The organism is Streptomyces sp. NPDC048565, from assembly GCF_040650935.1.
Classification (GTDB): domain Bacteria; phylum Actinomycetota; class Actinomycetes; order Streptomycetales; family Streptomycetaceae; genus Streptomyces.
Genome location: NZ_JBEZIH010000012.1, coordinates 112,706 through 207,637 on the forward strand (window position 1 = coordinate 112,706; position 94,932 = coordinate 207,637).

The following is a 94,932-nucleotide window of genomic DNA, read 5'->3' on the forward strand; positions in this document are numbered from 1 at the left end:
TGGTGATCGAGTCGGCGCCGTAGGAGAGGAGCCGGCGCATGGTGCGCCGGGTGTCCACCGTCCAGGCGGACACCAGCAGCCCGTCGGAGTGGATACGGTCGGCCAGCTCACGGCTCAGCAGCCCGAAACGGTAGTTCAGCCAGCGTGGACGCACCGCTTCGAGCAGCACCGGGCGCGGGGGCGCGAGCGTCGTCCAGGTCAGCGCGATCTCGGCGGAGGGATCGGCCGCGCGCACCTTCAGCATCGCGTGCGAGTCGGCGCAGTAGTACACCCGCTCGCTCGCCCCGCACTCCCGCACCACCCCGACGGTCTCCCGTACGCAGGTGTCGGTCGCGCCGGGCAGGTCGACCATGACCCGCCGGTCGCCGGCGGCGGACAGCGCGTCACGCAGGGTCGGCACCCCGCCGCCGGTCCTCTCCAGCAACTCCCGGTGGTCCAGCCGGTCGACGCGTACGTCGTGGCCCCACAGGCGTTCCAGCGTGGAGTCGTGGAGCAGCACGGGCACCCTGTCCCGGGTGACGCGGACATCCATCTCGACCGCGTCCGCCCCCCGGTCCACGGCGGACCGGATCGAGGGGAGGGTGTTCTCGCGGGCACGGTAGGGGTCGCCGCGGTGCGCCACGGCGGTGACAGTGAGGGTCATGAGGCCATTGTGACCGGCGGAGTCACCGGGCGGGAGCCTCCAGCCAGTTCGTCGTGTACGTGTCGATCTCGGCGGCCAGCGTCCGCTTGCCCGCCGGGTCGAGGAAGGAGGCCTCCACGGCGTTCTTCGCGAGGCCGGCCACTCCTCGCTCGTCCAGGCCCAGCAGCCGGGCCGCCACCGCGTACTCGTTGTTGAGGTCGGTGCCGAACATGGGCGGGTCGTCGCTGTTGACCGTGACCAGGACGCCGGCCTCGACCATCTCCCGTATCGGGTGGCGCTCGATGTCCGTGACCGCCCGGGTGGCGATGTTCGACGTGGGGCAGACCTCCAGCGCGATGCGATGCTCGGCGAGATGGTCCAGCAGCTTCGGATCCTGGGTGGAGCTGGTGCCGTGGCCGATGCGCTCGGCGCGCAGCGCGGTGAGCGCGTCCCAGACGGTCCCGGGGCCCGTGGTCTCCCCGGCGTGCGGGACGGAGTGCAGGCCCTCGGCGATCGCACGGTCGAAGTAGGGCTTGAACTGCGGGCGGTCCACCCCGACCTCGGGTCCGCCCAGGCCGAAGGAGACCAGGCCCTCGGGCCGCAGGTCGACCGCGAGCCGGGTCGTCTCATCGGCGGCTTCCAGGCCGGCCTCGCCCGGGATGTCGAAGCACCAGCGCAGGACGGTGCCGAGCTCGGCCTCGGCCGCCTTGCGGGCGTCCTCGATGGCCTCCATGAAGCCCTGTTCGGGGATCCCGCGGCGGGTCGAGCTGAACGGGGTCACGGTCAGCTCCGCGTACCGGATGTTCTGCCGTGCCATGTCCCGGGCGATCTCGAAGGTCAGCAGCCGCACGTCCTCGGGTGTGCGGACCAGGTCCACCACCGAGAGATAGACGTCGATGAAGTGCCCGAAGTCGGTGAAGGTGAAGAAGTCCGACAGCGCCTCCGGGTCCGTGGGGACCTTGGAGTCGGGGTGGTGGGCCGCCAGTTCGGCCACGATGCGCGGTGAGGCCGACCCGACGTGGTGGACGTGGAGCTCGGCCTTGGGCAGCCCCGCGATGAAGGGGTGCAGATCGTTCATCGGATACTCCCGGATCTCTGTTCTCGGCCGGGTGTCACCGGCTGCACCGATCATCGTAGGCGGGGGCTCTGACGTCGGGTGTCTGGCCGTAGCATGGCGGGACCACGATGGGGGAGGCCCATGTCAGACAACACACAGCAGCCCGGGGGCGAGGACGCGCGGCGCGACCCGTGGGCTCCGCCGGACACCAGGGCCGACCTCGGCAAGAAGCCAGCCGACGCGGCTCCGCCCGCCGTGCACAACCAGCCCACGGTCACATCCATGCCGAGCGCCGACGGGGGCACCGGGCCGATACCCGGACCTGCCGGGTCCTTCGGCCCGCAGGAACCCCCGGTGCCCGCACCGCCGGTCGGGCCGAACGGCCCGGGACAGCAGGGGCAGTACGGCTATCCGGCCCCTCCCGCCGCGCCCTCGGCGCCGTACGGCTACCCGGCAGCACCCGCCGCACCCTCGGCGTCCTACGGTTACCCGGGATACCCGGGCTACGGCGGCCAGCAGTCCTGGGGCCCGGCACCGGCGAACGGACTGGGGATCGCCGCGATGGTCCTCGGGATCATCGCGGTGGCCGGCTTCTGCATGTGGGGCTTCGGCATCGTCCTGGGCATCCTCGCCCTGATCTTCGGCATCGTCGGCCGGGGCCGCGCCAGGCGCGGCGAGGCGACCAACCCGGGCATGGCGCTCGCCGGGATCATCCTGGGGTCGATCTCGATCGTCATCAGCGCGGTCTTCCTCGGATTCCTGATCTGGGCCGTCGCCAACGACGATTCGAGCAGTCCCTACGACTACAACGACCCGTACTCCACCTCACTGGTCGTCGGCACCTCCCGCTGACCCGGGTGAGCGACCGCCCGTGGACGGGCCGGGGGAAGCAGTGTGCCCCGGCCCGGCCCACGGGTCGTGTCACCCCGCGCGCAGCCGCGTACGCGCCTCCATGAGCGCGAAGCCCAGCAGATTCAGCCCCCGCCAGGACGCGGGGTTCGCGGTCCGCGGATCGTCCTTGGCGAGTCCGATGCCCCATATCCGGTCCACCGGGCTGGCCTCGACGAGCACGCGCTCACCTGTGCCGAGCAGATACGTCCGCAGTGCCGGGTCCTGACCGAACTTGTGCACGCTGCCCTCGACGACCAGACCGAACCGCTCCCGCACCCATACAGCCTCGTCGAAGCCCCTGACCCGCCGGCCCACGTTCTTCGACGCCGCCGGACTGCCCGCCGCCACGGCCGCGGCCTCCGCCTCCGCGTCCCCGAAGAGCCGCGCCTTGCCGGCCATCATCCAGTGCTCGGCCGAGGCGTAGGTCACCGATCCGACCGTGAACGGCGCGGGCCACCACTGGCTGAGGCAGCTCTCCCCGAGCCTGCCGTCACGGCGGGGCCGATGCCCCCAGAACGGCAGGTACTTCACCCTCTTCCCACGGGCCGCGCGTGCCCGCAGGGCATCCATCTGCTCCTGTCCCATGGCAGCCGAGTCTGGCATCCGCCACTGACAGCCGGTACTGGGTTTTCCGTCACCGCGAGACACTCTGTCGACAGATTCCGTCGCGTAACCAAAAGGAAACAACGGAATCCCTTGTTGGTGGCGGTGCCCTCTGTCAGGATCGGCACTCAATTCGAGAAGTAGCTACGCCGCCCTCGTACACGGGGCAGCGGAGGAGTACGTCATGGGCAACGGATTCCAGGTGCAGGACCGCTTCGCCGGAGGCGCGCAGTACATCGGCGGACGGCTGCGCCCCGGCACTTCGGGACGCCACCAGGACGTGGTGGACCCGGCGACGGGCAGCACGGTCCACCGCTACGAACTCGCGGGCACCGATGACGTCGACGCCGCCGTGGCCGCCGCCCAGGAGGCGTTCCCCGGCTGGTCGGGGCTGACCCCGGCCGAACGGTCCGACGCGCTGCACCGCTTCGCCGCCGTACTCGCGGGCGGGGCCGAGGACCTCGCGTACGCCGAATCCCTGCAGTGCGGAAAGCCCCTCAAGCTCTCCACCGAGTTCGATGTCCCCGGCACGGTCGACAACGTCTCGTTCTTCGCGGGCGCCGCCCGCCAGCTCGAAGGGAAGTCGGCCGGCGAGTACAGCGGCGACCACACCTCCTACGTGCGCCGTGAGGCCCTCGGCGTCATCGGCTCCGTCGCCCCCTGGAACTACCCGCTCCAGATGGCCGCCTGGAAGATCCTCCCGGCCGTCGCCGCGGGCAACACCATCGTGCTGAAGCCCTCCGAGATCACACCGTTGACCTCGCTGATGTTCGCGCAGGCGGCCACGGAGGCCGGCATCCCCGACGGCGTCATCAACATCGTCTCCGGCGCGGGGCAGGACGCGGGCGAGCACCTCGTGAGCCACCCCGACGTCGTGATGACCTCCTTCACCGGATCCACCGCCGTCGGCAAGCGGGTCGCCGCGCTCGCCACATCGACCGTCAAGCGCCTGCATCTGGAACTCGGCGGCAAGGCACCCTTCCTCGTGTTCGACGACGCCGATCTGGAGGCCGCCGTCCACGGGGCGGTCGCCGGAGCGCTCATCAACACCGGCCAGGACTGCACGGCCGCCACCCGCGCCTACGTCCAGCGCCCCCTCCTTGACGCGTTCGTGAGCGGGGTCGCCGCCCTGATGGAGAGCGTCCGGCTCGGTGACCCCTTCGACCCCTCGACGGACCTCGGCCCGCTGGTCAGCCGTCAGCAGCGCGACCGCGTCGCCGCGATCGTCGACCGGGCCCGCGCCTACGCCACGGTCGTCACCGGCGGCGAGGCCCCCGGAGGCGCACTCGCCGACGGCGCCTACTACCGGCCGACCCTGATCACCGACGCGGCCCAGGACAGCGAGATCGTCAGCTCCGAGATCTTCGGACCCGTCCTGGTCGTGCTGCCCTTCGACACCGACGACGAGGGAATCCGCCTCGCCAACGACACCCCGTACGGACTGGCCGCCTCCGCGTGGAGCACCGGTCTGTACCGGGCCAACCGCGCCACCCGTGAACTCAGGGCGGGCTGCGTGTGGATCAACGACCACATCCCGATCATCAGCGAGATGCCGCACGGCGGATACCGGGCCAGCGGCTTCGGCAAGGACATGTCGTCGTACTCCTTCGAGGAGTACACGCAGGTCAAGCACGTCATGTACGACAACACCGCGGTGGCGAGGAAGGACTGGCACCGCACCGTCTTCGGGGACCGATAGAAGCGGGCCGCCGGCCGGCGGCCCCACCCACCCGGAAGGGCACATGCGTATGGAGCAGTACGAGCCCGAGCGCCTCTCCGCGCCACAGCTGGCCGCCATGAGGCGCAGCCTCACCGACGGCAGGGGTGCGCTCACCCGCCGCTCGCTTCTGAGGGCGTCGGGCACGGGAGCCCTCGCGCTCGGCGGCCTCGGGGCGCTGAGCGCGTGCGGGATCCCGCCCGCCCAGCGGGAAGGGGACGCCGCGGCGGCCTCCGGCGACCACTCGGCAAAGGAGAAGCGGATCAGCTTCTCCAACTGGACCGAGTACATGGACGTCGGCGAGGACGGGAAGCGCCGTCCCACCCTGGACGCGTTCACGAAACGCACCGGGATCAAGGTCAAGTACACCGAGGACATCAACGACAACGTCGAGTTCTTCGGGAAGATCAAGCCCCAGCTCGCGGCGGGTCAGGACACCGGCCGTGACCTCGTCATCGTGACGGACTGGCTGGCCGCACGCATCATCCGGCTCGGCTGGGCGCAGAAGCTCGACCCCACCAACCTCCCGCACGCCTTCGCGAACCTCTCGGCCCAGTTCCGCAGGCCCGACTGGGACCCGGGGCGGGCCTACTCCTATCCGTGGACCGGTATCCCGACCGTCATCGCCTACAACGAGAAGGCGACCGGCGGCCGGAAGGTCGACTCCGTCACCCAGCTGCTCGACGACCCCCGGCTCAAGGGCAAGGTCTCCTTCCTCTCCGAGATGCGCGACTCGGTCGGCATGACGCTCCTCGACATGGGCAAGGACCCCGCGTCGTTCACCGACGCCGACTTCGACGCGGCCCTCGGACGGATGCAGAAGGGCGTCGCCACCAAGCAGATACGCCGCTTCACCGGCAACGACTACACCGCGGACCTGAGCAAGGGGGACATCGCGGCCTGTGTGGCCTGGGCGGGCGACATCATCCAGCTCCAGAACGACAATCCGGCGATCAAGTACTCGATCCCTTCCGCCGGTTACATCACGTCGAGCGACAACATGCTGATCCCGGCCGGAGCACGGCACAGGACGAACGCCGAGAAGCTCATGGACTACTACTACGAGCCCCCGGTCGCGGCGGAGCTGGCCGCCTACATCAACTACGTCTGCCCGGTGGACGGGGTCGCCGGCGAACTGGCGAAGATCGACGCGTCGATGGCGTCGAACACGCTGATCCTCCCCGACAGGGCGATGGTCGCGAAGTCGCGGGCCTTCCGCTCCCTCAGCCCCGACGAAGAGACGGCGTACGAGGCGAAGTTCGCCAAGCTCATCGGCGCCTGACCCGCACGAGAGGCCCTAGTCACCTCCCGATCACCCCCGACACCACTGGGACCGCGACCCATGACACAGCAGCAGACAGAGGGCGGCGATGTCCGTCTCACCGGGATCAGCAAGACCTACGGCTCCTTCACCGCAGTGCACCCCCTCGACCTGACCGTCCCCCGGGGCTCCTTCTTCGCCCTGCTCGGCGCTTCCGGCTGCGGCAAGACCACCACCCTGCGCATGATCGCGGGCCTGGAGGACGCCACCACCGGCACGGTCTCGCTCGGCGGCCGTGACATCACGGGCCTGCCCCCGTACAAACGGCCCGTCAACACCGTCTTCCAGAGCTACGCGCTCTTCCCGCACCTCGATGTCACCGAGAACATCGCCTTCGGGCTCCGCCGCCGCGGCATCAAGTCCGTGACGAAGCAGGTCGGCGAGATGCTGGACCTCGTCCAGCTCGGCGACTTCGCCCGGCGCAAGCCGCACCAGCTCTCCGGCGGCCAGCAGCAGCGTGTCGCCGTGGCCCGCGCGCTCATCAACCACCCGCAGGTCCTCCTCCTCGACGAGCCCCTGGGCGCCCTCGACCTCAAGCTGCGCCGCCGGATGCAGCTCGAACTCAAGCGGATCCAGACCGAGGTCGGCATCACCTTCGTCCATGTCACCCACGACCAGGAGGAGGCCATGACCATGGCCGACACCGTCGCGGTGATGAACGGCGGCCGGGTCGAACAACTCGGCGCGCCCGCCGACCTGTACGAGAACCCGGCGACCACCTTCGTGGCCAACTTCCTCGGCACCTCCAACCTCATCGAGGGGGAGGTCGTCTCCCCGGGGGCGGGCACGGGCGCCGGCACGGATGTCGTCGTCGCGGCCGGCGGCGGGAAGCTCAGGCTGCCCGGCGGGCGATGTCCCTCCCCGGCCGGGAGCGGAGGGAAGCTGCTCGTGGGCGTCCGCCCCGAGAAGATCTCGCTCGCGCACACCGACGACGCGGCGGCGATACCGGGCGGCCGGAACCGGGTCACCGGCCGCATCACCGACTCCAGCTTCATCGGAGTCTCCACCCAGTACGTCGTCGAGAGCCCGGCCGGCACCGCGCTCCAGGTCTACGAGCAGAACATCGAGCGCGACAGCAGGCTCGTGCCCGGCGCCGATGTCGTCCTGCACTGGAACCCCGAGCACACCTTCGGACTCGACGCGGCCCAGTCCATCGACGCCGGTGTGGCCTCAGCCGCCGGAGCGGACGGCCGGGAGGCGGCGGCGTGAGCGTCACCGACGCGCCGCCGGCGCACCCCGCCGAAGCCGAGATCCGTAAGCCCTCCGTCCGCAGGCGGCTCGTGCCCTACTGGCTGCTGCTCCCCGGCATCCTGTGGCTGGTCGTCTTCTTCGCGCTGCCGATGGTCTACCAGGCGTCGACCTCCGTACAGACCGGATCCCTGGAGAAGGGCTTCGAGGTCACCTGGCACCTCCGGACGTACTGGGACGCCTTCGCCGACTACTACCCGCAGTTCATCAGGTCCCTGCTGTACGCGGGCACCGCCACGCTCCTGTGCCTGCTGCTCGGCTACCCGCTCGCGTATCTGATCGCCTTCAAGGCGGGCCGCTGGCGCAACCTGGTGCTCGTGCTGGTCATCGCACCGTTCTTCACCAGCTTCCTGATCAGGACGCTGGCCTGGAAGACCATCCTCGCGGACGGCGGCGCGGTCGTCGACGCGCTGAACACCCTGCATGTCCTGGACGTCACCGCGTGGCTCGGCTGGACCGAGAACAACCGGATCCTGGCCACGCCGATGGCCGTCGTCTGCGGTCTGACGTACAACTTCCTGCCGTTCATGATCCTTCCGCTCTACACCTCGCTGGAACGCATCGACGGCCGGCTGCACGAGGCCGCGGGCGATCTGTACGCCACACCCGCCACCACCTTCCGCAAGGTGACGCTGCCGCTGTCCATGCCCGGCGTCGTCTCCGGCACCCTGCTGACCTTCATCCCGGCCAGCGGCGACTACGTCAACGCGGAACTCCTCGGCTCCACCGACACCAAGATGGTCGGCAGCGTCATCCAGACCCAGTTCCTGCGGGTCCTGGACTACCCGACGGCGGCCGCGCTCTCGTTCATCCTCATGGCGGTCGTCCTGCTCGTGGTCACCGTCTACATCCGCCGCTCCGGGACGGAGGACCTGGTCTGATGTCCGTACTCCGTACGCTCCGCCGGAACCTGGTCGTGATCGCGGGCCTGCTGACGCTCGCCTACATGATCCTGCCGAACGTCGTCGTGATGGTCTTCTCCTTCAACCGGCCCAGGGGGCGCTTCAACTACGCCTGGCAGGAGTTCTCCCTGGACGCCTGGAAGGACCCCTGCGGCGTCGCCGACCTCTGCGGCTCGCTCTCGCTCTCACTGCGGATCGCGGTCTGGGCGACCGTCGGCGCGACCGTGCTCGGCACGATGATCGCCTTCGCGCTGGTCCGCTACCGCTTCAGGGCCCGAGGCGCGATCAACTCGCTGATCTTCCTGCCGATGGCGATGCCCGAGGTCGTCATGGCGGCCTCGCTGCTCACGCTCTTCCTCAACATGGGCGCCGAGCTCGGCTTCTGGACCGTCCTGATCGCCCACATCATGTTCTGCCTCAGCTTCGTGGTGACCGCCGTCAAGGCGCGTGTGATGTCGATGGACCCGAGGCTGGAGGAGGCCGCCCGCGACCTGTACGCCGGCCCGGTGCAGACTTTCGTCCGGGTGACACTCCCGATCGCCGCCCCGGGAATCGCCGCGGGAGCCCTGCTCGCTTTCGCGCTCTCCTTCGACGATTTCATCATCACCAATTTCAACGCGGGCTCCACGGTGACGTTCCCCATGTTCGTGTGGGGATCGGCGCAGCGTGGAACACCTGTGCAGATCAACGTCATCGGTACGGCCATGTTCGTCATCGCCGTGACGGTGGTTCTCGCCGGACAGCTCATCGCCAACCGGCGCAGGAGCAACGCGGGACATCGATAACCCGAAGGAGTTGGAAAACATGGCACCGGATGCCATGCGTACCGCCGCACAGTCTCTCTCCGACGCGCGTCCCCTGTCCTACTGGCTCGACGATCCGGGAAGGCCCGTCGCCCGCCCCGCGCTGACCGGCGACGAGCGGTGCGATCTCCTGGTCGTCGGCGGCGGCTACAGCGGGCTGTGGACCGCGCTGATCGCCAAGGAGCGTGACCCGGGGCGCGATGTCGTGCTCATCGAGGGCGACGAGGTGGGCTGGGCCGCTTCGGGGCGCAACGGTGGATTCTGCGCGGCCTCGCTGACCCACGGCCTGGCCAACGGCCTGGAGCGCTGGCCGGAGGAGATCGGGAAGCTGGAGGAGCTGGGCGCGCGCAATCTCGACGCCATCGAGGCCGCCGTCACCCGCTACGCCATCGACTGCGACTTCGAGCGCACCGGCGAGATCGATGTGGCCACGCAGCCCCACCAGCTCGAAGAACTGCGGGAATGGCAGCGCAGGACCGAGGAACTCGGCCTCGGGGGGATGGAGCTCCTCGACCGGGACCAGGTGCGCGCCGAAGTCGACTCACCGACATTCCTGGGCGGTCTGCTGGACCGGCACGGCGTCGCCATGCTGCACCCGGCGAAGCTCGCCTGGGGCCTGAAAGAGGCCTGCGCCGGTCTCGGCGTACGGATCTACGAGCACACCCGCGGCCTCGAACTCGCCCGGTCGGGCGCGGGCATCGCGGTGCGCACCCCGTACGGCAGGGTGTTCGCGCGTGACGTCGCCCTCGGCACGAACGTCTTCCCCTCGCTGGTGAGGCGGGTGCGCCCGTACACGGTCCCGGTGTACGACTACGCGCTGATGACGGAGCCCCTGAGCGCGGAGCGTCTCGCCTCGGTCGGCTGGCACAACCGACAGGGACTGGGTGACAGCGCCAACCAGTTCCACTATTTCCGGCTCTCCGCCGACAACCGGATCCTGTGGGGCGGGTATGACGCCGTCTATCCGTACGGAGGCCGGCTGAATTCCTCGCTCGACCAGCGTCCCGAGACCTTTCTGAAGCTCGCCCGCCATTTCTTCGCGTGCTTCCCCCAGCTCTCCGGAGTGCGTTTCAGCCATGCCTGGGGCGGGGCGATCGACACCTGTTCCCGCTTCTCCGCGTTCTTCGGTACGGCCCACCGCGGCCGGGTCGCGTACGCCGCCGGGTACACGGGTCTGGGCGTCGGGGCCACCCGCTTCGGGGCCGAGGTCATGCTCGACCTGCTGTCGGGCCGGGAGACCGGGCGGACCGCTCTGCGGATGGTCCGCTCCAAGCCGGTGCCCTTTCCGCCCGAGCCGTTCGCCTGGACCGGGATCGAGATCACCAAGAGGTCCATGGCGCGGGCGGACAGCCATGGAGGCCACCGCGATCTGTGGCTGCGGACCATGGACCGGCTGGGGCTCGGCTTCGACAGCTGAGGCCGGCCCGCCGCGGTGGTGAGCCCGGGTGACCCAGCTCACCATCGATCGGTGGCGGAACCCGCGTCATGATGCGGGGCCCGCCCGCTCTCTCCCGTACACGCGCCGGCAGGACCCCCTGCAGGTGCCCGCGGGGAGAGGGAGGCAGTCCATGGCCGGCACGAGGGCAAAGGCCGCGGTCGCTTGGCTCGCATCGGTGGCAACGGATCCGAGGGCCTGCCGGAGGGAATGGGAGCGCGACCCTCAGGGGATGGCGCTCCTGCCCGCCGGAAAACGCTGGGACGTGCTGGTCGTTCCAGCGGATCTCGGCTATCCCACGCTCGATGTGCTGACCCGGCTGCTCGACAGGCCGGGGCCCGTCCTCGCGGACTTCGGCGACTCCCGGATGGGTTTCTTCGTGCCCCCGGGAACAGCGGCCCGCTGGATCGGGACGGGAATCCGCGGCGTCGGCGAGGGGGCGTGGATCGTCGTCCCGCTGCCGGGCAGCACCGTGGGCGCGGTGCGATGGCTGATCCCGCCGGACGGCTCGGGCACGCTCACCGACGCGAGCCTTCTGGAGCTGGCCCTGCACGAGGCGGCGGCGGCCCGGGGCGCACGCGGCGGCGGGGAGTGAGGTGCCGCCAGAGGTCTTGACAACCCGATTGGTCTGGACCATGTTGTGCGCACCGTTCAATTCCCCCTGCACGGAGGCTGTTGTGGCACGTACCGGATCGCGCACCGGACCGACCGCCCGCTTCTCGGGTCCCCTGGCCGTCCTCACGGCCGCCCTGCTCGCCGCCGGCGCTCTGACCGCGACGGCACCGGCGGCCGTGGCCGGCGACACCACGGCCACGGCGGCCACGGAAACCCGGGAAGCCGCGGACGCGGGGCTCCCGGACCACGCCCTCGTCGGCTATCTGCACTCCAGCTTCGCCAACGGCTCCGGCTACACACGGATGGCGGACGTCCCCGACTCCTGGGACGTCATCAACCTCGCCTTCGGCGAGCCGACGTCCGTCACCTCGGGCGACATCCGCTTCTCGCTCTGTCCCGCGGCCGAGTGCCCCGACGTGGAGAGCGAGGAGGAGTTCAAGGCCGCCATCAAGGAGAAGCAGGCCGCGGGGAAGAAGGTGCTCATCTCGATCGGCGGTGAGAAGGGCCAGGTGCAGCTCGCCTCGGCCGAGGCCCGCGACGCCTTCGTCTCCTCCGTCAGCGAGATCATCGACACCTACGGACTCGACGGCCTCGACATCGACTTCGAGGGCCACTCGCTCTCGCTCGACACGGACGACACCGATTTCCGCAGCCCGACGACCCCCGTCATCGTCAACCTCATCTCAGCGGTGAAGTCCCTGAAGGCCGAGTACGGCGACGACTTCGTCCTCACCATGGCCCCCGAGACCTTCTTCGTGCAGCTCGGCCACCAGTACTACGGAGCGGGCCCCTGGGGCGGCCAGGACCCGCGCGCCGGCGCCTATCTGCCCGTCATCCACGCCCTGCGCGACGACCTTTCCCTGCTGCACGTCCAGGACTACAACTCGGGCTCGATCATGGGCCTGGACGGCCAGTACCACTCGATGGGCGGCGCGGACTTCCACATCGCCATGACCGACATGCTGCTCACCGGCTTCCCCGTCGCGGGTGACGAGACCCGGGTCTTCCCGGCGCTGCGCCCCGAACAGGTCGCCTTCGGCCTCCCGGCCTCCACCCAGGCGGGCAACGGCCACACCCCGCCCGCCGAGGTCACCAAGGCGCTGAACTGCCTGACGAAGAAGACCGACTGCGGCTCGTACGAGACCCACGGCACCTGGCCGGAGCTGCGGGGTCTGATGACCTGGTCCATCAACTGGGACCGGTTCTCCGACTGGGAGTTCTCGAAGAACTTCGACGCCTACTTCGGGCGCTGAGCACCCGTCACGCCCGCCCGGAGGGCAAGCAGCACAAGACCGCCGACGCACCAGCCGGCCACCACGTCCAGCGGCCAGTGGTAGCCGCGCAGCAACAGACCGACGCTCGTCGCCGCCGTCAGCAGGACGGCGGCGACGAGCGTCACCCATGACCGCACCCATGACCGCTTCGGATACCGGGCGAGCAGCAGGGCGGCGGCCCCGTACGCCACCATCGCCGTGGTCGTGTGCCCCGACGGGTAGTAGCCCGTCGCCTCCGTCAACGGCCCCTGGCGGTCCGTCCACAGCTTCAGCGGGACGACGAGCGCCGGGACGGCGGCCATGGCCGCCACCGCGTACACCGCCGCACGCCTGGCGCGGCGCAACCAGGTGACGAGGACCGCGCAGGCCAGCACGGGAACGGCGACCTGCATATTGCCGAGATCGGCGAACAGCTCCGCGAGCCGGGTGGGTCCGCTGCCCGCCAGCTTCAGGCCGAGGCGCTCGTCGGGGCCCAGCAGCGGGCCGTCGGCCAGCACCTGCCAGGTGATCACGAGGAGAAGCACCAGCAGCGCACCGGCCGTGGGAACGAGAAGAACCGGCCACCGGGGAACAGGGGGGATTGTTCCGAGGTGGCCGGTCGGATCGGTTTGCCGCGCGCCCCGGGGGGTGTGGGGCGAGCGGCCATCCGATCGGTGAGGAGTCCCGGAGCCCGAAGCTCCAGCGGTGTGCGCGATGGCACGGCCGGTACGAAGCTGGGGGAGCCCCGTCCCGACATCACCCGCAGTCCCCTGCGGGCGGGGTGTTTCTCTCATCTGGAAAGACCGTACGTCAGAGGAAGGAGGCACCGGAAGTGACAACGGTATCCCCCCATGGCCCTCGCACACCTTCTTCACACGCCTCCACCCGGGCGCCGGTTCCCGCCGTCGGTGACGGTGACGGCGCTCAGGAGATGCGTACGCCTCAGAGCTGTGTGAACGCCTGCTCGATGATGTCCAGGCCCTCGTTCAGCAGGTCCTCGCCGATGACGAGCGGCGGCAGGAAACGCAGGACGTTGCCGTAGGTGCCGCAGGTCAGCACCAGCAGGCCCTCGGCGTGACAGGCCTTGGCCAGCGCCCCGGCGGTGGCGGCGTCGGGCTCCTTGCCGCCCGGCTTCACCAGCTCGATCGCGATCATGGCGCCCCGGCCGCGGATGTCCCCGATGGCCCCGCCGTTCGGGAGCTTCGACCGCATCTCGGCGAGGCGGCCCTTCATGACCTCCTCGATCCGCTTCGCCTTCCCGTTCAGGTCCAGCTCGCGCATCGTCTCGATGGCGCCGAGGGCACCGGCGCAGGCCACCGGGTTGCCGCCGTAGGTCCCGCCGAGGCCGCCGGCGTGGGCGGCGTCCATGATCTCGGCGCGGCCCGTCACCGCGGAGAGCGGGAGGCCGCCGGCGATGCCCTTGGCCGTGGTGATCAGGTCGGGAACGATGCCCTCGTCCTCGCAGGCGAACCACTGTCCTGTGCGGCAGAAGCCGGACTGGATCTCGTCCGCGACGAAGACGATGCCGTGCTCCTCGGCGAACCGGGCGATCTCCGGGAGGAAGCCCTTGGCGGGTTCGATGAAGCCGCCCTCGCCGAGCACCGGCTCGATGATGATCGCGGCGACGTTCTCCGCGCCGATCTGCTTGGTGATCTCGTCGATGGCCTGCGCGGACGCCTCGGCCCCCGCGTTCTCGGCGCCCGTCGGCCAGCGGTATCCGTACGCCACCGGCACGCGGTACACCTCGGGCGCGAAGGGGCCGAAGCCCTGCTTGTACGGCATGTTCTTCGCCGTCAGCGCCATCGTGAGGTTCGTCCGGCCGTGGTAGCCGTGGTCGAAGACGACGACCGCGGTGCGCTTGGTGTACGCCCGGGCGATCTTCACCGCGTTCTCGACGGCCTCGGCCCCCGAGTTGAACAGCGCCGACTTCTTGGCGTGGTCGCCGGGTGTCAGCTCGGCGAGCTGCTCACAGACCTCGACGTACCCCTCGTACGGCGTGACCATGAAACAGGTGTGGGTGAAGTCGGCGAGCTGCGCCGACGCGCGGCGTACGACCGCCTCGGCGGAGGCGCCCACCGTGGTCACGGCGATGCCGGAACCGAAGTCGATCAGCCGGTTGCCGTCCACGTCCTCGATGATTCCGCCGCCCGCCCGAGCGGCGAAGACCGGCAGTGTGGACCCCACACCCGCGGCGACCGCCGCGACACGGCGGGCCTGTAGCTCGGCCGACTTCGGGCCGGGGATGGCGGTGACGAGGCGGCGCTCCTGCGGGATGTCGGACATGCGGGGCTCCTGGGGGTGTTTCGGACGCTTCTGTTTCTGCAGGCTAGAGGCGGGTGCGGGCAGCGGTCATGCTCCGATCGGGAGTGCTGGGTCCGTGCCGTTGTCCGTGGCGGACAGATGACTGGGCGGGGCCCCGGCCGACTCCCCGGCAGGGTCATACGGCCGCATGGCTGAACTCCCCGTGCCCGGGCACTAGATTGGCCGGTGCAGAAGGCGGGACCTGGCTGGTCAGGGGGCAGCGGTTCATGGACACCGAAGGCACGTACGACGCACGGGGCACGGGCGCGGACCGGGTGCCACGGCCCGCCGGGCCGCCCCCAGCCGCGCCACCGCCCCCCGGGTCACCGCCCCCCGGGTACGGCCCGCACCCCAGGCGCCCGCCGACGGAGGACACCGGCGTCGAGGCATGGCTGCGCACCCCGCGCCCCGCCGAGGAACCGGGCGTATGGCGCTACGGGTACACCCCGCGCCCGCCCGAGAAGCCCGAGGGGGTGTCCGACCGCTCGCTGCTGGTCGGCGTGCTCATCTCCGTCCTCAGCGGACTGCTCCTGTGGTCCCTGTGGCGCAACGGGTACATCCCCTACCGGCTGGTCCCGGTGAAGCTGTTCACCCCGGGGGACTGGTGGTACGCCGGTACGTTCGGCGGGCCCAGGACCATCGAGGGCGCCGACGCCCTCACCGTCTACGAGGCCGTCCTCTTCGGACTCCTGGTCTACGGCTGCGGGCGTCTGGGCAACTGGTCCGAGATCTTCCGGCGCCACGTCGCGGGCCGGGGGCAGCCCTTCCTCGGCCTGGCCACCGTCGCCGCGGGGGCCCTCGCCGAGCTCCTCGTGTGGAAGGACGCCGTGCCGCTCGTCCGGCCGGTCCTGATCCTCGTCGCCTCGGTCGCCGGCGGAGAGATCTACCAGAGCCAGGCCGTCGTCAACGTGATCTACACCCTGATCGCCGCCGGGGTGCTCTGGCCGTTCGCCCGCCTCGGCCACTGGCGCCGACTCGTCGCCGGCCGGCTCGGCAAGGGCACCGCCACGACGCCCGCGGCCCCCTCCACGCCCCCGGACGCCCCCGCCGCCGAGCAGTGGCCCGAACTCCGCGCGGCAGGACGGACGGACGCGGCCGAGACCCTCACCGCCGAGGTCCGCACCGGCCGTATGAACGACGTCGACGTCGCACGCCTGCGCCACGCCTGGAGCGTCGGCCAGGGGCACCCGGAGCGCCTCGCCGCGCTCACCGAAGCCGTACTGCGCACCGGCGGCGCCGCGGCCCTCCACCCCTCGGGCGCCAGGGACCTGCCGCACCGCACCGCCCGGCACGACCTGCTGACCGGCCAGGTCCGGCTCGGCAGCTGCGCCGACGACCCGCACAACCCGTACGCCAGGCGTGGCTCGGGCCTCGCCCTGGAACCCGCGCTGCTCGGCACCTCGCTGCTGGCGGTCGGCCCGCCGGGCGCGGGCAAGTCCGCCCGGCTGGTGAGGCCGGTCGTCGAGTCGCTCGCCCTGCAGGCGCTCGCCGGCCGGGCCGCGGTGCTCGCCGTCGGCGGCGCCGGGGGTGAACTCGGCACGGACGACACGTTCGACGTGGTGGTGCGGATCGGCGACCCGGCCTCCGCGCACGACTTCGACCTGTACGGCGGTACGACCGACCCGGACGAGGCCGCGAGCGTGCTCGCCGAGGGACTGGTGGGTGATGTGACCGACCTGGACAGCAGGCGCGCCGCCACCGTGCTCGCCCAGCTGCTCGGCCCCTACCGCGCCGTACACGGGCACTTCCCCGGGGTGCCCGCCCTCCGGGAACTCCTGGACGGCGACCTCGCCGCGCTCGACGCGCTGCGCGAGGCGCTCGCGGCGGGCGGCCACCAGGCGATGCTGCGCGAGCTGGAGGCCCGCACCCGGCAGACGGCCGGATCCGGGGACCCCGGGCCGGTGCTCGCCGACCGGATCGCACTCCTGGACCGGCCCGCCTTCGCGCCGTTCTTCGCCACCGGGCAGGAGTCCAGGCCCTTCTCGCTGCGGTCCCTGGAACACCTGCCGCTCCGGGTCAGGATCGACCTGCCCGAGCGGGCGCACGCCGAGGCGTCGCGGCTGCTCACCAGGCTCGTCCTCGCCCAGTTCACGGCGATCGCAGCCGCCCGCACCGACCGGTCGCTCTTCATCTGCCTGGTCCTGGACGACGCCACGCACACCGTCACCCCCCAGAACGTCCGGGGTGTACGACGGCTGCGGTCGGTCAATGCCGGAGCCGTCCTGACGCTGCGCACCGTCGACGACGTCCCCGACGGGCTGCACACCGCGCTGCTCGGCGCGGTCGGCTGCTGCATGGCCTTCAGCGGGGTCACCACCTGGGACGGCAAGCACTTCGCCGAGGCCTGGGGCAAGGAGTGGGTGGAGACCAGGGAGGTCGCCCAGCACGCGGTCTTCGCCGACCAGCCGTTCACCCGCGCCCTGCACGGCCTGCGCAAGCTCGTCACCGGCAAGGCCGTCACGAGGGACGCCGTGACGGTGCGACGGGTCGAGCGGGAGCGCTGGTCCGCGTCGGAGCTGGCGTACGAGCTGCCCCCCGGCCACGCCGTCCTGTCCCTCACCACCGTGCACGGCGAGCACGCCCCGCCGCTGCTCGTCCAGCTCGATGGCTGACCGCGAGGTTACGGCGAATCTGCCGCCCTGGCAGAATTGACGCCGACCGTCTGTACGGTGCGGAGCATTCGGGCCGCGCGTGCGGGGCGGCGTCAATCGAGCCGCCCGCACAGGCGGTGCCATCGACTCCCAGAGGTCCGTCGGCCCCATGCCTCCTACTCTCGCCTCGCTCGTCCAGCACTCGGCGCTCAAGCTCACCGTCCGGGCCGGTGCCGACCGGCTCGGCACGCCCGTGCGATGGGCGCACGCAAGCGAGCTCGCCGACCCCGTCCCGTACATGGACGGCGGCGAGCTGCTCCTCGTCACCGCGACCAACCTCGACGCCCGGGACCCGGGGACGATGCGCCGGTACGTACAGCGGCTGGCGGGGGCGGGGATCGCTGGGCTCGGCTTCGCCGTGGGCGTCACCTACGACGAGATCCCGCCCGCGCTCGTGGACGCCGCCGAGGAAGTGGGGCTGCCGCTCCTGGAGGTGCCCCGGCGCACACCGTTCCTCGCCATCAGCAAAGCCGTGTCCGCGGCCATCGCCGCCGACCAGTACCGGTCGGTCACCGCCGGTTTCGACGCCCAGCGGGAGCTGACCCGGGCCGCGGTCGCCGGGGACGGCCCGGCGGAGCTGCTCATCCGCCTCGCCGTGCACGTCGACGGATGGGCCGCGCTCTACGACTCCTCGGGCGCCGTCGTCGCCGCCGCACCCGACTGGGCGGCCCGCCGCGCCGCCCGGCTCACTCCCGAGGTCGAGCGGCTCAGGGACCGCCCCGCCCCGGCCAGCGTGGTCGTCGGTGACAGCGAGGGCGACGACCGGGTGGAGCTCCAGTCCCTGGGCACCGGACGCGGGAACCGCGGCGCGCTGGCCGTCGGTACGGGCGCCGCGCTCGGCACGGCCGAGCGCTACGCGGTGCACTCCGCGGTCGCCCTGCTGACCCTGACCACGGCCAGGTCCCGCGCGCTCCAGGGGGCGGAGCAGCGCCTGGGGGCCGCCCTCCTGCGCATGCTGCTCGCGGGGGAGTCCGACCACGCACGGGCCGTCGCGGGTGACCTGTACGGCGGGCTGCTCGACGCGCCGTTCCGGCTGCTGATCGCCGAGTCGCCCGCGCCCGAGGGGACCGAGCTGCTCGCCGAGGCGATGGAGGCCGCAGGGTCCCGGTCCGGCGAGAGCCTCCTGATGGTGCCCGAGAACGAACGCCTCGTGGTGCTGGCCGCGGACGGCGGCGCCGCCGTGGCGGCCGGCGCGGCCCACGCCCGGGCGACGGACGGCCTCCCGGGGCGCGAGGCGGGTGACGGCGAAGGCGCCGGTGTGATCGTCGGTATGTCCGCCCCCTCCGGCCCGATCGCCGTCTCCGCCGCGTACAAGCAGGCCGAGCAGGCACTCTCCGTCGCACGCCGCCGGGGCAGGACCATGGTCGAGCACGAGGAGCTCGCGACCGGCTCCGTCCTGCCGCTGCTGGCCGACGACGCCGTACGGGCGTTCGCGGACGGGATGCTGCGACCGCTGCGGGAACACGACGCGAAGGGCCGCGGCGATCTGGTCGCCTCCCTGCGCGCCTGGCTCTCCCGGCACGGCCAGTGGGACGCCGCCGCGGCAGACCTGGGCGTCCACCGTCACACCCTGCGCTACCGGATGCGCCGGGTGGAGGAGATCCTGGGCCGCTCGCTCGACGACCCGGACGTCCGGATGGAGCTGTGGCTGGCCCTCAAAGCCACGGCCGCCCACTCGGGAACGCCGTAGCCGGTCCGGCTACGACAAACCGGCGCACCGGGCCCCCGCTCCGCTCCATCGCGGACAAGCCTCATACGCCCCGGACCGCCCTACGGTGGGGCCGACGGGTGCCCGCGCGGCGCCCGGCGATCGTCGTTCACCACCCCCGAAGGGCCGGAACCGCCATGACTTCCACCCACGCCTTCTGGCTGGCAGGCCGGCAGGCCACCGGCGAGGACAGCTTCGACGTCACCAACCCCTGGGACGGCCGCCTCGTCGGGACGGTCGCCGTGCCGACCGACGCGCAGACCGAAGAGGCCGTCGCCGCCGCGTACGCCGTGCGCGATGAGTTCGCCGCGACCCCGGCGCACGTGCGGGCAGGAGCCCTCGACCACGTCGTACGCCGGCTCACCGAGCGCACGGAGGAGATCGCCCAGCTGATCTCCGCCGAGAACGGCAAGCCCATCAAGTGGGCTCGCGGCGAGGTCGGCCGCGCAGTCTCCGTCTTCCGGTTCGCGGCCGAGGAGGCCCGCCGCTTCAACGGTGGCGACGCCCAGCGGCTGGACACCGACGCGGGCGGCACCGGCCGCCTCGGGCTGACCCGGCGCTTCCCGCGCGGTCCCGTCCTCGGCATCGCGCCCTTCAACTTCCCGCTCAACCTGAGCGCCCACAAGGTCGCCCCGGCCATCGCCGTCGGTGCCCCGATCATCCTGAAGCCGGCCCCGGCCACCCCGATCTCGTCCCTGATCCTGGGCGAGCTGCTGGCCGAGACGGACCTCCCGGCCGGTTCCTGGTCCGTGCTGACCGTGCCCAACGACAAGATGCCCGCCCTGGTCGAGGACGAGCGGCTGCCGGTGATCTCCTTCACCGGCTCGGGTCCCGTCGGCTACGCGATCATGGATTCGGTGCCGCGCAAGCACTGCACCCTGGAGCTGGGCGGGAACGGTGCGGCCGTCGTCCTCGGCGACTGGTCGTCCGACGACGACCTGGAGCTCGCCGCGACCCGCATCGCGACCTTCTCCAACTACCAGGGCGGCCAGTCCTGCATCTCGGTTCAGCGCGTCATCGCCGACGCCTCCGTGTACGACCGGCTCGTCCCGAAGATCGTCGCGGCCGTCGAGGCCCTGGTGACCGGCGACCCCTCCGACGCGGCCACCGACGTCGGCCCGCTGGTCAGCGAGGACGCCGCCCGCCGGGTCGAGTCCTGGGTCGACGAGGCCGTCACCGCCGGCGCCACCCTGCTGACAGGCGGCAAGCGTGACGGCGCCACGTACGCCCCGACGGTCCTCACCGACCTCCCCGGTACCACGACGATCGCCGGCGAAGAGGTCTTCGGCCCGGTCCTGAGCATCCAGAGGACGCACGGCGAGGCCGAGGCCTTCGCCGCCGTCAACGCCTCCAGGTACGGACTGCAGGCCGGTGTCTTCACCCACGACCTGCAGACCGCCTTCCGCGCGCACCGCGCCCTGGAGGTGGGCGGCGTGGTCATCGGCGACGTGCCCTCCTACCGCGCCGACCAGATGCCGTACGGCGGTGCCAAGCAGTCCGGGGTGGGCCGCGAGGGCGTCCGCTACGCCATGGACGACTACACCTACGAGCGGGTGCTGGTCCTCACCGGCCTGGCCCTGTAGCCCGTACATCCGCCACGGACCGGCCGGAGCCCGCCGCACGGGGGCTCCGGCCGGTTCCGTGCGCCGTGGGGAGCCCTTCGCACGGTGGTGGGCCGTGCGGGGATCGGGTAGATACGGACAGGTGGTACCTATCGGCACGCGTACGGCCCGACCCATACCCCGACTCGCGGCGAGGTGAGCTCCTCATGTCCGCCCCATCCGACACCCCCCAGGCTCCCAAAGTCACCGAGCGCGAAGCGCGGCAGGTGGCAGAGGCCGCCCGTGAACAGGACTGGCGTAAGCCGAGCTTCGCCAAGGAACTCTTCCTCGGACGCTTCCGGCTCGACCTGATCCACCCCCACCCCCTGCCGGCCCCGGACGACGTACGGCGCGGCGAGGCCTTCCTCGCCCGGCTGCGCGCGTTCTGCGAGACCCGGGTCGACGGTGCCCTCATCGAGCGCGAGGCCAGGATCCCCGACGAGGTGGTCAACGGTCTGAAGGAGCTCGGCGCCCTCGGGATGAAGATCGAGACCAAGTACGGCGGTCTCGGACTGACCCAGGTCTACTACAACAAGGCGCTCGCGCTGGCCGGTTCGGCGAGCCCCTCCATCGGCGCGCTGCTCTCCGCACACCAGTCGATCGGCGTACCGCAGCCGCTGAAGATGTTCGGCACGCAGGAGCAGAAGGACACCTTCCTGCCCCGCCTCGCGCGGACGGACATCTCCGCCTTCCTCCTCACCGAGCCCGACGTCGGCTCCGACCCCGCCCGGCTCGCCACCACGGCCGTGCCGGAAGGGGACGACGAGTACATCCTGGACGGGGTGAAGCTCTGGACGACCAACGGTGTCGTCGCCGACCTGCTCGTCGTCATGGCCCGGGTCCCCGAGTCCGACGGCCACAAGGGCGGCATCACCGCCTTCGTCGTCGAGGCCGACTCCCCAGGCATCACCGTGGAGCACCGCAACTCCTTCATGGGGTTGCGCGGCATCGAGAACGGCGTCACCCGCTTCCACCAGGTCCGTGTCCCCGCGGCTCACCGGATCGGACCCGAGGGCGCCGGCCTCAAGATCGCCCTCACCACGCTCAACACCGGTCGCCTCTCGCTGCCCGCCATGTGCGTCGGCGTCGGGAAGTGGTCCCTGAAGATCGCCCGTGAGTGGTCGGCGGTCCGCGAGCAGTGGGGCAGGCCCGTCGCCAAGCACGAGGCGGTGGGCGCGAAGATCTCCTTCATCGCCGCCACCACCTTCGCGCTCGAAGCGGTCGTGGACCTCTCCTCGCAGATGGCCGACGAGAGCCGCAACGACATCCGCATCGAGGCCGCGCTCGCCAAGCTGTACGGCTCCGAGATGGGCTGGCTGATCTCCGACGAACTCGTCCAGATCCGCGGCGGACGCGGCTTCGAGACCGCGGCCTCGCTCGCGGCCCGCGGCGAACGCGCCGTCCCCGCCGAGCAGATGCTCCGCGACATGCGGATCAACCGGATCTTCGAGGGCTCCACGGAGATCATGCACCTGCTGATCGCCCGTGAGGCCGTCGACGCCCACCTCAAGGTCGCGGGCGACATCATCGACCCCGACAAGCCGCTCTCCGACAAGGCGAAGGCGGGCGCCAACGCCGCCGGGTTCTACGCACGCTGGCTCCCCAAGCTGGTCAGCGGACCCGGCCGGCTGCCCAGCTCCTACGGCGACTTCCGGGTCCCCGGGCACCCCGACCTCTCCGCCCACCTGCGGTACGTCGAGCGCGCCTCCCGCAAGCTCGCCCGCTCCACCTTCTACGCGATGTCCCGCTGGCAGGGCCGCATGGAGACCAAGCAGGGCTTCCTCGGCCGGATCGTCGACATCGGCGCGGAACTCTTCGCGATGAGCGCCGCCTGTGTCAGGGCCGAGCACCTGCGGGCCGACGACGACCACGGCCGCGAGGCGTACCAGCTCGCCGACGTGTTCTGCCGGCAGTCCCGTATCCGGGTGGAGGAGCTCTTCGCCCGGCTCTGGACCAACACGGACGCCATCGACAAGCGTGTCGTCGACGGAGTGCTCGCCGGCACCTACACCTGGCTGGAGGAGGGGGTCATCGACCCCAGCGGCGACGGTCCCTGGATCGCCGACGCCACCCCGGGACCGGCCACCGGGGAAAACGTCCACCGCCCCATCCGCTGAAGCAGGACCCCACGGGGCGCGTCCACTGCCTGGACGCGCCCCGCGGGCACGCCCGCCGCAGGGCAGGATCGTCGCCCGTGACCGTCATCGACATCCCCGGATCCAAGTCCGTCACCGCCCGCGCGCTGTTCCTGGCCGCCGCGGCGGACGGCACCACCACCCTCCTGCGCCCCCTGCACTCGGACGACACCGAGGGGTTCACCGAGGGACTGGCCCGACTCGGATACGGGGTCACACGCGAGCCGGACCGATGGCACATCGAGGGGCGCCCGTCGGGACCCGCGAGGGACGCCGACGTCCACTGCCGCGACGGGGCCACCACCGCGCGCTTCCTGCCGACGCTCGCCGCGGCCGCGGCCTCGGGAACGTACCGCTTCGACGCCTCCGCGCAGATGCGCCGCCGCCCCCTCGCACCCCTCACCGAGGCGCTCCGCACCCTCGGGGTCGACCTGCGTCACGAAGGAGCCGACGGTCACCATCCGCTCACCGTCGTGGCATCCGGCGTCAAGGGCGGCGAACTGACCCTCGACGCGGGGGAGTCGTCCCAGTACCTCACCGCGCTGCTCATGCTCGGCCCGCTCACCGCCGAAGGCCTCCGGATCCGGGTCACGGAGCTCGTCTCGGCGCCGTACGTCGAGATCACCCTCGCGATGATGCGCAGCTTCGGCGCCGAGCCGGTCCGCGAGGGCGACGTCTTCACCGTCCCTTCCCCGCGTTCCCGGCTCCGCGCGAACAGCGCTCGGCTCCGCGCGAACAGCGGAGGTTCCAACGGCGGCTACCGCGCCACCACGTACGCCGTCGAGCCCGACGCGTCCACGGCCTCCTACTTCTTCGCGGCGGCGGCCCTCACCGGCCACGAGGTCACCGTCCCCGGACTCGGCACGGACGCGCTCCAGGGCGACCTGCGCTTCACCGACGTGCTGCGCAGGATGGGCGCCGAGGTCACCACCACGGCCGACGCCACCACCGTGCGCTCCTCCGGGCGGCTCTCCGGCCTGACGGTCAACATGCGTGACATCTCCGACACGATGCCGACCCTCGCCGCCATCGCGCCCTACGCCACCTCACCGGTGCGCATCGAGGACGTCGCCAACACCCGGGTCAAGGAGTGCGACCGGCTGGAGGCCTGCGCGGAGAACCTGCGGAACATGGGGATCACCGTGCACACCGGACCCGACTGGATCGAGATCCACCCCGGCACCCCGCACCCCACCGAGATCGTCACCCACGGCGACCACCGCATCGTGATGTCGTTCGCCGTCGCCGGACTGCGCGCGCCCGGCATGAGCTACGACGACCCCGGCTGTGTACGGAAGACCTTCCCCGGCTTCCACGAGGCGTTCGCCCGGTTCGCGGCGAGGGCCGCGCAGCCGTAGAGGCAGCGGTGAGTGCGCGCAAAACGCGGTGCGCCCGGAGGCCGGGCGCACTACGGTCGCCCGCATGATGTCCCGGAGCGATGTCCTGTCCGTTCTCGCGCTGCTGAGCGAGGCCGGCGCCGACGTGGTGATCGCCGGAGGCTGGGGCATCGACGCCCTGCTCGGCGAGGAGACCCGCGAGCACCGCGATCTGGACCTCCTGCACCGGAGCGAGCAGGAGGCCGCGGTCCTGGCCGCGCTGGAGTCCGCCGGATACACCGAGACACTGGACTGGCGCCCCGCCCGGTTCGTCCTCAGCCATCCGTCCGGGCCCGAAATCGACCTGCACCCCCTGGCGTTCGCCGCTGACGGGTCCGCCGTCCAGTCCTCGCTCGACCCCGGGGAACCCTTCCGCTACCCGGCAGCCTGCTTCGTCACGGGCACCATCGGGACGACCACCGTGCGCTGTATCTCCGCCGAACAGCAGGCGCTGTTCCACCAGGGCTACGAACCCGCCGCGCGCGATGTGGCGGACATGCGGAGGCTGAGGGACAGATTCGGTATCGACTCACCCCTCTGACCCCGGATGTTGCACGATCGAGTCCGGCGAACGGGGCGCGCTGTCACGGCGCACAGCGGATGCGGCAACAATGGGGGCCATGAGCGACAGCCCCGCACCCCTCGCCGATCCGCATCTCGTCTTCGACGCGACGGACGGCCGCCGGGATCTGGTGATCCTCGGCTCCACCGGGTCCATCGGTACCCAGGCCATCGACCTGGTCCTGCGCAACCCCGCCCGCTTCCGCGTCACCGCGCTCTCCGCCGCGGGCGGCAGGGTCCAGCTTCTCGCCGAGCAGGCGCGGCAGCTGCGCGTACGCACGGTCGCGGTGGCCGACGGGGACAAGGTGCCCGCGCTCCGCGAGGCGCTGCGTGAGGTCTACGGGGCGGGGGAGCCGCTCCCGGAGATCCTGGCAGGACCCGACGCCGCCACGGAACTCGCCACGAGCGACTGCCACACCGTACTGAACGGGATCACCGGCTCCATCGGCCTGGCCCCCACGCTCGCCGCGCTGAAGGCGGGACGCACCCTCGCCCTGGCGAACAAGGAGTCGCTGATCGTCGGTGGCCCGCTGGTGAAGGCGCTGGCAGCGCCCGGACAGATCATCCCGGTCGACTCCGAGCACGCCGCGCTCTTCCAGGCACTCGCCGCGGGTGAACGTGCCGATGTCCGCAAGCTCGTCGTCACCGCGTCGGGCGGCCCGTTCCGGGGGCGTACGCGCGCCGAGCTGTCAGGTGTCACACGGGAGCAGGCCCTGGCACACCCGACCTGGGCCATGGGCCCGGTCATCACGGTCAACTCCGCGACCCTGGTCAACAAGGGGCTCGAGGTCATCGAGGCGCACCTGCTCTACGACATCCCCTTCGAGCGGATCGAGGTCGTGGTCCACCCCCAGTCGTACGTTCACTCGATGGTGGAGTTCACCGACGGCTCCACCCTCGCGCAGGCCACCCCGCCCGACATGGGCGGCCCCATCGCCATCGGTCTCGGCTGGCCCGAGCGGGTCCCGGACGCGGCCCCCGCCTTCGACTGGACGAAGGCCTCCAGCTGGGAGTTCTTCCCGCTCGACACCGAGGCCTTCCCGTCCGTCGGGCTCGCCAGGCACGTGGGCGCCCTGGGTGGCACGGCACCCGCGGTGTTCAACGCGGCCAACGAGGAGTGCGTGGACGCATTCCTGGCAGGACGGCTGCCTTTCAACGGCATCATGGATACGGTCACGGCGGTGGTCGCCGAACACGGCACCCCCGCCACGGGAACTTCGCTGACGGTCGCGGACGTCCTCGATGCGGAGACCTGGGCACGGTCCAGGGCCCGCGAACTCTCGGCGGCAGCGACAGCGGAGGCGCACGTATGAGCATGACGACGATCCTGATGACGGTTCTCGGTATCGCCGTCTTCGTCGTGGGACTGCTGTTCTCGATCGCCTGGCACGAGCTGGGCCATCTGTCGACGGCCAAGCTCTTCGGCATCCGCGTTCCGCAGTACATGGTCGGCTTCGGGCCGACCATCTGGTCGCGCAAGAAGGGCGACACCGAGTACGGCTTCAAGGCCATCCCCGCGGGCGGCTACATCCGCATGATCGGCATGTTCCCACCGGGGCCCGACGGCCGGATCGAGGCGCGCTCCACCTCGCCGTGGCGCAGCATGATCGAGGACGCCAGGTCCGCCGCGTTCGAAGAGCTGGAGCCGGGCGACGAATCGCGCCTCTTCTACACGCGCAAGCCGTGGAAGCGCGTCATCGTGATGTTCGCAGGGCCCTTCATGAACCTGGTGCTGGCCGTCGCGATCTTCATGGGCGTCGCCATGACCTTCGGCTTCCAGACCCAGACCACCGAGGTCGCGGGCGTCCAGCAGTGCGTGATCGCACAGAGCGAGAACCGCGACACCTGCAAGACCTCCGACCCGGTCTCGCCGGCCAAGGCGGCGGGCCTGGAGGAGGGCGACACCATCGTCGCCTTCAACGGCCAGAAGATCGACGACTGGGCCACGCTCTCGGACAAGATCCGGCAGACCATCGGCCCCGCCACCATCACCGTGCAGCGCGACGGCCAGGAACAGACCCTGAACGCCGTCCTGAAGAAGAACGCCGTCGCCAAGAAGGACGGCCACGGCGAGGTCGTCCCCGACCAGTACATCAGCGCCGGATACCTCGGCTTCGCCGCGAGGACGGAGATCCTGCCGCTCTCCTTCGGCGACTCGGTCGTCCGCATGGGCGACATGATCGAGAACGGCGTCGACTCGATCATCGCCCTGCCCGGCAAGATCCCCGACCTCTGGAACGCCGCGTTCAGCGACGGCGAGCGAGGCGACGACTCACCGGTCGGTGTGGTCGGCGCGGCCAGGATCGGCGGCGAGGTGATGAACCTCGACATCCCGGCCCAGAACCAGATCGCGATGATGCTGTTCCTGCTGGCCGGCTTCAACCTCTCGCTGTTCCTGTTCAACATGCTGCCTCTGCTCCCGCTGGACGGCGGGCACATCGCGGGTGCGCTCTGGGAGGCCCTGCGCCGCAACGCGGCCAGGATCTTCAAGCGGCCCGACCCCGGCCCGTTCGACGTGGCGAAGCTCATGCCCGTCGCCTACGTGGTCGCGGGGGTCTTCATCTGCTTCACGCTGCTGGTGCTGGTCGCCGACATCGTGAACCCGGTGAAGATCACCTGACGGCTCGGAGCCTGTCGGGTGGCCCCCGGTCAGGGGTCGCCCGACAGGCTCTCAGGTGCCCCACGGGTGGCGGCCGGTCACACAGGGGGTGTACGGCTGCCGCCCATCGGGCGGTTTCGACGGCACGGGTGCGGCCCGTTCTCCTCCGGTGCCGTAACCTCGATCCCTGGAGCCCACAGTTCTCGGGACCTCGATCCACACTGATCCACACCTTGGGGATGCTCAGCGCATGACTGCGATTTCTCTCGGAATGCCGGACGTTCCGACCAAGCTCGCCGACCGACGGGTCAGCCGCCAGATCCAGGTCGGCTCCGTGGCGGTCGGTGGCGACGCCCCTGTGTCGGTGCAGTCGATGACGACGACGCGTACGTCGGACATCGGTGCGACGTTGCAGCAGATCGCGGAGTTGACGGCGTCGGGCTGCCAGATCGTGCGGGTGGCGTGTCCTACGCAGGATGACGCGGACGCGTTGGCGACGATCGCGAAGAAGTCGCAGATCCCGGTGATCGCGGACATTCATTTCCAGCCGAAGTACGTGTTCGCGGCGATCGACGCGGGGTGTGCGGCGGTCCGGGTGAATCCGGGGAACATCAAGCAGTTCGATGACAAGGTCAGGGAGATCGCGAAGGCGGCGGGTGATTCGGGTACGCCGATCCGTATCGGGGTGAACGCGGGTTCGCTGGACGCGCGGCTGCTGAAGAAGTACGGGAAGGCGACGCCGGAGGCTCTGGTGGAGTCGGCGTTGTGGGAGGCGTCGCTGTTCGAGGAGCACGGCTTCCGGGACATCAAGATCTCGGTGAAGCACAACGACCCGGTCGTGATGGTGAACGCCTACCGGCAGCTCGCTGCGCAGTCGGACTACCCGTTGCATCTGGGTGTGACGGAGGCGGGTCCGGCGTTCCAGGGGACGATCAAGTCGGCCGTGGCGTTCGGGGCGCTGCTCTCGGAGGGCATCGGGGACACCATCCGGGTCTCGCTGTCGGCTCCGCCTGCGGAGGAGGTCAAGGTCGGTCTTCAGATCCTGGAGTCGCTGAATCTCAAGCAGCGCCGTCTGGAGATCGTGTCGTGTCCGTCGTGCGGGCGTGCGCAGGTGGATGTGTACAAGCTCGCGGACCAGGTCAGTGCGGGTCTGGAGGGCATGGAGGTCCCGCTGCGTGTCGCGGTGATGGGCTGTGTCGTCAACGGTCCCGGTGAGGCCCGTGAGGCCGATCTGGGTGTGGCCTCGGGCAACGGCAAGGGGCAGATCTTCGTGAAGGGTGAGGTCATCAAGACCGTCCCCGAGTCGAAGATCGTGGAGACCCTCATCGAGGAAGCCATGAAGATCGCGGAACAGATGGAGAAGGACGGCATCTCCTCGGGCGAACCCCAGGTCTCCATCGCCGGCTGACCTCCCGCCTCTCTGTGCCCCGCAGGCCCCGCCTGCGGGGCACAGCCGTGTTTTCCCGCACATCGGCCTTCCCGCCCGGAGCGGCATCCCACAGCCTTGTTCGGTACAGTGCGGACATCAGTAGACCGTTTGGTGAGGCCCCAGTGTTGACGCAGACCACTACCCGGGTCCTCGACCCCGGCGAGCTCCCCGCCGCGCTCACCATCCTTGAGAGTGCCCCCGTCGAGAACGCCTTCGTGACGTCCCGCGTCCACATCGCCGGGCTCGATCCCTGGCGTCTCGGCGGCGAGATGTGGGGCTGGTACGCCGACGGCCGACTGCGCTCGCTCTGCTACTCCGGGGCCAACCTCGTCCCCATCTGCGCCACCCCCGAGGCCATCAGGGCCTTCGCCGACCGTGCCCGGCGGGCCGGCCGCCGATGTTCCTCGATCGTCGGCCCCGCCGGCCCCACGGCCCAGCTGTGGCACCTGCTCGAACCGAGCTGGGGCCCCGCCCGCGAGGTCCGGCCCAACCAGCCGCTCATGATGACGGACCGGCCATCGGCCGAGATCGCGGCCGACCCGCTCGTACGCAGGGTCCGCAAGGAGGAGATGGACATCCTCATGCCCGCCTGCGTCGCCATGTTCACCGAGGAGGTCGGCATCTCCCCGCTGGCCGGCGACGGCGGGCTCCTCTACCAGGCGCGGGTCGCCGAGTTGATCACCACCGGCCGCTCCTTCGCACGCATAGAGGACGGCAAGGTCCTCTTCAAGGCCGAGATCGGCGCGGCCACCCCCCGCGCCTGCCAGATCCAGGGCGTCTGGGTCTCCCCCGAGGCCCGCGGCCGCGGACTCTCCGAGACGGGCATGGCAGCCGTCCTGCGCCACGCGCTCAGCGATGTGGCACCCGTCGTCAGCCTGTACGTGAACGACTACAACACCGCCGCGCGCAAGGCCTACAGCCGCGTCGGCTTCCGTGAGACGGGCGCCTTCATGAGCGTGCTGTTCTGACCGGACGGCACGGCCAGTAGGGTTCCGGCATGGCAGCAGCAACTCCCTCGTCCCCCTGGGGCTCCGGGACCCCCGACACCGTGGTCGGACCGCTCGACCTCGCCGACCGCGTCGACGAGGCACTGGCCGTGCAGGCCCTCGCCTTCGGCCTCTCCCAGGACGAGATCGACGTACGCCGCCATATCGTGCTGCGGCACCTCGACGATCCGCAGGCACGCGCACTCGGCGCGACCGCCGCCGACGGACGGCTCGTCGGCTTCGTCTACGGGCTGCCGAACGACCGGACCCACTGGTGGTCCACCGTCGTCGAACCGTATCTGCGCGCCACCGGGTCCGACGGCTGGCTCGACGACTCGTTCGTGATCACCGAGCTCCATGTCCACCCGGAGTTCCAGCAGCGCGGCATCGGCCGCAGGCTGATCACCGGCATCACGGACGCCGTCGACCTGCCCCGTTCGATTCTCTCCGCGATCGACACCGAGAGCCCCGCCCGCGGGCTCTACCGCGCCCTGGGCTATCAGGACCTCGCCCGGCAGGTGCTCTTCCCGAGCGCCCCCAAGCCGTACGCGGTGATGGGCGCGCCCCTCCCGCTGCGCCGCGGCTGAGCGGCCGCCGGGGAATCGATTTCCGCCCGCACGGGCCGCCCGGCTAACCTCGGGCTCACCACCCTTGCGAGCAGGAGTTCATCATGGCCCAGGTCCAGCGCATGTCCCGATTGATGATCAAGACACTGCGCGACGACCCGGCGGACGCCGAGACGCTCAACCACAAGCTCCTCGTCCGCGCCGGTTACGTACGCCGCACCGCGGCCGGTATCTGGTCCTGGCTGCCCCTCGGCAAGAAGGTCCTGGAGAACGTCACCCGCGTCGTCCGCGAGGAGATGGACGCCATCGGCGGTCAGGAGGTCCTGCTCCCCGCCCTGCTGCCCAAGGAGGCGTACGAGGCGAGCGGCCGGTACGACGAGTACGGCGACCTGTTGTTCCGCCTCAAGGACCGCAAGGGCGCCGACTACCTGCTCGGCCCCACCCACGAGGAGATCTTCACCCAGGTCGTCAAGGACATGTGCTCGTCCTACAAGGACCTGCCCGTGATCCTCTACCAGATCCAGACCAAGTACCGCGACGAGGCCCGCCCCCGCGCCGGTGTGCTGCGCGGCCGCGAGTTCCAGATGAAGGACTCGTACTCCTTCGACACCACCGACGAGGGCCTGGCCGAGGCGTACCGGCTGCACCGGGGCGCGTACATCCGGATCTTCGAGCGCCTCGGCCTCGACCACCGCATCGTCTCCGCGGTCTCCGGCGCCATGGGCGGCTCCGCCTCCGAGGAGTTCCTCGCCCCCGCGCCCGCAGGCGAGGACACCTTCGTCGACTGCCCGAACTGCGACTACGCCGCCAACACCGAGGCCGTGACCTTCAAGGCCACCGAGGCCGACGGATCGGCGACCGGCCCGGTCGAGGAGCTGGACACCCCCGACACCCCCACCATCGAGAGCCTCGCCGCCCACCTCGGCGTCCCGGCCTCCGCCACCCTGAAGAACCTCCTGGTCAAGGTCGACGGCGAGATCGTGGCCGTCGGTGTGCCCGGGGACCGCGAGGTCGACCTCGGCAAGCTCGGCGAGCACCTCGCCCCCGCCGTCGTCGAGCTCGTCACCGCCGAGGACTTCGTGGGCCGCCCCGACCTGGTGCGCGGGTACGTCGGCCCGCAGGGCCTGGAGAAGGTGCGCTACATCGCCGACCCCCGTGTCGCCGCCGGCACCGCCTGGATCACGGGCGCCAACAAGGAGGGCAAGCACGCGAGGAACGTCGTCGCGGGCCGCGACTTCGAGATCGACGACCACCTCGACGTCGTCGTCGTCGAGGCCGGCGACCCCTGCCCCAACTGCGGCACCGGCCTCCAGGTGGACCGTGCCATCGAGATCGGCCACATCTTCCAGCTCGGCCGCAAGTACGCCGACATCTTCTCCCTCGACGTCCTCGGCCAGCAGGGCAAGCCGGTCCGCGTGACCATGGGCTCGTACGGCATCGGGGTGTCCCGCGCGGTGGCCGCACTCGCCGAGCAGACCGCCGACGACAAGGGGCTGTGCTGGCCCCGCGAGATCGCCCCGGCCGACGTGCACGTCGTCGCCGCGGGCAAGGCGCTCCAGACCGAGCTTGCCCTCGACGTCTCGGAGAAGCTGAACGCGGCCGGTCTGCGCGTCCTGGTCGACGACCGCCCGGGCATCTCTCCCGGTGTGAAGTTCACCGACTCCGAGCTCATCGGCGTCCCGAAGATCCTGGTCGCCGGCCGTCGTTCGGCCGAGGGCGTCCTGGAGCTCAAGGACCGCCGCACGGGCGAGCGCGAGGAGCTCACCGTCGACGAGGCGATCGCCCGCCTGACCGACCAGGGCTGATCCGACCCGACCTGTGAAGCAGGGGGCCCCGCGCATCGCGCGGGGCCCCCTGCCGTCCGTGTCGGGCGGTCAGAGCCAGCCCGCGAACTCCAGTGACAGCTCGCCGTCCTGCGTGCGCCCCGCCGTCAGTGCCCGGGTGCCGGACTCGACAGCCCGGAAGAGCGTCCAGCCGCGCAGCCGCGCCTGGTCGAGCTCCAGCGACTCGGCGAGCTTCTTGACCCGGCGACGGGCCGTCACCGCACCGCCCGGCGAGGCGATCAGGTCCTCGACCCGGTCACGCACCAGCCGCGCCAGGTCGTACGCCCGCTCCCCGGTCAGCGGCTCGGGGCCGACCGCGAGCCATGGTGCACGCTCACCCGAAAGGACCTTGCTCTGCCGGAAGTTGCCGTGCAGCAGGAAGCTCTCGGGGGAGTCCTGGACCAGCTCCTCACGGGCGGCGAGGGCCGCGGAGACCAGCGGCTCCAGCACCGGGTCCCGCACGGCGGCGGCTCGCATGGGCTCCGCCTGCCGGCCGGTTCGCTCGGTGACCGTCTCGAAGGCGTGGCCGGCCGGCGGCTCGACCCAGAGCCGCCGCACCGTGCCCGCCGCCTCCAGCAGAGCCTTCGCCTCGGGCAGGGAGCGCAGGGACACCTCGTGGTGCAGCCGTTCCAGCAGGAGGGCGTCCCCGGGCGCCCTGACGGCGTCCTGGGCCTCCAGGAGCTCGACGGCGCCCCAGCCCTTCCAATGGGCGAGCGCGGCCCTCTCGAGCGCGGGAGCGGCCCCTTCGGGCGCGATCTTCAGCACGGCGGGTGTGCCGTCGGCCCGGTGCACGAGGAGGGCCAGGCTGCTGCGCCCGCCGGGAGCGCACACCCGGTCCACGGAGACCGCGTGCGCGGACAGTGCGTCGTCGGTGAGCGAGGGGAGCCGGCCGAGCCACTCGGCCGCGGCCGCGTCCCCGTACGTCTCGCCGAGCGCTCGCACCAGACGCTGCGGCGGTTCGAAACCCATACGTGCCTTGTTCCCTTTCGGAGCGTGCGTGCTCGGTCGCCCGGTGCCCGGCACCCGTGTGCTCAGTGCGTGAGACCCGTGGCCCCTGCCTCCGCCGTGTTCTCCGGCGGGGAGGCCTTCTCGGCGAGCCCAGGAAAGGCTACGCCCGTGCCGCGCCAGCGCACCGCACGCACCGCGGCCTCCCGGAGCGCGCCCGCGGCATCCTGCCGCAGCGAGCCGTCGGCGGCCCGTACGAGATCGGAGTAGACCCCCGCGACCCGGTCCTCGATGACGGCGGCGAGCCGCATCGCGGACGCCGGATCCCGCACGGCGAAGGGCAGGTCGTACGCCGCGTGCGCCGCCACGGGCGTACCGCCCAGGTCACGCACCTTCCGCGCGAGGGTGTCCCGCCGCGCACGGTGGGCGTCGCAGGCCGCCGTCGCGTCGCTGCGGCGGCCGCCCTCCAGGCGGCCTCCCAGGGTGCCGTATCCGTACACCGCGGCGTGCTCGGCGGCGAGCGCCGCCTGTGCGGCCCGCAGGGTTCTCTTCGTGCTCCTGTCGGCCTTCCCGGCCGGCTGTGTCATGCCGGTCATTCCGAGGTCTCCTTGGCCAGTTCGGTCAGCAGATACGCGTGGGCGGCGCCTGCCGCGGCGATCGAGGCCAGCAGCCTGGCCAGTTCCGGTTCGGCGGTCAGCAGCGCCGTGGCGCGGCCGTCCGCCACCCGGCGTTCCTCGGCCGCGAGTTCCTTCAGGGCGGCCCGCGCGTCGGTGGTGGGTGCCGCCGCCGAAGGCCCGGGGGAGGGCGAGCCGCTCGCGGCCTTCGCCGGTCCGCCCAGTGCCGCGAGGTGTTCCCGTACCGCCGCGTCCAGCGGCGCGAGCCCCGGCTTCGTCACCGGGTGGTCCGTGGCGACCTGTTCGTAGCGGGCCAGCAGTGAGGCGCTGTCCCGGGCGGCCGACGCCCGCAGTGCCGCGACCGCCCGGAGCGATGCGGCAGCGGCGTCCGTACCCCCGGGGCCACTTCGGGTCCCTGACCCGTCCCCGCAGCTCGTCAGCAGCGCACCCACGGCGAAGGCTCCCGTAGCGGTGAGCGCACCCCTGCGCGTCGTCCCCGTGCGGTGCACTTGTCTCCTTCAGCCTGGTTTTTGACAGTTTCTGACCCGAAGTGATCACCGGGGGTGAGCGTACCCGCGGCCGGACGGGAGGGGGACGGCAACACCCCTGCGGACCGGATACCCTTTGACCTGACACGCGACGATCCCCACAACAGCACACGCGGCCGAGGAGTCACCCGGATGAGCACCACCCAGAGCGACAGGCTGCGCGAACTGCTGGAGCCGCTCGTCAGCGCCAAGGAGCTGGACCTCGAGGAGATCGAGGTGTCCAAGGCGGGCCGCCGCAGGGTGCTGAGGGTCATCGTGGATTCCGAGGACGGCGTGGAGCTCGACGCCTGCGCGGAGCTCAGCAGGGACATCTCGCAGACGCTGGACGAGACCGACGCCATGGGCGAGGGCGAGTACGTCCTCGAAGTGAGCTCTCCGGGCGCCGACCGCCCGTTGACCGAGCACCGCCACTACGTACGCGCCACCGGCCGGCTGGCGAGGATCACCCTGAGTGAGGGCGGCGAGCTGGTGGCCCGCATCCTCGGGGTGGACGACGAGGGACTCGATCTGGAAGTGCCGGGCGTGAAGGGCCGCAAGCCCACCGCGCGGCGCCTCGCCTTCGACGAGATCGCCAAGGCGCGCGTGGAGATCGAATTCAACCGCAAGGACAAGAAGGAAGAGGAGGCGTAGCCGTGGACATCGATGTGAAGCTTCTGAAGGGCTTGGCGCAGGACAAGGAGATCCCCTTCGACGTGCTCGTCGGGGCGATCGAGTCGGCCCTCCTCATCGCGTACCACCGCACCGAGGGCAGCCACCGCCGTGCGCGCGTGGAGCTGGACGCGGGCGGCCATGTCACGGTGTGGGCGAAGGACGACCCGGCCGAGCTCGAAGAGGGCCAGGAGCCCGAGGAGTTCGACGACACGCCGTCCGGCTTCGGCCGTATCGCCGCGACCACCGCCAAGCAGGTCATCCTGCAGCGGCTGCGCGACGCCGAGGACGACCGTACGTTCGGCGAGTACGCGGGCCACGAGGGTGACGTCGTCACGGGTCTCGTCCAGCAGGGCAAGGACCCGAAGAACGTCCTGGTCGACATCGGCAAGCTGGAAGCGATCCTGCCCGTGCAGGAGCAGGTGCCGGGCGAGGAGTACACCCACGGCCTCCGGCTGCGTACGTACGTCGTACGGGTGGCCAAGGGCGTGCGCGGCCCGTCGGTGACGCTCTCGCGCACCCACCCGAACCTCGTGAAGAAGCTCTTCGCGCTGGAGGTTCCGGAGATCGCGGACGGCTCGGTCGTCATCGAGGCCATCGCCCGTGAGGCCGGCCACCGCACCAAGATGGCCGTCCGTTCCACCCGGGCCGGTCTCAACCCGAAGGGCGCCTGTATCGGCCCGATGGGCAGCCGGGTGCGTAACGTCATGGCCGAGCTGCACGGTGAGAAGATCGACATCGTCGACTGGTCGGACGATCCGGCCGAGATGGTCGCCAACGCACTGTCACCCGCACGGGTGAGCAAGGTCGAGGTCGTGGACCTCGGGACGCGCTCCGCCCGGGTGACCGTGCCCGACTACCAGCTGTCGCTGGCGATCGGCAAGGAGGGGCAGAACGCCCGTCTGGCCGCCCGTCTCACCGGCTGGCGCATCGACATCCGCCCGGACACCGAGACCGACGCCGAGCGGGACGTCGCCGACCGTGAGCGCGCCGAGCGCGCCCGGGAGCGTTCCGAGCGCGGCTGACCTGCTCCCGAGGAATAGATCGAGGCGCCATGCCGCTGAGATCACGACAACATCCGTTCGATTTTTGCCCCCCATGGGTGAGGTCGATGCGGGGAGGTAGACTTAAACGTGTCTGGCCGGACGCACGCCCGCGCTTGCCCCGAGCGAACCTGTGTGGGATGCCGGGAGCGAGCGGTCAAGAGCGAGCTGCTGCGCACCGTGGTGGACGAGGGGGAAGTTGTCCCTGATCCACGCGGTACGCTGCCCGGCCGGGGTGCGTACGTACACCCCGTCCCTGTCTGTCTCGACCTGGCGGTCCGCCGCCGGGCATTCCCCCGGGCCTTCAAGGCCAGGGGGCCGTTCGATTCCGCTGCACTGCGGCGGTTCGTCGAGCGGGTGACACCGTAAGAAAGTGAACGGCACGGGTCCCCGTGCGGTCAGGTACCTCGCGAGTTGGAAGTAGGTCGAGATTGCGATGAGCACTCGATGAGTACGCGATGAGTACGCCCATGAAGTAGCGACGGTCCGGCGGTAACCCGGACCTAAAAGGAGCGAAGTGGCTAAGGTCCGGGTATACGAACTCGCCAAGGAGTTCGGCGTGGAGAGCAAGGTCGTCATGGCCAAGCTCCAAGAACTCGGTGAATTCGTCCGTTCGGCGTCCTCGACGATCGAGGCGCCGGTCGTACGCAAGTTGACTGACGCACTGCAGGGTCCCGGCGGCAACGCCGGCAAGTCCGCTGCAAAGCCTGGCGCGCCTCGCAAGGCCGCCCCCTCGAAGCCCGCGACGCCGTCTCCGGCCGCCGCGGCACGTCCCGCTGCCCCGAAGCCCGGCGTCCCGGCCCCCAAGCCGGCCGCCGCGGAGACTCCGGAGAGCAGCACCCCCGCGGCGCCCGCCGCGCCGTCTGCGCCGTCTGCGCCCTCCGGGGGGCCCCGTCCGGGCCCCAAGCCCGCGCCGAAGCCCGCCCCGGTCACTCCGGTGCCCGCCGCGGAGTTCTCGGCTCCGGCTCCGGCCCAGCAGCCGGCCGCGCCGCAGCAGCCCGCCGCACCCCAGCAGGCCCCGCGTCCCGCGGGTGCCACCCCTGGGCCGCGTCCCGCCCGTCCGGCTCCGGCCGGCGGTCAGCGTGACGGCGGCCGCGACGGTGGTCAGCGTGACGGTGGCCGTGGTGGCGAGCGTGGCAGCGACCGCCCCGCGCGTCCCGCAGGCCAGGGCGCCCCGCGACCTGGCGGCTCGCGCCCGTCCGGACCCCGTCCGGGCAACAACCCCTTCACCTCCGGCGGATCCACCGGCATGGCGCGCCCCCAGGCGCCCCGTCCCGGCGGTGCCCCGCGCCCCGGCGGCGGTCAGGAGCGCCCCGGCGCCCCGCGCCCCCAGGGTGGTCCCGGCGGCGCACAGAACGCACGGCCTCAGGGCCAGGGTGGTGCACGTCCCTCTCCGGGCGGTATGCCCCGTCCGCAGGCTCCCCGTCCGGGCGGTGCCCCCTCGGGTAACCGTCCGAACCCCGGCATGATGCCGCAGCGTCCCGCTGCGGGCCCGCGTCCCGGCGGTGGCCCCGGCGGTGGCCGTGGTCCCGGTGGCGGCGGCGGTCGCCCGGGTGGCGGCGGCGGTCGTCCCGGTGGCGGCGGCTTCGCAGGCCGTCCGGCCGGTCCCGGTGGCGGCGGCGGCGGTTTCGCCGGCCGTCCCGGCGGTCCCGGTGGTGGCGGCGCAGGCCGTCCCGGTGGTGGCGGCGGCTTCGGCGGCCGTCCCGGCTTCGGTGGACGTCCCGGCGGCCCGGGTGCCCGTGGTGGCACACAGGGTGCGTTCGGCCGTCCCGGCGGTCCCGCGCGTCGTGGCCGCAAGTCGAAGCGGCAGAGGCGCCAGGAGTACGAGTCGATGCAGGCCCCGTCGGTGGGCGGCGTCATGCTGCCCCGCGGCAACGGGCAGGCTGTGCGGCTGTCCCGCGGTGCTTCGCTCACGGACTTCGCGGAGAAGATCAACGCGAACCCGGCGTCGCTCGTCGGCGTCATGATGAACCTCGGCGAAATGGTCACGGCCACGCAGTCGGTCCCCGACGAGACGCTGAAGCTGCTCGCGGACGAGATGAACTTCGTCCTCGAGATCGTCAGCCCGGAGGAGGAGGACCGCGAGCTGCTCGAGTCCTTCGACATCGAGTTCGGTGAGGACGAGGGCGGCGAAGAGGCCCTGGTCTCCCGTCCGCCGGTCGTGACCGTCATGGGTCACGTCGACCACGGTAAGACCCGGCTGCTGGACGCGATCCGCAAGACGAACGTCGTCGCGGGCGAGGCCGGCGGTATCACGCAGCACATCGGTGCGTACCAGGTCGGCGCCGAGGTCAACGGCGAGGACCGCAGGATCACCTTCATCGACACCCCGGGTCACGAGGCGTTCACCGCCATGCGTGCACGTGGTGCGAAGTCCACCGACATCGCGATCCTCGTGGTGGCGGCGAACGACGGTGTGATGCCCCAGACGATCGAGGCGCTGAACCACGCCAAGGCGGCCGAGGTGCCGATCGTGGTCGCGGTCAACAAGATCGACGTCGAGGGTGCCGACCCGACCAAGGTGCGCGGTCAGCTCACCGAGTTCGGTCTGGTGGCCGAGGAGTACGGCGGCGACACGATGTTCGTCGACATCTCCGCCAAGCAGGGCCTCAACATCGAGTCCCTCCTGGAGGCCGTCGTCCTCACCGCCGACGCCTCGCTCGACCTGCGGGCCAACCCGGAGCAGGACGCGCAGGGTATTGCGATCGAGTCCCACCTCGACCGCGGCCGCGGTGCCGTCTCGACCGTCCTGGTCCAGCGCGGAACGCTGCGCATCGGTGACACGGTGGTCGTCGGCGACGCGTACGGCCGTGTCCGGGCGATGCTCGACGACAACGGTCAGAACGTCCAGGAAGCGGGTCCCTCGACCCCCGTCCTGGTCCTGGGTCTCACCAACGTCCCGGGTGCCGGCGACAACCTCCTGGTCGTCGACGAGGACCGTACGGCCCGTCAGATCGCCGAGAAGCGTGCCGCCCGTGAGCGCAACGCCAACTTCGCCCGCAAGGGTGTCCGGTTCTCCCTGGAGAACCTGGACGAGGCGCTCAAGGCCGGTCTGGTCCAGGAGCTCAACCTCATCATCAAGGGCGACGCGTCCGGTTCGGTGGAGGCTCTCGAGTCCTCGCTGCTCCAGCTCGACGTCGGTGAAGAGGTCGACATCCGGATCCTGCACCGCGGTGTGGGTGCGGTCACCGAGTCGGACATCAACCTGGCGACCGGCTCCGACGCCATCGTGATCGGCTTCAACGTGCGCGCCGCAGGGCGTGCCGAGCAGATGGCCGAGCGCGAGGGCGTGGACGTCCGGTACTACTCGGTCATCTACCAGGCGATCGAAGAGATCGAAGCGGCCCTCAAGGGCATGCTCAAGCCGGAGTACGAAGAGGTCGAGCTCGGAACGGCGGAGATCCGCGAGATCTTCCGCTCGTCCAAGCTGGGCAACATCGCCGGTGTGCTGGTCCGCTCCGGCGAGGTCAAGCGCAACACCAAGGCGCGCCTGCTGCGCGATGGCAAGGTCATCGCGGAGAACCTCAACATCTCCGGTCTGCGCCGCTTCAAGGACGACGTCACCGAGATCCGCGAAGGCTTCGAGGGCGGTATCAACCTCGGAAACTTCAACGACATCAAGATCGACGACGTCATCGCGACGTACGAGATGCGCGAGAAGCCGCGAGGCTGATCAACGGGGTTGCCCGGGGGGAGACCCCCGGGTCCTCCTCCACGGTCGGGGCCGGTCGACGGGTCGTATTTCCGTCGATCGGCCCCGGCTGTTGCGTGTACCGTTCGGGTGTCTCCGCCGAGTGATGGCGGGGGCGCGGCTGTGCCGGCCCGGGGGGCGTCCCCCGGGCACCCGAACCCGAACCGGCGGGATATCCGGACACACATGTACGTGGGGACGCTGTCCTTCGATCTGCTCCTCGGCGACGTACGGTCGCTGAAGGAGAAACGCTCCGTCGTCCGCCCGATCGTCGCCGAGATCCACCGCAAGTTCGGGGTGAGCGTGGCGGAGACGGGCGGCCAGGACCTCTACCGCAGGGCCAGGATCGGCGTTGCCGTGGTCTCCGGGGACACCGGACACCTCACCGACGTACTCGACCGGTGCGAGCGCATGATCGCGGGCCGGCCGGAAGTGGAACTGCTGTCCGTACGACGGCGGCTGCACAACGACGAAGACGATTGAGCACGTTCAGATAGGAGACGGACCAGTGGCCGACAACGCGCGGGCGAAGAAGCTGGCAGACCTCATCCAGGTGGTGGTCGCCGAGAAACTGCAGCGCGGTATCAAGGACCCGCGTCTGGGCACGCACGTGACCATCACGGACACCCGTGTCACCGGCGACCTGCGAGAGGCCACGGTCTTCTACACGGTCTACGGCGACGACGAGGAGCGGGCCAGCGCGGCCGCGGGCCTGGAGAGCGCCAAGGGCATCCTGCGCTCGGCGGTCGGCGCGGCGGCGGGGACGAAGTTCACCCCGACGCTGGCTTTCGTGGCCGACGCCCTGCCGGACAACGCCAAGGCGATCGAGGACCTGCTCGACCGGGCACGTGCCTCGGACGCCAAGGTCCGCGAGGCGTCCTCCGGTGCCACCTACGCAGGAGGTGCGGACCCGTACCGCAAGCCGGAGGACGAGAACGACGAGGACTCGCCTTCCGCATGACGCAGAACAAGCAGGACAAGCAGGACAAGCAGGAGAAGACGCCGGACGGACTTGTCATCGTCGACAAGCCGTCCGGCTTCACTTCGCACGACGTCGTCGCCAAGATGCGCGGCATCGCCCGAACCAGGCGGGTCGGCCACGCCGGCACGCTGGACCCGATGGCGACCGGGGTCCTCGTCCTCGGCGTCGAGAGGGCGACCAAGCTGCTCGGTCATCTCGCGCTGACCGAGAAGGAGTACCTGGGGACCGTCCGGCTGGGCCAGGACACCGTCACCGACGACGCGGAGGGCGAGATCACCTCGTCCACCGACGCCTCGGGGGTCACCCGTGCGGGCATCGACGCCGGGGTCGCCGCGCTGAGCGGGGCGATCATGCAGGTGCCGTCCAAGGTCAGCGCCATCAAGATCGACGGCAAGCGGTCCTACGCCCGGGTGCGCGGCGGCGAGGAGTTCGAGATCCCGGCCCGCCCGGTGACCATCTCGTCCTTCCAGGTCCACGACGTCCGTGCGGCGGTCGCCGATGACGGCACCCCGGTGGTCGACCTGGTCGTCTCCGTCGTGTGCTCGTCGGGTACGTACATCCGCGCCCTCGCCCGCGACCTCGGCGCCGGGCTCGGCGTCGGCGGGCATCTGACCGCGCTGCGGCGCACCCGGGTCGGACCGTACGGCCTGGACGCGGCGCGGACCCTCGACCAGCACCAGAAGGAGCTGACCGTGATGCCGGTGGCGGAGGCGGCCGCGTCGGCCTTCCCGCGCTGGGACGTGGACGACAGGCGCGCCAAGCTGCTGCTCAACGGCGTACGTCTTGACATGCCGGCGTATCCGTCGGGGCCGGTCGGGGTCTTCGGGCCCGACGGGGCGTTCCTCGTGCTCGTCGAGGAGCAGAAGGGCAAGGCCAAGAGCCTCGCCGTCTTCGCCTGAGGCCTCCCGGCGGCCCGGACCCGTCGTGGAGCGGGCAGCTCCCCCCGGCGCGTGCCCGCTCCACGATTCCCCTCCCCCTGAACATCCCTGTCCATCCGGACACGCTGATTCACCCCAATGGACGGGCGCTCGGAGTGACCGGGGGGTGCGAGGGGGGCGCTTTCGCCCCGCGCGTTTCCGGTGCCGATCATCCGGGATCTAACGTCGGACCATGGGCAGCGGGGACCGGTCGAAACTTGTGAGTATCTGCGATCAGGCCGGCCGGCCGCGGGGAACCGGATTCGTCGCGGACGACCGGGGCACGGTCGTCACCAGCCATCAGGTCGTCGCGCGCTCCGCGCCCCTGACGCTGCGCTCAGCCGACGGCCGCAGCTGTCCCGTCGGCCCCGACGACATCACCGCGCTGCCCGCTCTGGGTCTCGCCCTGCTGCACACCGGCGACCCCGCGGCCCTGGGGGTGGAGCCGCTCCCCGTCGCCGTACGCGAACAGATCGGCACGGGCACCTACGTGCGGATCGCGGCCCACGGCTGGCGCGAGGCGCGGGTGCTGGGGACCACCCCCGCGACCTACACCGAGGGGGGACGCGACCATCCCGTGAGCGAGGCGCTGGAGCTCGCGCTCGGCACGGACGGGCGCGACGCGCTGCGCTCCGGCGGCGGGGCTGTCGGCGGGCCGGTGACGGACCCGCTCACCGGGGCCGTCCTGGGCATCCTCTCGACCGCCCTGAGCGCCGGGCGCGAGACCGCCGGACTCGCGGTGCCGCTGACCGTCCAGGACGCCCCGGCCCCGCTGGCCGAGGTGCTCCGGCGCAACGCGAGCGGCGTCCCGGGGTACGGCCGCGACCTCAACCTCGCCGGGGCACTGCAGCTGACCGCCACCTCGCTCGGCCACGCCGACAGCCGGCCCTGCGGTACGGAGGCCGTCGAACGCCCCCACATCAGCGCGGAGTTCACCGCCTTCGAGACCGGTACGGGTCCGGTGCTCGGCCTGGTGGGCGCCCCGGGGACCGGCCGCACCACGGAGCTCGCCGCCCTGGCCGCCCGCCGTGCCCGCGGGCCTGTGCCCGCCCTGACGCTCTGGCTGCGCGGAGCCGATCTGCTGGCCGACGACACCTCGGTCACCGACGCGATGACCAGGGCGCTGCAACGCTCCGGGCGCATCCTCACCGCTGCCGGGGCCCGGGGCGACATGGCGACCGCCACCCCCGAGCGGGTGGCCCGTCTCGCCGCGGCCTCGGGGAACCCGCTCCTGGTCGTCGTGGACGGCCCGGAGGAGATGCCGCCGCTGCTGGCCCACCGGCTTCCCGGCTGGACCGCGGCGACGGCCGAGTGGCTGCCGGCCCACGACGTGCGGATGGCCGTCGCCTGCCGCCCCGAGCACTGGGAGACCGCCGGCGCGCTGTACCCGCCGGGCGCCCTGCACCATCCGGAGCACCCGGCCGGCGGCCTGCCGCCGTCCGTCCGTCTCGGCGACCTCACAGCGGAGCAGGCCGAGCGGGCGGCCGAACGGTACGACATCCCGCCCGGCACGCTCGCACCCGGCCACGACCGGCACCCCCTCACGCTGCGCCTGCTGGCCGAGGTGCGTGCCGCGCTGCCCCCCGACGTGCCCGGCAGGCCCGGCACGGAAGAGGTCTTCGCCGCCCATCTGGACCTCACCTGCCTCCGGATCGCGGTCCGCATCGGGGCACAGGCCGAACCCAGGCTCCGCGGCACGGCGGTGCGCAGGCTCGCGGCGAAGGTGGCCGGCCAGGTCCACGAGGCGGCCAGGCGCTGTCTCGGACCCGGGCAGGGCGAGCTGGACCGGGCGTCGTTCGAGGAGATCTTCCCCTGGCGCACCGGATGGGCCTCCGCCGTACTCACCGAGGGCCTGCTGGTCCCGGCGGGCGCGGGATACCGCTTCGGCCACGAGGAGCTCGGCGACTGGGTGCAGGGCGCGCACCTCGACCTGGACGCCGCGCTGTACTCGCTGGTCCACCGCCGGCACGCGGACGGGGCGCCCACGGACCCCGAACCCGCCCCGCAGGACCCGGCCGAACCCCGCAATCTCCCGGTGCCGCGCCACCGCATCGGCCCCGTGCTCCAGGCGATGCTCCTGCTGGAGCGGCGGCAGGGGCACGCGGCGCTGGCCCACCGGATGGCGGACCTCATCGAGGCGATGGACCGCCTGCCGTACGGCCCCGGCACGGAGGGAGTCCTCACCGACGCCGGCTGGTGGGCGGCCCGTCTGCTCCGGGAGAGCCTGCTCAGGGTGCCCGACGCCCGGCCCTGCGTCGGGGTGCTGCGGGTGCTCGCCGGGCGGATCACCCGGCGCTCCCTGTCCGGGGGCCCGGCCGCGCGCGGCCCCTACGCCGAATTCGGGCCCTGGTTCTGGCGCCGGGTCCGGCTGCCCGAGGACGACCGGATCGATCTCCTGCGCCGCCTCCTGCCCGCCGACGGTGCCCCACGGGCCGACGGCGGCGAACGCTATCTGGACGCCGTGTCCCTGCGCCTCGCCGCCCGGCCCAGGACGGTCCAGGCGTTGCTGTGCCGCTGGTTCACGGACGAGAGCCCGCTGCCCGCGGGGGACGGCCTGCCGATGCGGCTCACCGTGGCCGCCGCCGCGCAGGCCCTCCTGTACGCCCGCCGGGACCTCGCCGTCGACGACCTGACCGAGGCGCTCGTCGACACCGTCCACCCGCGCGCCGCCGAACTGCTCACCACCCTCGCCGAGGACGATCCCACCGCCCTGTGCCGGGCCGTCGACCGGTGGGCGCGCGACGAGGAGCGGCCCGAGCGCCGCGCCGCCGCCGCCGTCCACTCCGCGCTCGCCGCCGCCCGGCCCCTCCGCGCCTCCGACCGCGCCCTGCTGCGCGGTGCGGCACTCACCCTGCTGGCCAGGCCGGACGACACGGCCCTGCACGCCCGGGCGCTCACCGTCCTCGTACGGGACCCGGACACCGGGGGCCGCCATCTGCCGCAGGCCCTGCGGCTCTTCGCAGCCGGGGACCCCCGGCTGCCGCTGGCCCTGCTGACCGAAGTGTTCCCGGAGCACCCCGAGCCGGTCCTCGAGGCGCTGCGCGCCCGCCTGTCGCTGCCGGGGGAGGCCGCCGCCGGTGTCCTGCGCAGGCTCGCGGCCCTGGACTCTCCCGCCCTGGCGCTGCACGCCCCCGGTCTCGTACGCCGCTACATCGACAGCCGTGGCCGTCCGGGGGAGGACGCCGGGGAGGGGACCGCCGCCTATGTCGACCTCAGGCTGGAGCACAGCCCCGCCGCCCGCGCGCTCCTGCTGCCCCTGGTGACCGGGCTGCTGCGGGACCGTCCCGCGCCACCGTCCGTACGTGCCGCGCTGGCCCAGGTGCTCGCCGCCCCGGGAAGCGCAGCATCGCGGCCGCTGCGGGCCGAGCTGCTGGAGGTCCTGCTGGAGTTCGAGCAGGAGACGGGACAGGACCCTGAGGTGCTCGAAGCCCTGCTGCGGGCTGCCGCCGCGGGCTCCGGCAGCCGCCCCGAAGCCCGCACCCGCGCCCTGGTGCACCGCACGGGGATGCTTCTCGTACGGACGCCCGAAGGCGCGGCCCGCTTCGACCGTGGCCTGATCGAACTCGCCCGGGACGTGCCCGGATTCGCGGCCCTCGTCACCCGGTGGCTGGCGGACGCCCCGCAGGAGTGGGCCGCGCTGGTGGGCCCCGGTGCCCGGCGGACGGTGGAGGAGCCCGAGGGTTCGGGGCTCGTGATCCCGGTGCCGATGCAGGCCACGGAACGCGAGCATGGCAGTCTTAGACCTGCGTAATGGACATACACACGTACACAGGTTCGGGCGAGGAGCGGTCACAGTGCACTGCTGGCGTGGTTTGGAGGACATCCCTGAGGGCTGGGGGCGCAGTGTCGTCACCATCGGCTCCTACGACGGGGTGCACCGCGGACACCAGCTGATCATCGGCCGTGCCGTGGACCGGGCGCGCGAGCTGGGCGTGCCCTCCGTCGTCGTCACCTTCGACCCGCACCCCAGTGAGGTCGTCCGCCCGGGCACCCACCCCCCGCTGCTCGCCCCGCACCAGAGGCGTGCCGAGCTGATGGCCGGACTGGGGGTGGACGCGGTGCTGATCCTGCCGTTCACCGCCGAGTTCTCGAAGCTCTCGCCCGCGGACTTCGTCGAGAAGGTGCTCGTCGACAGGCTGCACGCGAAGCTCGTCATCGAAGGCCCGAACTTCCGTTTCGGCCACCGGGCCGCGGGCAATGTCGCCTTCCTCGCCGAGCTCGGTCCGACCCATGACTTCCAGGTCGAGGTCATCGACCTCTACGTGAGCGGTGACGCGGGCGGCGGAGAGCCGTTCTCCTCCACGCTCACCCGCCGCCTGATCGCCGAGGGCGACGTCGAAGGGGCGGCGGAGATCCTCGGCCGCCCGCACCGCGTCGAAGGCGTCGTGGTGCGCGGCGCGCAGCGGGGCCGCGAGCTCGGCTTCCCCACGGCGAACGTGGAGACCCTGCCGCACACCGCGATCCCCGCCGACGGTGTCTACGCCGGCTGGCTCACGGTGAACGGCGAGGCGATGCCCGCGGCGATCTCCGTGGGCACCAACCCGCAGTTCGACGGCACCGAGCGGACCGTCGAGGCGTACGCGATCGACCGCGTCGGCCTCGACCTCTACGGGCTGCACGTGGCGGTGGACTTCCTCGCCTACGTACGCGGCATGCTGAAGTTCGACTCGATCGACGACCTGCTCGTGGCGATGGCCGCCGATGTGAAGCGGTCCAGCGAGCTGATCGCGGCGCACACGGAGGCCTGACGCCTTCCTGTGGTGCGCGCGCCCGCCCCGGGGCATGGTCGGGGGCAGGAGCCGTCGAGCCGGGAGGACGTCCGCACATGCGCGAACTGCTGTCGGAACTGCGCGACTGGCACGCCGCCGGCACGCTCTTCGCCCTGGCCACCGTCGTCGCCGTACGGGGAAGCGCGCCGCGGGACCCCGGCGCCGTCATGGCGGTGACCGCCACGGGCGCGGTGGCGGGCAGCGTCTCCGGCGGGTGCGTGGAGAGCGACGTGTACGAGACCGCCACCGAGACGCTCACCACGGGCCGTACACAGCTGCGGACCTACGGCATCAGCGACGACGAGGCCTTCGGCGTCGGACTGACCTGCGGCGGCACGATCGACGTGCTGGTGCGTCCCTTCGTCGACGCGGCCGACCGGGACGCGCTGCGGGAACTCGTCGGCATCATCGCCGCGGGGGAACCCGTCGCGCTCGCCACCGTGGTGTCCGGAGCCGCGCCGGTCGGTGCCCGCCTGACGGTCCTGGCCGACCGCGTCAGCGGCTCTCTCGGCGACGAGGGCCTCGACGCGGCCGTCACCGACGACGCACGCGGACTGCTCGCCCAGGGAGCCACCGCCGCCACCCGGTACGGCGCGCACGGCGAGCGCCGCATGCAGGACGTCACCGTCTTCGTCCAGACCCACGCCCCCGCGCCCCGCATGCTCGTCTTCGGAGCCATCGACCACGCCGCGGCCACCGCGAGGATCGGGACCTTCCTCGGCTACCGGGTGACGGTGTGCGACGCCCGCCCGGCCTTCGCCACCCGGGAGCGTTTCCCCACGGCCGACGAGGTCGTCCGCGCCTGGCCGCACACTTACCTCGAATCGACCCCGGTGGACGCCCGCACCGTCCTGTGCGTCCTGACCCACGACCCGAAGTTCGATGTGCCGCTGCTCGCCGCCGCGCTGCGCACACCCGCCGCGTACATCGGTGTCATGGGCAGCAGACGCACCCACGCCGACCGGGTAGCCCGGCTGCGCGAGGCTGGGGTGGACGAGGCGGAACTGACCCGCCTCGCCTCACCCGTCGGCCTCGACCTCGGAGCCCGTACGCCGGAGGAGACGGCCGTCTCCATCGCCGCCGAGATCATCCAGCACCGCTGGGGTGGCACGGGCCGCCCGCTGGGCGAGCTGGCGGGCACGATCCACCACCCGGCCCCTCTCAGACCGTGACCTGCTCCGCCGCCGCCCAGTGGCACGCGACCTGCGTGCTGCCGCCCCCGCCCAGCACCGGCAGCTCCTTCGTACGGCAGGCGTCCGCGACGCCCGCGCGCTCCGCCTCGCCCGAGGCCAGGACCTGGCACCGGACATGGAAGCGGCAGCCGGACGGGACCTTCGAGGGGTCCGGCGGCTCGCCCGCCAGCAGCACAGGATCGCCGTCCGCCTCCGGCAGCACGGACAGCAGCGCCCGGGTGTACGGGTGCCGGGGAGCGGTGAGGATCTGCTCGACGTCACCCGTCTCCACGATCCGGCCGAGATACATCACCGCCACCCGGTCCGCGATGTTCCACGCGAGACCCAGATCATGCGTCACCACCAGGGCCGACAGGCCCAGTTCGTCACGCAGCCGCAGCAGCAGGGCCAGGATCTCGCCGCGCACCGAGGCGTCCAGCGAGGCCACGGGCTCGTCCGCGACGATCAGCTCCGGCTCCAGGACCAGCGCACCCGCGATCACGACCCGCTGGCGTTGACCGCCGGACAGCTCGTGCGGATACCGCAGGAAGAAGCGCTCCGGAGGTCGCAGCCCCGCCCGGGCCAGCGCCCCGGACACGGCCTCCCGCTCGTCGCCCGCGTAGCCGTGGATGCGCAGGCCCTCCGCCACCGCGTCGTACACCGTGTGACGTGGGTTGAGGGAACCGCTCGGGTCCTGGAGCACCAGCTGCACCCGCTTGCGGTACGCCTTGAGCGCCCGGCCGGTGTAGTCGAGCGGCTCGCCGCCGAACGTGACGCGGCCGGCCGTGGGCGGCACCAGGCCGAGCAGGGACCGGGCCAGGGTCGTCTTCCCGCAGCCCGATTCACCGACCAGGGCGACGATCTCGCCGGGACGGATGTCGAGGTCGACCCCGTCGACGGCCCGCGCGGTCGCCGCTCCGCGCCGGCCGGGGAACGCGACCTCGAGCGCCTGGGCGCTGAGCAGCGGTGCCGGGGGAGTGGTCGTCATGAGGTGCTCCTCGCTTCCTCGGTACCGCCGTGCGGATCGGCCGGGGCGGTCGCTTCAGGTTCCACCAGCACACAGGCCGCCCGCCGGGAGCGCCCGGCCGGCCGCAGCTCCTGGTCCTCGGTGGCGCAGGACCCCAGCGCAGCCGTGCAGCGCGGATGGAACGTACAGCCCGATGGCAGCGCCGACGGGTCCGGGGGGTCGCCCGGCAGGCCGCGCGGTGCGTGCCGCGACGCGAGGTCCCCGATGCGCGGGAAGGCGGCCGACAGCGCGCTGCTGTAGGGGTGCCTGGCGCCCTCGTAGACCTTCTTGGCGGGGCCCTCCTCGACGATCCGGCCCGCGTACATCACCGACAGCCGGTCACAGGTGTCGGAGAGCACCGCCAGATCGTGACTGATCATGATCAGGCCGAGGTCCTGCTCGCTGACGAGCTGTTCGATCAGCCGCAGGATCTGCGCCTGGATCATCACGTCGAGTGCGGTGGTGGGTTCGTCCGCGATGACCAGCCGTGGGTCGCAGGCCAGGGCCATGGCGATCATCACGCGCTGGCGCTGACCGCCGGACAGCTCGTGCGGATAGGCGTCCGCGCGGGCGGCCGGCAGGCCGACCTGTTCCAGCAGCTCACCGGCGCGGCTGCGCGCGGCGGCCGGGGTCGCCCTGCTGTGCAGCAGGATCGGTTCGGCGATCTGGTCCCCGATGCGGTGCACGGCGTTCAGCGAGTGCATCGCGCCCTGGAAGACGATCGAGGCCCCCGCCCAGCGCACGGCGCGCAGCCGGCCCCACTTCATGGTGAGGATGTCCTCGCCGTCCAGCAGGATCTCGCCGCTCAGGGACGCGGACGCGGGCAGCAGCCGCAGCAGGGCGAGCGCCAGCGTCGACTTGCCGCAGCCCGACTCCCCGGCGATGCCCAGCTTCTGACCGGCCTCGACCTTCAGGTCGACGCCCCGCACCGCGGGGACGGCCGAGGCCCCGGTGCCGTAGGTGACATGCAGATTCCGGACGTCGAGCAACGGCTGCCCGGTCTCCGGCTTCGGAACGCTCTCGGTCTTCACGGCGGTCAACGGGACACCCCCAGCTTGGGGTTGAGCACGGACTCGATGGTGCGGCCGCACAGCGTGAACGCGAGGGCGACGACCGCGATGGCGAGTCCGGGCGGAGCGAGATACCACCAGTTGCCGGAGCTGACCGCCCCGGCCTCACGGGCGTCCTGGAGGAGCCCGCCCCAGGAGACGATCGTGGGATCGCCCAGCCCGAGGAAGGCGAGCGTCGCCTCGGTGAGGATGGCGGTGGAGATCACCAGTGTGGTCTGCGCGAGCACCAGCGGCATCACGTTGGGCAGCACATGACGGGACATGATGTGGCCGTGCCCGCCCCCGAGCGCCTTGGACCGCTCGATGTACGGACGCGACTCCACGGACAGCGTCTGCGCACGCACCAGGCGCGCGGTCGTCGGCCAGGTCGTCACGCCGATGGCGAGGACCGTCGTCCACAGGGACCGCGAGAGTACGGTGGCCAGCGCGATGGCGAGCACCAGCGTCGGCATCACCAGGAACCAGTCCGTGATCCGCATGATGACGGTGCTGTACCAGCCCTTGAAGTGACCGGCCGTGATGCCCACCAGGGTCCCGATGGCCACCGAGAGGAACGCGGCGAGCAACCCCACGGTCAGCGACACCCGTGTGCCCCACACCAGGAGGGCGAGCAGGCTGCGGCCGAACTGGTCGGTGCCCAGGGGGAACTCGGAGCTCGGTGCCTCCAGCGGGCCGCCCGGAGCGGCGGTGACGCTCTGCGAGTCCACGCCCACCAGCAGCGGGGCGGCCAGCGCGGTCAGGGCGATCAGTGCGAGCACGGCCAGGCCCACGAGGCCGGCCCGGTGTCCGCGGTACTGCTGCCAGAAGCGGGCCGCGGCTTGCCGCCGGCGGGCCCAGGTCAGCGCGCGCGGGCCGATGGCAGGCGCGGCGTCGGTCGTGGTCGTCATCGGCCCACCCGGGGATCGAGGAGCGGATAGATCACATCGGCGAGCGTGTTCATCAGGATCACCGCGGCGGCGAAGATGAAGAACAGCGCCTGCACCAGTGGCAGATCGGGCACGCTCAGTGCCTGGTAGAAGAGCCCGCCGAGGCCGGGCCAGGAGAACACCGTCTCCACCAGGATGGCACCGGCCACCGTGTTGCCCAGGTTGACGAAGAGCAGCGTCACCGTGGGCAGCATGGCGTTCGGGACGGCGTGCCTGCGGCGTACGAGGTCGTCGCGGAGCCCCTTCGCACGAGCCGTCGTCAGATAGTCGCTGCCCATCTCGTCGAGCAGCGAGGACCGCATCACCAGCAGGGTGCGCGCGTACTCGACGGCGACGAGCGTGATGACCGGCAGCACGAGGTGGTGGGCCACGTCGATGACGTAGGCGAAGCCGCTCTCGCTGCCGGACTCCATGCCTCCTGTCGGGAAGAGACCGGGGATGGGCCCGATACCGACGGACAGGGTGATGATCAGGAGCAGCCCGAGCCAGAAGGAGGGCACGGAGTACAGCGTCAGCGCGAAGGCCGTGTGGAAGCGGTCGCCCGCGGAGCCGTTGCGCCAGGCGGACCTGGCGCCCAGCCAGATCCCGATCGCCGTGTAGATCACGAACGCGGTCCCGGTGAGCAGCAGCGTCGCGGGCAGCGCCTCCGCGATCTTGTCCATGACGGGCGCGTGGAACTGGTACGACGTACCGAAGTCCCCGGTCAGGGCCTTGCCGCAGTATTCGGTGAACTGCTGCCAGAGCGGCAGGTCCAGGCCGAATTCCTTACGCATCGCGGCGATCTGCTCGGTCGACACCTGCCGGCCGCCGGTCATGTGCTTGACCGGGTCGCCGGGGATCAGACGGAACAGGAAGAAGCTGGTGACGAGCACGGCGAACAGCGAGACGGCCGCACCGGCCAGCTTGCCCGCCGCATAGCGGAGGTACGCGGTCGTGCTGCGGGCGCGAGGACTGCGGGCCGACGGCCCGGCCGGAGCCGGACCGTCGGTCTGCACAGCGTCCACGCCCGCCGCGCCCTTCACGAGCGCGGGAGTGCTTTCTGTGCTCATGGACTATTCACGGTCTTCCGCGGTGGAACGACGACGCATGGCGAACAGCAGCCCGCCACCGGCGAGGACGACTACAGCGATTCCGACACCGATGAGGACTCCGGTGGAGCTGCCGCTGTCGCCGGACGAACCGTCCGACGCACCGGCGGCCGGGACCGCCGACCACCAGCTCCAGTAACCGTCCTGACCGTAGATGTTGCCCGCGTCCGACGGCATCGTCGTGAGGGACTCGATCTGGTCGGTGCGGTAGGCCTCGACGGCATTGGGGTACGCCATGACATTCATGTACCCCGTGTCGTACAGCCGCGACTCCATCTGCTTCACGAGGTCGGCCCGTTTGGCGGGGTCGTATTCGGCCAGCTGCTTCGCGTACAGCTCGTCGTACTGCTTGTCGCACATGAAATTGTCGGTCGCCGCCGTCTGCTTCGCCTTGGTCGGGAGCGCGGCGCAGGTGTGGATCGACATGACGAAGTCCGGGTCCGGGTTGACGGACCAGCCGTCGAAGGCGAGGTCGTACTCACCGGCGAACCAGGGGTCGGAGACGTTGTCCCGACAGTCGACATTCAGACCGATGCCGAGCTCGCCCCACCACTCCTTGAGGTACTTGCCGACCGCCTTGTCGTTGGGGTCCGTGGCGTGGCACAGGATGCGCAGGTCGAGCGGCTTGCCGTCCTTGCCGGTCCGCTTGCCCGAGCCGTCCTTCTTGTACCCTGCCTCGTCGAGGAGGGCGCCAGCCTTCGCCGGATCGTAGGCGACCTTCTGCTCGGCCGACGGCTCCCAGAAGTACGAGTCGAAGCGCGGCGGGATGTAGCCCGCGCCCTCCACGGCGTAGCCCTGGAAGACCTTGTCGATGATGGTCGAGCGGTCCACGGCCATGAACAGCGCCTTACGGACCTTCTCGTCCTGGAGCGCGGGGTTCGCGTCGCCGAACTTCTTGCCGTCCTTGGTCTGCGCGCCCGGGTTGGTGGCCAGCGCGTAGAAGCGGCGCCCGGGGGCGTCGTTCACCTTGATGTTGTCGGCGGACTTCAGCGAAGCGGCCTGGGCGGGGGTCAGGCTCGGGCTTCCGGCGACGAAGGAAACTTCACCCTTTCGGAGGGCGGCGACCGCCGCGTCCTGGTCCTTGTAGTACCGGAAGACGATCTCGTCGAACTTGGGCGAGCCCCGCCAGAAGTCCTTGTTGGCCTTCAGCTTCACATAGCTGTCGACCTTGTAGTCCGTCAGGATGAAGGGCCCGTTGCCGACGATCGGGAACTTCGTGTCGTTGTTGAACTTCGAGAAGTCGCCGACCTTCTCCCAGACGTGCTTGGGGACGATCGGGATGTCCAGCGCCGTCATCGTGGCCTGAGGCTGCTTCAGCTCTATGACCAGCTTGTCCGGGCCGGGTGCCGTCACCTTCTTGAAGTTGGAGACGAAACTGCCGTTGGAGGTGGCGGCGCCCTCGTCGGTCATCATCTTGTTGAAGGTCCACGCCGCGTCCTCGGCGGTGGCCTGCTCGCCGTCGGACCACTTCGAGTCGGGCCGGATGGTGTACGTCCACGTCCGCTTGTCCGCCGAGGTCTTCCACTCGGTGGCGAGCCCGGGGATCGTGTGGTTGTCCTTGGCGTCGTAGTTGGTCAGGAAGTCATACATCAGCCGGCTGATGCTCGTGGAGACCAGCCGCTGGGCGAGGAACGGGCTCAGGGAGTCGACACTCTGCGCGACCGCGACCGTGAGGGTCGACTTGCCGTCGGCCGCCTGCGCCTGAGGGGCGGGGCCGAACGGGTTTCCGGGGACGACCGAACCGGCGGCCAGCGCCAGGGCGGCGGCTCCGGAGGCGAGAAGAATACGCAGACGGCCGCGTGGGCGGGAGGAGCGTGGTGAGGTTCTTGTGACCATGGACGTGGACCTCGCGTCATGACTCGCATGGTGAAGGCGGGCAGATCTCTGGTTCGCCAGTTGGTGAAGCGAAGGTTTATCAGCGGCGGTCGAGTCGCGTCAACGGTCCGCCAAACCGCGTGTGGTCTGCGGGAATACGACGAGGGCCCGCACCGTGCGAACGGTGCGGGCCCTCATTGGTTTAGACCTCTATCGCCTCACTGCTGAGGCGCCGGCGGCGGCTGCGGGGGGTGCTGCTGCCATCCCGCGGGCGGAACGGGGCCCTGCAGTCCGGGCTGTCCGGACTGATGTGCCTGGCCATCGTGTTGCGCGGGCGGCGCAGGCGGTCCCGCCTGACTCCCGCCGGGCTGAGCCTGGGCGGGTGGCTGCTGCTGCCAGCTGTTGTTCTGGGCGCCCGGACCCGCGGGCGGCGGGTAGCCCTGCTGGGGCGCGGCGGCCTGCTGGGGCGGCGGCTGCTGCCCGCCGTACGGCTGCTGGGGCGGATACGGCTGCTGCGGCTGTCCAGGGTACGGCTGCCCGGGATACTGCTGGCCCGGGTACGGCTGACCGGGGTAGGGCTGTCCTGGCTGTGGCTGGCCGGGCTGCGGCTGGGGTGCGTACGGCTGCTGGCCGGGCACCTGACCGGGCATCGGCTGGCCGGGCGCCTGCTGTCCCGGCATCGGCGGGGCGAACTGCGGCGGCGGACTGCCGCCGTCCGCCGTCCACAGCCCCTGCTGCTGCTGGGCACGCTGGAAGTCCTCCGCGACGAGCGCGGAGAGGTTGAAATAGGCCTCGCGGGTCTTCGGGCGCATCATGTCGAGGTCCACCTCGGCGCCCGCAGACAGATGCTCGTCGAACGGCACGACCACGACACCGCGGCAGCGGGTCTCGAAGTGCTGCACGATGTCGTCGACCTTGATCATCTTCCCGGTCTCGCGGACACCGGAGATGACGGTCAGGGAGCGCTGCACCAGGTCCGCGTACCCGTGTGCCGACAGCCAGTCCAGCGTGGTGGACGCGCTGGAGGCCCCGTCGACGGACGGTGTCGAGATGATGATCAGCTGGTCGGCGAGGTCCAGCACCCCGCGCATCGCGCTGTAGAGCAGGCCGGTGCCCGAGTCGGTGAGGATGATCGGGTACTGCTTGCCCAGGACGTCGATCGCCCTGCGGTAGTCCTCGTCGTTGAACGCCGTGGAGACCGCCGGGTCCACGTCGTTGGCGAGGATCTCCAGGCCGGAGGAGGCCTGCGAGGTGAAACGGCGGATGTCCATGTACGAGTTGAGATACGGGATCGCCTGGACCAGGTCGCGGATGGTCGCCCCGGTCTCGCGGCGCACCCGCCGGCCGAGCGTGCCGGCGTCCGGGTTGGCGTCGATGGCGAGGATCTTGTCCTGCCGCTCGGTGGCCAGGGTCGAACCGAGCGCCGTGGTCGTCGTGGTCTTGCCGACGCCGCCCTTGAGGCTGATGACCGCGATCCGGTAGCACGAAAGCACCGGCGTACGGATCAGCTCCAGCTTGCGCTGCCGCTCGGCCTCCTCCTTCTTCCCGCCCAGCTTGAAGCGGGAGGCGCCGGACGGGTTGCGGCTGCTCTTGGCCTTCTGCTTGCCCCGCACCAGCCGGTCCGACGACAGCTCCACGGCGGCCGTGTAGCCGAGCGGGGCGCCCGGTACGGAGCGCTCGCGCTGGTCATGGGTGACCGGCGTCGGCCAGGCGGACCCGGTGCGCGGGTCGACGGGCGGGGCCTGGGGCGCGGGCTGCTGCTGGTAGGCCTCGGGCTGTTGCTGCTGGGCGGGCAGGTTCGGCGTGCCGGGGCCCGGCTGCTGGGGGACCTGCGGGGGCAGCGGAGCCCCCTGCTGCGCCTGCGCGGGGAACTGCGGGGGCTGGCCGGCCTGGGGGGCCGGGAACCCGTAACCACCCTGGGGCTGCGCGGCCGGCGGCAGCTGAGGTGAGCCCTGCGCCGGGAACTGCTGCTGCGGTGCCTGCTGCGGGAAGCCGTAACCACCCTGCGGCGCGGGCGCGTTGGGCTGTACCGGCGGCTGGGGCGCCGCCGGGGACGGCTGCGCGGGCGGAGGTGGCGTCGGAGTCTGGGTCGGGGGTTGCGGGAATCCGTAACCGCCCGCCGCGTCAGCGGCAGGAGCGGGCTGCTGCGCGGGCCACTGGGGCGCGGGCAGCGGTGCGGCCGGCTGCGGTGCGGCCGGCTGGAAGGCAGGCGGCAGCGGGGGCAGGGCGCCCTGCGCGGGCGGAGCAGGCGACCAGGGGGCGGGCATGTTCGACGGCGGGGCGCCCTGTGGTGCGCCGGCCGGCGATGCGTCGGCGGACGGCGCGCCGAAGGACGGCGCCTCGGCAGGCGCCGCTTCGCCGGACGGTGCATCCGCGAACGGTGCTTCGCCGGACGGAGCGAACGGCGGCGGGGCGTCGGACGGGGGTGCGTCGGAGGGCGATGCGTCGGAAGGTGACGCGCCCCCGAAGGATGTACCGGCCGGCGGCGTGTCCTGGGGTTCCGCATCGGTCACGGAGTCCGCGGGCTCGTCGTCCTGCTCGGCGTCCGCCTCCGGGGATCCGGTCCCGGCTGTGTCCTCGCGGGCCTCGCGTGACGCCTCGGACTCCAGGGATGCCCCGGCGTCCGCCTGCTCGTCCGTATCCGTATCCGCATCCGAGCCCGCGTCCTCGTCCACGTCGGCGCCGAGCCGACCGGCCGGATCCGTGCCATCGGCGTCGGAGGAAGCGGCAGAAGACGCGAACCCAGGGGACTCAGGGGACTCGGCGGACTCGGGACCTTCGGGTGAATCGGCGGAACCGGACGCCGTGGAAGCGGCATCGCTGCCGTCGTCGGCGCCCCTCTCGGACCCCCCGTCGGCCTTGGCCGCCTCGCGCTCGGCGATCTCCCGCTTGAGCGCGGCCGGAGAGAAGCGCATGGTGGCGCCGCTCTCCACATCGCCGCCCCCGAACGGACCGGCCGCGCCACCCGCGGGGCCGGACTCGGCGGAGCCCGTCGCGGGGGAAGCCGGAGCCGGTGCCGGGGGAGTGGGCTGGTAGGAAGGCGAGGGCGGCTCCGACGAGGCGGCGGACGCCGCCTCGGACGGTGCGGCCGGAGCCGGAGGCAGCCCCGGCTCGAATCCGCCGGAAGCCGGCAGCCCAGGTACGGACACCGGCGCCCCCTGCGGCGGCGGAGGCGGCGACAGGTGCGACCCCGTTCCTCCCGAGGAGTCGCCCGACGCGTTCTGCGTGTACCAGGCGGGAGGGGTGTAGTCGATGGTGAACTCACCCGTCATCTCGGCGGGATCCGCGTCGGACGACTCGTCGACGGGTGTGTTCCATCCCCCGCTGATCTCGTCCCGATCGCCGTTCACTTTGCCTCCTGGTGTGGTCGAGCACCCTTGTGCCGTGGTGGGTGGGGGCGACCGTTCCCGTTTTGTCCGGTCCGCCCGGCTCTCCCCCTTGCGACGCGCAGTGCCTGCCCGCAGGTTCCTCTGCCGCGCCCCCACCCACCCTAATCGCCATGGGGCGGACTACGGCAGGGCGTATCGCTCACCGGCAACTGCCCCTGGGATCAGCTGCGGCCCAGGGGTGGGCCGAGTGCGGCAGAACGTAAGGGAACGGGTGAATTGTCGTGCACCGGGGCGTACTGGAACGCGGGGAGGGGGCGGCCGTCCCCGACAGCCGCCCCCACACCGCGTAAGTGCCCCCGCACCGGTGACACCGTGCCGGTGACACCGCGCCGCTCAGGTCACACCGTGCGGTTGCCCTACTTGAGGTCGAACTCGCCGTCCCGCGCGCCGAGCACGAACGCGCGCCATTCGGCCTCCGTGTAACGAAGCACGGTCTCCGGATCCAGCGACGAACGCATGGCGACCCCGCCCCCCGGGAGGTGGGCGATCTCGACCCGCTCCTCGACCTGCTCGGTACCGGGTGCGCTCAGCCACTCCACATCCGAGATGTCGAGAGCGTAGAGCTCGTCCTTTTCCTGCTGGGTGCCCATACGCACGTCCCTTCGGTCGAACTGTGTCGTTCCCCCGTAATCATCCAGAAAAGCGGCGGGTCCGGGGCGCGAACGAGACAGGTTTCAGTCCATCCTGCGAGCGGTGCCCAGCAATCCGGTCTCCACGTCCGTCGCGCCCGTCATCACCCAGTGGCGCTCACGGCCCGCCACCCAGAGCGTGACACCGTCGGCCAGCGTGGGAAGGGCCTCGCTCTCGGCCCGCGCGAGCCCGAGGATCCGGCCGATCTGCTCGGCCTCACCCGGCGACACCCGCTGCACACCCACGAGCGTCGCCGCTCGCATCAACCGGGGTGCCACGGGGCTCAGATAGGGCAGCAGTGTCAGCACCGACTGCCACGGCGACGACACCACCCGGCCACGGGGCGGACGCATCCCGCAGTCACGCACCACCACCACCGGGCTGCCCACGGTCGCACCGGTCGGCGGGACCCGGCCCACGTCATGGAGCGAGATGCACTCGAGACCGGCGCCCGCGGCCTGCGCCAGCGTCGTCCACGCCTGAGTGCGGCCCGTCTCGACCGCGACCCGCGCCCCCGTACCGGCAGCGCGCAGCGCCAGGACCTGCGCGGTCCACAGACCGCCGATCAACAGGACGTCGTACGGCGCCGGCCGGTGGAACCCGATCATCTGCGGGCGCCCCTCGGCGTCGTCGCCGATGATCACCCCGTCGTCCCCCACGGGGAGCGACAGCGCGCCCAGATGGTCGGCCGCCAGGGTATGGCCGGCATGACGGGGACCCAGCAGTCCCCGCCTCGGAGCGATGGACTTCGTCACTGTGCGCCTCCCAGCGGGAGCGTGGCCAGGACACCCGGCAGCTGCTCGCGGTCCAGTCGTACGAGACCGACCTCCGCGTGCCGGGCGGCCTGCTCCAATGTCCTGCGTACCCCGACGAGTTCGGTGTCGGAGCCACCGGTGATCCGTACATGGCCGCGCACGGACATGTGCCCCTGGTGCGCGCCGCGACGCACCGTCAGGCTGAACGTCGTCGCGTACGCGGGCACCGACGTCAGCAGCGCGACGAGCCTCGGCAGCGGGGTCGCTCCCCGGCCCAGCTCGGGCCAGCGGTCCACGGCGTACGTGGTGTGCCAGCGGTCGTCGCAGCGCCAGACCCGCGTCGTCTCCGTCGTCCGTCGCTGAGGCGCGGCGTCCTGGCGGCCGGCGCGCGCCGACAGGATGGGGTTCGCACACGCGGACGTCGCCACGGCGGAGTTCACCTCGTCCTGATCCAGCACCGAGGCCCGGAAGCCCGCACCCGTGATCCGGCTCGCCACATGGTCCGCGACCCGCACCAGGCACCGCTGGGCTCCGCCGATCCCGCCACCGCGGGCCTCCACGGCCTCCCGGCACAGCTCCGGATCCAGCTTCACCGCCACCCAGGTCATCCGCAGCGCCGGCGCCCCAGTGCGGTCCTGGAGAGGAGCGTACGAGAGCCGGGCCACCGACCTCTCCGGCAGATGCGGCGCAGGAGCGGGCCGCACCTGCTGAACGAGCTGCGCGGACTCCAGCACGATGTCGTCCACCGCGAGCGCGTCGCCCAGCAGCGACAGCGGAAGCGCCCGGGCGCCCATGGCCCGGCGGAGCGACTCACCGCTCGCCTCGACCCGTACGACAGCGGTCAGGAACGTGCCGTCCCCGATCATGCCCACCGTGCGGCGGGCGCCGTCCACATAGATGTACGGAGCGAACCCCGGGACGTTCTCCGTCACCGGGGCCAACTGCGGCTCCGTCTCGGCGGGCGGCGCCACGGCGGTACGCCTGCGACGGCGCAGCGCCGACACGGTCGACAGCCAGTCCTGCACGGCCCTGCCCCGGCGGCGTACCACCGCGAGCAGGACCAGCAGACAGGCGATCACACCGGCGGGAATCATCCAGGCGCCGCCGAGCGCGGCTCCCACCACGGCGACTGCCAGGGCCGCTTCGACAAGAACCAGCTGCCGCAGCGCGGGTCCGACCCGGCCGGTCCTGGAGATCGAATGGAGCGTGGCCGCCGCGGGAGTGCCCGTCGGCTGAAGGGGGGCTGTCGCGTCCGGCCCGTTGCTGCGTTGCCGCCGGGAAGGGCCGGGCGCTCGCCGGCTGGCCCGCCCCGTGCGCTCCCCCGTCGCTGCAGCCATCGCCGCGTTGCCCCCTCGTGTCCGTATTCACCGTTTTTTACACGGGCGTTGATCGGGCGATCACCCTACCTGAGCGGTGAGAGCCAAGTGCCAACAGGCATAGTAGGGGTCCCGGTCGACGGCAGCGGTCCACCGAGGGTGTGGGAACCTGGTCGCCCACTGGGGAGAAGGGGCAGCGCGCACATGGCATCACGGCGGGACGAACTCAATGCCTACACCTTCGCGAAGCGGAGGTTGGTCGCACAGTTCCTGCAGCCCCACCCTTCCGGCTCGGAAGAGGGCGCGCCGCGACCGCTACGCGCGGTGGTGCCCGGAGCGGTCGTCGGCGTGGTCGTCCTGGCGGTGTTCGGCGCCTGGGGGATGTTCAAGCCGGTGGCACCCGACAAGTGGGACACCCCGTACGAGAACGTCATCATCGCCAGCAAGTCCACCACCCGTTATGTGGTGTTGAAGACCGATGGCAAGAACCAGCTCCACCCCGTGCTCAACATGACCAGCGCCAAACTCCTCCTCGATGCGGACAAGGGCACGGTCGTCAACGTCGACGAGTCGGTCCTCGACAGCGGCAAGATTCCCCACGGTGCGACCCTCGGTATCCCGTACGCCCCGGATCGCCTGCCCGACGAGAAGGAAGCCGCCGCCACGAAGCGCTGGGCGGTCTGCGAGCAGCCCGGCGAAGGCGGCAGGGCCATCCAGAAGGCCGTGTTCGTCCTCGCGCAGCGCGAGCAGGGCAAGACCGAGGGCGCGAGCAAGCTGCGGGGCGGCGACGTGATGTACGTCGAGGGCCCGGACAAGACCCGCTACATCGTGGACGCCACGGGCACCGCGTACGCGGTGGAGAAGGACGAACTGCTGCTGCGTACCCTGTTCGGCCCGGACCGTGAGCCCCAGCGGGTGTCCGTCGACTGGCTCGACACCCTGCACAAGGGAGACCCGGTCAGCATCCCGGAGATCGACGGGGCTCCTGGTGCGAACGCGGGTGTTCCGGGGAAGCTGTCGGACGAGGACAACAAGGTGGGCATGATCCTCGCCGCGACCTCCGGCACCGGGACCCAGCAGTACGTGGTCCTGCAGGGCCGGGTCGCCCCGGTGTCCGACTTCGTCGCCAAACTCCTGCTCGGCAGCCGCGCCCTGGTCGACCTCAACCAGGGCGGCAAGGCGCAGAACGTCAGCGCCGGAGCGTTCCAGCCCGGCAAGGCGTTCGGACAGGAGCGGAAGTGGCCGACGAACGAGGCGACCGCCGTCAACTCCGGGAGCACGGCGAGCGGCAGCCGTAACACTGTCTGCAACGTCCTGCGCGGAGTCTCGGAGAAGGACGGCGCCGGCACGCTGAGCACCTGGGCCGGCACCAGCTTCCCCGCCACGCTCCCCACCGGCTCCAGCAGCGCCTACGTCACCCCCGGATCGGGCCAGCTCTTCCGGCAGTTCAAGGGGGCGAGCCCCGACTCAGGTCCGCTCTTCCTGGTCACCGACACCGGACTGCGCTACGCCATGCAGTCCAACGGCGACAGCGCGGAGGACGACTCCGGAATCGGTGAGTCCGGGACGCAGAAGGAGAAGGACGCGAGCCAGCAGGAGGCGCAGCAGGCGCAGAACCGTCTCGGGTACAAGGACGTCGTCCCCACACCGATTCCCGCCGCCTGGTCCACCTTCCTGCCGACCGGCCCCCGTCTGTCGACCGGGGCGGCCCGCCAGCCGCAGGGTTCGTGAGGAGCCACCACGTGACCACCACGCGCTCCTCTCGCCATCCTCATGGCCGTCGCCTCCTGACGGCCGCGGCGGCAACGGCTGTCCTGCTCGTCACGCTGCCGGTACTGCCCGCCGCCGCAGACGACTCCACCCAGTGCGCTTTCGGCCCCGACTCGAAGGTGTACGCGGGCCGCCCCTGGGCGCTGCAACGCGTGCTGATGGACGAACTGTGGGAGCAGTCCACCGGCAAGGGCGTACGGGTGGCGGTCATCGACACCGGTGTCGACATCAAGAACCCGCAGCTCACCAAGGCCGTGGACGCCAAGAGCGGCAAGAACCTGCTGGACAAGAACATCAAGGACGAGAACGGCAACAAGATCGAGCGCGGCAAGGAGAACGGCACCACCGACGTGGTCGGTCACGGCACCAAGGTCGCGGGCATCATCGCCGCCCGGGAGATGAAGGGCACCGGCTTCACCGGCCTCGCTCCCGACGCCACGATCATCCCGATCCAGCAGAACGACGCCGAGGGCCACGGGACGGCGGAGACGCTGGCGTCGGCCATCCACTACGCCGTCAACGAGGCGCACGCGAACGTCATCAACATCTCCCAGGACACTGCCAACGCGGTGAAGCCGGCCGCCGTGCTGCAGCAGGAGATCAACGCCGCGCTGGCCAAGAACATCGTGGTCGTCGCCTCGGCGGGCAACGACGGGCTGGGCGGAAACGTCAAGAAGACCTACCCGGCCTCCTTCGAGGGTGTCCTGGCCGTCGCCTCCTCGGACCGCAACAACGAACGCGCGGCCTTCTCCCAGTCCGGCGACTTCGTGGGCGTCGCGGCCCCCGGCGTGGACATGGTCTCCACGGTGCCCGGCGGGGGACACTGCTCCGACAACGGCACCAGCTTCTCCGCGCCGTACGTCTCCGGAGTCGCGGCCCTCATCAAGGCCAAGCACAAGGACTGGACGCAGAAGCAGATCGTCGCCCAGATCGAGCAGACGGCGGAGCGTTCGATCGCAGGCCACGACCCCCTGGTCGGCTGGGGCGTCGTGGACCCCGTACGAGCGCTGACCGAGGACGACAAGCCCATCGAGGAACCGGTGGCACGCGAGGGTGTGAGCAAGGGCAAGGCACCGGTCCCGGCCGCGCTCCACCTGGGCGAAACAGCCGACGAACGAAACGCCAGGCTCGCGACCTACGTCGTGGTGGGCGGGGGAGTGCTGGTGGCCGCCATAGCTGGTACGGCGGTGGCCGTACGCGACAGGCAACGCCGGCTGGGACGCCCGGGCGGCGGCTGATGGCTGAGAAGTCACGTGATGGACAAGACAGTTGGTCCTGTCAGTGGCATTGGCTAGAGTAATGGTATGGGGTCAGTGCTGTTCACGCGGGTGCGATAGCAACGCGAAACAGCCTGAGCAAACGGGGAAACGGGGAAGGGCAGCAACGTGGGCAAAGGAACAGGGGATCTCCAACGCGGGGTAGGCGCCCTGGAGAAGTTCCAGAAAAGCGTGAACGCGTTGCTGGCAGACCTTGAGAGTTCACCGGCAGGCAAGTCGAAGGTCGCGGCACAGACGGTGTCGCGCAACGCCTTCAGCGGCCAGAACACGGGCTTTGCGGAAGCAGATGGGCTCTACGCCCAGTACAACCGCGTCCACGAGTCACTCGTCACGCTGTCGAAGTCGCTGGGCGAGCAGATCGAGTACCTGAGCCTGGGCGTACACGCGGCGGCGGTCGGCTTCGACAACGTGGACGAGGACACACGGCGGCGGTTCTACGAGATCCAGGCGCACATGGACGCGGAGCGTGAGAAGGCGCAGGGCGAAAAGGCGAACAAGCCGGAGCAGAACGCCGACAAGCAGAGCGACGGGGGATGGGCAGCCGAATGAGCGAACCGAAGAAGCCGGGATCGGGTTCCGAGGCGCAGCCCGACCTGACCCCTGCGGAGCAACGGCAGCAGGACACGGAGCGCGTCGAGGGACAGTTGATTGTCACGGACGTGAACCGCCAGGTGCAGGTCGTGATGGAGGTATTCGGCTTCGGGGGCTCCGGCTCTTCGGGTCGGACGTCCTTCGAGGGCCACCAGCTCAACGCGTTGATCGATCTGATCGAGAACTCCAAGCCGGAGGACCTCGAAGACGCGGGTCAGGCACTGCTGAAAGCAAGGACCTCGATCAACGACGCGGCACATGAACTGGGCAACTTCATCAAGGGCGTCGAGTGGGAGGGCGAATCCGGAGTCGCCTTCCGCGACTGGGGCAACGGCTTGGTCGCCCATGCCGAGAAGCTCGGCGAGTTCGCGCAGACGGCAGGGACGCAGATCACCGTGGCGGGGACGGGCCTCGCCTCGGTCCGGAAATCCCTCCCGCCCCGGGACAGTCGGCTCATCCGCAAGGCCCCGGACGACATCGAGAGCCCGGCGCAGATTGAGGCAAATCCGGAGTACGCGGCGGCGGTGAAGGTCGAGAAGGATCGCCAGGAGGCCATCAACCAGGCCAATCGGCTGGCGTCGTACTACGCGGTCTCGGAGGAGACGCTGGCGGCACAGGAGCCGCCGCGGTTCGACAAGAAGCTTGATGTCGATATGCCTAAGCCGCATGGCTATATCGCGCCGCCTCTCCACGCTGGAAGCTCGTCAACAGGCTCCGAATCGTCACGCACTGTGGACTCCGGAAGTGTGACGAACCATTCGGTGGTTGATAGCAAGGGCTCTGTGGCAGGGGGCCGTGGCTATGAGGCGCCTGAGGCGGTGCAGCCCGTCCTGGACAAGGGCACTTCGGTAGAAATCAACAGTGTCGCCCCACCAGTGCCCCCGGTGACCGCTCCCAGTACGCCGTCCCCAACACCGACTACGGGCCCGACCGCACCAGGAGGAGGCCCGACCTCACTCATGCTCCCCGGCCCTGTCAACCCCATGGCGAAGGGTTCTTCACGGGGGCTCCAGGGAATGCCAAACGCACCCAGAACCATCAGCCAGACAGGGAACAGCAGCACTCGATCAGGAGGCGGCCCTGTAGCGAATGGCCGCAGCCAGCCCCCCATGGGGCGCCCCTCACCCATGCAAGGGGGCTCGTCCTCAGGAACCGCTGGACGCGCAGGGGGCGGGACGCAAAACCCCAATGCCGGCCGTTCTGGCATTACGGGCGGCAGGCCAACGCCAACAAACCGTGCAGGAACGCCAGGAGCCACCGGTCCGCGTGCTGGCAGAGGCGGCATCGTAGGTGGAACACCGCAGCGCGCCGTTCCGGGCGCGGGTGCCCCCGGCGGAGCGCGCGGAGTTCCGCACGGCACGGTGATCGGAGCAGGCGGAGCGAACAACGCGGCACGCCCCACTGGGCGAGGCACTCCCAGCACCAAGGGAGTCGTGGGCACACCCCGTGGAGGCGCCGTGCGCCCCGGCGGAGGGGCAAAGGGCTTCACTTCCGGTGGCGCGGGCCTTGTGCGTGGCCCTGCAGGTCGCAAGGACTCCGGAGACGAGGACCAGGACGACGGCACGCAGCGTCCCGACTACCTGACGGAGGACAGGGAGACCTGGGAGGCCGGCCGACGCGGATCCGCACCGCCGGTGATCGAGTAGGTACAGGGAAGGTTCGGAAGTCAGGATGACAGCAGGAATGAGCCAGACCCGGAAGCGTCGTGTGTCTCTCGGACAGAGAGGACGCCTGCTCGGCACGATGGCTGTGGCCGCTGCCTGGACCGTGGGATTCGCAGGGGCAGCTCCCTCCGCAAACGCTGCAGACACGCAGTCGAAGCAGTGGTACCTCAGGGCAATGCAAGCCGAGGAGATGTGGGAGACCACCACGGGTGAAGGCGTAAAGGTAGCTGTTATCGACTCTGGCGTGAACTCGTCAACCAAATCCCTGAAGGGGCAGGTCCTGAAGGGATTTGATGCTACGGGTGCGGAGGGGGATGAGTACGACGACTATCGCGGGCACGGCACCACCATGGCGGAGCTGATTGCTGGAACGGGAAAGGGCGAGGGACTGCAGGGCCTTGCGCCTGGCGCGAAGATCATTCCAGTGCGGATCACCGACACGGAGTTCCAGAATGAACATTCAGTGAATGCTCATGACACTGCAGATGCCATTCGGGCGGCGGCGGATAGTGATGCGCAGATCATTAGCATGTCATTTTCTAGCGATTTCGCCGACGATAGGGAGCGGGAAGCGGTCAAGTACGCAGAGGGTAAGGGGAAATTGATCTTTGCGGGAGTGGGAAATAATGCAGAGGAAAGGAACAAGGATCAATATCCTGCTGCGTACCCACAGGTAGTCGGCGTCTCTTCAGCGGACCGGGATGGCAAGGTTGCTGAGTACTCTCAGAACGGGAGCGTTGTAGATATTTCCGCCCCTGGAAATGATATTCCGCGGTGGTGCGACTCGGATTTCCAGGGTTACTGTGACGGCGACGGAGGGACCAGTGCGGCAACGGCTATCGCTTCCGCTTCCGCAGCCCTCGTATGGTCCGCACACCCGGACTGGACCGCTAATCAAGTCCTCAACGTACTTTTTGACACTGCCAGTCGGGACTGGGACAAAGACACGCTCAGCAAGTACCTCGGTCACGGCCTGATCCGTCCTTCCATGAACATCCTGAAGGGCAAGGGGACCCCTGGTGACCCGGACATCAGTCCCCTCACCAACGAGAAGACGGCCGGATCCACTGCCTCGCCTGCCGCATCCGCATCAGCTTCGTCACAGCCTGAGAAGACGGACAAGGCCGACGACGCCGCTATGGCAGGCTCAAGCACTGAGAAGAACGACGACAGTCAACTGGGCCTGATTCTCGGCGGAGTTGCAGTCGTGCTCGTGCTCGGCGGAGGCGCTTTCGCGCTTGTCCGCAAGCGCCGTACCGCCTGACCGGCCGTAGTCCTCATACGCATCCCGGCAGCAACGCTGGGACCGAACAAGAGCACCAGGAAGGAAGCCAGCACCATGGCAGATCAGAAGCTCTCAGATGACATGCTCCTCAAGCTGGAGAACGAACTCGGCACGCGGTTCGACTCCGTGAAGGCCCAGGTCAAGAACCTGCAGGCCACGATCGACAGCCTGGAAGGTGCCTGGAAGGGTATCGGGGCCAACGCGTTCAACGGCAAGCAGGACGAAATCAACAAGAGGATGGGCAACATCGCCGTCCGATTGGCCAACTACCAGGAAGCCATCAAGGCGGCCCGGACGATCTCGGGCAACAACGAGGACGAGATCAGGCAGGCGCTCCAGGGCGTGGACGTCGTCGACGGCTACTCGGCCGGCGCGGAGGCCAAGACGTCAGCCATCAACTACCTCTAAACCTTGCCGTACCCGTACCTCGTACGGGTCATCACACCGAACTGGACTGAAGGGGAGGATCGTATGCCGACCAACGACGGCACGATGGTTGTCACTTACGCGAGCCTGGAGCAGGCTGCCGGGGACATCGATCGGCAGAGCAGGCAGCTCGACGAAGACCTTGCGGCCATCAAGCGGGTGGTTTCCAGCGCGTCCGAACTCTGGCAGGGCGAGGCCAAGTCGGCGTTCGACACCTCGAAGATCAGCTGGGACCGCGATGCCAAGGGGATCCACGCCGCCCTGACGGAGATTTCTCGCAAGGTGCGCGACGCCAGCTCGTCCTACCACGCTGGTGACAAGCGGGCGAGGGCCAACTTCGACTAGGACTCGCCGAAGAGCAACAGGCCAGGGTGGGCACGCACGGGAGGTGCCCACCCTGACGTGTGTCGTGGTGTAGTCCTGTGACCGAGCAGGCGCAGGGAGGGTTCGGAAGTCAGGATGACAGTAGGAATGGGCCAGACCCGGAAGCGTCGTGTGTCTCTCGGACGGAGAGGGCGCCTGCTCGGCACGATGGCTGTGGCCGCTGCCTGGACCGTGGGATTCGCAGGGGTTGCTCCCTCTGCGGTCGCTGCCGATGCGCAGTCGAAGCAGTGGTATCTCGAACCTATGCATGCCGAGGAGATGTGGAAGACGACCACAGGGGAAGGCATCAAGGTTGCTGTCATCGACACCGGGGTCAACCCAACCACGCCGTCTCTCAAGGGGCAGGTCCTCAAGGGGTTTGATGCCACAGGGGCAGACGGCGATGAGTACGACGACTACGACGGCCACGGCACGTCGATGGCTGAGCTTATTGCCGGAACCGGCGAGGGCGGGGGTCTGAAGGGTCTCGCGCCAGGCGCGAAGGTAATCCCGATGCGGATCACTGATACGAAGTTTCAGAATGAGAATTCAGTAAATGCGGATGATACTGAAGATGCAATCCGTGCTGCGGCAGATAGTGATGCGCAGATCATCAGTATGTCGTTTGCTAGCGATTACCCAGGGAGGGGAGAGCGAGAAGCTGTCGCATACGCCGAGAGCAAGGGGAAGCTCTTCTTTGCAGGTGTGGGAAACAATGCGAAAAAGGGAAACAAGGAGCAGTACCCTGCTGCGTACCCACAGGTTGCTGGCGTTGCGGCTACGGACAGCAGCGGTGCGGCCTCGGCTTACTCCCAACATGGAAAAATCGTAGACATTGCGGCCCCGGGTGACGGAATTCCGCTGTGGTGCGACTCGAAATTTCAGGATTACTGCGACTCTGAAGGCGGCACCAGTCAAGCCACGGCCATCACGTCAGCAGCCGCTGCCCTGATCTGGTCGGCCCACCTGGAATGGACAGCTAACCAGGTCCTCAATCTTCTCTTCGACACCGCTGGTCGAGGTGACTGGGAAAAGGGCACGCTAAACGACTACCTCGGTCACGGTGTCATCCGTCCGGCGGTCAACATCCTCAAGGGCACGGGAGATCCCGGCGACCCGGACATCAGCCCCCTCACGCACGAGAAGACGTCCGGCTCCACCGCCTCGCCCGCCGCAACCGCCTCCGCCGAACCCGCAAAGAGCGCGGGGGCCGATGACGCCGCTATGGCGGGCGCGGGCAGCGAGAAGGAGCAGGGCAGCAGCACTCAACTGGTCCTGATCCTCGGCGGAGTTGCAGTGGCGGTCGTGCTCGGTGCCACCGCTCTCGCCCTCGCCCGCCAACGCCGCAGAGCCTGAGCACCTGGCAGCGGACGTGGCGCCATCAGGAATGAGCGAGCTGCGTCTGGGCGGGCAGGCACGACGACGTTCGCGGCGCCCGCAGCCCCGGCTTCGGCCCACGGCCGGCTTCCGCGACACTGAATGCGCACCGCCGAGCCTCTCCTACCTCACGGAAGCCGACCGAGCGCGGCCTCGGAAGGGCTTCCGGGCGTCGCCTGGTAGACGATGATGACCTGCTCCTCGGCACCACCCACGGTGAGCGCCTGCCGCCGCAGGGACAGCTCCCCGACCACCGGATGCGCGAACCGTTTGAGCTCGTCGCGTGAGGGCCGCGCGTCGTGCCGCGCCCACAGGCGGCGGAAGTCGTCGTCCGCCTCCAGTTCCGCGACGAGCAGGACGGTCCTGGGGTCGCGAGAGTCCGCCTCGGCACGCAGGGCTGCTGCGGTCTGAGCGGCGATCTCCGCCCAGTCCGGGAGCAGTTGACGGACCTCGGGGGCGAGGAACATGTCCCGGGCCAGGTTGTGCCCGGGTTCGTACATCGGGGCGAGCGCACGTGCCCGCTTGTTCGCGGCCAGCACGTCGAACCGCCGATTGCGTACGTACGCGGGACTGTCCGCCCAGGCGTCGAGCAACTGGTGCACGTCCCGCGTGACCTCGGTCTCCGATACCCGTACCGGACCCGGGGCGGCGAGTGCCAGGACGTACGCCGTGGTGTCCGCGTCCAGCTCCAGTGCCCGCGCGAGCGCCCGCAGTACCTGCGGTGACGGGTGCCGGTCGACGCCCTGTTCCAGCCTGGTCAGGTAGGGCTCGCTGATACCGGCCAGCTGGGCCAGTTCCTCCCTGCGCAGCCCCGCGACCCGGCGCCGGCCAGGGATGGGCCGGCCCGCGTGGGAGGGCGGAACCTGTCCCCGCCTGGCCTTCAGGAACTTCCCCAGGACGTTGTCGGTCGCCATAGCCGGAGGGTAACCCTTCCGGGGTGCTGGCTGCGGACCGGCGGGGAGCACAGGATCGATGCATGAAGAAGACCTGGTTCATCACCGGCGCGTCCCGCGGCTTCGGCCGGATCTGGGCCGAAGCCGCCCTCGCCCGCGGCGACCGCGTCGCCGCCACAGCCCGCCGCCCCGAGTCCTTGCGAGCCCTCGTCGACGCCTACGGGGACAGCGTCCTGGCGCTCCGCCTCGACGTCACCGACCGGCCCGCGGTCACCGCCGCCGTGCAGTGCGCCGCAGATGCCTTCGGCCATCTCGACGTGGTGGTGAACAACGCCGGCTACGGCCTGTTCGGCATGGTCGAGGAGACCACCGAGGAACAGGCCCGGTCCCAGATCGACACCAACCTGCTCGGCCCGCTGTGGGTGACGCAGGCCGCACTGCCGTTCCTGCGTGCCCGGGGGAGCGGTCACATCGTGCAGGTCTCCAGCATCGGCGGCCTCGCCGCCTTCCCGACCCTCGGCCTGTACAACGCGTCCAAGTGGGCGCTGGAGGGGATGAGCGAGGCACTCGCCCAGGAGGTCGGTCCGCTCGGCATCCGCGTCACGATCGTGGAGCCCGGCCCCTACGGCACCGATTGGTCCGGTTCGTCCGCGGTGCACACGGAGCCCATCGCCGCGTACGAACCGGTCCGCGAGGCGCGCCGGGCCGGTGCCACCGCCCGCGCACCACAGGATCCGCAGTCGACCGCAGACGTCATCCTCCAACTGGTCGACACCGAGGAACCGCCTCTGCGGCTGTTCCTCGGTGAGTATCCCTATCCCGTGGTGGAAGCCGCCTACCGACAGCGACTCGACACCTGGAACGCCTGGCGGCCTCTCGCCGGCCGGGCCTGAGAGGCGTCAGGGCGAATCACGCGGCAACGACAGTTCCCTTATCCAGTGCGAAGCCCCACACCGGGGGAGTGACTCGGACGTGACCGAAGGCCCACAGGGCCCGCCCTGATACAGAATCCGTTGTATGGGTTGACCGCGCGGACTGGGTGGGTAGCTGCCCGTGACCATGGGGGGCGTCAGCGTTGTACCAGGCAGCACGGTCGGGTCCAGCGCTGAGCGGGCACGGGTACGGGCACGGAAGGGTGGACGGTGGCTATGCGGTCGGACAACGGGGCCGGGGACGCGGCCAGCAGCGAGCCGGAGCTGTCGGACAGCCTCAAGACGTTCGGGGCGGTGCTGAAGGCGCTCCGGGACGAGGCTCACCTCACCCAGGAGCAGTTCGCGCCGCTGGTCCAGTACTCGGCGGCGTATATCGCCAAGATCGAGCAGGGGAAGCGGTTCCCCCCGAGGGACCTGCTGGATCGCTCGGAGGGGGTACTGGGGGCAACGGCGGCGCGGGTGTTGGTGGCGGCGGCGAGGAGCCTCACGCGGAAGGTGGGGCTGGCGTCGTGGTTCCGGCAGTGGGCTGGGATCGAGGAGGACGCGATCACCTTGTACGCGTACGAGTGCCGGGCGATCCCGGGGCTGCTGCAGCCGGAGGCGTACATCAGGGCGATCTTCGAGCGACGGTTGCCGCCGGTCACCGAGGAGCAGCTGGAGCGGGAGGTCACTGCCCGACTCGACCGGCAGCAAGTCATCCAGCAAAAGCCCAACACTGCGTTCAGTTTCATCATTGAACAGGCCGTCCTGGAACGGAGCTTGGGCGGCGACGAAGTCACACGGGCCAGCATCGATCATCTCTTGTCCGTTGGCAGGCTGCGCAACGTCGAGATTCAGATCATGCCCCTGCGGCAGGAGGACCACTGCGGAGTCGACGGGCACATGTACTTGGCCGAGACCCCTGAGCACCAGTGGGCCGGATACACCGAGGGGCAGCGGTCGAGCAGCCTGCTCACGGCACCGAAGGACGTAAGCGTTCTACTCCAACGCTATGGCAAGCTGCGTTCGCAGGCCCTTGACTGCAGGGCCACGATCAGCCTGCTGGAACAGATGCGAGGAGCGCTATGAACACCGCCGAGCGGGAATGGTTCAAGAGCAGCTACAGCGGGAGCGAGGGCGACAACTGCGTCGAAGTAGCGGCACACCACGCGACCGTCCTCGTCCGGGACTCGAAATGTACGCAGACGCGTCCACTGGCCGTATCCCTGGGTGCCTGGTCGGCATTCACCACGCTTGCAGCTGGCTCATCGGTCTGAACGAGAGCGGCGGGGCAGCCTCCTGGCCCGCTCCTTGCCGCCGCCCACGGGGAGCGCCTGCCGGGGAAGCCACCGCAACTAATCCGGTACGGCCGACAGCCTGCTGGCCGTACCGAACGAGATGACGTCGAGCCTGCGGTGACTAGTCCTTCACGAGATCCCACCACCAGGCGATGCTGGCGATCGGCAGAGGCTGGTCCGCTTCCCGCTCCTGGAAGGGTGCGGCGGCGCTGCCGGCGGGAAGGTCGGCTGGGTTCTCCGGATTGACGTAGCGATTCGTGGTCAGGGACCAGTCGTAGTCGGCGCGGATCCAGGAGTCGCAGTCCGTGATCCAGCGTTGCAGTTCAGGGCCGGCGTCCCGCAGGATCTGGTCGCGCAGGCGGAGGTAGAGCGCCATGGCGCGGGTGTGCATCATGGCGGTCTCGCTGACCGCCTCATCGAGCGTGCATCCTTGCTCGTACGCGATCAGGTCGACGATGTTGCCGTAGCCGTCCTGGCTGCGTTCGCGTTCCTTGTGGTACGAGACCAGGTCGTTGGACCAGCCGATGATCGAGGCGAAGACCTCGACGAACCCACGGATGTCGTGGCGTTCGTAATCCGCCGCCGGGAGGTCGTATCCGTGGATGATCTCGCTGAGGGTCGAGAAGATCTTGACCCCGGAGGAGTCGAGCCGGACAGCCAGGTGGTCGGAGAGGGTGGGCACCCGCCCCTGGGCGCTGTTGGCGGCCATCCAGATCTGGCCCTGGAGGTAGGCGCGGAAGCCGGCGGACCAGCGGGCGGTCTGTACGGGCGTGGTCAATTCGTCGAGTCGCAGACGTAATTCACGCAGCGCCGCGCTGTAGTTGTCGTCGGTGGGCGCCGCCCAGGGGACCTCGACGATGCGCTGGAGCTTCGTGATGATGAGCAGCGTGGCGTCCGGGGAGGCCGCGACCGGCCCTTCGTCGCAGAACTCGTCGTCGAAGGCGAAGAGCCACATCAGGAAGTCCGAGGTCCACTGCAACGCCGGCACACGTCCGGAGGGGGCGCCGCGGCTGGTGATCTCGCCCACGGAGATCCGTGTCAGCCGATCGCGTTGCGCTCGGTCGGAGTAGAGGCCGAATCGGTCCAACCAGGCGGCCGAGCGTTCGTCGATCTCGCGCCAACTGGGATGGATTCCCGAGGGGAGCGGAACCCATAGCTGAGGGATCTTCGGCGCTGGAGCTGGGGAGGTCATGTACCGCCCTTTCGCATGTGCTTTTCAATGCCTCTGAGACCCGGAAGTTAGCAAGGTGTAGGGGGAACGGGTACAGCGGTTTCCAGCCTGGTTGGCTCGTGAACGACAGTCCTTTCCAGCCTGGGGACAGGTGTCCAGCTGGGTTCCCGGCACGCGTGAGAGGTGCGGAAGCGGTTGATTACGCAGTGTTCGTGCTTGATCGATCTCGTCGCGGAGTTGGCCCGAAAGCGCCTCTTGCTAGTTCGAGTTTCACCTGGCCCCCGGGTGGAGCGTGCAAGTGCGGGGGCGACGCAGGCCCCAGGACGGCCGAGCACACCGTTGCGGACGGCGAGGTCGGCTCGCCAGGCCCTTCGGGCTTCGGGGGGCCGGTTCATCGCCGTGCGCTTCGCGCCGTACGCGATCGATGGAGCCGCGAGGGGATGGCCATTGGGGCGACGGCGGACGACTGGCGAGGCTGCCGCACCCCTTCCGGGTCCGGTGCTCTCGGCTGCCGGGAGCCTCTGCCAATGAACTTGAACGCGTGATGTCGGGCTTCGTGGCCGATGGAGTGCTCCAGTAGCCGCGACCATACGGCAGAGTGATGCTGAGGGTCGGTACGCTTTGGCCATGCGTGATCGATTGGGCGCCGACGGAGACAGTGTCGGGCAGGCCAGGGGAACCGCTGGGTATGCGCGAGCGGCGGACGTGCTGGCGGTGCAATACGAGGAGGTCACCTTTGGTGAGGTCCACCGTGACGTGCTGAGCCTGGTGCCCGCCGGGCATGCACGGATCCTCGACATCGGTGCAGGCACGGGGCGTGATGCGGCCGCGTTGGCAGCCCTGGGGCACAGTGTTGTGGCCGTCGAGCCGACGGCGGAGCTACGGGTGCATGGGCAGCGAATCCACGCAGGCAGTGCAATCGAGTGGGTTGACGACGTTATGCCCACCCTTGCGCTTCGCCAGTGCCCAGGCCGGTTCGATGCGGTCTTCGCTACTGCGGTATGGATGCATCTGGATGCTGAGGAACGTGGACAGGCGATGGCCAGGATCTCAGCCTTGCTGATGCCTGACGGCCGATTCTTCGTCAGCCTTCGCCATGGTCCTGTGCCTGATGGGCGCCACATGTTCGACGTGTCCGCTGCTGAGACAGTCGAGCTGGGTGCAACACACGGCTTGCGGACGCTCCTGAGCAGTGAGCGTTCCGATCTCCACGGTCGGGACGGTGTCCGGTGGAGTTCTCTCGTGCTCCAGGCACAGGACTCCCGCAACGCACCCGACTGAGCGCGGAGTCCGGACGACGGCCCTGTGTCCGTCAGCCGAGGGTCATGCCGGCGCCGGCGAGGCAGCCGTCGATCAGATGCGGGCGGTACTGGATCATCTTGAGCTTGCGTTTGACGGCTCGGGTTACCTGATTGAGGTTGGCGGCGGCGAGGTTGCCGATGTCGCGTTTGACCAGCGACCGGATCCCTGGCGGCGTCATCGACTGGCCGGCTTCGTCCTCGAAGACCACCCAGGCGTTGTTCACCGGCGGTGCTCTTACCCGCGGCCAGACCACCCGCCGCCACAACTCCACCGCGTCGTCATCGCGCTCGATCGCGCGGCGGGCGGGCTGCTGCCAGGACAGCCGTGCCGCCGCAGCAGCTGCCACGTGCCCTCCAGGTGTACGAAACGTGGAACATGCGGCCGACCAGCGTCTGCACCCGGGCCAGCGTCCACCGCTGGTCGGCCCACCCATGGGCCAGCGGGCCACGCTCCAACTCACGCTCCAACTTGGACATCTACGCGTCGGAAAGCCGAGGCCGGCCAGGTGAGCCCTTCGACACGACCCCGGCCGGTCCCTCCTCGCGCCACTGGCGCCGCCAGCGTTCCACCGACCGCTCCGAGACCCGCAACGTGGCAGCGATCTCCCGGTTCTTCTCGCCAGCCTCGAAGCCAGCCACGGCCTGGACCCGGACCCGCTCTCGCAAAGCTCTCTCGGCGTCGGTCAAGCCGCCGCCCTGCGGATATCTCACCCCACCAGGACTACCGAAGCCACCAGCACGATGTTCGGTGAACAGCCCGACATCACCGGATCAAGTTCAGTACGAGCAGTGGTCGGAATTTTTGAGCTTCTCTGTGTACTCGCGAATAAGATCTTTGAGTGCCTGGGAATTGGGCTTCCCACCCGAAATTCTAATACTTGCGAACACTCGCTCGCCAGGTGTCGGGGGCGTAGAGCATACAACCTCCCCCACCGCCCCCGTGGCCGAGTAAATGTAGTTCCCATCTGCTGTCTTCTTGTCGTTGAGATCGACGCCGTTATTTGCCATGGCGGCGACATCGAGCAATGACTTATCCTTGCTGAGCCATTCTGAGCTTGCTGACAGAACCTCCTTATCATCCACGTAGACGCGACACCTTCTGATTCCTTCTGTGGTATTGCGCGACACTACGGACACTTTATCCCCAGGGGGCATGAGGGGATCTAGAAGATCGCGAGAAACGGTTTTACCGCAGAGTGAGGACGGCGTCTCGTATGACTTTTCGGGCACTGAGCAGGACGAGCTGAATACGGCAACGATTGTTGCCCAAAAGATTGAGTAGAGAAATCTTCGGCTGATGAACCTGTCCAGTGGTGATATTTCCATGTCAAGTCCCTCGAGTGTGGAATGTGGGAACGCGGTAGACTGATGCAATGATTTTCCAAATTGGGTAATTGCTTTTTTTGTGGTTACGTGGGTATGTCGGTTTCGAGATCGTTGGCCATCTGTCGGCCCGCCGTGGAGGCGTCATTGAATCCGTCCCGCGTGCCTTCTCGTGTCCACTCTGAGAATTGGTCTATGTCGGTCGATTTGTGTGTCTTGCCGGCGCCGTCTGCTGCAATCCTGGCAAGCTCAGTGTTTCTCTCCGTGCTGTCTTCCCAAAGCTCCCCTACTGTTTTTCCTGCCTCTTTCATATTTTCTGGCTCGGTATCTTTGAAGAGCTGTTCCAGGACTGCCCCGCTCACAGTCCCTGCCGCTCCTCCCACTGCCGCCCCCACGATCGGGCTGGCGATAAAGCTGGTCCCGACACCCACGCCAGTGCCAATGACGCCTGAGGCGATTCCCTTCTTTTGATTTACTGCATGCTCGAAGTCGCCGTCAGCCTCGTTCGCTTCGCCCAGTACAGCCTCCTGACGTCCGATGGCGAGAGTCCCCCCGATCTCACCTGATCTGCGAGTAATTTCCTTGATTGTTTCCTCTGTGGAGTGTGGGTACTTCTGGTCATCGGGGAGGTCGGGATTCAGGTGGTAGTCGAGGAGGCTGGCCATATACGATTTCTGGCCCACTTCGACAGCGCTGTAGCCTTCCGGGTTCTGCCCCAGGCTCACCAGCAGGCGAGTTACATCCGTGTGTTCCAGATCCGCTGCGTGGCCAGCGATCGGGAAGAGTTTCGGAACACTCGTGTTCTCTTCGCCGGCGTCGGTGGTCGCCCTGTTGATGTCAGGTAGATACTCAGACACAATCTGGCCGACGCTGTCGGACATGTATCCACGCTCGGTCAAGCGTTCCGGATCTTCCGAGATGGAGGCGGTGAGATCCTCCATCAGCTTTGCTTGACTCGCGTTATGAGCCGGCAGGCCCGCCGCTGGTATTTCCCCTGCAGGGTGCCCGGTCGTCGCCGCTTCCAGGGCCAACGCCATGGCATTCTGGCCGGCGATGCTGTCGTCTCCCTTGTCGTTCTGGTCCTCCGGCCAGTCGCGCTCCTCGAAGAGATAGTCGAAGTTGCTGAGCTCCCTCATCTCTCTTTTCCCGTTCCCATCAGCATCTTCCTTGAACTCGTGATCCTCATCCTTCGTCACGAAGGTGTCGTTGAAAAATTCTGTAGCAGCGTCAGGGCTGTTCGACAGCGCTTCCATGAAGCCGGTCATCGGGTCCGACCCCGAGTCGGATCCCGTCCGGTTGAGGAGAGGATCCATCCCCATGGGCGTCCAGGCGCCGTGACGTCCGTTGTCGGTGAACTTCTTCTCGGTCTTGATGAGCTCGTTTCCGTAGTCGTCGAGGAACTTGTTGTCATAGTTTCCCCATCGCATCAAGTTGCTCATCACCTGGAAGCCCAGAGTGCCGGAATTCTTGGAAATCGGCTGGCTGCCGAGATCCACCATGTCGCGCTTCCAGTTCGTCATTCCCTGTGTATCGCTCTGACTGGCGGTCGCCAGAGTGAGGCTCAGGTTCTTCTGAAGATCGTCGTACTGGTCGACCCTCTGCCTGCCGATGTCCATGGCGTGATGGGGATCGTTCAGCCCAGCCCAGAAGTCCAGCGTCCCCTGGGCCCCCAGGTTCTCTGCGAAGCGGGCGGCGAACAGCTCGTCGCCCGCCATCTTCTCCAGCCCGGCGTTGAGTCGGTCGAACTCCTTGACCGTGAGGTCCTCCGGGTCCTTCTTTGCGATACGTGACAGTTCGTCGGCTTCTTCGATCGCGTGGGCCGCAGCGTCCCGGTCCTTGTACTCGGCGCCTGTGAATCCGAGAGCGGCTTGGTCCGACAGGGCCTTGAGGGCCACGGAGCCCGTGTGGTCGCTCTCGGTCGCTTTGTCGAGGATGTTCTGGATCTCGTCGCGGAGGGCGCTGACGTCACTCTCGCCGACGTTGGAAACGGCCGCTCCCGTGCTGCTGGGGCCGATGCGCATCGAGACAGTGAACCCGCCTCCGCCAGTCGTGGTCACCGTGATGTTCTTCTTCAGTCCGCGTTCCATGGCCTCGTTGAGCTGCCCCTGGTACGCCTTCAACTCGCTGCGTGTGTCCTTGAGGATGTTCCACAGCGACTTGGCCTGTTTGTGGGCGTCAGTGAACTCGCGCACCGTCTTGTCCACGAACCCTTTGGTGACAGTGGCGTTGTCGCCCGACCAGTCGGCTTTGTCGGCCTTTGCCTTGAGGCCATCGCGGGCGTCCCCTTCCAGGACAGCGAGGTTGCTCACCATGGTCGACCAGTCGGTGACGGCAGAGTCCAGTTGTCCGAACGTGGCGAAGCGCAGGGTTTCCAGGTCCATCAGTTGTCCGCCTTGTTCTTCTCGCCCTTGGGGGCGTTGTCGTCGTCGAAGGCCTGGTCGAGCGTGGTGATGCTGCTGACCCGGCTTCTCACGTACTGGTCGTCCCCCTGGTGTATGTACTTCGTGAAGTCCATATGGTTCGAGATATGCCCACAAGCATCCATTAGGGATTTGAGCTGGACGTCCCACCGGCTCGCCACGTGTCGGAGAGCACCGCCGAGTTCGAACCCCTGAGTGGTGAGGTTGCCTGCGGCCGTTTCACTGGTCGGCACCGCCACTCGGGCCTCTTTCCACAAGCGATTGTTCAGCTTCGAGGCCTCGTCACGGACGTCCGAAAGGTGGGTCTGGTTGACGGCGAGGTCGCCCTTCTTGGCCCCACTGCCTCCAGGCTCGGCCTTGTTGAGCCGCATCTGCGTGTCCCCGCCCCTGTCGGCTGCATCTGCCTTCAACTGCTCCCACTCGGCCCATGCCATGCGTGGGACCCCCTTCAGCCAATACTCGCGATGCCGGAATTTCGGAATCTATTCTGCTCGGCCCTCGCCGCACACGCCGAAGCGGGCGGTGACAGTGGCGCGTAATCGCCTGCTGTCACCGCCCGCCCGGTCCTGCGCGCAATACACGCGGTACACGCGATGCGCCTACCGGTCCCCGTCCCCGTCCATGAGCCCCGACTGCACCAGCGGATTCCCGCGGCGCCGGGTGACGAACACCCCGCGCCCCGGCGGCATCGGGCGCGGCCGTACGTTGCCGAGGATGTCGCCCTCGATGGGGTCGCCCGAGAGCATCAGGCCCTGCGCGCCCAGCTCCAGGATGCGTTGCATGAAGGGCTCGTACAGGGCGCGGCTCGCGCCCGCCGTGCTGCGGGCGATGATGAACCGCACGCCGACGTCACGCGAGAACGGCAGCATCTCCGTCAGCTTCGCCAGCGGGTTCCCGCTGGACGTCGAGACCAGGTCGTAGTCGTCGACCACCACGTACACCGACGGGCCGCTCCACCAACTGCGCTCGCGCAGCTCCCGGGCCGTGACCTCGGACGAGGGGGTGCGGCGCTTCATCAGGTCGTACAGTGCGTCCGCGTGGTGCTCCATGTTGTTGGACATGGGCACGTACTCGGCCAGGTGCGTCGCCGGGGTGACGTCCAGCAGCGCTCGCCGGTTGTCGATGACGAAGAACTTGGCCTCGTTCCCCTCGTACCGCTCGGTCAGCTGCTTGATGAGCAGGCGCAGCAGATTGGACTTGCCGGACTCGCTCTCGCCGAACACCAGGAAGAACGGGTCCCGGTCGAAGTCCAGGAAGACCGGCTCCAGGTTGTTCTCGTCGATACCGAACGCGATGCCCCGCTCCGGCTGCGCATAGCCCGCCGGCAGCTCATGCGCCGGAAGCTGACGCGGCAGCAGTCGCACCGCAGGCGCCGGCGCCGCGGTCCAGTGCCGGGCGACCTCCTGGTTCATGGCGGCCGTGGCCTCGGAGAGGTCACTGTCGGACTTGATGCCGTCGATCCGCGGCACCGCGGCCATGAAGTGCAGCTTCTCCGGGGTGAGACCGCGGCCGGGGACGCCCGCGGGCACGTTGACGGCGGACTTGCGGTCGAGCTCGGAGTCCATGACATCGCCGAGCCGCAGCTCCAGCCGGTTCATCAGGTGGTCCTTGAGGTTGGCCCGGACCTCCATGGAACGTGACGCCGTGACGATCAGGTGGATGCCGTAGCCGAGGCCACGCTGCGCGATGTCCACGGCGGCCGGTTCCAGGGCCTCGTAGTCCGTGCGGAAGTTGCCCCAGCCGTCGATGAGCAGGAAGACGTCACCCCACGGCTGGTCCGTCACCGAGATCTCGCCGCGCGCCCGCAGCCTCCGGAAGGTGGCGATGGAGTCGATGCCCGCGCTGCGGAAGTACTCCTCGCGGCGCGCCATGATCCCGAACACCTCGGCGACCGTACGGCGTACCCGCTCGGGGTCCAGACGGGAGGCGACCCCTCCGACATGGGGCAGCCCCGAGACCGAGGCCATACCGCCGCCGCCGAAGTCCAGCCCGTAGAACTGGACCTCCTGGGGGGTGTGGGTGAGGGCGAAGCCCGCGATGAGCGTGCGCAGCAGCGTGGACTTGCCCGACTGCGGGCCACCGGTGATCTGCATGTGGCCCGCCGCGCCGGAGAAGTCCCGGTACAGCGTGTCGCGGCGCTGCTCGTACGGCTTGTCGACCACACCCAGCGGTACGACGAGCCGCCCCGATCCCTCGAACCCCGGCTGGGTCAGCCCGCGGCCCTCCACCGCCGAGAGTCCCGGCAGGATCTCGTCCAGCGACGGCGGATTGTCCAGCGGGGGCAGCCACACCTGGTGCGCGGAGGCCCCTCGGCCCTCAAGACGGCGCACGATCACATCGAGCACCGTGTCGGCCAGGGCGTCGTCCTCGGACCTACGGGCATCGGGCACGCCCGCCTGGGCCGTCGGCTGCACATAGCGCACCGGCACCGGAGCCGCCGTGAAGACCACGGGCCTGCGGTCCACCGGCAGCGGCCCGGAGGACACGGCGGGCTCGGCACCCGAGCGGTACACCCCGGAGACGTACGCGGCCTTGAAGCGCACCATCTCGTCCGTGCCGTACTTCAGATAGCCGGAACCGGGAACATTGGGCAGGTGGTAGGCGTCGGGCACGCCCAGCGCGGACCTGGACTCGCCCGCGGAGAACGTCCGCAGACCGATCCGGTACGACAGATAGGTCTCGAGCCCGCGCAGCCGCCCCTCCTCGAGGCGCTGCGAGGCCAGCAGGAGATGGACGCCCAGCGAACGGCCGATACGGCCGATCTGCACGAACATCTCGATGAAGTCAGGCTTGGCCGTGAGCAGTTCGCTGAACTCGTCGATGACCAGGACGAGGGACGGGATGGGCTGCAGGGGTGAACCCGCCGCGCGCGCCTTCTCGTAGTCGTGGATGTTGGCGTAGTTGCCCGCGTCGCGCAGCATCTCCTGGCGGCGGTTGAGCTCACCGCTGATGGAGTCGCCCATGCGGTCCACCAGCGTCAGGTCGTCCGCGAGGTTGGTGATCACCGCGGCCACGTGGGGCATCTGCGCCATGCCTGCGAAGGTGGCGCCGCCCTTGAAGTCGGCGAGGACGAAGTTCAGCGTCTCCGAGGTGTGGGTGACGGCGAGCCCGAGTACGAGCGTACGGAGCAGCTCGGACTTGCCCGAGCCGGTGGCGCCGACGCACAGACCGTGCGGCCCCATGCCCTCCTGCGCCGCCTCCTTGAGGTCCAGCATCACGGGGGCGCCGTCCTCGCCCACGCCGATCGGGACCCGGAGCCGCTCCGCCTGCGAGCGGGCCCGCCAGGTCCTGCTGACGTCGACCGATGCGGCGTCACCGAGATTCAGCAGATCGGTGAACTCCAGATTGGCGAGCAGCGGTTCGTCGTCGTCCCCGCCCGAGGCCACGTGGAGAGGGGCCAGCTGCCGTGCCAGGGCCTCCGCGGCCTCGATGCTCAGCAGGTCGGGAAGGCCGTCGTACACCAGGCCGTGCCCCGACTCCAGCTGGAGGGAGCGGGGGTCCACCACGATGGAGAGGCCGCCGCGCGCCCCGGTGACCTCGCCGCCGACGATCTCGACGACCGAGACGCCCTGAAGGCCCTCCGCCGACGCGAGCGCGGACGTCGGCGGTACGGACTGGCCGTCGAGCACGACCACGACGTGCGGCTGGTCGAGGATGGGCTGGCCGCCGGGCTGGAAGCGGGGGCGCCCGTCGAGGCGGCCCGCGAGCAGCTCCTCCAGCTCGGCGACGCTCGTGGTGATCAGACGGCGGCTGCCGGCGCCGTCGATGGCGCCCGGCACCTGGAGGTGCGGGAGCCACTTCGTCCACTCCCAGCGCGGAGCGGCCTCGCGGCCGGTCGCGACGGCGATGATCAGATCCTCGGGCGAATGCAGCGAGGCGAGCGCCCCGACCATCGCGCGGGCCGTGGCCCGCGCGGACTCCGCGTCGCCACTGATCGTCAGGTGGTAGAAGGCGCGGAGCGAGACCGCCATCGGCAGCCCGTCCAGCGTGCTGTGGGTCGTCAGGAACTGCTGCATGGCGCCCGCCGTCAGCGGTTCCAGCTCATCGACCGGCGCGGTGTCGGGCACGACGAGCGGCGTGGCGAGCTCCTGGCTGCCCAGCCCGATGCGTACGTGCGCGAAGTCCGCGTCCCCGACGCGGCGCTCCCACACCCGGCTGCCCTCGGCGACGAGCGCCCACAGCTGCTCGGGGGACGGGTGGAGGTAGAACTGCGCGTCGCGCTGCTGCCTGGCGGTCCTCAGCACGGCCCGCCGGGTCTGCGTCAGATACTTCAGATAGTCGCGCCGCATGTCCGCCAGCTGGCCCTGGGTGCCGCGCCGGAAGCGGATGACCATCGAAATCGCCATCGCGACCGTCGACGCGATCATGACCATGCCCATGATCCGCATGATCGGGTTCGGCGTCATGAAGAAGAAGACGACGGAGCCACCCATGCCGAGCATCGGCAGCAGCTGCATCATCACGCCCTCCTGCTGCCCGCGGGGCAACTCCGGCGGAGGTTGCAGTTGCACCTGCTCGCCCGGAACTTCGGAGGGGAGGGCCCGCGGTGGGCGCTTGACGACAATCTGGCTCACAGCTCACCAATTCCCTTGCCGGACGGAACTGTTCCTATCGACGCCCCCGTGGCGACGGGCTCCGTCCGCGGGAGGATCCTACTGGCGTACCCGGCGACCGTACCCGGCGACCCGAGGGCGGTAGGGTGTCGCGACGCGTGTACGCATCCGCTAACTACCGCAAAAAAACGGGTCATTCGGGACGCTGCGGAAGCCCGCGATCCAGGGGTGCGTGCCACGGGAGGTCCAGGAGAATCATGAGGGGGAGCAGCACGTGACTACGACGGCCCAAACGGCGGCCACCGGATCAGGCCGGCCGGGTCCCGGAGTACCCGCCGGCAACGCGACCGGCTTCTGCCGCGTCACGGTCGTCGCGCCCGACAGCCGCGTCGATGTGGCGCTGCCCGAGGACATCCCCGTCGCCGACCTCTACCCGGAGATCCTCCGGCTGTCGGGGCAGAGCCCGGCCCAGGACGCCCCGGTCGGCTATCACCTGGTGCGCCGTGACGGCACCGTGCTCGACAGCGGGCGCACCCTGGCCGGCCAGCGCATCCTCGACGGCGAGCTGCTGTCCCTGCGGCCCTTCGCCGAGTCACTGCCCCCCGCGGTCTTCGACGACGTCTCCGACGCCGTGGCCACCGCCGTCGCCCGGGACCGCACCCTCTGGGGCGACAGCCTCATGCGCTCGGCCGGCCTCTTCGGCGGTTCGGTCCTGCTGGCCCTGCTGAGCTTCGTGCTGTGGACCTCCGACATCCGGCACGACATGCACGGGCTGCCGGGCATCCTGGCCGCCGTCACAGCCCTGCTCCTTCTCGCGCTTGCGTGCGTACGCGCGCGTGTCTACGCGGACCGCGGGTCGTCCATCGCGCTCGGGATCGGCGCCCTCACCAGCACCGCGGTCGCCGGTGCCGGGCTGCTGCCCCTCAGCGCGGGCCAGGGCATCGGCAGGCTCCAGTTCCTGCTCGCCTGCGCCGCCGTGCTGGTGGCCTCGGTGATCCTCATGATCGCGGCGCCCCAGGGCGACGGCACCTTCGTCGCGTTCGTGTTCGCCTCCGCCATCGGCGTACTGGTCACCTTCATCGCGATCATGACCGGCATGGCCCCGGCCGAGACCGCCGCCGTGTGCGCGCCCCTCTCTGTGGGTCTCCTCGCCTTCCTCCCCGGACTCTCCACCCGCTTCGCCCGCCTCCCGATCGGCTTCGAGCCGCCCCGCACCACCGCCGGTGACTACGGCACGTCCGAGCCGGCCCCGCAGGGCCCCGTCGACGCCGACCGCATCACCGCTCAGGCGCGGCGCGGCCACGAACTGCTCCTCGGCCTGGTCGGCGGATGCGCCCTGGTGGCCGTGGGCGCCGCGGCGGTGCTCGGCTTCTCCGACAGCGTCTGGGGCCAGCTGCTGGCTCTCGCCACCGGAGCCGCGATGCTGATGCGCGCCCATCTGTTCCGCTACACCGCGCAGGTCGGCTGCGCCCTGGGGGCCGGCCTCGCCGCGCTCGTGCTCCTCGGCCTCGGGCTCTCGCTCAACCCGCCGGTCGAGCTGTTCCGGGACGCGCTCAGGGGCGACAGCGCGGGACTCGACATCCGTACGATCTGGCTCACCGCCGCGGTCGCCGGCGTCGCCGCGCTCATCACCGCCATCGGGCTGATCGTGCCGCGCAAGGGGGTCACCCCGTTCTGGGGGCGCTTCCTGGAGGTCGCCGAGGCCTTCGTGCTCCTGACGCTGCTGCCGCTCTGCCTCGCCGTTTTCGACGTGTACCACTCGATCCGGGCGCTCACCAGCTGAGGCCCGTCGGGGGCGCCCCGAACGACTGGTACTCTGACCAGTGGCCGTTTGTGTACGCGTCCCCGGATCATCCTGGGGGCTGCGCTCATCGGACCTTCGCCTCCGAGTCATGGAAGCTCCCCTGAGATCAAGACCAGGGGCACTCGTGGGCGCATCGAACACCAAGAGGAGTACGCGTGCCGCTCGACGCCGCTACGAAGAAGCAGATCATGTCCGAGTTCGCCCAGAAGGAGGGTGACACCGGATCCCCCGAGGTCCAGGTCGCCATGCTCTCCCGCCGGATCTCGGACCTGACGGAGCACCTCAAGACGCACAAGCACGACCACCACTCCCGCCGGGGTCTGCTGATCCTCGTCGGCCAGCGTCGCCGTCTTCTGCAGTACCTGGCCAAGAAGGACATCCAGCGCTTCCGTGCGCTCGTCGACCGCCTCGGCATCCGCCGTGGTGCGGCCGGCGGCGCCAAGTAAGGACGCTGTGGGAGGGAGCGGTACCCCGATTCCAGGGGGCCGCTCCCTTTGCTGTACGTGTACGTGCGTGACCCGGGCAGTGCTCAGTAACCTGGACGCACGACAACAGAACGAGGAGAGGCGCCCCACGGCCGCCGCCGGTCCTCGGTAGTGGCCCCCGGGGCAACGCCCGGGAGCTTCGATCGAAGACCGGCCCGCACACAGGGTGCGCTTCTCCGCACCGTCCTCCGCCACACGGGCGGCAGGACGAAAGACGACGAGTATGGAGAAATCACTAGTGGAGAACGAGACCCACTACGCCGAGGCCGTTATCGACAACGGAACCTTCGGCACCCGCACCATCCGCTTCGAGACGGGCCGCCTGGCCAAGCAGGCCGCCGGCTCCGCCGTCGCGTACCTGGACGACGACACCATGGTGCTGTCGGCCACCACCGCTTCCAAGCGGCCCAAGGACCAGCTCGACTTCTTCCCCCTCACGGTGGACGTCGAGGAGCGGCAGTACGCGGCCGGCAAGATCCCCGGCTCCTTCTTCCGCCGGGAGGGCCGCCCCTCCGAGGACGCGATCCTCACCTGCCGTCTGATCGACCGCCCGCTGCGCCCCTCCTTCAAGAAGGGCCTGCGCAACGAGATCCAGATCGTCGAGACGATCATGGCGCTCAACCCCGACCACCTGTACGACGTGGTCGCGATCAACGCCGCCTCCGCCTCCACGATCCTGGCGGGCCTGCCCTTCTCCGGCCCGATCGGCGCCACGCGTGTCGCCCTGATCAAGGGCCAGTGGGTCGCCTTCCCGACGCACACCGAGCTCGAGGACGCCGTCTTCGACATGGTCGTCGCCGGTCGCGTCCTCGATGACGGCGACGTCGCGATCATGATGGTCGAGGCCGAGGCCACCGAGAAGACCATCCAGCTCGTCAAGGACGGCGCGGAGGCCCCGACCGAAGAGGTCGTCGCCGCCGGTCTGGAAGCCGCGAAGCCCTTCATCAAGGCGCTCTGCAAGGCCCAGGCCGACCTCGCCGCCAAGGCCGCCAAGCCCACCGGCGAGTTCCCGGTCTTCCTCGACTACCAGGAAGACGTCCTGGAGGCGCTCTCCAAGGCTGTCAGCACCGAGCTCGCCAAGGCGCTCACCATCGCCGGCAAGCAGGAGCGCGAGGCGGAGCTGGACCGCATCAAGGAGATCGCCGGCGAGAAGCTGCTCCCGGCCTTCGAGGGCCGCGAGAAGGAGATCTCCGGTGCCTACCGCGCGCTGACCAAGAAGCTGGTCCGCGAGCGGGTCATCAAGGACAAGGTCCGCATCGACGGCCGTGGCGTCACGGACATCCGTACGCTCGCCGCCGAGGTCGAGGCCATCCCGCGCGTGCACGGCTCGGCGCTGTTCGAGCGTGGCGAGACCCAGATCCTGGGCGTCACCACCCTCAACATGCTCCGCATGGAGCAGCAGCTGGACACCCTCTCCCCGGTGACCCGCAAGCGCTACATGCACAACTACAACTTCCCGCCGTACTCCGTCGGTGAGACCGGCCGCGTGGGTTCGCCCAAGCGCCGCGAGATCGGCCACGGCGCGCTCGCCGAGCGCGCCATCGTGCCGGTGCTGCCGACGCGCGAGGAGTTCCCCTACGCGATCCGCCAGGTCTCCGAGGCGCTGGGCTCCAACGGCTCGACGTCCATGGGCTCGGTCTGCGCCTCCACCATGTCGCTGCTGAACGCCGGTGTGCCCCTCAAGGCCGCCGTCGCCGGTATCGCCATGGGCCTGATCTCGCAGGAGATCGACGGCAAGACCCACTACGTCGCCCTCACCGACATCCTCGGTGCGGAGGACGCCTTCGGCGACATGGACTTCAAGGTCGCCGGCACGAAGCAGTTCGTGACCGCGCTCCAGCTCGACACCAAGCTCGACGGCATCCCCGCCTCGGTCCTGGCCGCCGCGCTGAAGCAGGCCCGTGACGCGCGCCTCCACATCCTCGATGTGATGAACGAGGCCATCGACGTCCCGGACGAGATGTCCCCCAACGCCCCGCGGATCATCACCGTCAAGATCCCGGTGGACAAGATCGGTGAGGTCATCGGCCCGAAGGGCAAGATGATCAACCAGATCCAGGAGGACACCGGCGCCGACATCACGATCGAGGACGACGGCACCATCTACATCGGTGCCCAGCAGGGCTCGCAGGCCGAGGCCGCCCGCGCCACGATCAACGCCATCGCCAACCCGACCATGCCGGAGGTCGGCGAGCGTTACCTGGGTACGGTCGTCAAGACCACCACCTTCGGTGCGTTCGTCTCCCTGATGCCCGGCAAGGACGGTCTGCTGCACATCTCGCAGATCCGCAAGCTCGCCGGTGGCAAGCGCGTGGAGAACGTCGAGGACGTGCTCGGCGTCGGCGCCAAGGTCCAGGTCGAGATCGCGGAGATCGACTCCCGCGGCAAGCTCTCCCTCATCCCCGTCATCGAGGGTGAAGAAGACGAGAAGAAGGACGACGCCGACAAGTGACGTCCCGTAGTTCCGTGACGACGGCCCGCCCCTCATCGAAGGGGCGGGCCGTCGCCCGTACCCAAACGCTTCTCAAGGGCAGCAACGGCATCGGAACCGTCCGCCGAACCGTCCTCCCGGGCGGTCTGCGGATCGTCACCGAGACACTGCCCTCCGTACGCTCCGCCACCTTCGGGATATGGGCCAACGTCGGTTCACGCGACGAGACACCCACCCTGAACGGCGCGACGCACTACCTCGAACACCTCCTCTTCAAGGGCACCGCCAAGCGCAGCGCCCTCGACATCTCGTCCGCGATCGACGCGGTCGGCGGCGAGATGAACGCCTTCACGGCGAAGGAGTACACCTGCTACTACGCGCGGGTCCTGGACACCGACCTCCCGCTGGCCATCGATGTCGTCTGCGACATGCTGACCGGCTCCCTGATCGCCCCCGAGGACGTCGACGCCGAGCGCGGCGTCATCCTCGAGGAGATCGCGATGACGGAGGACGACCCGGGCGACTGCGTGCACGACCTGTTCGCGCACACCATGCTCGGCGACACCCCGCTGGGCCGCCCGGTCCTCGGCACCGTCGACACGATCAACGCGCTGAACCGGGGCCAGATCTCCCGCTTCTACAAGAAGCACTACGACCCCACGCACCTGGTCGTCGCCGCCGCGGGCAACGTCGACCACGCCACGGTCGTGCGACAGGTCCGCAGGGCCTTCGAGCGCGCCGGCGCACTGGACCGCACCGACGCCGTCCCCACGGAGCCCCGCCAGGGCTCCCGCACACTGCGCGCCACGGGCCGCGTCGACCTGCTGAACCGCAAGACCGAGCAGGCCCACGTCATCCTCGGCATGCCGGGCCTCGCCAGGACCGACGAGCGCCGCTGGGCACTCGGCGTCCTGAACACCGCGCTCGGCGGCGGCATGAGCTCCCGCCTCTTCCAGGAGGTACGGGAGAAGCGCGGCCTCGCCTACAGCGTCTACTCGTACACCTCGGGCTTCGCCGACTGCGGACTCTTCGGCGTGTACGCGGGCTGCCGGCCCAGCCAGGTGCACGACGTCCTCAAGATCTGCCGCGACGAACTCGACCGGGTGGCGACGGACGGTCTTGGCGACGAGGAGATCGGCCGCGCCGTCGGCCAGCTCGCCGGTTCCACCGTCCTCGGCCTGGAGGACACGGGCGCCCTGATGAACCGCATCGGCAAGAGCGAGCTCTGCTGGGGCGAGCAGATGTCCGTGGATGACATGCTGGCGAAGATCGCGGCGGTCACCCCCGACGAGGTCCGCGCGGTCGCCGCCGACGTCCTCGGACAGCGGCCCTCGCTCTCGGTCATCGGCGCGCTGAAGGACAAGCAGGCGGACCGCCTCCAGGAAGCCGTCTCCTAACCACCCGTAAGGAAAGAGCACATGAGCAAGCTGCGCGTGGCCGTTCTCGGAGCCCAGGGACGCATCGGTTCCGAGGCGGTGCGGGCCGTGGAGGCCGCCGACGACATGGAGCTGGTGGCCGCGCTCGGCCGTGGCGACTCGCTGGAGACCCTCACGGACAGCGGTGCCCAGGCGGTCGTCGAGCTGACCACACCCGCGTCGGTGATGGACAACCTCGGCTTCTGCGTCCGCCACGGCATCCACGCCGTCGTCGGCACCACGGGCTGGACCGACGAACGGCTCGCGCAGCTGAACACCTGGCTCGCCGGCTCCCCGGAGACCGGTGTGCTCATCGCACCGAACTTCTCCATCGGCGCGGTCCTCACGATGAAGTTCGCGGAGAAGGCCGCCCGCTACTTCGAGTCGGTGGAGGTCATCGAGCTCCACCACCCGAACAAGGCGGACGCCCCCTCCGGCACGGCCACCCGCACCGCCCAGCTCATCGCCGCGGCCCGCGAGGAGGCCGGGGCCGCGCCGCAGCCCGACGCCACCGCCACCGCACTCGACGGGGCCCGCGGCGCGGACGTCGACGGGGTCCCGGTCCACTCGGTCCGGCTCCGCGGCCTCCTCGCCCACCAGGAGGTCCTGCTGGGCGGCGAGGGCGAGACCCTCACCCTGCGCCATGACTCGCTGCACCACAGCAGCTTCATGCCGGGCATCCTGCTCGGCGCCCGCCGCGTGGTCACCACTCCCGGCCTCACCTTCGGCCTGGAACACTTCCTCGACCTGAACTGACTGGGCCCACCCCATGCGCGCAAAGCTCACCTACGTCGTCACCGCCGCCGTCCTGGTCTTCTACTTCGTCCTGGCCGGCAGCCGCGGAGTCCTGCTCATCCGGCACGGCACACTGCTCACGGTCACCTTCGGCGTGGCGGTGCTGATCCTGCCGGTGATCGGCGTCTGGTTCCTCTGGAAGAACACCCAGTTCGTGCGCAGGGCCAACGCCCTGGCCGCCGAACTGGACGCGGAGGACGGCCTCCCCGTCGACGAGCTGGTGCGCACCCCGTCCGGGCGCATCGACCGCGACTCCGCCGACGCCGTGTTCGCACGGCGCCGGGAGGAGACCGAGGACAGCCCGGACGACTGGCGCTGCTGGTTCCGCCTCGCGGTCGCCTACCAGGACGCGAGGGACACCCCCCGCGCCCGTAAGGCGATGCAGCGCGCCATCGCCCTGCACATGAACAAGCCGGTACGCGCCTGAGTGGCGCCGTACCGGCTTGTGGGGTGGCACAGCGGCCCTCCGGGGGCCCGTGCCGTCAGCTCCGGCGGTATTCGTCGGCCCAGGCCTCGATGGAGTCCGTGGCACGCTCGAACGCCTCGGCGCGGGACAGGAAGTCCGCGTTGTGGTCGGTGACCAGCGGGGGCAGCTGCTCGCCGCCCCTGCGCACCACGACCAGGGCCTGTCCCTGGACGGTGCGTGGGAAACCGAGCCACTTCACCGGCTGCTGCACCGTGCGGACCACGGAGGTGTCCCGCCACCGCACGGTGGTCGTACGGAAGAAGCCGACCCGGCGCACGCCGTGCAGGCTCACCCAGGCACCGACCCGAAGCAGCCGCAGCGCTCCGGCGATCACCAGGGCGGCGAGCACGAAACACACGGTTGCACCGGACAGGGACCCGGCGAACGTGATGATCATCGCGGCGAGCAGGACGAAGGACGCCAGCAGCAGCAGGGTGGCTGCTGCCGCGACCCGCCACGGGCCGGGGCGGTAGGGCCGCCGCCAGCTGTCGTGGTCGTCGAACGGCAGCGCGATGTCCTCTGCGCCCGCGTCGAATGCGCGGTCGGCCGTCAGGAAGGGCAGGGGCACGACTGATCCTCACTCACAAGCACGCTCGATTGCTGTGCCCGGTGAGGCTACCGAGCAGCCCCGCGGCCGACCACCCCAGGGGGCCCGTACGGGTCAGTGGTGCTGCGAGGCCTCGGACGTCTGGCTGTGCGGGGGCGTCTGATCGGTGTCCAGAGCGGGCAGGCCGAAGAGCAGCGAACCGGCGAAGCCGGCGACCAGGGTCATGCCCAGAAGCGAATGAGTGGCCAGCTGGGAGCGGCTGGCGCGACGGCGGGGAGGCGGAGTGACGTTACTGCGGAATCGGTCGGCCTCGGCAACGAACGAGAACGGGACGGACTCACGCCGGCGGAACATGAGGAAGCTCTCCTTGAACTCTGTGACGGGTGCTGCTAATGAGTCAGACGTACGAGAGGCCCGATCCGTGCCCCGAATCGCCGAACCCGTCCAGATTTTCCCACCGGCAGAGGCCGGGCCCGCGGCCCGTAGAGTGGACGCCGCCCGAGCGACGCCATTGGAAGGACCCCGTCGGTGACCGACACTCCCGAGCCCACGAAGGCTCATTTCCGCAGCGATGTCACCGTTGACCTGGTGAAATCCGCCGCCGGCGATTCCGACGTGCTGTTCGCCGCCCGTGTGTCGACGGCGGGGGAGCAGTCCCTCGAAGAGGTCGCGAAGGACCCGGAGCGCTCGAAGGGACTCATCAACTATCTGATGCGGGACCGCCACGGCAGCCCGTTCGAGCACAACTCGATGACCTTCTTCATCAGCGCCCCGATCTTCGTGTTCCGAGAGTTCATGCGGCACCGCGTGGGCTGGTCGTACAACGAGGAATCAGGCCGCTACAGGGAGCTCGAACCGGTCTTCTACGTCCCGGGGGAGTCGCGCAAGCTCATCCAGCAGGGCCGCCCCGGCAAGTACGAATTCGTCGAGGGGACCCCGGAGCAGCACCAGGTCACCAGCCGCGCCATGGAGGACTCCTACCGCCAGGCGTACGACGCCTACCAGGAGATGCTCGCCGCCGGAGTCGCCCGCGAGGTCGCCCGCTCGGTGCTCCCCGTCGGCCTGTTCTCCTCGATGTACGCCACCTGCAACGCCCGCTCGCTGATGCACTTCCTCGGACTGCGTACGCAGCACGAGCTTGCCAAGGTCCCGTCCTTCCCGCAGCGCGAGATCGAAATGGTCGGCGAGCAGATGGAAGAGCACTGGCGGCGCCTGATGCCGCTCACTCATGCCGCCTTCAACAAAAACGGACGGGTAGCCCCGTAGGCGGTGTCCGTATTGCGGCCTTTCGTGAAGTTCATCTAGGCTGATCAAACGGACCCGGCACTGCTTGAACCCCCGAGCAGGCAGTGCCGGGCTCCTCTTCCTCGTCCCCCGAGGGGACACGGCGCCCCGAGCAACGAGTAGCGTGTTACCCATGGCTCCGATCTCCACTCCGCAGACCCCCTTCGGGAGGGTCCTCACCGCTATGGTCACGCCGTTCACGGCGGACGGCGCACTCGACCTCGACGGTGCCCAGCGGCTCGCCACCCATCTGGTGGACGCAGGCAATGACGGCCTGATCATCAACGGCACCACCGGTGAGTCGCCGACCACCAGCGACGCGGAGAAAGACCAGCTCGTACGGGCTGTGCTGGAAGCCGTAGGAGACCGGGCCCACGTCATCGCAGGCATCGGGACCAACGACACCCGGCACAGTGTCGAGCTGGCCCGCACCGCCGAGCGCACCGGCGCCCACGGCCTCCTCGCGGTCACGCCGTACTACAACAAGCCGCCTCAGGAGGGCCTCCTGCGGCACTTCGGCGCCATCGCGGACTCCACGGAACTCCCGGTCATGCTGTACGACATTCCGGGCCGCAGCGGTGTGCCGATCGACACAGAGACGCTCGTGCGACTCGCCGAGCACCCCAGGATCGTCGCCAACAAGGACGCCAAGGGAGACCTGGGCCGCTCCAGCTGGGCCATCGCCCAGTCGGGCCTCGCCTGGTACTCGGGTGACGACATGCTCAACCTGCCCCTGCTGTCGGTCGGCGCCGTCGGATTCGTCTCCGTCGTCGGCCACGTCGTCACCCCGGAGCTGCGCGCGCTCATCGAGGCCCACCTCGGCGGCGATGTACAGAAGGCGACGGAGATCCACCAGAAGCTGCTCCCGGTCTTCACCGGGATGTTCCGCACCCAGGGTGTGATCACGACCAAGGCCGCGCTCACCCTCCAGGGCCTGCCCGCCGGCCCGCTGCGCCTCCCTCTGGTGGAACTCACCGCACAGGAGACGGCCCAGCTCAAGATCGATCTGGCTGCCGGTGGGGTACAGCTCTAACCACGGACTTCACAACTGAATACGCGAGGACACTCGCGACGGAAACACCACCTGACAACAGCAAGTGCACGATCGACATGCGCGCCACGTGCCCTCAGCGGTACGTGGCGCGCGTGGTAAGGAGAGTCTTTTGAGTCATCCGCATCCTGAACTCGGTACCCCGCCGAAGCTCGCCAAGGGCGCCCTGCGGGTCACCCCGCTGGGCGGCCTGGGCGAGATCGGCCGCAACATGACGGTCTTCGAGTACGGCGGCCGCCTGCTCATCGTCGACTGCGGTGTGCTCTTCCCTGAGGAGGAGCAGCCAGGCATCGACCTGATCCTTCCGGACTTCACCACCATCCGGGACCGCCTGGACGACATCGAGGGCATCGTCCTCACGCACGGCCACGAGGACCACATCGGGGGTGTCCCGTATCTGCTCCGGCTGAAGCCGGACATCCCGCTCATCGGCTCCAAGCTGACCCTCGCGCTCATCGAGGCCAAGCTCCAGGAGCACCGGATCCGTCCCTACACCCTTGAGGTGACCGAGGGGCAGCGCGAGCGCATCGGCCTGTTCGACTGCGAGTTCGTCGCGGTCAACCACTCGATTCCGGACGCCCTCGCCGTCGCCATCCGCACCCCTGCGGGCATGGCCGTGGCGACCGGTGACTTCAAGATGGACCAGCTCCCGCTGGACGGCCGTCTCACCGACCTGCACGCCTTCGCCAGGCTGAGCGAGGAAGGCATCGACCTTCTTCTCTCCGACTCGACGAACGCCGAGGTCCCGGGATTCGTCCCGCCGGAGAAGGACATCTCCAACGTCCTGCGCACGGTGTTCGCCAACGCGCAGAAGCGCATCATCGTGGCCAGCTTCGCCAGCCACGTCCACCGCATCCAGCAGATCCTGGACGCCGCTCATGAGTACGGCCGGCGGGTGGCCTTCGTCGGACGCTCCATGGTCCGCAACATGGGGATCGCCCGCGATCTGGGCTACCTGAAGGTGCCCGCCGGTCTGGTCGTCGACGTCAAGACCCTCGACGACCTGCCCGACGACGAGGTCGTGCTGGTCTGCACGGGATCCCAGGGTGAGCCGATGGCCGCCCTCTCCCGGATGGCCAACCGTGACCACCAGATCCGGATCGTTCCGGGCGACACGGTGATCCTGGCGTCGTCGCTGATCCCGGGCAACGAGAACGCGGTCTACCGCGTGATCAACGGCCTGACCCGCTGGGGCGCGCACGTCGTCCACAAGGGCAACGCCAAGGTCCACGTCTCGGGCCACGCCTCGGCCGGCGAGCTGCTGTACTTCTACAACATCTGCAAGCCGAAGAACCTGATGCCGGTGCACGGCGAATGGCGCCACCTCAGGGCCAACGCCGAACTCGGTGCGCTGACCGGCGTGCCGAAGGACCACATCGTCATCGCCGAGGACGGCGTGGTCGTCGACCTCATCGACGGCAAGGCGAAGATCGTCGGCAAGGTCCAGGCCGGCTACGTGTATGTCGACGGCCTCTCGGTCGGCGATGTCACGGAGACCTCGCTCAAGGACCGCCGCATCCTCGGTGACGAGGGCATCATCTCGGTCTTCATCGTGGTGGACAGCTCCTCCGGCAAGATCGTGGGCGGGCCCCACATCCAGGCCCGCGGCTCCGGCATCGACGACGGTGCGTTCACCGCGGTGGTGCCCAGGGTCGAGGAAGCGCTCAACAAGTCGGCGCAGGACGGCGTGATGGAGCCGCACCAGCTCCAGCAGCTGGTCCGGCGCACGGTGGGCAAGTGGGTGTCGGACACCTACCGCCGGCGTCCGATGATCCTTCCGGTCGTCGTCGAGGTCTGACCCGACGGTCACCGTCAGGTGCCACCGTAAGGTCGGCAACCAGGAGCGGGGCGCCCCGATTTGCATCGGGGCGCCCCGCTCCAGTACGTTTGCCATTCCGCCCGAACGGGAAGCCCTCCGCGCACACGTGCGCCGGGAGCCCTTCGAGGAGGCGGGAAATCCGGCTCAGAATCTCTGATAAAGTCGGGTCCGCCGAAAGGCAAAGGCCACTCCATAGGCCACCGGAATCAAATTCGGACCGGAAACGGGACGAAAAAGAGTCTGGTAAAGTTGGAACCGCCGGAAAGGGAAACGCGAAAGCGAAGAACTGGAAAGCGAATCGGTGGTAATTTACTGCCGAGCAGGAACTGCAGGATCCCGCTTCGACCGGGAATCGGACACGAAAGAGTCTGATAGAGTCGGAAACGCAAGAACAGAAGGGAAGCGCCCGGAGGGCCCCGGTGAAACGGGACCGAAGGAAGCGTCCGTTCCTTGAGAACTCAACAGCGTGCCAAAAGTCAACGCCAGATATGTTGATACCCCGGCCTGCTTCGGCAGGTTGGTGGTTCCTTTGAAAAGTCCTACCGGTCCTTCGGGTCGGGTAGGCAACAACAGCGAGGACGCTGTGAACGACCGGTCTTATTCCGACCTGGTTGTTCCGCTCTCGTGTTGTGATCCCGATTACGGGAAAACATTCACGGAGAGTTTGATCCTGGCTCAGGACGAA

Annotated in this window: 77 protein-coding genes and 2 pseudogenes (1 of these 79 running past the window's edge); 52 read left to right on the forward strand and 27 right to left on the reverse strand. The window is 69.8% G+C overall.

The genetic code is table 11. The annotated features are described in order from the left end of the window. On the reverse strand, positions 1 to 643 hold the 5' portion of the coding sequence (locus tag AB0C75_RS16840; protein ID WP_362891377.1) for a glycerophosphodiester phosphodiesterase. 62 nt of this gene lie to the left of the window's left edge; the window shows 643 of its 705 coding nt (coding positions 1-643); it begins with the start codon at positions 641 to 643; its stop codon lies off the left edge, out of view. A gap of 22 nt (positions 644 to 665) precedes the next feature. After that, positions 666 to 1,700, reverse strand: a complete 1,035-nt coding sequence (locus tag AB0C75_RS16845) for an adenosine deaminase (protein ID WP_362891379.1) — start codon at positions 1,698 to 1,700, stop codon at positions 666 to 668. A gap of 120 nt (positions 1,701 to 1,820) precedes the next feature. Here AB0C75_RS16845 and AB0C75_RS16850 point away from each other — a divergent pair, with 120 nt between their 5' ends. Next, on the forward strand, positions 1,821 to 2,531 hold the full coding sequence (locus AB0C75_RS16850; protein WP_362891381.1) for a DUF4190 domain-containing protein: 711 nt from the start codon (positions 1,821 to 1,823) through the stop codon (positions 2,529 to 2,531). A gap of 69 nt (positions 2,532 to 2,600) precedes the next feature. On the opposite strand, the gene AB0C75_RS16855 is transcribed toward AB0C75_RS16850, so the two are convergent. Beyond that, positions 2,601 to 3,140: an NADAR family protein gene (locus tag AB0C75_RS16855; RefSeq protein ID WP_362891527.1), complete on the reverse strand. Its 540-nt coding sequence runs from the start codon at positions 3,138 to 3,140 to the stop codon at positions 2,601 to 2,603. 217 nt (positions 3,141 to 3,357) lie between these two features. Between AB0C75_RS16855 and AB0C75_RS16860 the strand changes: the two genes are divergently transcribed. From AB0C75_RS16860 to AB0C75_RS16895, 8 genes and pseudogenes are all read left to right on the forward strand, one after another. Further along, positions 3,358 to 4,872 carry a gamma-aminobutyraldehyde dehydrogenase gene (locus AB0C75_RS16860; RefSeq protein WP_362891383.1) on the forward strand — a complete coding sequence of 505 codons (1,515 nt, stop codon included), beginning with the start codon at positions 3,358 to 3,360 and terminating at the stop codon, positions 4,870 to 4,872. Between the two features lie 49 nt (positions 4,873 to 4,921). Then, positions 4,922 to 6,172: a spermidine/putrescine ABC transporter substrate-binding protein gene (locus tag AB0C75_RS16865; protein ID WP_362891529.1), complete on the forward strand. Its 1,251-nt coding sequence runs from the start codon at positions 4,922 to 4,924 to the stop codon at positions 6,170 to 6,172. 60 nt (positions 6,173 to 6,232) lie between these two features. After that, on the forward strand, positions 6,233 to 7,420 hold the full coding sequence (locus tag AB0C75_RS16870; RefSeq protein WP_362891385.1) for an ABC transporter ATP-binding protein: 1,188 nt from the start codon (positions 6,233 to 6,235) through the stop codon (positions 7,418 to 7,420). After that, positions 7,417 to 8,340: an ABC transporter permease gene (locus AB0C75_RS16875; RefSeq protein ID WP_362891387.1), complete on the forward strand. Its 924-nt coding sequence runs from the start codon at positions 7,417 to 7,419 to the stop codon at positions 8,338 to 8,340. The genes AB0C75_RS16870 and AB0C75_RS16875 overlap by 4 nt, the downstream gene beginning before the upstream one ends. Further along, a complete protein-coding gene (locus tag AB0C75_RS16880; RefSeq protein WP_362891389.1) occupies positions 8,340 to 9,146 on the forward strand; it encodes an ABC transporter permease in 807 nt (268 codons plus the stop codon). Before AB0C75_RS16875 ends, AB0C75_RS16880 begins: the two co-directional genes overlap by 1 nt. A 19-nt stretch (positions 9,147 to 9,165) precedes the next feature. Then, positions 9,166 to 10,581 (forward strand): FAD-dependent oxidoreductase, encoded by a 1,416-nt coding sequence (locus tag AB0C75_RS16885; RefSeq protein ID WP_362891391.1) that lies wholly within the window; start codon positions 9,166 to 9,168, stop codon positions 10,579 to 10,581. Positions 10,582 to 10,732: 151 nt separating this feature from the next. Then, the gene (locus tag AB0C75_RS16890) at positions 10,733 to 11,194 is read left to right on the forward strand and encodes a hypothetical protein (RefSeq protein ID WP_362891393.1); all 462 of its coding nucleotides are present in this window, start codon (positions 10,733 to 10,735) and stop codon (positions 11,192 to 11,194) included. A gap of 103 nt (positions 11,195 to 11,297) precedes the next feature. Continuing rightward, positions 11,298 to 12,467: pseudogene (locus AB0C75_RS16895) on the forward strand (chitinase); the annotation flags it as partial. Here the strand turns inward: AB0C75_RS16895 and AB0C75_RS16900 are convergent. Next, a complete protein-coding gene (locus tag AB0C75_RS16900) occupies positions 12,452 to 13,012 on the reverse strand; it encodes a phosphatase PAP2 family protein (RefSeq protein ID WP_362891395.1) in 561 nt (186 codons plus the stop codon). The pseudogene AB0C75_RS16895 and the gene AB0C75_RS16900 overlap by 16 nt on opposite strands. 397 nt (positions 13,013 to 13,409) lie before the next feature. After that, positions 13,410 to 14,750, reverse strand: a complete 1,341-nt coding sequence (gene gabT / locus AB0C75_RS16905; RefSeq protein ID WP_362891396.1) for a 4-aminobutyrate--2-oxoglutarate transaminase — start codon at positions 14,748 to 14,750, stop codon at positions 13,410 to 13,412. A gap of 245 nt (positions 14,751 to 14,995) precedes the next feature. Here gabT and AB0C75_RS16910 point away from each other — a divergent pair, with 245 nt between their 5' ends. The 12 genes from AB0C75_RS16910 (at position 14,996) to AB0C75_RS16965 (ending at position 32,185) form a co-directional block, all read left to right on the forward strand. Then, on the forward strand, positions 14,996 to 17,380 hold the full coding sequence (locus AB0C75_RS16910) for an ATP/GTP-binding protein (RefSeq protein ID WP_362891398.1): 2,385 nt from the start codon (positions 14,996 to 14,998) through the stop codon (positions 17,378 to 17,380). 148 nt (positions 17,381 to 17,528) lie between these two features. Beyond that, on the forward strand, positions 17,529 to 19,109 hold the full coding sequence (locus AB0C75_RS16915; RefSeq protein ID WP_362891400.1) for a PucR family transcriptional regulator: 1,581 nt from the start codon (positions 17,529 to 17,531) through the stop codon (positions 19,107 to 19,109). A gap of 155 nt (positions 19,110 to 19,264) precedes the next feature. Then, positions 19,265 to 20,710, forward strand: a complete 1,446-nt coding sequence (locus AB0C75_RS16920) for an aldehyde dehydrogenase family protein (RefSeq protein ID WP_362891402.1) — start codon at positions 19,265 to 19,267, stop codon at positions 20,708 to 20,710. A 185-nt stretch (positions 20,711 to 20,895) separates the two neighbouring features. Beyond that, positions 20,896 to 22,845: an acyl-CoA dehydrogenase family protein gene (locus tag AB0C75_RS16925; protein ID WP_362891404.1), complete on the forward strand. Its 1,950-nt coding sequence runs from the start codon at positions 20,896 to 20,898 to the stop codon at positions 22,843 to 22,845. 77 nt (positions 22,846 to 22,922) lie between these two features. Next, a complete protein-coding gene (gene aroA, locus AB0C75_RS16930; protein ID WP_362891406.1) occupies positions 22,923 to 24,221 on the forward strand; it encodes a 3-phosphoshikimate 1-carboxyvinyltransferase in 1,299 nt (432 codons plus the stop codon). Between the two features lie 28 nt (positions 24,222 to 24,249). Beyond that, positions 24,250 to 24,780: a nucleotidyltransferase family protein gene (locus AB0C75_RS16935; RefSeq protein ID WP_362891408.1), complete on the forward strand. Its 531-nt coding sequence runs from the start codon at positions 24,250 to 24,252 to the stop codon at positions 24,778 to 24,780. A 70-nt stretch (positions 24,781 to 24,850) separates the two neighbouring features. Next, positions 24,851 to 26,113: a 1-deoxy-D-xylulose-5-phosphate reductoisomerase gene (dxr, locus tag AB0C75_RS16940; RefSeq protein WP_362891410.1), complete on the forward strand. Its 1,263-nt coding sequence runs from the start codon at positions 24,851 to 24,853 to the stop codon at positions 26,111 to 26,113. Then, positions 26,110 to 27,420: a site-2 protease family protein gene (locus tag AB0C75_RS16945; protein WP_362891412.1), complete on the forward strand. Its 1,311-nt coding sequence runs from the start codon at positions 26,110 to 26,112 to the stop codon at positions 27,418 to 27,420. Before dxr ends, AB0C75_RS16945 begins: the two co-directional genes overlap by 4 nt. A 229-nt stretch (positions 27,421 to 27,649) precedes the next feature. Then, positions 27,650 to 28,807: a flavodoxin-dependent (E)-4-hydroxy-3-methylbut-2-enyl-diphosphate synthase gene (gene ispG / locus AB0C75_RS16950; RefSeq protein WP_362891414.1), complete on the forward strand. Its 1,158-nt coding sequence runs from the start codon at positions 27,650 to 27,652 to the stop codon at positions 28,805 to 28,807. A 143-nt stretch (positions 28,808 to 28,950) separates the two neighbouring features. After that, complete coding sequence (locus AB0C75_RS16955; protein WP_362891416.1) at positions 28,951 to 29,796, forward strand: GNAT family N-acetyltransferase; 846 nt, start codon at positions 28,951 to 28,953, stop codon at positions 29,794 to 29,796. Positions 29,797 to 29,825: 29 nt separating this feature from the next. Next, entirely contained in the window at positions 29,826 to 30,401 is a 576-nt protein-coding gene (locus AB0C75_RS16960) for a GNAT family N-acetyltransferase (protein WP_362891417.1), read from the forward strand. An 83-nt stretch (positions 30,402 to 30,484) separates the two neighbouring features. Continuing rightward, entirely contained in the window at positions 30,485 to 32,185 is a 1,701-nt protein-coding gene (locus tag AB0C75_RS16965) for a proline--tRNA ligase (RefSeq protein ID WP_362891419.1), read from the forward strand. Positions 32,186 to 32,254: 69 nt separating this feature from the next. Here AB0C75_RS16965 and AB0C75_RS16970 read toward each other — a convergent pair whose 3' ends face one another. The 3 genes from AB0C75_RS16970 to AB0C75_RS16980 form a co-directional block, all read right to left on the reverse strand. Next, a complete protein-coding gene (locus tag AB0C75_RS16970; RefSeq protein ID WP_362891420.1) occupies positions 32,255 to 33,172 on the reverse strand; it encodes an aminoglycoside phosphotransferase family protein in 918 nt (305 codons plus the stop codon). 62 nt (positions 33,173 to 33,234) lie between these two features. Beyond that, the gene (locus AB0C75_RS16975; protein WP_362891531.1) at positions 33,235 to 33,735 is read right to left on the reverse strand and encodes a ferritin-like domain-containing protein; all 501 of its coding nucleotides are present in this window, start codon (positions 33,733 to 33,735) and stop codon (positions 33,235 to 33,237) included. A 5-nt stretch (positions 33,736 to 33,740) separates the two neighbouring features. Continuing rightward, positions 33,741 to 34,271: a hypothetical protein gene (locus AB0C75_RS16980; protein ID WP_362891421.1), complete on the reverse strand. Its 531-nt coding sequence runs from the start codon at positions 34,269 to 34,271 to the stop codon at positions 33,741 to 33,743. 171 nt (positions 34,272 to 34,442) lie between these two features. Between AB0C75_RS16980 and rimP the strand changes: the two genes are divergently transcribed. The 10 genes from rimP to AB0C75_RS17030 all read left to right on the forward strand — a co-directional run bounded on the left by rimP (position 34,443) and on the right by AB0C75_RS17030 (position 47,532). Next, on the forward strand, positions 34,443 to 34,940 hold the full coding sequence (gene rimP / locus AB0C75_RS16985) for a ribosome maturation factor RimP (RefSeq protein WP_362891423.1): 498 nt from the start codon (positions 34,443 to 34,445) through the stop codon (positions 34,938 to 34,940). Between the two features lie 2 nt (positions 34,941 to 34,942). After that, positions 34,943 to 35,983: a transcription termination factor NusA gene (gene nusA, locus AB0C75_RS16990; protein ID WP_362891425.1), complete on the forward strand. Its 1,041-nt coding sequence runs from the start codon at positions 34,943 to 34,945 to the stop codon at positions 35,981 to 35,983. A 108-nt stretch (positions 35,984 to 36,091) separates the two neighbouring features. Further along, a complete protein-coding gene (locus AB0C75_RS16995) occupies positions 36,092 to 36,370 on the forward strand; it encodes a YlxR family protein (protein ID WP_362891427.1) in 279 nt (92 codons plus the stop codon). A 148-nt stretch (positions 36,371 to 36,518) separates the two neighbouring features. Next, complete coding sequence (gene infB, locus AB0C75_RS17000; RefSeq protein ID WP_362891429.1) at positions 36,519 to 39,674, forward strand: translation initiation factor IF-2; 3,156 nt, start codon at positions 36,519 to 36,521, stop codon at positions 39,672 to 39,674. 204 nt (positions 39,675 to 39,878) lie between these two features. After that, positions 39,879 to 40,175 carry a DUF503 domain-containing protein gene (locus AB0C75_RS17005; protein WP_362891431.1) on the forward strand — a complete coding sequence of 99 codons (297 nt, stop codon included), beginning with the start codon at positions 39,879 to 39,881 and terminating at the stop codon, positions 40,173 to 40,175. A gap of 25 nt (positions 40,176 to 40,200) precedes the next feature. After that, entirely contained in the window at positions 40,201 to 40,653 is a 453-nt protein-coding gene (rbfA, locus tag AB0C75_RS17010; protein ID WP_362891433.1) for a 30S ribosome-binding factor RbfA, read from the forward strand. Beyond that, complete coding sequence (gene truB, locus AB0C75_RS17015; RefSeq protein ID WP_362891435.1) at positions 40,650 to 41,573, forward strand: tRNA pseudouridine(55) synthase TruB; 924 nt, start codon at positions 40,650 to 40,652, stop codon at positions 41,571 to 41,573. Before rbfA ends, truB begins: the two co-directional genes overlap by 4 nt. Positions 41,574 to 41,784: 211 nt before the next feature. Next, positions 41,785 to 45,342, forward strand: a complete 3,558-nt coding sequence (locus AB0C75_RS17020) for a trypsin-like peptidase domain-containing protein (protein WP_362891437.1) — start codon at positions 41,785 to 41,787, stop codon at positions 45,340 to 45,342. A gap of 43 nt (positions 45,343 to 45,385) precedes the next feature. Further along, positions 45,386 to 46,339: a bifunctional riboflavin kinase/FAD synthetase gene (locus tag AB0C75_RS17025; protein ID WP_362891439.1), complete on the forward strand. Its 954-nt coding sequence runs from the start codon at positions 45,386 to 45,388 to the stop codon at positions 46,337 to 46,339. A 77-nt stretch (positions 46,340 to 46,416) separates the two neighbouring features. Further along, positions 46,417 to 47,532: an XdhC family protein gene (locus AB0C75_RS17030; protein WP_362891441.1), complete on the forward strand. Its 1,116-nt coding sequence runs from the start codon at positions 46,417 to 46,419 to the stop codon at positions 47,530 to 47,532. Here the strand turns inward: AB0C75_RS17030 and AB0C75_RS17035 are convergent. The 9 genes from AB0C75_RS17035 to eccE form a co-directional block, all read right to left on the reverse strand. Beyond that, entirely contained in the window at positions 47,522 to 48,520 is a 999-nt protein-coding gene (locus tag AB0C75_RS17035) for an ABC transporter ATP-binding protein (RefSeq protein WP_362891443.1), read from the reverse strand. The two genes, AB0C75_RS17030 and AB0C75_RS17035, sit on opposite strands and share 11 nt — an antisense overlap. Then, complete coding sequence (locus tag AB0C75_RS17040; RefSeq protein ID WP_362891445.1) at positions 48,517 to 49,578, reverse strand: ABC transporter ATP-binding protein; 1,062 nt, start codon at positions 49,576 to 49,578, stop codon at positions 48,517 to 48,519. The genes AB0C75_RS17035 and AB0C75_RS17040 overlap by 4 nt, the downstream gene beginning before the upstream one ends. Further along, positions 49,575 to 50,495: an ABC transporter permease gene (locus AB0C75_RS17045; RefSeq protein ID WP_362891447.1), complete on the reverse strand. Its 921-nt coding sequence runs from the start codon at positions 50,493 to 50,495 to the stop codon at positions 49,575 to 49,577. Before AB0C75_RS17045 ends, AB0C75_RS17040 begins: the two co-directional genes overlap by 4 nt. Continuing rightward, positions 50,492 to 51,583 carry an ABC transporter permease gene (locus AB0C75_RS17050; protein WP_362891449.1) on the reverse strand — a complete coding sequence of 364 codons (1,092 nt, stop codon included), beginning with the start codon at positions 51,581 to 51,583 and terminating at the stop codon, positions 50,492 to 50,494. The genes AB0C75_RS17045 and AB0C75_RS17050 overlap by 4 nt, the downstream gene beginning before the upstream one ends. A 3-nt stretch (positions 51,584 to 51,586) precedes the next feature. Beyond that, positions 51,587 to 53,458: an ABC transporter substrate-binding protein gene (locus AB0C75_RS17055; protein WP_362891451.1), complete on the reverse strand. Its 1,872-nt coding sequence runs from the start codon at positions 53,456 to 53,458 to the stop codon at positions 51,587 to 51,589. 197 nt (positions 53,459 to 53,655) lie between these two features. Beyond that, complete coding sequence (locus AB0C75_RS17060; protein WP_362891453.1) at positions 53,656 to 56,787, reverse strand: SCO5717 family growth-regulating ATPase; 3,132 nt, start codon at positions 56,785 to 56,787, stop codon at positions 53,656 to 53,658. A 395-nt stretch (positions 56,788 to 57,182) separates the two neighbouring features. Further along, complete coding sequence (locus tag AB0C75_RS17065; protein WP_362891455.1) at positions 57,183 to 57,416, reverse strand: DUF397 domain-containing protein; 234 nt, start codon at positions 57,414 to 57,416, stop codon at positions 57,183 to 57,185. 84 nt (positions 57,417 to 57,500) lie between these two features. Next, positions 57,501 to 58,211, reverse strand: coding sequence for a hypothetical protein (locus AB0C75_RS17070; RefSeq protein ID WP_362891457.1), 711 nt, complete (start codon positions 58,209 to 58,211; stop codon positions 57,501 to 57,503). Then, positions 58,208 to 59,548 carry a type VII secretion protein EccE gene (gene eccE / locus AB0C75_RS17075; RefSeq protein WP_362891459.1) on the reverse strand — a complete coding sequence of 447 codons (1,341 nt, stop codon included), beginning with the start codon at positions 59,546 to 59,548 and terminating at the stop codon, positions 58,208 to 58,210. The genes AB0C75_RS17070 and eccE overlap by 4 nt, the downstream gene beginning before the upstream one ends. 183 nt (positions 59,549 to 59,731) lie before the next feature. Between eccE and eccB the strand changes: the two genes are divergently transcribed. From eccB to AB0C75_RS17115, 8 genes are all read left to right on the forward strand, one after another. Beyond that, positions 59,732 to 61,258 (forward strand): type VII secretion protein EccB, encoded by a 1,527-nt coding sequence (gene eccB, locus AB0C75_RS17080; protein WP_362891461.1) that lies wholly within the window; start codon positions 59,732 to 59,734, stop codon positions 61,256 to 61,258. A gap of 11 nt (positions 61,259 to 61,269) precedes the next feature. Beyond that, on the forward strand, positions 61,270 to 62,535 hold the full coding sequence (mycP, locus tag AB0C75_RS17085) for a type VII secretion-associated serine protease mycosin (protein WP_362891463.1): 1,266 nt from the start codon (positions 61,270 to 61,272) through the stop codon (positions 62,533 to 62,535). Between the two features lie 147 nt (positions 62,536 to 62,682). Beyond that, positions 62,683 to 63,123, forward strand: a complete 441-nt coding sequence (locus AB0C75_RS17090) for a hypothetical protein (protein ID WP_362891465.1) — start codon at positions 62,683 to 62,685, stop codon at positions 63,121 to 63,123. Further along, on the forward strand, positions 63,120 to 64,811 hold the full coding sequence (locus AB0C75_RS17095; protein WP_362891467.1) for a hypothetical protein: 1,692 nt from the start codon (positions 63,120 to 63,122) through the stop codon (positions 64,809 to 64,811). Before AB0C75_RS17090 ends, AB0C75_RS17095 begins: the two co-directional genes overlap by 4 nt. Before the next feature lie 25 nt (positions 64,812 to 64,836). Next, positions 64,837 to 66,093, forward strand: coding sequence for a S8 family serine peptidase (locus AB0C75_RS17100; protein ID WP_362891469.1), 1,257 nt, complete (start codon positions 64,837 to 64,839; stop codon positions 66,091 to 66,093). 75 nt (positions 66,094 to 66,168) lie between these two features. After that, positions 66,169 to 66,522 (forward strand): WXG100 family type VII secretion target, encoded by a 354-nt coding sequence (locus AB0C75_RS17105; protein WP_362891471.1) that lies wholly within the window; start codon positions 66,169 to 66,171, stop codon positions 66,520 to 66,522. A gap of 63 nt (positions 66,523 to 66,585) precedes the next feature. Then, the gene (locus tag AB0C75_RS17110) at positions 66,586 to 66,885 is read left to right on the forward strand and encodes a WXG100 family type VII secretion target (RefSeq protein WP_362891473.1); all 300 of its coding nucleotides are present in this window, start codon (positions 66,586 to 66,588) and stop codon (positions 66,883 to 66,885) included. A 114-nt stretch (positions 66,886 to 66,999) separates the two neighbouring features. After that, positions 67,000 to 68,259: a S8 family serine peptidase gene (locus tag AB0C75_RS17115; protein ID WP_362891475.1), complete on the forward strand. Its 1,260-nt coding sequence runs from the start codon at positions 67,000 to 67,002 to the stop codon at positions 68,257 to 68,259. Between the two features lie 149 nt (positions 68,260 to 68,408). Here AB0C75_RS17115 and AB0C75_RS17120 read toward each other — a convergent pair whose 3' ends face one another. Continuing rightward, positions 68,409 to 69,194 carry a helix-turn-helix transcriptional regulator gene (locus AB0C75_RS17120; RefSeq protein WP_362891477.1) on the reverse strand — a complete coding sequence of 262 codons (786 nt, stop codon included), beginning with the start codon at positions 69,192 to 69,194 and terminating at the stop codon, positions 68,409 to 68,411. A gap of 62 nt (positions 69,195 to 69,256) precedes the next feature. Here AB0C75_RS17120 and AB0C75_RS17125 point away from each other — a divergent pair, with 62 nt between their 5' ends. From AB0C75_RS17125 to AB0C75_RS17135, 3 genes are all read left to right on the forward strand, one after another. After that, positions 69,257 to 70,066: an SDR family oxidoreductase gene (locus tag AB0C75_RS17125; protein ID WP_362891479.1), complete on the forward strand. Its 810-nt coding sequence runs from the start codon at positions 69,257 to 69,259 to the stop codon at positions 70,064 to 70,066. A gap of 255 nt (positions 70,067 to 70,321) precedes the next feature. Next, complete coding sequence (locus AB0C75_RS17130) at positions 70,322 to 71,173, forward strand: helix-turn-helix transcriptional regulator (RefSeq protein ID WP_362891481.1); 852 nt, start codon at positions 70,322 to 70,324, stop codon at positions 71,171 to 71,173. Continuing rightward, entirely contained in the window at positions 71,170 to 71,361 is a 192-nt protein-coding gene (locus tag AB0C75_RS17135; RefSeq protein ID WP_362891483.1) for a DUF397 domain-containing protein, read from the forward strand. Before AB0C75_RS17130 ends, AB0C75_RS17135 begins: the two co-directional genes overlap by 4 nt. A gap of 142 nt (positions 71,362 to 71,503) precedes the next feature. Here AB0C75_RS17135 and AB0C75_RS17140 read toward each other — a convergent pair whose 3' ends face one another. Further along, positions 71,504 to 72,574 carry a (+)-(1(10)E,4E,6S,7R)-germacradien-6-ol synthase gene (locus tag AB0C75_RS17140; protein ID WP_362891485.1) on the reverse strand — a complete coding sequence of 357 codons (1,071 nt, stop codon included), beginning with the start codon at positions 72,572 to 72,574 and terminating at the stop codon, positions 71,504 to 71,506. Between the two features lie 606 nt (positions 72,575 to 73,180). Here AB0C75_RS17140 and AB0C75_RS17145 point away from each other — a divergent pair. Continuing rightward, on the forward strand, positions 73,181 to 73,834 hold the full coding sequence (locus AB0C75_RS17145) for a class I SAM-dependent methyltransferase (protein ID WP_362891487.1): 654 nt from the start codon (positions 73,181 to 73,183) through the stop codon (positions 73,832 to 73,834). A gap of 31 nt (positions 73,835 to 73,865) precedes the next feature. Here AB0C75_RS17145 and AB0C75_RS17150 read toward each other — a convergent pair whose 3' ends face one another. From AB0C75_RS17150 to eccCa, 6 genes and pseudogenes are all read right to left on the reverse strand, one after another. Beyond that, positions 73,866 to 74,078, reverse strand: coding sequence for a hypothetical protein (locus AB0C75_RS17150; protein ID WP_362891489.1), 213 nt, complete (start codon positions 74,076 to 74,078; stop codon positions 73,866 to 73,868). Next, positions 74,075 to 74,565, reverse strand: a pseudogene (locus AB0C75_RS17155) (winged helix-turn-helix domain-containing protein). The gene AB0C75_RS17150 and the pseudogene AB0C75_RS17155 overlap by 4 nt, the downstream one beginning before the upstream one ends. Before the next feature lie 66 nt (positions 74,566 to 74,631). After that, positions 74,632 to 74,937, reverse strand: a complete 306-nt coding sequence (locus AB0C75_RS17160; RefSeq protein ID WP_362891491.1) for a hypothetical protein — start codon at positions 74,935 to 74,937, stop codon at positions 74,632 to 74,634. A gap of 326 nt (positions 74,938 to 75,263) precedes the next feature. Beyond that, positions 75,264 to 77,558, reverse strand: a complete 2,295-nt coding sequence (locus tag AB0C75_RS17165; protein WP_362891493.1) for a hypothetical protein — start codon at positions 77,556 to 77,558, stop codon at positions 75,264 to 75,266. Further along, entirely contained in the window at positions 77,558 to 78,031 is a 474-nt protein-coding gene (locus AB0C75_RS17170; protein ID WP_362891495.1) for a hypothetical protein, read from the reverse strand. Before AB0C75_RS17170 ends, AB0C75_RS17165 begins: the two co-directional genes overlap by 1 nt. 165 nt (positions 78,032 to 78,196) lie before the next feature. Continuing rightward, entirely contained in the window at positions 78,197 to 82,171 is a 3,975-nt protein-coding gene (gene eccCa, locus AB0C75_RS17175; RefSeq protein WP_362891497.1) for a type VII secretion protein EccCa, read from the reverse strand. Between the two features lie 253 nt (positions 82,172 to 82,424). Here eccCa and eccD point away from each other — a divergent pair, with 253 nt between their 5' ends. The 6 genes from eccD (at position 82,425) to AB0C75_RS17205 (ending at position 89,507) form a co-directional block, all read left to right on the forward strand. After that, on the forward strand, positions 82,425 to 83,933 hold the full coding sequence (gene eccD / locus AB0C75_RS17180) for a type VII secretion integral membrane protein EccD (protein ID WP_362891499.1): 1,509 nt from the start codon (positions 82,425 to 82,427) through the stop codon (positions 83,931 to 83,933). A gap of 176 nt (positions 83,934 to 84,109) precedes the next feature. After that, on the forward strand, positions 84,110 to 84,400 hold the full coding sequence (gene rpsO, locus AB0C75_RS17185) for a 30S ribosomal protein S15 (RefSeq protein ID WP_003965855.1): 291 nt from the start codon (positions 84,110 to 84,112) through the stop codon (positions 84,398 to 84,400). A 277-nt stretch (positions 84,401 to 84,677) separates the two neighbouring features. Beyond that, the gene (locus AB0C75_RS17190; RefSeq protein WP_362891533.1) at positions 84,678 to 86,891 is read left to right on the forward strand and encodes a polyribonucleotide nucleotidyltransferase; all 2,214 of its coding nucleotides are present in this window, start codon (positions 84,678 to 84,680) and stop codon (positions 86,889 to 86,891) included. Further along, on the forward strand, positions 86,888 to 88,267 hold the full coding sequence (locus tag AB0C75_RS17195; RefSeq protein WP_362891501.1) for a pitrilysin family protein: 1,380 nt from the start codon (positions 86,888 to 86,890) through the stop codon (positions 88,265 to 88,267). Before AB0C75_RS17190 ends, AB0C75_RS17195 begins: the two co-directional genes overlap by 4 nt. 21 nt (positions 88,268 to 88,288) lie before the next feature. Further along, positions 88,289 to 89,041, forward strand: coding sequence for a 4-hydroxy-tetrahydrodipicolinate reductase (gene dapB / locus AB0C75_RS17200; RefSeq protein WP_362891503.1), 753 nt, complete (start codon positions 88,289 to 88,291; stop codon positions 89,039 to 89,041). Positions 89,042 to 89,054: 13 nt separating this feature from the next. Next, positions 89,055 to 89,507: a hypothetical protein gene (locus AB0C75_RS17205; protein WP_362891505.1), complete on the forward strand. Its 453-nt coding sequence runs from the start codon at positions 89,055 to 89,057 to the stop codon at positions 89,505 to 89,507. Positions 89,508 to 89,562: 55 nt separating this feature from the next. Here the strand turns inward: AB0C75_RS17205 and AB0C75_RS17210 are convergent, their stop codons facing one another. Together AB0C75_RS17210 and AB0C75_RS17215 are read right to left on the reverse strand one after the other, a co-directional pair. Next, positions 89,563 to 90,114, reverse strand: coding sequence for a hypothetical protein (locus AB0C75_RS17210; RefSeq protein ID WP_362891507.1), 552 nt, complete (start codon positions 90,112 to 90,114; stop codon positions 89,563 to 89,565). Positions 90,115 to 90,207: 93 nt separating this feature from the next. Continuing rightward, positions 90,208 to 90,447 carry a hypothetical protein gene (locus AB0C75_RS17215; protein ID WP_362891509.1) on the reverse strand — a complete coding sequence of 80 codons (240 nt, stop codon included), beginning with the start codon at positions 90,445 to 90,447 and terminating at the stop codon, positions 90,208 to 90,210. Positions 90,448 to 90,621: 174 nt separating this feature from the next. On the opposite strand from AB0C75_RS17215, the gene thyX reads away from it, so the two are divergent. The 3 genes from thyX (at position 90,622) to AB0C75_RS17230 (ending at position 94,226) form a co-directional block, all read left to right on the forward strand. Beyond that, complete coding sequence (gene thyX / locus AB0C75_RS17220) at positions 90,622 to 91,359, forward strand: FAD-dependent thymidylate synthase (protein WP_362891511.1); 738 nt, start codon at positions 90,622 to 90,624, stop codon at positions 91,357 to 91,359. A 151-nt stretch (positions 91,360 to 91,510) separates the two neighbouring features. Continuing rightward, the gene (dapA, locus tag AB0C75_RS17225; RefSeq protein ID WP_362891513.1) at positions 91,511 to 92,410 is read left to right on the forward strand and encodes a 4-hydroxy-tetrahydrodipicolinate synthase; all 900 of its coding nucleotides are present in this window, start codon (positions 91,511 to 91,513) and stop codon (positions 92,408 to 92,410) included. 130 nt (positions 92,411 to 92,540) lie between these two features. Continuing rightward, entirely contained in the window at positions 92,541 to 94,226 is a 1,686-nt protein-coding gene (locus tag AB0C75_RS17230) for a ribonuclease J (protein WP_362891515.1), read from the forward strand. Positions 94,227 to 94,932 lie beyond the last annotated feature (706 nt).

Bases quoted from the DNA above. Each gene is read 5' to 3' on its own strand.
- AB0C75_RS17065 (WP_362891455.1), bottom strand. From the start codon at position 57,416: ATGGGCACCCAGCAGGAAAAGGACGAGCTCTACGCTCTCGACATCTCG.
- AB0C75_RS16870 (WP_362891385.1), top strand. From the start codon at position 6,233: ATGACACAGCAGCAGACAGAGGGCGGCGATGTCCGTCTCACCGGGATC.
- AB0C75_RS17050 (WP_362891449.1), bottom strand. From the start codon at position 51,583: ATGAGCACAGAAAGCACTCCCGCGCTCGTGAAGGGCGCGGCGGGCGTG.
- rimP (WP_362891423.1), top strand. From the start codon at position 34,443: ATGAGCACCACCCAGAGCGACAGGCTGCGCGAACTGCTGGAGCCGCTC.
- AB0C75_RS16970 (WP_362891420.1), bottom strand. From the start codon at position 33,172: ATGGGTTTCGAACCGCCGCAGCGTCTGGTGCGAGCGCTCGGCGAGACG.
- AB0C75_RS17205 (WP_362891505.1), top strand. From the start codon at position 89,055: ATGCGCGCAAAGCTCACCTACGTCGTCACCGCCGCCGTCCTGGTCTTC.
- AB0C75_RS17145 (WP_362891487.1), top strand. From the start codon at position 73,181: ATGCGTGATCGATTGGGCGCCGACGGAGACAGTGTCGGGCAGGCCAGG.
- AB0C75_RS16845 (WP_362891379.1), bottom strand. From the start codon at position 1,700: ATGAACGATCTGCACCCCTTCATCGCGGGGCTGCCCAAGGCCGAGCTC.
- AB0C75_RS17170 (WP_362891495.1), bottom strand. From the start codon at position 78,031: ATGGCATGGGCCGAGTGGGAGCAGTTGAAGGCAGATGCAGCCGACAGG.
- AB0C75_RS16890 (WP_362891393.1), top strand. From the start codon at position 10,733: ATGGCCGGCACGAGGGCAAAGGCCGCGGTCGCTTGGCTCGCATCGGTG.
- AB0C75_RS16920 (WP_362891402.1), top strand. From the start codon at position 19,265: ATGACTTCCACCCACGCCTTCTGGCTGGCAGGCCGGCAGGCCACCGGC.
- AB0C75_RS16960 (WP_362891417.1), top strand. From the start codon at position 29,826: ATGGCAGCAGCAACTCCCTCGTCCCCCTGGGGCTCCGGGACCCCCGAC.
- ispG (WP_362891414.1), top strand. From the start codon at position 27,650: ATGACTGCGATTTCTCTCGGAATGCCGGACGTTCCGACCAAGCTCGCC.
- eccB (WP_362891461.1), top strand. From the start codon at position 59,732: ATGGCATCACGGCGGGACGAACTCAATGCCTACACCTTCGCGAAGCGG.
- AB0C75_RS17110 (WP_362891473.1), top strand. From the start codon at position 66,586: ATGCCGACCAACGACGGCACGATGGTTGTCACTTACGCGAGCCTGGAG.
- AB0C75_RS17045 (WP_362891447.1), bottom strand. From the start codon at position 50,495: ATGACGACCACGACCGACGCCGCGCCTGCCATCGGCCCGCGCGCGCTG.
- AB0C75_RS17055 (WP_362891451.1), bottom strand. From the start codon at position 53,458: ATGGTCACAAGAACCTCACCACGCTCCTCCCGCCCACGCGGCCGTCTG.
- AB0C75_RS17115 (WP_362891475.1), top strand. From the start codon at position 67,000: ATGACAGTAGGAATGGGCCAGACCCGGAAGCGTCGTGTGTCTCTCGGA.
- AB0C75_RS16910 (WP_362891398.1), top strand. From the start codon at position 14,996: ATGGACACCGAAGGCACGTACGACGCACGGGGCACGGGCGCGGACCGG.
- AB0C75_RS17140 (WP_362891485.1), bottom strand. From the start codon at position 72,574: ATGACCTCCCCAGCTCCAGCGCCGAAGATCCCTCAGCTATGGGTTCCG.
- AB0C75_RS17125 (WP_362891479.1), top strand. From the start codon at position 69,257: ATGAAGAAGACCTGGTTCATCACCGGCGCGTCCCGCGGCTTCGGCCGG.
- AB0C75_RS16850 (WP_362891381.1), top strand. From the start codon at position 1,821: ATGTCAGACAACACACAGCAGCCCGGGGGCGAGGACGCGCGGCGCGAC.
- AB0C75_RS16965 (WP_362891419.1), top strand. From the start codon at position 30,485: ATGGCCCAGGTCCAGCGCATGTCCCGATTGATGATCAAGACACTGCGC.
- AB0C75_RS17165 (WP_362891493.1), bottom strand. From the start codon at position 77,558: ATGGACCTGGAAACCCTGCGCTTCGCCACGTTCGGACAACTGGACTCT.
- AB0C75_RS17005 (WP_362891431.1), top strand. From the start codon at position 39,879: ATGTACGTGGGGACGCTGTCCTTCGATCTGCTCCTCGGCGACGTACGG.
- AB0C75_RS17215 (WP_362891509.1), bottom strand. From the start codon at position 90,447: ATGTTCCGCCGGCGTGAGTCCGTCCCGTTCTCGTTCGTTGCCGAGGCC.
- AB0C75_RS16880 (WP_362891389.1), top strand. From the start codon at position 8,340: ATGTCCGTACTCCGTACGCTCCGCCGGAACCTGGTCGTGATCGCGGGC.
- AB0C75_RS16945 (WP_362891412.1), top strand. From the start codon at position 26,110: ATGAGCATGACGACGATCCTGATGACGGTTCTCGGTATCGCCGTCTTC.
- AB0C75_RS17030 (WP_362891441.1), top strand. From the start codon at position 46,417: ATGCGCGAACTGCTGTCGGAACTGCGCGACTGGCACGCCGCCGGCACG.
- AB0C75_RS17135 (WP_362891483.1), top strand. From the start codon at position 71,170: ATGAACACCGCCGAGCGGGAATGGTTCAAGAGCAGCTACAGCGGGAGC.
- AB0C75_RS16865 (WP_362891529.1), top strand. From the start codon at position 4,922: ATGGAGCAGTACGAGCCCGAGCGCCTCTCCGCGCCACAGCTGGCCGCC.
- dapA (WP_362891513.1), top strand. From the start codon at position 91,511: ATGGCTCCGATCTCCACTCCGCAGACCCCCTTCGGGAGGGTCCTCACC.
- truB (WP_362891435.1), top strand. From the start codon at position 40,650: ATGACGCAGAACAAGCAGGACAAGCAGGACAAGCAGGAGAAGACGCCG.
- AB0C75_RS16855 (WP_362891527.1), bottom strand. From the start codon at position 3,140: ATGGATGCCCTGCGGGCACGCGCGGCCCGTGGGAAGAGGGTGAAGTAC.
- AB0C75_RS17035 (WP_362891443.1), bottom strand. From the start codon at position 48,520: ATGACGACCACTCCCCCGGCACCGCTGCTCAGCGCCCAGGCGCTCGAG.
- AB0C75_RS16860 (WP_362891383.1), top strand. From the start codon at position 3,358: ATGGGCAACGGATTCCAGGTGCAGGACCGCTTCGCCGGAGGCGCGCAG.
- AB0C75_RS17095 (WP_362891467.1), top strand. From the start codon at position 63,120: ATGAGCGAACCGAAGAAGCCGGGATCGGGTTCCGAGGCGCAGCCCGAC.
- AB0C75_RS17105 (WP_362891471.1), top strand. From the start codon at position 66,169: ATGGCAGATCAGAAGCTCTCAGATGACATGCTCCTCAAGCTGGAGAAC.
- AB0C75_RS17120 (WP_362891477.1), bottom strand. From the start codon at position 69,194: ATGGCGACCGACAACGTCCTGGGGAAGTTCCTGAAGGCCAGGCGGGGA.
- AB0C75_RS17100 (WP_362891469.1), top strand. From the start codon at position 64,837: ATGACAGCAGGAATGAGCCAGACCCGGAAGCGTCGTGTGTCTCTCGGA.
- AB0C75_RS16925 (WP_362891404.1), top strand. From the start codon at position 20,896: ATGTCCGCCCCATCCGACACCCCCCAGGCTCCCAAAGTCACCGAGCGC.
- AB0C75_RS17020 (WP_362891437.1), top strand. From the start codon at position 41,785: ATGGGCAGCGGGGACCGGTCGAAACTTGTGAGTATCTGCGATCAGGCC.
- dxr (WP_362891410.1), top strand. From the start codon at position 24,851: ATGGGGGCCATGAGCGACAGCCCCGCACCCCTCGCCGATCCGCATCTC.
- dapB (WP_362891503.1), top strand. From the start codon at position 88,289: ATGAGCAAGCTGCGCGTGGCCGTTCTCGGAGCCCAGGGACGCATCGGT.
- AB0C75_RS16915 (WP_362891400.1), top strand. From the start codon at position 17,529: ATGCCTCCTACTCTCGCCTCGCTCGTCCAGCACTCGGCGCTCAAGCTC.
- AB0C75_RS17130 (WP_362891481.1), top strand. From the start codon at position 70,322: ATGCGGTCGGACAACGGGGCCGGGGACGCGGCCAGCAGCGAGCCGGAG.
- AB0C75_RS16975 (WP_362891531.1), bottom strand. From the start codon at position 33,735: ATGACACAGCCGGCCGGGAAGGCCGACAGGAGCACGAAGAGAACCCTG.
- eccE (WP_362891459.1), bottom strand. From the start codon at position 59,548: ATGGCTGCAGCGACGGGGGAGCGCACGGGGCGGGCCAGCCGGCGAGCG.
- AB0C75_RS16885 (WP_362891391.1), top strand. From the start codon at position 9,166: ATGGCACCGGATGCCATGCGTACCGCCGCACAGTCTCTCTCCGACGCG.
- gabT (WP_362891396.1), bottom strand. From the start codon at position 14,750: ATGTCCGACATCCCGCAGGAGCGCCGCCTCGTCACCGCCATCCCCGGC.